General features: G+C 43.2%; 87 protein-coding genes, 2 tRNA genes and 1 pseudogene (1 of these 90 cut by a window edge). 12 read left to right on the top strand and 78 right to left on the bottom strand.

From position 1 onward, the window contains the following. The 22 genes from DWW86_RS10870 to eno form a co-directional block, all read right to left on the bottom strand. The coding region (locus DWW86_RS10870; protein ID WP_147338111.1) for a leucine-rich repeat domain-containing protein at positions 1 to 1,814 on the bottom strand (1,814 nt) is incomplete at its 3' end. 101 nt (positions 1,815 to 1,915) lie between these two features. Then, positions 1,916 to 3,583, bottom strand: coding sequence for a nucleoside kinase (locus DWW86_RS10865; protein WP_117943096.1), 1,668 nt, complete (start codon positions 3,581 to 3,583; stop codon positions 1,916 to 1,918). A 36-nt stretch (positions 3,584 to 3,619) separates the two neighbouring features. Next, complete coding sequence (locus DWW86_RS10860) at positions 3,620 to 4,402, bottom strand: Nif3-like dinuclear metal center hexameric protein (protein ID WP_117943094.1); 783 nt, start codon at positions 4,400 to 4,402, stop codon at positions 3,620 to 3,622. Beyond that, positions 4,392 to 5,108, bottom strand: coding sequence for a tRNA (adenine(22)-N(1))-methyltransferase (locus tag DWW86_RS10855; RefSeq protein WP_117943092.1), 717 nt, complete (start codon positions 5,106 to 5,108; stop codon positions 4,392 to 4,394). The genes DWW86_RS10860 and DWW86_RS10855 overlap by 11 nt, the downstream gene beginning before the upstream one ends. Continuing rightward, positions 5,108 to 6,238 (bottom strand): RNA polymerase sigma factor RpoD, encoded by a 1,131-nt coding sequence (gene rpoD, locus DWW86_RS10850; RefSeq protein WP_117943090.1) that lies wholly within the window; start codon positions 6,236 to 6,238, stop codon positions 5,108 to 5,110. Before rpoD ends, DWW86_RS10855 begins: the two co-directional genes overlap by 1 nt. 39 nt (positions 6,239 to 6,277) lie before the next feature. Next, positions 6,278 to 8,080, bottom strand: a complete 1,803-nt coding sequence (gene dnaG / locus DWW86_RS10845) for a DNA primase (RefSeq protein WP_117943088.1) — start codon at positions 8,078 to 8,080, stop codon at positions 6,278 to 6,280. Between the two features lie 19 nt (positions 8,081 to 8,099). Beyond that, the gene (locus DWW86_RS10840; RefSeq protein WP_117943086.1) at positions 8,100 to 9,107 is read right to left on the bottom strand and encodes a deoxyguanosinetriphosphate triphosphohydrolase; all 1,008 of its coding nucleotides are present in this window, start codon (positions 9,105 to 9,107) and stop codon (positions 8,100 to 8,102) included. A gap of 204 nt (positions 9,108 to 9,311) precedes the next feature. Continuing rightward, positions 9,312 to 9,396, bottom strand: a tRNA-Leu gene (locus DWW86_RS10835). A gap of 84 nt (positions 9,397 to 9,480) precedes the next feature. Then, positions 9,481 to 9,565: transfer RNA gene (locus tag DWW86_RS10830), tRNA-Leu, on the bottom strand. Positions 9,566 to 9,669: 104 nt separating this feature from the next. Beyond that, complete coding sequence (locus DWW86_RS10825) at positions 9,670 to 10,938, bottom strand: peptidoglycan-binding protein (RefSeq protein ID WP_117943084.1); 1,269 nt, start codon at positions 10,936 to 10,938, stop codon at positions 9,670 to 9,672. A 33-nt stretch (positions 10,939 to 10,971) separates the two neighbouring features. Then, complete coding sequence (locus DWW86_RS10820; protein WP_181985341.1) at positions 10,972 to 12,204, bottom strand: glycosyltransferase family 2 protein; 1,233 nt, start codon at positions 12,202 to 12,204, stop codon at positions 10,972 to 10,974. A 104-nt stretch (positions 12,205 to 12,308) separates the two neighbouring features. After that, positions 12,309 to 13,598, bottom strand: coding sequence for an RIP metalloprotease RseP (gene rseP / locus DWW86_RS10815; protein WP_072521002.1), 1,290 nt, complete (start codon positions 13,596 to 13,598; stop codon positions 12,309 to 12,311). A gap of 1 nt (position 13,599) precedes the next feature. After that, positions 13,600 to 14,742, bottom strand: a complete 1,143-nt coding sequence (gene dxr, locus DWW86_RS10810; protein WP_072521001.1) for a 1-deoxy-D-xylulose-5-phosphate reductoisomerase — start codon at positions 14,740 to 14,742, stop codon at positions 13,600 to 13,602. Positions 14,743 to 14,762: 20 nt separating this feature from the next. Continuing rightward, the gene (locus DWW86_RS10805; RefSeq protein WP_117943080.1) at positions 14,763 to 15,557 is read right to left on the bottom strand and encodes a phosphatidate cytidylyltransferase; all 795 of its coding nucleotides are present in this window, start codon (positions 15,555 to 15,557) and stop codon (positions 14,763 to 14,765) included. 2 nt (positions 15,558 to 15,559) lie between these two features. Beyond that, positions 15,560 to 16,267 carry an undecaprenyl pyrophosphate synthase gene (uppS, locus tag DWW86_RS10800; protein ID WP_072520999.1) on the bottom strand — a complete coding sequence of 236 codons (708 nt, stop codon included), beginning with the start codon at positions 16,265 to 16,267 and terminating at the stop codon, positions 15,560 to 15,562. Positions 16,268 to 16,356: 89 nt separating this feature from the next. After that, a complete protein-coding gene (gene frr, locus DWW86_RS10795; protein WP_072520998.1) occupies positions 16,357 to 16,908 on the bottom strand; it encodes a ribosome recycling factor in 552 nt (183 codons plus the stop codon). Between the two features lie 49 nt (positions 16,909 to 16,957). Beyond that, on the bottom strand, positions 16,958 to 17,653 hold the full coding sequence (pyrH, locus tag DWW86_RS10790; protein ID WP_072520997.1) for a UMP kinase: 696 nt from the start codon (positions 17,651 to 17,653) through the stop codon (positions 16,958 to 16,960). Positions 17,654 to 17,698: 45 nt separating this feature from the next. Beyond that, positions 17,699 to 18,655, bottom strand: coding sequence for a hypothetical protein (locus tag DWW86_RS10785; RefSeq protein WP_117943078.1), 957 nt, complete (start codon positions 18,653 to 18,655; stop codon positions 17,699 to 17,701). A gap of 118 nt (positions 18,656 to 18,773) precedes the next feature. Next, entirely contained in the window at positions 18,774 to 19,241 is a 468-nt protein-coding gene (gene smpB / locus DWW86_RS10780) for an SsrA-binding protein SmpB (RefSeq protein WP_072520995.1), read from the bottom strand. 22 nt (positions 19,242 to 19,263) lie between these two features. Continuing rightward, positions 19,264 to 21,312, bottom strand: a complete 2,049-nt coding sequence (gene rnr, locus DWW86_RS10775) for a ribonuclease R (RefSeq protein ID WP_117943075.1) — start codon at positions 21,310 to 21,312, stop codon at positions 19,264 to 19,266. A 70-nt stretch (positions 21,313 to 21,382) separates the two neighbouring features. Further along, on the bottom strand, positions 21,383 to 21,622 hold the full coding sequence (gene secG, locus DWW86_RS10770) for a preprotein translocase subunit SecG (protein ID WP_072520994.1): 240 nt from the start codon (positions 21,620 to 21,622) through the stop codon (positions 21,383 to 21,385). A 69-nt stretch (positions 21,623 to 21,691) separates the two neighbouring features. Further along, positions 21,692 to 23,041, bottom strand: coding sequence for a phosphopyruvate hydratase (gene eno / locus DWW86_RS10765; RefSeq protein ID WP_117943073.1), 1,350 nt, complete (start codon positions 23,039 to 23,041; stop codon positions 21,692 to 21,694). Between the two features lie 509 nt (positions 23,042 to 23,550). Here eno and DWW86_RS10760 point away from each other — a divergent pair. Then, positions 23,551 to 24,372, top strand: coding sequence for a polysaccharide deacetylase family protein (locus DWW86_RS10760; protein ID WP_117943071.1), 822 nt, complete (start codon positions 23,551 to 23,553; stop codon positions 24,370 to 24,372). On the opposite strand, the gene DWW86_RS10755 is transcribed toward DWW86_RS10760, so the two are convergent. The 9 genes from DWW86_RS10755 to gnpA form a co-directional block, all read right to left on the bottom strand. Further along, positions 24,342 to 25,409 (bottom strand): hypothetical protein, encoded by a 1,068-nt coding sequence (locus DWW86_RS10755; RefSeq protein ID WP_072520991.1) that lies wholly within the window; start codon positions 25,407 to 25,409, stop codon positions 24,342 to 24,344. The two genes, DWW86_RS10760 and DWW86_RS10755, sit on opposite strands and share 31 nt — an antisense overlap. Positions 25,410 to 25,418: 9 nt before the next feature. Then, positions 25,419 to 26,810 carry an MBOAT family O-acyltransferase gene (locus tag DWW86_RS10750; RefSeq protein ID WP_353652695.1) on the bottom strand — a complete coding sequence of 464 codons (1,392 nt, stop codon included), beginning with the start codon at positions 26,808 to 26,810 and terminating at the stop codon, positions 25,419 to 25,421. Between the two features lie 79 nt (positions 26,811 to 26,889). Further along, a complete protein-coding gene (gene tagD / locus DWW86_RS10745; RefSeq protein WP_072520989.1) occupies positions 26,890 to 27,303 on the bottom strand; it encodes a glycerol-3-phosphate cytidylyltransferase in 414 nt (137 codons plus the stop codon). A 26-nt stretch (positions 27,304 to 27,329) separates the two neighbouring features. Then, positions 27,330 to 28,712 carry an InlB B-repeat-containing protein gene (locus DWW86_RS10740; RefSeq protein WP_117943069.1) on the bottom strand — a complete coding sequence of 461 codons (1,383 nt, stop codon included), beginning with the start codon at positions 28,710 to 28,712 and terminating at the stop codon, positions 27,330 to 27,332. Positions 28,713 to 28,754: 42 nt separating this feature from the next. Continuing rightward, positions 28,755 to 29,879 carry a UDP-galactopyranose mutase gene (gene glf, locus DWW86_RS10735; RefSeq protein WP_117943066.1) on the bottom strand — a complete coding sequence of 375 codons (1,125 nt, stop codon included), beginning with the start codon at positions 29,877 to 29,879 and terminating at the stop codon, positions 28,755 to 28,757. A gap of 137 nt (positions 29,880 to 30,016) precedes the next feature. After that, complete coding sequence (locus tag DWW86_RS10730) at positions 30,017 to 32,155, bottom strand: glycosyltransferase (RefSeq protein WP_083585449.1); 2,139 nt, start codon at positions 32,153 to 32,155, stop codon at positions 30,017 to 30,019. 171 nt (positions 32,156 to 32,326) lie between these two features. Further along, positions 32,327 to 33,322, bottom strand: coding sequence for an acyltransferase family protein (locus tag DWW86_RS10725; RefSeq protein ID WP_072520986.1), 996 nt, complete (start codon positions 33,320 to 33,322; stop codon positions 32,327 to 32,329). Positions 33,323 to 33,394: 72 nt separating this feature from the next. Then, positions 33,395 to 34,447 carry a PIG-L family deacetylase gene (locus DWW86_RS10720; RefSeq protein WP_159431338.1) on the bottom strand — a complete coding sequence of 351 codons (1,053 nt, stop codon included), beginning with the start codon at positions 34,445 to 34,447 and terminating at the stop codon, positions 33,395 to 33,397. 2 nt (positions 34,448 to 34,449) lie between these two features. Beyond that, on the bottom strand, positions 34,450 to 36,621 hold the full coding sequence (gene gnpA, locus DWW86_RS10715; protein WP_072520985.1) for a 1,3-beta-galactosyl-N-acetylhexosamine phosphorylase: 2,172 nt from the start codon (positions 36,619 to 36,621) through the stop codon (positions 34,450 to 34,452). A gap of 194 nt (positions 36,622 to 36,815) precedes the next feature. Between gnpA and DWW86_RS10710 the strand changes: the two genes are divergently transcribed. Then, a complete protein-coding gene (locus tag DWW86_RS10710) occupies positions 36,816 to 37,697 on the top strand; it encodes an RluA family pseudouridine synthase (protein WP_117943064.1) in 882 nt (293 codons plus the stop codon). Between the two features lie 2 nt (positions 37,698 to 37,699). Here DWW86_RS10710 and DWW86_RS10705 read toward each other — a convergent pair whose 3' ends face one another. From DWW86_RS10705 to coaBC, 3 genes and pseudogenes are all read right to left on the bottom strand, one after another. Next, positions 37,700 to 38,464 carry a type III pantothenate kinase gene (locus DWW86_RS10705; protein WP_117943062.1) on the bottom strand — a complete coding sequence of 255 codons (765 nt, stop codon included), beginning with the start codon at positions 38,462 to 38,464 and terminating at the stop codon, positions 37,700 to 37,702. A 50-nt stretch (positions 38,465 to 38,514) separates the two neighbouring features. Beyond that, a complete protein-coding gene (locus DWW86_RS10700) occupies positions 38,515 to 39,153 on the bottom strand; it encodes an ECF transporter S component (protein WP_015543031.1) in 639 nt (212 codons plus the stop codon). A gap of 95 nt (positions 39,154 to 39,248) precedes the next feature. Further along, positions 39,249 to 40,463, bottom strand: a pseudogene (gene coaBC / locus DWW86_RS10695) (bifunctional phosphopantothenoylcysteine decarboxylase/phosphopantothenate--cysteine ligase CoaBC); the annotation flags it as partial. A 162-nt stretch (positions 40,464 to 40,625) separates the two neighbouring features. Here coaBC and mnmM point away from each other — a divergent pair. Beyond that, positions 40,626 to 41,189 carry a tRNA 5-(aminomethyl)-2-thiouridylate-methyltransferase MnmM gene (gene mnmM / locus DWW86_RS10690; protein ID WP_072520982.1) on the top strand — a complete coding sequence of 188 codons (564 nt, stop codon included), beginning with the start codon at positions 40,626 to 40,628 and terminating at the stop codon, positions 41,187 to 41,189. A 111-nt stretch (positions 41,190 to 41,300) separates the two neighbouring features. Here mnmM and DWW86_RS10685 read toward each other — a convergent pair whose 3' ends face one another. Continuing rightward, positions 41,301 to 42,113 (bottom strand): peptidylprolyl isomerase, encoded by an 813-nt coding sequence (locus DWW86_RS10685; RefSeq protein ID WP_072520981.1) that lies wholly within the window; start codon positions 42,111 to 42,113, stop codon positions 41,301 to 41,303. Between the two features lie 175 nt (positions 42,114 to 42,288). Between DWW86_RS10685 and DWW86_RS10680 the strand changes: the two genes are divergently transcribed. Continuing rightward, positions 42,289 to 42,768 (top strand): S-ribosylhomocysteine lyase, encoded by a 480-nt coding sequence (locus DWW86_RS10680; RefSeq protein WP_072520980.1) that lies wholly within the window; start codon positions 42,289 to 42,291, stop codon positions 42,766 to 42,768. Positions 42,769 to 42,865: 97 nt separating this feature from the next. Here DWW86_RS10680 and DWW86_RS10675 read toward each other — a convergent pair whose 3' ends face one another. From DWW86_RS10675 to hydA, 3 genes are all read right to left on the bottom strand, one after another. Next, positions 42,866 to 43,327, bottom strand: coding sequence for an SH3 domain-containing protein (locus DWW86_RS10675; protein WP_117943060.1), 462 nt, complete (start codon positions 43,325 to 43,327; stop codon positions 42,866 to 42,868). 117 nt (positions 43,328 to 43,444) lie between these two features. Then, positions 43,445 to 44,491: a [FeFe] hydrogenase H-cluster radical SAM maturase HydE gene (gene hydE / locus DWW86_RS10670; RefSeq protein WP_072520978.1), complete on the bottom strand. Its 1,047-nt coding sequence runs from the start codon at positions 44,489 to 44,491 to the stop codon at positions 43,445 to 43,447. Between the two features lie 17 nt (positions 44,492 to 44,508). Continuing rightward, entirely contained in the window at positions 44,509 to 45,882 is a 1,374-nt protein-coding gene (gene hydA / locus DWW86_RS10665) for a dihydropyrimidinase (RefSeq protein WP_117943058.1), read from the bottom strand. 225 nt (positions 45,883 to 46,107) lie between these two features. On the opposite strand from hydA, the gene DWW86_RS10660 reads away from it, so the two are divergent. After that, on the top strand, positions 46,108 to 46,755 hold the full coding sequence (locus DWW86_RS10660; protein WP_072520976.1) for a helix-turn-helix transcriptional regulator: 648 nt from the start codon (positions 46,108 to 46,110) through the stop codon (positions 46,753 to 46,755). An 84-nt stretch (positions 46,756 to 46,839) separates the two neighbouring features. On the opposite strand, the gene DWW86_RS10655 is transcribed toward DWW86_RS10660, so the two are convergent. The 6 genes from DWW86_RS10655 to DWW86_RS10630 all read right to left on the bottom strand — a co-directional run bounded on the left by DWW86_RS10655 (position 46,840) and on the right by DWW86_RS10630 (position 54,045). Beyond that, complete coding sequence (locus DWW86_RS10655) at positions 46,840 to 47,850, bottom strand: cytidylate kinase-like family protein (RefSeq protein ID WP_117943056.1); 1,011 nt, start codon at positions 47,848 to 47,850, stop codon at positions 46,840 to 46,842. A gap of 12 nt (positions 47,851 to 47,862) precedes the next feature. Beyond that, positions 47,863 to 49,302 carry a sodium:proton antiporter gene (locus tag DWW86_RS10650; RefSeq protein ID WP_117943054.1) on the bottom strand — a complete coding sequence of 480 codons (1,440 nt, stop codon included), beginning with the start codon at positions 49,300 to 49,302 and terminating at the stop codon, positions 47,863 to 47,865. A gap of 270 nt (positions 49,303 to 49,572) precedes the next feature. Continuing rightward, entirely contained in the window at positions 49,573 to 50,451 is an 879-nt protein-coding gene (locus DWW86_RS10645) for a TPM domain-containing protein (RefSeq protein WP_117943052.1), read from the bottom strand. Then, positions 50,452 to 51,549 carry a TFIIB-type zinc ribbon-containing protein gene (locus DWW86_RS10640; RefSeq protein ID WP_072520972.1) on the bottom strand — a complete coding sequence of 366 codons (1,098 nt, stop codon included), beginning with the start codon at positions 51,547 to 51,549 and terminating at the stop codon, positions 50,452 to 50,454. 21 nt (positions 51,550 to 51,570) lie between these two features. Then, positions 51,571 to 52,776 (bottom strand): SPFH domain-containing protein, encoded by a 1,206-nt coding sequence (locus DWW86_RS10635; RefSeq protein WP_117943050.1) that lies wholly within the window; start codon positions 52,774 to 52,776, stop codon positions 51,571 to 51,573. A gap of 24 nt (positions 52,777 to 52,800) precedes the next feature. Then, positions 52,801 to 54,045, bottom strand: coding sequence for a DUF1015 domain-containing protein (locus tag DWW86_RS10630; RefSeq protein WP_117943048.1), 1,245 nt, complete (start codon positions 54,043 to 54,045; stop codon positions 52,801 to 52,803). 233 nt (positions 54,046 to 54,278) lie between these two features. On the opposite strand from DWW86_RS10630, the gene dpaL reads away from it, so the two are divergent. The 4 genes from dpaL (at position 54,279) to arcC (ending at position 59,513) form a co-directional block, all read left to right on the top strand. After that, complete coding sequence (gene dpaL, locus DWW86_RS10625; protein WP_072520969.1) at positions 54,279 to 55,508, top strand: diaminopropionate ammonia-lyase; 1,230 nt, start codon at positions 54,279 to 54,281, stop codon at positions 55,506 to 55,508. 25 nt (positions 55,509 to 55,533) lie between these two features. Next, entirely contained in the window at positions 55,534 to 56,844 is a 1,311-nt protein-coding gene (locus DWW86_RS10620) for a YgeY family selenium metabolism-linked hydrolase (protein ID WP_117943046.1), read from the top strand. A 507-nt stretch (positions 56,845 to 57,351) separates the two neighbouring features. After that, positions 57,352 to 58,545, top strand: coding sequence for a knotted carbamoyltransferase YgeW (gene ygeW / locus DWW86_RS10615; protein WP_072520967.1), 1,194 nt, complete (start codon positions 57,352 to 57,354; stop codon positions 58,543 to 58,545). A gap of 23 nt (positions 58,546 to 58,568) precedes the next feature. Continuing rightward, positions 58,569 to 59,513 carry a carbamate kinase gene (gene arcC, locus DWW86_RS10610; RefSeq protein WP_072520966.1) on the top strand — a complete coding sequence of 315 codons (945 nt, stop codon included), beginning with the start codon at positions 58,569 to 58,571 and terminating at the stop codon, positions 59,511 to 59,513. A 74-nt stretch (positions 59,514 to 59,587) separates the two neighbouring features. Here arcC and DWW86_RS10605 read toward each other — a convergent pair whose 3' ends face one another. Beyond that, complete coding sequence (locus DWW86_RS10605; protein ID WP_117943044.1) at positions 59,588 to 60,949, bottom strand: MATE family efflux transporter; 1,362 nt, start codon at positions 60,947 to 60,949, stop codon at positions 59,588 to 59,590. 304 nt (positions 60,950 to 61,253) lie between these two features. On the opposite strand from DWW86_RS10605, the gene DWW86_RS10600 reads away from it, so the two are divergent. Together DWW86_RS10600 and DWW86_RS10595 are read left to right on the top strand one after the other, a co-directional pair. Beyond that, a complete protein-coding gene (locus DWW86_RS10600) occupies positions 61,254 to 61,553 on the top strand; it encodes a BMC domain-containing protein (RefSeq protein ID WP_015543048.1) in 300 nt (99 codons plus the stop codon). Positions 61,554 to 61,598: 45 nt separating this feature from the next. Then, a complete protein-coding gene (locus DWW86_RS10595) occupies positions 61,599 to 61,910 on the top strand; it encodes a BMC domain-containing protein (protein ID WP_015543049.1) in 312 nt (103 codons plus the stop codon). Positions 61,911 to 62,065: 155 nt separating this feature from the next. Here the strand turns inward: DWW86_RS10595 and yqeC are convergent, their stop codons facing one another. The 18 genes from yqeC to nifJ all read right to left on the bottom strand — a co-directional run bounded on the left by yqeC (position 62,066) and on the right by nifJ (position 85,703). Further along, on the bottom strand, positions 62,066 to 63,415 hold the full coding sequence (gene yqeC, locus DWW86_RS10590) for a selenium cofactor biosynthesis protein YqeC (protein WP_117943042.1): 1,350 nt from the start codon (positions 63,413 to 63,415) through the stop codon (positions 62,066 to 62,068). Then, positions 63,412 to 64,215 carry a selenium-dependent molybdenum cofactor biosynthesis protein YqeB gene (gene yqeB, locus DWW86_RS10585; protein WP_286187701.1) on the bottom strand — a complete coding sequence of 268 codons (804 nt, stop codon included), beginning with the start codon at positions 64,213 to 64,215 and terminating at the stop codon, positions 63,412 to 63,414. Before yqeB ends, yqeC begins: the two co-directional genes overlap by 4 nt. Position 64,216: 1 nt before the next feature. Further along, a complete protein-coding gene (xdhC, locus tag DWW86_RS10580; protein WP_015543051.1) occupies positions 64,217 to 64,699 on the bottom strand; it encodes a xanthine dehydrogenase subunit XdhC in 483 nt (160 codons plus the stop codon). Then, a complete protein-coding gene (gene xdhB, locus DWW86_RS10575) occupies positions 64,696 to 65,598 on the bottom strand; it encodes a xanthine dehydrogenase subunit XdhB (RefSeq protein ID WP_072520961.1) in 903 nt (300 codons plus the stop codon). The genes xdhC and xdhB overlap by 4 nt, the downstream gene beginning before the upstream one ends. A 15-nt stretch (positions 65,599 to 65,613) precedes the next feature. Next, entirely contained in the window at positions 65,614 to 67,890 is a 2,277-nt protein-coding gene (gene xdhA / locus DWW86_RS10570; RefSeq protein ID WP_117943038.1) for a xanthine dehydrogenase subunit XdhA, read from the bottom strand. Positions 67,891 to 67,970: 80 nt separating this feature from the next. Further along, entirely contained in the window at positions 67,971 to 68,462 is a 492-nt protein-coding gene (locus DWW86_RS10565) for a 4Fe-4S binding protein (protein WP_117943036.1), read from the bottom strand. Between the two features lies 1 nt (position 68,463). After that, a complete protein-coding gene (xdh, locus tag DWW86_RS10560; protein ID WP_117943034.1) occupies positions 68,464 to 71,046 on the bottom strand; it encodes a selenium-dependent xanthine dehydrogenase in 2,583 nt (860 codons plus the stop codon). Between the two features lie 65 nt (positions 71,047 to 71,111). After that, complete coding sequence (locus tag DWW86_RS10555) at positions 71,112 to 72,866, bottom strand: selenate reductase (protein WP_072520957.1); 1,755 nt, start codon at positions 72,864 to 72,866, stop codon at positions 71,112 to 71,114. A 52-nt stretch (positions 72,867 to 72,918) separates the two neighbouring features. Next, positions 72,919 to 74,250, bottom strand: coding sequence for a putative aminohydrolase SsnA (ssnA, locus tag DWW86_RS10550; RefSeq protein WP_117943032.1), 1,332 nt, complete (start codon positions 74,248 to 74,250; stop codon positions 72,919 to 72,921). Between the two features lie 230 nt (positions 74,251 to 74,480). Continuing rightward, a complete protein-coding gene (locus tag DWW86_RS10545; protein WP_117943030.1) occupies positions 74,481 to 75,074 on the bottom strand; it encodes a histidine phosphatase family protein in 594 nt (197 codons plus the stop codon). Further along, positions 75,067 to 75,447 (bottom strand): bifunctional adenosylcobinamide kinase/adenosylcobinamide-phosphate guanylyltransferase, encoded by a 381-nt coding sequence (locus DWW86_RS10540; protein ID WP_072520954.1) that lies wholly within the window; start codon positions 75,445 to 75,447, stop codon positions 75,067 to 75,069. Before DWW86_RS10540 ends, DWW86_RS10545 begins: the two co-directional genes overlap by 8 nt. A 10-nt stretch (positions 75,448 to 75,457) precedes the next feature. Then, positions 75,458 to 76,240 (bottom strand): adenosylcobinamide-GDP ribazoletransferase, encoded by a 783-nt coding sequence (cobS, locus tag DWW86_RS10535; protein ID WP_117943028.1) that lies wholly within the window; start codon positions 76,238 to 76,240, stop codon positions 75,458 to 75,460. After that, positions 76,237 to 76,791: a bifunctional adenosylcobinamide kinase/adenosylcobinamide-phosphate guanylyltransferase gene (locus DWW86_RS10530; protein WP_072520952.1), complete on the bottom strand. Its 555-nt coding sequence runs from the start codon at positions 76,789 to 76,791 to the stop codon at positions 76,237 to 76,239. Before DWW86_RS10530 ends, cobS begins: the two co-directional genes overlap by 4 nt. 2 nt (positions 76,792 to 76,793) lie before the next feature. Continuing rightward, positions 76,794 to 77,846, bottom strand: a complete 1,053-nt coding sequence (gene cobT, locus DWW86_RS10525; RefSeq protein ID WP_072520951.1) for a nicotinate-nucleotide--dimethylbenzimidazole phosphoribosyltransferase — start codon at positions 77,844 to 77,846, stop codon at positions 76,794 to 76,796. 39 nt (positions 77,847 to 77,885) lie between these two features. Then, the gene (locus DWW86_RS10520) at positions 77,886 to 78,305 is read right to left on the bottom strand and encodes a GtrA family protein (protein WP_015543063.1); all 420 of its coding nucleotides are present in this window, start codon (positions 78,303 to 78,305) and stop codon (positions 77,886 to 77,888) included. A gap of 12 nt (positions 78,306 to 78,317) precedes the next feature. Further along, entirely contained in the window at positions 78,318 to 79,274 is a 957-nt protein-coding gene (locus DWW86_RS10515; protein WP_117943027.1) for a glycosyltransferase family 2 protein, read from the bottom strand. Next, positions 79,271 to 82,063: a YfhO family protein gene (locus DWW86_RS10510; RefSeq protein WP_286187700.1), complete on the bottom strand. Its 2,793-nt coding sequence runs from the start codon at positions 82,061 to 82,063 to the stop codon at positions 79,271 to 79,273. Before DWW86_RS10510 ends, DWW86_RS10515 begins: the two co-directional genes overlap by 4 nt. Before the next feature lie 103 nt (positions 82,064 to 82,166). Then, on the bottom strand, positions 82,167 to 85,703 hold the full coding sequence (gene nifJ, locus DWW86_RS10505) for a pyruvate:ferredoxin (flavodoxin) oxidoreductase (protein WP_117943025.1): 3,537 nt from the start codon (positions 85,701 to 85,703) through the stop codon (positions 82,167 to 82,169). 325 nt (positions 85,704 to 86,028) lie between these two features. Between nifJ and DWW86_RS10500 the strand changes: the two genes are divergently transcribed. Then, complete coding sequence (locus DWW86_RS10500; RefSeq protein ID WP_117943024.1) at positions 86,029 to 87,669, top strand: ABC-F family ATP-binding cassette domain-containing protein; 1,641 nt, start codon at positions 86,029 to 86,031, stop codon at positions 87,667 to 87,669. A gap of 91 nt (positions 87,670 to 87,760) precedes the next feature. Here DWW86_RS10500 and ybaK read toward each other — a convergent pair whose 3' ends face one another. The 15 genes from ybaK to DWW86_RS10425 all read right to left on the bottom strand — a co-directional run. Next, positions 87,761 to 88,243 carry a Cys-tRNA(Pro) deacylase gene (gene ybaK, locus DWW86_RS10495; protein WP_072520946.1) on the bottom strand — a complete coding sequence of 161 codons (483 nt, stop codon included), beginning with the start codon at positions 88,241 to 88,243 and terminating at the stop codon, positions 87,761 to 87,763. 19 nt (positions 88,244 to 88,262) lie between these two features. Beyond that, on the bottom strand, positions 88,263 to 89,141 hold the full coding sequence (locus DWW86_RS10490) for a TM7S3/TM198-like domain-containing protein (protein ID WP_072520945.1): 879 nt from the start codon (positions 89,139 to 89,141) through the stop codon (positions 88,263 to 88,265). A gap of 86 nt (positions 89,142 to 89,227) precedes the next feature. After that, positions 89,228 to 91,285, bottom strand: a complete 2,058-nt coding sequence (locus DWW86_RS10485) for a C40 family peptidase (RefSeq protein ID WP_117943023.1) — start codon at positions 91,283 to 91,285, stop codon at positions 89,228 to 89,230. Between the two features lie 173 nt (positions 91,286 to 91,458). Next, positions 91,459 to 92,046, bottom strand: a complete 588-nt coding sequence (locus DWW86_RS10480; RefSeq protein WP_072520943.1) for a zinc dependent phospholipase C family protein — start codon at positions 92,044 to 92,046, stop codon at positions 91,459 to 91,461. 103 nt (positions 92,047 to 92,149) lie between these two features. Next, positions 92,150 to 92,752, bottom strand: coding sequence for a C39 family peptidase (locus tag DWW86_RS10475; RefSeq protein ID WP_072520942.1), 603 nt, complete (start codon positions 92,750 to 92,752; stop codon positions 92,150 to 92,152). Further along, positions 92,745 to 94,277, bottom strand: coding sequence for a Na+/H+ antiporter NhaC family protein (locus tag DWW86_RS10470; protein ID WP_072520941.1), 1,533 nt, complete (start codon positions 94,275 to 94,277; stop codon positions 92,745 to 92,747). Before DWW86_RS10470 ends, DWW86_RS10475 begins: the two co-directional genes overlap by 8 nt. 135 nt (positions 94,278 to 94,412) lie before the next feature. Beyond that, positions 94,413 to 94,679, bottom strand: a complete 267-nt coding sequence (locus DWW86_RS10465) for a DUF6092 family protein (protein WP_072520940.1) — start codon at positions 94,677 to 94,679, stop codon at positions 94,413 to 94,415. Further along, complete coding sequence (locus DWW86_RS10460; protein WP_072520939.1) at positions 94,672 to 95,211, bottom strand: nitroreductase family protein; 540 nt, start codon at positions 95,209 to 95,211, stop codon at positions 94,672 to 94,674. Before DWW86_RS10460 ends, DWW86_RS10465 begins: the two co-directional genes overlap by 8 nt. Before the next feature lie 52 nt (positions 95,212 to 95,263). Continuing rightward, positions 95,264 to 95,917 (bottom strand): aspartate/glutamate racemase family protein, encoded by a 654-nt coding sequence (locus tag DWW86_RS10455; protein ID WP_072520938.1) that lies wholly within the window; start codon positions 95,915 to 95,917, stop codon positions 95,264 to 95,266. Positions 95,918 to 95,946: 29 nt separating this feature from the next. Further along, positions 95,947 to 96,891, bottom strand: coding sequence for an aminopeptidase (locus DWW86_RS10450; protein ID WP_117943022.1), 945 nt, complete (start codon positions 96,889 to 96,891; stop codon positions 95,947 to 95,949). 117 nt (positions 96,892 to 97,008) lie between these two features. Then, positions 97,009 to 97,683, bottom strand: coding sequence for an AroM family protein (locus DWW86_RS10445; protein WP_117943021.1), 675 nt, complete (start codon positions 97,681 to 97,683; stop codon positions 97,009 to 97,011). Positions 97,684 to 97,695: 12 nt separating this feature from the next. Next, positions 97,696 to 98,634 (bottom strand): DUF1177 domain-containing protein, encoded by a 939-nt coding sequence (locus DWW86_RS10440; RefSeq protein WP_072520935.1) that lies wholly within the window; start codon positions 98,632 to 98,634, stop codon positions 97,696 to 97,698. Between the two features lie 17 nt (positions 98,635 to 98,651). Then, a complete protein-coding gene (locus tag DWW86_RS10435; RefSeq protein WP_072520934.1) occupies positions 98,652 to 99,734 on the bottom strand; it encodes an S-methyl thiohydantoin desulfurase family protein in 1,083 nt (360 codons plus the stop codon). A 21-nt stretch (positions 99,735 to 99,755) separates the two neighbouring features. Further along, entirely contained in the window at positions 99,756 to 101,432 is a 1,677-nt protein-coding gene (locus DWW86_RS10430) for an OPT/YSL family transporter (RefSeq protein WP_117943020.1), read from the bottom strand. Positions 101,433 to 101,630: 198 nt separating this feature from the next. Continuing rightward, on the bottom strand, positions 101,631 to 101,656 hold the end of the coding sequence (locus DWW86_RS10425; protein WP_117943019.1) for a PucR family transcriptional regulator. 1,186 nt of this gene lie beyond the right edge of the window; 26 of the gene's 1,212 nt are visible here — the last part of the coding sequence; its start codon lies off the right edge, out of view; its stop codon occupies positions 101,631 to 101,633.

The following is a 101,656-nucleotide window of genomic DNA, read 5'->3' as shown; positions in this document are numbered from 1 at the left end:
CCATAGAACGGCAGTTCATCATTGTAATGTGTGTATACGGAAGTTACGCCCCTGCCTACTGTAAGTGCTGTGATTCCTGTCATTCTGGCAAATACTTCTCTTGGAATATATGTAACTTTATCCGGTATCACCAGCTCTCCTGTAAATCCGCTGCAGCCACTGAATGCGTAATTGTCCATGCTCTCAAGATTTTCCGGCAGCTTTAACTCTCCAGTAAATCCACTGCAGCCGCCAAACGCATAGTTTCCGATCCTCGTCACACCCGCTGGTATAGTCAGTTCTCCCGTAAGCCCACTGCAGCCACCAAATACAGAGTCTGCAATTTCCGTTATCCCGGACGGAAGCGTAAGGCTTCCATTAAATCCGCTGCACGCATAAAATGCATACGCTCCGATACTGGTAATCTTCTCCGGCAGCTGCAGATTTCCTGTCAGACCACTACAGCCACTAAATGCACTGCCGCCAATACTGGTTACATTTTCCGGTATATTCAGATTTCCCTTAAGTGCGGAGCAGCTGCCAAACGCAGAAGCTCCAATCACTGTCAGGTTTTTCGGAAGCCTCAGTTCTCCACTCAGCTTCGTACAATATTCAAAGGTATGTTCTTTTATCTCTGTCAGATTTTCTCCGAAGCTGAAGCCCGTAAGCTCACCACATCCACTAAACGCGTAGCTTCCGATCTCAGCAACATTATTTTCACCGGAAAATACGACTTCCTGCAATGCAGTACTGCCCTGAAATGCATTTTCCCCGATTTCTGTTACTTTCGGAGAAATCGTTACTTTTCGTACCTGCGTCTTATAAAATGCACGTTCTCCGATTCTTGTCACACTCTCCGGAATTGTCACGTCTGTAGCTTCACCGGTATATCCCTCCAGTTCTCCGTCTGAAACGATGAAATCGCCGCCTCCGGTTTCTTTTAAGTATACCGACTCTAACATCGTGTCTTTATACGCTTTATTGTATGCTTTATAGGTTCCCTCAGGGACATACACAGTTTTCAGTTTCAGCATATGATAAAAAACACCTGAATAATTTATACTGGGCGGTGTTGCTCCAAGGAAAGTTACCGTTTCCACTTTCGTCATACTATAAAATGCATGCGATGAGTCTGAATCTGTATAGATGGAGTTCACCTTGCTTCCTATAGTAAGTGCAGTAACTCCGCTCATTCCGGCAAATGTGCCTCGTGGAAGGTACGTAACCTTATCCGGTATTACAAGTTCTCCCGTTATTCCACTGCAATTGAAAAACGCATAGCTTCCTATTGTTTCCAGATTATCCGGTAATATTAATTCTCCTTTAAGGTTCGTACATCCATTGAACGCATAATCTCCAATTTCTTTCAGACTGTCTGGAAAAGTCACTGATTCTATCGTAGTATTGTTCTGAAAAACATTACTTCCTATCGTGGTCACACCGTCAGGAATCACTACGTCTGCATCCGAACCATTATATTGTGTCAGTTTTCCGCTTACATCAATCACAAAATCAGAATTTTCTCCTGTTTCCTGTGACTCTGAAGAGTCTGAAAATACTTCTGTTTCTTCCTGCAGATCAATTTCATTCTTTTCTTCGGACGGATTCTCAAATACTTCTGCCACATTCTCCTCTGCCGGTGCTTCCGTTATTTCCAACTCTGCCGCTTCTTCATTTTCTTCTTCACCTGCAGAATCCATCCCTGCTTCTTCCTGCACAACAACTTCTTCTGCAGGATTCTCTACAGCAATATTTTCTGCCCCAAATGGGTGGGCAGTATCATTAAATACCATAAAAAGAGCCAGCATGAGTGCTGTCACACGTTTCTTTTTCATACGCTTCCTCCTGTATTCAGTTTTTCACAAGATTTTATACCAAAATTATAGCAAAAGAAGTGTACCTTTAAAAGATACACTTCTTAAATATTTTCATATTTTTATACATCAAAGCAGCTTCCGCCTACAAATTCTCGCAACAGAGAATTATGAGGAATATCTTCGCTTGGAACGGAGATAAAATAATCCAAAAATTTCAACAGACGCTTCGCTTCCAGATATTCCGGCTCGCTCTTATCAATTCCAAACAGAAGCGGTTCGGCATATACTTTCAGGCAGGCAAGTTCATATACAAGCGCTGAGTTAAACATCACATCTGCCTCTTCCTGATACGGAAAAATATTTGCCTCTTCTCCTCTTCTGACAGAAGGCCATCTTGCGATCGTCTCCTTTGCTGAAGTGCCTCTCGTACGTGCATCACGTACAATTCTGCGGATCAGACGGCCGTCCGTTGTCGGAATACGATTATGCTCATCAATATTTAACTGCGTCAGTGCGCTGATATAGATTTTGAATTTACTTTCTGCCGGCAGTGCATAACTGAGTTTATCATTCAGTCCGTGAATTCCCTCGATCACCAGTACATCATCTTTGCCAAGCTGCAGGAAATCACCTTTGTACTCTCTCAGTCCTGTCTTAAAATTAAATACCGGGAGTTCCACACGCTCTCCATTAAGAAGCGCCAGCATGTCTTTATTGAACTGCTCCACATCGATTGCTTCGAGACATTCATAATTTTTTTCACCGAATTCATCAAACGGAGTGTCTTCACGGTTTTTAAAATAATTGTCCACACCGATAGGGTGCGGTTTCATGCCATGTGCAGTAAGCTGAATGGAAAGTCTGTGCGAAAACGAGGTCTTTCCTGATGAAGACGGACCTGCGATCATGATAAACTTCTTATTTCCTTCTGATACGATCCGCTGTGCGATATCAGAAATTTTCGCTTCCTGTAAAGCTTCCTGTACAAGCAGAATATTGCTGATTCCTTCTTTCGTAATTCGGTCATTCAGATCGCCGACATACGAAATATCCATCTTTTCTGCCCATTCCTGCGATTCCTTCTGCACATGGAAAATTTTATCCTGCGGTTGGAACGGTGGGATCACGGACGGGTTCTTCCGCTCCGGAAGTTCCAGAACAAATCCCTCATCATACAGTTTCAGGTCAAAATACTGTACATATCCTGCATGATCTGCCATATAGCCATAAAAATAATCGTCATAGTAACCGATATTGTAGATGTTTACCTTTGAGACACGGCGGAACCGGAACAATTTTTCCTTATCATACATCCGATGCTTATGAAAAAGTGCTACTGCCTCATCTGTATTGACAGAACGTTTCCCGATCGGAGTACATTCGTCCGCCAGTTTGTGCATCTGTAACTTGACTTTGTCAAGAAAATCCTGATCAAGAGCTGCTTTTCCTTCCATTGTAAAATAGTAACCATTTCCCACAGAATAGTGGATCATTACTTTATCAACGTTTTCCCTGCCTGCCACGTCATAGATTGCACGCAGGAGCACGAGACACACGCTTCGCTTATAAGTTTCAAAACCGATATGGTCTTTCGTTGTCACAAATTCCAGTGTACAGTCCGATTTCAGTCTCTTCTGAAGTTCACGGAGTTTTCCGTTTACCATCACGAGGATGACCTGAGCCTCCGTGTGTATACCGCTCTCGTCAACAATTTCTCTGTATGTGGTTCCTTCCGGATACATCCTTGTCTCTCCGGCGATCACGACCTTAAACATCTTTTTATCCATAAAACAGACCTCCTGTTCACGGCATCTTTTATTTTATTATAATATCATATACGGACTCTGCACCTTTGCACATGTGATCTGAAGATTCGGATACTGTTCTTTCAGAACGTTCTCCATCGCTTTCATAAAAATATATTCTGTACCGTAATGACCGGCATCTACGATAGTCAGTCCCTGTGCTACCGCATCAATTCCTGTATGATGATCAATGTCTCCTGTGACATAAACCTGCGCACCCTTTGCAAGAACATCCGAAATCATACTCTTGCCGCTTCCGGTACAGATGGCAGCCTTTTCGACCTGTGTATCCGGATCTCCGTAAATCTTTACATCATTTAAAGACAATGCATTTTTAACAAATTCTCCGCATTCTTTTAATGACATCTTGCGGGGCAGCTCTCCTACACGGCCAAATCCATCCTTACCATCCTGCGTCTCTGCGGTCACGGAAAGAACTTCTCTGTCTGTCAGCCGGAGATAATCTGCACTAAGATCTGCCATTCCGAGGATATCATAATTCGTATGCATTGCATAATACTGAATATTATGCTTTATAAGGGAAAGAATCCTGCGTCCTGTAAATGTATGATTATTAATTTTTTTCTGACCTTCAAAGATCATCGGATGATGAGTAATGATCATATCCGCTCCGGCATCTATTGCCTGCGCAAGTGTCGACTCCGTAAGGTCAAGCGCCAGAAATACATGACTGACCTCTTCTTCATCATCTCCGACCAGAAGTCCTACATTATCCCAGTGCTCTGCTGCGGATGACGGGTATCTGCCATCCAGCCAGCCGGTCAGTTCTTTAACTTTCATATCGTTTTAAAGCAGTCAAAATCAACTGCTTTTCCTCCTCTACTTCCATTCTGCGCTTCTTCGCTGCATCACCGGAAGCCAACTCCAGCTGTGCCGAAATCTCACTTCGAATGCGGAGTTCACGCTCCAGATATAATTTAAGTACCGGATGTTTTCTCTCAAGAAGCAGGCGTCCAAACATTTCCTCTTCTCGACTCCATACAGCAGGCTGTTCTCCTTCATGCTGAACCACTTTCATGATCGGATAAAACTTGCCGTCTTCAAGAATCATCTCTTCCTGAACGATCTGATAACCGTTCTGCATAACAAAACGTCTGAAGTGGGGAATATCCGACTGCGGCTGCAGAATCAGCTCCTGAAATCCCGGCAGTGCATGTCTGCCTGCACTTAAGATTCGCTCCATCAGTGGTCCGCCCATTCCCGCGATCACAAGGGTGTCTCCCTCACCTGGCCGGATTTCAGACAAACCGTTGCACAATCTCGTTTCTATGTATGCTTCCATATGATACTGTGCGATGTGTTCCTGTGCTCTTGCCAGAGGACCTTTGCCCACATCTGTGGCAATCGCCCCGGGGATCTTATGCTGAAGCATCAGGTACACCGGCAGATATCCATGATCACAACCCACATCAACCAGCCGGTTTCCTTCTGTTACCATTTCCGCAATTGCTGTCAGCCTCTCTGACAGCTGCACCTTGCCTGCCATCAATCCAGATAATCCTTAAGTTTGCGGCTGCGGCTCGGGTGACGGAGTTTACGGAGTGCTTTCGCCTCGATCTGACGGATACGCTCTCTGGTAACGTTAAATTCTTTTCCAACTTCTTCCAGAGTACGTGCACGTCCGTCGTCCAGACCAAAGCGAAGGCGCAGTACTTTCTGTTCTCTCTCTGTCAGTGTACCAAGTACCTCGATCAGCTGCTCTTTCAGAAGTGTAAATGCAGCTGCATCTGCCGGTACCGGTACATTATCATCCTGAATGAAATCTCCAAGATGACTGTCTTCCTCTTCGCCGATAGGTGTTTCCAGAGATACCGGTTCCTGGGAGATCTTGAGGATCTCACGCACACGCTCTACCGGCATCTTCATTTCTTCTGCGATTTCTTCCGGAGTAGGTTCACGTCCGAGTTCCTGCAGTAACTGACGGGAAACACGGATCAGTTTGTTGATCGTCTCTACCATATGAACCGGAATACGGATGGTTCTTGCCTGATCTGCGATTGCTCTTGTAATTGCCTGACGGATCCACCATGTTGCGTAGGTACTGAATTTGTAACCTTTACGATAATCAAATTTCTCAACGGCTTTAATCAGGCCAAGATTACCTTCCTGAATCAGATCCAGGAACAGCATACCACGTCCTACGTATCTTTTGGCAATACTGACTACCAGACGGAGGTTGGCCTCTGCCAGACGTTTCTTCGCCTCCTCATCACCCTGTTCCATACGTTTTGCCAGCTCAATTTCTTCGTCTGCCGTAAGAAGGCTGACCTTACCGATTTCTTTCAGATACATACGAACCGGATCTTCAATGCTTACACCTTCCGGAACAGAAAGGTCGATCTTGTCAAGTTCGATTTCTTCCTCGTCATCCATCTTTTCGATGTCGGCATCGTCATCCACATCAAGTATCAGTTCTTCATCATTTCCTGAAATACGAAGCACATCCACTCCACTGGCTTCCAGAAAATCCAGAACCTTTTCCATCTGCTCGACTTCCAGCGGCTGTTCTTTAAAGAAATCGCTGATTTCCTGATATTCCAGTACATTTTTCTTCTTTTTTGCAAGCTCCAGAAGTTCTACCAGTTTCTCGCTGAATTTGCCCATATTCATTTCCATAGGTGCTCATTCCCTCCATATAGTGTTTATATTTTAACCTTATTCAAAAGAAATATGCAGTTCCTGACGTTTTCGTCCAAGTTCTTCCAATTCTTTTTTCTCTTTGAGGATCTGCTGCAATCCCACCATATCTGTCGGATCCAGATTACGGTTTTTTTCTGCAAGGCTTTCTGCCTTGATACGAAGAAGCGTATCTGCAAAAGCCCGATCCTGTTCCTGCTGTGTCTCCAGATGGATCGTCGCATTAAAAAGCGATGCGACTTCCCGCTGCTCTTCACTGTCCGTAAAGCTGTTCAGAAGCTTGGCAGGATTGACCTGTCCTTCTTCCTCTCTCTGACGAAACAGCATCTGTGCCACTTCCTTATACAGCGGAACGATAAAATCCTCTGCATTCAAATACTGTGCCACCTTATCGAAAATTCCCGGATAAGTAACCAGCCATGTCAGCATCAGTTTCTGTGCCTGATCCGAAGCGGATTCTTTTTTCTTTTTATTCTGTCCGCCACTGGTCTTTGGCTGTGTTCTGTTTTCCGCCGGAGTTCCCTTCAGGGCCAGTGTATTGACCCTTTTTCTTAAATCCTCGACACTGACACCATACTGTCCCCTGTATTTCTTAACGATTGCCTCAATATAAAGGTTACGTTCCAGTTCATCTTTTAATTCGAGCAACAGCTCTGCACACCGTTCGAAGAAACGATTCTGCCCCTGCGGCTCATCCATCGAAAATTCTGATTCTGCAATACTCACACGGAACATAAAACTGTCAGATGCCTGTCTGAGGCGTTCTTCGAAAGCTTCTGCTCCCATGTTTTTGATAAATTCATCCGGGTCTTTGTATGGTTTCAGATTCACGACTCGCGAACTGACTCCGGCATCCCGAAGGATCGGAATTCCTCGAAGAGCCGCCCGGATTCCCGCCTCATCACTGTCATACAGAAGAAGAACTTCCTGTGTATAACGTTTCAGAAGACTGGCATGTCCGGAAGTTAATGCTGTTCCGAGCGATGCTACCGCATTCGTAAATCCTGCCTGATGCATGGAGATCACATCCATGTAGCCTTCGCAGAGGATCAGATACTTTTTCCTCGTTGTCCTTGCAATATTCAGTCCGTAAAGATTTCGGCTCTTATCAAAGATTTTGGTTTCCGGTGAGTTCAGGTATTTCGGTTTGCCGTCACCCATCACTCGTCCGCCAAAACCGATCACACGGTTGTTCACATCCATAATTGGAAAAATCACACGATTCCAGAACTTGTCGTACATTCCATGGCGTTCATCAACATTAAAAAGTCCGGATTCCCGAAGTCTCTCATCACTGTATCCCTTTGATTTCAGGAATTTGTAAAGTCCGCCGCCAAACTTATCAGAATAACCAAGTCCAAACTTACGCATTGTTTCTTCGCTCAGCCCTCTGCCGGAAAGATACTGATATCCGATCTTTCCGCCCTCGGTACGGAGCTGATAATAGTAATACTGTGCAGCCTGCTTATTGATTTCAAGCAGTTCCGCTCTTTGCTCTGCTTTCTCTCTGACTTCTCTGGAATACTCGATCTTCGGAAGCTCTACTCCGGCTCTGTCTGCCAGATGTTTCAGTGCTTCACCGAATGTATAATTCTCGTATTCCATAATAAAATTGTATACATTTCCTCCTGCGCCACATCCGAAACAGTAATACATCTGTTTGCCCGGTGTCACAGAAAACGAAGGAGTCTTTTCATTATGAAACGGACAGAGTCCAAAATATGTACTGCCCCTTCTTGTTAATCTGACGTATTGCGATACTACATCTACAATATCATTTTTCTGTCGCACTTCTTCAATGATATCGTCCGAATAACGCATACTCATCCTCCTCTGCCATTTAATAGACCTCCCAGGACTTTGGTATGAAGATCTTCCGGAATTTCGCCATGGAATACTGGTCCGTCATACCTGACAGATAATCACACACAACCTGCGCTTTCGATTCTCCCCTCTTCATCAGAAGGCGGTATTCCTCAGACATCTCTTCCGGATTTTCTGTATAATATACATAAAGCTTTTTCAGCATTTTGATTGCTTTTAATTCTTCTTCTTTTGCTCCAGGATGTGTATATACATTCTGAAACATGATTCCACGAAGATCCATAAGTGCCTCATAAATCTCCGAAGACATCTCTATATGATCTTTTTCAAGACTGTTTTCGATAATATCATGAACAAAGGTATTCAGTCTCTCACGCGTCGTGTATCCCAGAAGCATCCGGAGCGTGACCGGTATATCATCTTCCGTGATAACGCCTGCCCGCTGTGCATCATCCATATCATGATGAATATATGCAAGCTTGTCAGAAAAACGCACAACCTGACCTTCCAGAGTTGTCGGTGAGCCACTGATCCTGTGATTCAGGATTCCGTCTCTTACTTCCCATGTAAGATTCAGACCTTCACCGCTTTTTTCGAGGATCTGGACTACCCTGATACTCTGCTGATAATGTGTAAAACCACCCGGATGGATTTCATCCAGCGCCCGTTCACCTGCATGTCCGAAAGGTGTATGTCCCAGATCATGTCCGAGCGCAATTGCCTCAACCAGATCTTCGTTCAATCGCAATGCCTTCGCAATCGTACGCGCAATCTGAGAAACTTCCAGCGTATGCGTCAGGCGGTTTCTGTAATGATCTCCCTGCGGTGCAAGAAAAACCTGCGTCTTATCTTTCATCCGCCGGAATGCCTTGCAATGCAATATCCGGTCACGGTCTCTCTGATAAACCGTACGTACATCACACTCTTCCTCTATCCGCTCCCTGCCCCGTGAATGACCGCTATGTGCAGCATAAGGACTAAGAAGCTCAAGTTCTCTCTGTTCCATGTTTTCTCGAATATTCATAGGCATGTCCTCCACAGGCTCCATAGACTGACAAAATACCTCTTATTAATTATATTCTGCACAAAGTCTCAAATTCCTCTTTTTTTCAAAAAAATCATTCAGATTAAATATTTCGACATCTGAATAACTGATTTCGCGTCAAAAAAGAGTCTCCGGCGTCTGTTTTGCCAAAAGAAAAAGCCCTTGAAAATCAAGGGCTTCTTATGCGGAAGATGGGACTTGAACCCACACGAGCGCAATGCTCACAAGATCCTTAGTCTTGCTCGTCTGCCAGTTCCGACACTTCCGCATATCGCATTTCACGGATAACTTATTCGCGACAACAGATATTATACAAAAAGTTCTGAACAATGTCAACGTCTTTTTTGTATTATGCGGAAGATGGGACTTGAACCCACACGAGCGCAATGCTCACAAGATCCTTAGTCTTGCTCGTCTGCCAGTTCCGACACTTCCGCATATTCTGTTTCGCAGGATTGTTTCCTCGCGACAAGTGATAGAATACCAGAGATATGACATAAAGTCAACACTTTTTTATAAATTTTTTTATTTTTTTGTATTTTTAGTTCAATTCCGCAATTCTGCTGACCGCAACATAGATTTCCTGTATCTTATACCATGTCGGATAATCCGTGATTCCCGTTTCCGGAAGCCCGAACACATTCTGGAATTTACGCACGGACGCGCTGGTCTGTTCCCCGTAAATCCCATCCGCATTTACTTTCGGAATTGCCGGATAAGCGTCTGCGATCACATTAAGCTGTTCCTGAATCTGGAGCACTTTTTCTCCTGTCGCACCGATATTCAGATCATATCCCGGCCATGAGGATGGAATACCTGAAATTTCTTCTGCTACATTGATATACATGTCATTTCCATAAAAATATCTGAGGATCTCAATCGGTGAATAGCCCTGATCTCCCAGTGACTTGCTGCCCCACTGTGTCATCCAGCCACGATTTCTGCACTGTACCCGATGCCCGTCACAGTACTGTGTAAGAATCGGCTGGCGCACATCCGGCCTGGAGAGATAATTTTCAAAAAGTTCATCCGTAATTCGGGCAATGCTGTCAAATACATTTCTTCCCCGGATCCACTTGTGATCATACGCTGTGGAGGATGTGATTGTAAAATCTTTGCCCTTATTCCGGTACCATTCCGTATAAACACGGTTCAATGTAAAAGACATGATTGCAAGGATATTTGCACGGATCGTATCATCCGGCCAGGTCGCATAGATCTCGCTGCTTGCAACATTTTTTATATAATCCCGATACCGTTCATAATAGTTCGGTGCTGTCGTATCATTTACCGAACCGTCATGTACCACAATATATTCCGGTATCACTACCCTGCTTAAAACAATTTCGCCGCTCTCATCCACCGGTTTGACTTCCGATTCTTCAATCTTTGGCGGATATTCTGCAAACAGAGTATGGGGACCGATCACCAGACGCTCAAACGATGCTTCCGCACGAAATGCCATTTTTACCGCCTGCTGTGCCTGCACTCCCGGAAGCACCTGCGTACCGGCAATCTCCGTATTTTCGAATCCTTCCGCTTCTACCTGTATGGTATATTCCGCATATGGCTGTTCTTCCACCGGCTCCATACTGTACTCAAGCGGAGGTGTTTTCAGATCCAGTACAGGTGTCTGCCCTGATGAATCTGTCCGTACTTCCTCCACCGTCTGTCCACTCTCTCCCGTGTAAGATATTCGCACCAGCGCATCTTTCACCGGACGCGTACCGTCTTCTGTAAATACACTGACTTTCAGCGTTCCATCATCCACCTGATCCTGCTGCGCCCGAACTTTTCTATAAAAATCCATTTATTTCTCCTGACAAATGTCTCTCAGGATAGTTTATGCATTACCATTGGAAAACTTTCTTAAAATAGCTTTCAGTTTTCTTACCGGCCATGTTATCGCACGTCCAATCTTCCATGAATTGGATGCTTTTAATTCTTTGAGTTTTTTATTCGCTTTTTTGAGATCTTTTTGATGTTTTTCGTTTCTTTCGTGCTCTTGTTTCTTATCTTCTTCCAGCTTTGCAACCTGTTCCTCTAACTTCCGAATCCTGTTCTCCTGTTTCTTCTGCATCTCTTTGTTTTCTTTAACCGTACGCTCCAGAAGTCTGCTTTTGGCATCCAGCATATACACAACTTCAATTTCCCTGCGAATAAGTACATCAAAATAAAACTTCTGTTCTTCTGTCAGACATTCTTCAAATTTTCTTTTTTCCTCTTCATCCAACAGCCTGTATGTTCTTTTTATTTCCCGGCGGGCAATATCCAGTGGAAAATCCATACCCATATTTGGTTTTTTCACATCTCTGTACTCTGCAATCAGATAAAGATCCTGAATAAAATTCACAAGGTAACTCTCTACATTTCTATGCGTTACTTTCTGTGTCATGATTGAGTTTTCCCGAACTCTTCTTTCATATAAAATTTCTTTTACCGCAGTTGTCCGCTCTGCCAGATACATACCCAGAAATGAAACATAATTATCTTCATATATTTTTCCCTCAGTATAATGAATATTATTAACCTGAAGAAAATCTCTTCTATATATCCTCATCGACTGAGATACTGTCCATTCCCCGTTGCGCCGCATCTCCGCCATCAATTCAGTCCCTTTCATTACCGGCGGATATTCATGTTCTATGCGATAACGTTTTTCAAATTCAGGAAATTTGTTTTGCAGTTCAGGAAATTCATAAAAACTTCTGGCTGCTCCTATCAATATTTCCAGATTATCTCTTTGCATTTGTTCACAGCACTTTTTCAGAATTGCAACATCTGCTACTTTATCATCACCGTCCAGAAAATAGATAAACTCTCCCTTTGCAAGATTCAACCCCTGATTTCTGGCTGCCGAAACTCCTTTATTCTCCTGATTAATAATAATAATCCTGTCATCTTTTTGTTTCCACTGTTCAATTATACTCAACGTACCATCCGTAGAACCATCGTTCACACATATCACTTCTACTTCGGCGTCCCTGGCATTACAAACAGATTCCAGACACTCTGCGATATATTTTTCCACATTGTAACAAGGTATAATAATACTTAATTTTTTATCCAACTTCACCACTGTCCTTCTCACAATATCCTGTCTTTTGTTTACTATTTCGAAAAAGAGTGTGAAACTATTCTGCAATATTCACACTCTTTTTTAACCAGTTTATTCAATTTTTAAAAAATTTTCAGTATGTCATTATACATAACAACTACCATCAATGCCATCAGAAGCATCAAACCTGCAAAATGAATCCTTCCCTCGATTTCACGGTTGACTGGTTTTCTCCGAATTGCTTCAATAATCAAAAACACCAGACGACCGCCATCCAGTGCCGGGAGTGGAAGCAGATTCATTACACCAAGGTTTGCGGAAAGAAGCACTGCCATATTCAGCATATTCATCCAGAGCATCAAAGCGCCCTCGCTCTTGCTTTGTTCATATGTCGTTCCGATAGCATCCACTACTCCTACCGGACCGCTTAAGTTCTGAAATCCAAGCTGCCCTGTCACAAGCTCTTTCAGGCTTAAAAGAGTCGTTCTGACCATGTATTTGATTTCCAGTGCGCCGTATTTCAACACCTGCAGACCAGATGTCTTTGTATATCCTAAATTATAAGAAAATCCCAGTTGCGGGGTACGATACTCTCTCGGTGTAATGGTTGCTGTGTAGTCCAGCCCGTCACGTTCATAAGTGATTTCTACCGGCTCATCGGACAGCGGATGCTCTTCCAGATATGCATCATATGCTTCTCCGTCTGCAATCTCCGTACCGTTGATTGCCGTGATCGTATCTCCTGCCTGCAATCCCGCTTCCTGAAGCGGCATCCCGTCAATCAGAGATTCCACAGTCATAGAAGATGCATCTGAACGGTTGAACCCAAGAAGATATCGTACAGAAACATCCGGTGTATAGGTGATTGTCCTTGTCTCCCCGTCACGTTTCACCTTCATGGTGACGGTGTCACCTTCTTCAAGATTATTCAGATACATATAGACATACAGGTCTTTCGCCAGATCCACATGATAACCATCATATTCTGTAATTACATCACCCTTTTCAAGACCCGCTTCCGCTACAGGTGATCCTTTCTCTACCTCAACAACCTCCGACGGATCATAACCGACAAATCCCACAATAATCACTGCCAGCACAAAAGCCAGAATAAAGTTAAACACCGGACCCGCCGCAACAACAGAGATTCTTCCCCCTACCGATGCCGCATTAAAAGAACCCGGGAGTTCTTCTTCATCCGTGTCCTCACCAACCATCGCGCACGAACCGCCGATTGGGAGTAGTTTCAGAGAATAACGAGTCTCCCCCTTCTGGAAACTGAAGAGTCTCGGTCCCATTCCCAGAGAAAATTCTGTAACCCCGATTCCATTTAATTTTGCAAACAAAAAATGTCCAAATTCATGGAAAAGAATGATTGCACTGAAAATAATTACAGCAATCAGTATCTTCAAATCACCACCTGCTTTCGATCCATTGATAAGTGTCACTTTCTACTGCAAGGATTTCTTCAAGATCTGGATTCTCGACTACGTTATGTCGTTCCATCGACTGTGCGATAATATCATAAATATCAAGAAATCCAATTTCCTGATGAAGGAATTTACGTACTGCCAGCTCATTTGCCGCATTGAAAACAGTTGGCATTGAACCACCTGCTCTTGATGCCTGAATTGCCATCGGCAATCCCAGAAACGTCTCCATATCCGGTTCTTCAAATGTAATCTGTTTAAGTGCAGCAAAATCCAGGCGGTCTCCTCCGAGATATCTTCTGTGTGGATAATACAGTGCATACTGTATCGGCAGACGCATATCCGGAGTTCCAAGCTGTGCAATAATTCCACCATCCTTAAATTCTACCATGGAGTGAATTACACTCTGTGGCTGGACAACTACCTGAATATGATCAAGATCTACATCAAACAGCCATCTCGCTTCCATGACTTCCAGACCTTTATTGACAAGTGTCGCAGAATCTACGGTAATCTTCTGTCCCATCACCCAGTTTGGATGTTTCAGAGTATCCGCAAGTGTAACTGCTTCGAGGTCTTTACGCTTTTTCCCACGGAAAGGACCTCCCGATGCGGTGATCAGAAGTTTATGTACTTCTGATCGATGTTCTCCATTCAGAGACTGAAAAATCGCGCTGTGTTCACTGTCTACCGGCAGAATCCGTACCCCGTATTCTTTTGCCATCGGCATGATCAGATGTCCCGCGGTCACAAGCGTCTCTTTATTTGCAAGTGCTATATCCTTGCCTGCACGGATAGCTTCAATCGTCGGGCGGATTCCAAGCATTCCCACGATTGCTGTGACAAGAATTTCTGTTTCCGGCATAGCCGCCAGTTCCAGAAGTCCATCCATTCCTGAAACAACTTTGGTGTCTGTATCTTTAATCTTATCTGCAAGATCTCTTGCTGCATTTTCATCCCATACAGCAACGAGACGAGGAGAAAACTCCCGAACCTGTTCTTCCAGTTTCTGAATATTTCTTCCGGCGCTGATGCCCAGCACTTCAATATCTCCATTAGCACGGACCACATCCAACGTCTGTGTTCCGATCGAACCTGTAGATCCTAAAATTGCAATTTTCTTCATGTTTTTCTCCTTTGGCAATATCAGACACCAAGAATAATTTTGGCAAGATAATAAATAACCGGCGCAGTAAAGATCACACTGTCAAAACGATCCAGAATACCACCATGGCCCGGTATCAGTTTACCATAGTCCTTGATTCCCTGATTTCTCTTGATTGCGGATGCCGCCAGATCTCCAACCATGGAAATCAATGCACCAATCCCACAGATTACTGCATATTCCACCATTGGCCCCTGTGTCGCAGCAGCATAGATCACACCCAAAAGTGCAGCCCCGACAACTCCGCCGACACCGCCTTCTACTGACTTCTTCGGACTGAGCACCGGTGCCATCTTATGCTTACCGATCAGCATGCCCACACAATACGCGCAGGTATCGCATCCCCATGAGCAGAGGAAAATCAGCCAGACAATAAATTTGCCATCCGGAAGATTTCTTGTCATAAGAATGAATGACAGCATCACTGCCACATAAACCACACCAAAAAACGCTGCCATTACCTGATTTGCATGATATTTCGGATATGTAAATACATAAACAAACATCACCAGGATCAGAGAAACCAGCACTGCCATCAGTCCATAGCTTTCAAAGCCAAGGAGCAGGCTGATATAATAAAGAACAGCACCCAGATATCCGACGATTTCCAATAATCCGGTACGATCCTCATGTATGCCCATTGCCTTATAAAGCTCCTGCATTCCGATCAGGGAAATACATAACAATGTAAAAAAGAGCACATAACCGCCACTTATGATCGTAAGCAATGCTGCGATCACAAGCAAAATTCCACTTATGAGTCTTGTTTTAAACATAATTATTCCTCCTTCACACCCCCAAAGCGGCGATCCCTGCTATTGTATTTTTCTATTGCCTTAATCAGATCTTCTTTGTGAAAATCCGGCCACGGCACATCTGTAAAATAGAATTCTGTATATGCAAGCTGCCACATCAGGAAGTTGGATAATCTCTGTTCTCCACTTGTACGAATCAGCAGATCCGGGTCTGGAACTCCGGCTGTATCAAGGTAATTTTCCAGTAAAGATTCATCAATCTCTGACGGAGTACATTTGCCGTCAGCAACATCCTGTGCCAATTTGCGGACTCCGCGAACGATTTCATCCCTGCTGCCATAGTTTAAGGCAATCTGAAAGTACAATTCATCATAATCTTTTGAAAATTCTTCCAGCTCACGGATTTTTTCCTGAATGTCCGGTGCAAATGCAGAAGGATCTCCTATGATCTTTACACGCATATGATTTTTCTCCGCACTCTTCATACATTTCTTAAGATAGCTGCGGAACAGTTTCATCAGTCCCTCAACTTCTTCTCTGGAACGCTTCCAGTTTTCTGTAGAAAAGGCATAGACTGTCAGATATTTTACTCCGAGATCTTTGATGTCATCGCAGATATTTTCAAGGTTCGCACACCCTTTAATATGTCCATATCCTCTCGGCATCCCCTTGGCTTTCGCCCATCTGCCATTGCCGTCAAGAATAATCGCAATATGATTCGGTACTTTCATATGTTCTCCTTTTATTTTCGACAAGATTCCTGTATTTCAACAGAAAGAGAGCCTTAATGCGGCTCTCCCTCCTCTTTCTGTCTGTGTGATTATACAGTCAGAATTTCTTTCGCTTTTGTATCTACTGCTGCGTCAATCTTTTTGATGAACTTATCTGTAAGTTTCTGTACAGAATCTTCCAGATCTTTTACTTCATCTTCGGATACGTCCTGTTTAGTCAGTTTTTTGAATGCATCGTTTGCATCACGACGGATGTTTCTTACTGCAACCTTAGCTGCCTCACCTTTTTTCTTAACGTCCTTTACAAGTTCTTTACGGCGTTCTTCAGTAAGTTCCGGCAGAACCAGACGGATAAGCTTTCCGTCATTGCTCGGATTCAGCCCGAGATCTGATGTAAGGATTGCTTTTTCGATGCTCTTGATCAGACTTGATTCCCAAGGCTGAATCTGGATCATACGAGCTTCTGGAACAGTAATATTTGCTACCTGCTGAAGCGGTGTCGGGCTTCCATAATAATCTACTGTAATTTTATCAAGGATATGCGGATTCGCACGACCTGCACGGATCGTTGTAAGCTCCTCCTCAAAGCCATTTAATGTCTTTGTCATTTTCTGCTCATATTTCTGAACTCTTTCATCCATTTGTCAAAATCTCCCTCTTATAATTTTTATTACCTTCTCTTTATTAAATTTATACAGTTACTTTTGTACCTGTAAATTTGCCATGTACAGCATTTACGATGCTGTCTTTTTCTTCCAGCCCAAACACCAGCATCGGCATCTTCTGCTCCAGACACATAATGGATGCTGTCAGATCCATTGCAGCCAGTTTCTTGTCTACAACTTCTTCGATAGAGATTTCATCATACTTCACTGCATTCGGGTTAAGCTTCGGATCGCTGTCATAAATTCCATCTACTGCTTTTGCAAGGAGAATTGCTTCAGCCTCAATTTCAACTGCACGGAGTACAGTTGCTGTATCTGTAGAAAAATACGGATGTCCTGTACCGCCTGCAAAAAAGAGAATCTTACCTTCTGCAAAAGCTTCTTCTACAGCATCTTTAGAATAAAGACTGGTAAAAGCGCCGCATACAAATGGCGTAAAAATTTCTGTCTTAAGGCCGAGATATCTGCAGATATCAGAAACATAAATACAGTTCATAACCGTAGCAAGCATTCCGATCTGATCTGCTTTGTTGCGGTTGATTGTTTCACTGGTACGACCTCTCCAGAAGTTGCCACCGCCGATTACGATACCTACCTGTGTACCCTCCTCTGAAATCGTACGGATCTGCTTTGCAACAGCAATGACTGTTTCCTCATCAAATCCTCTCTTTGCAGCTCCGGCAAGAGCTTCCCCACTTAATTTGAGTAAAATTCTTTTCATAAATTTATCCTTTCTGTTATCCGGTTCCGGTAAAATCAGAATTCTTTACCATATACCTGTTACAATTTCATTTCCAGCCTCATCTACTGAAGTAGATACTGTAAAATCTGGATAGTAATAATATCCGGTTGTTCCTGTCGTATCATCTTCATCATATTCTGACGACTGGGCAGAGCCAACAGCGCTTTCCAGATCATCGATAGACATGCCGATATATCCTTCTGCGGTCTGAATCGTGGAGTTCGTCGGATCTGTATTGTCGCCATCTGAACCCGAGTTATTATCTGCAGATGGTGTACTCGTCGGACTTGCATTATTACCGTCAGAATCCGAAGAATTGTTAGAATCAGATTTGTCCGAATCTGTCGGTGTCGGTGTCACAGAAGAATCATCTTCAGAATCATCTGTCGACAATCCCAGCCGCTTCTTAACATCATTTAATGTAGAAACTTCTTTTGTGCTGCTTGCCGTCATATAAGTTGCATATGGGATTGCGTCATCGCCGCTTCCGTCCATGCGAAGTGTGATCTGCTTCATAGTTTTCAGTGGAAGTTTACGGAAAAAGCACTCATTCTTTTCTTCGTCAGAATACGTAATACGGATATCGTATGTCGCAGAAGAGGTTCCCTTCTCATAATAGTAAACTGCATTTTCACCGTTCTTAAGTGTAAACATACCATTTACAAGATCATCGCCCCATTCATCGTCCTCAGAATCATCTGAAGGGGTTTCACGGATATAAATAGCAGCCACTTCTGATCCGGTCTTATTAACAATCGTAACCTTTGACGCGGTGGAAGTTTTCTCTCCCATTATATTCTTCTCAGTGGTTTCTTCCATATTTATCAGCTCCGGTGTAGGGGTAGCCGTAACAGCTGTCTCCTGTGTCGGTGTAGGGGTAGCCTGTACTACGGAATCTCCTGAATTCTTCTTTCCACAGCCGGAAATCACGACTGCAAGAGCCATCAAGCCGGCAACTGCAAGATATTTTTTCTTAAACATATATAATTCCTCCTATTCTGAATATGGAATAGTTATATAACATCATCTTTTAATACAATTATACAGAGTATCAGAATCTTGTCAACCAAATGTACATCAATTCACACATTTTTTAGAGTTACAGATTCTTTACTTTAAACTCTCTTTCCGCTTCTCTCCGCTGGTCTTTTTTCGCAATATCCTGTCGCTTGTCGTAGAGTTTTTTGCCTCTCGCCACACCTATCTCAAGCTTGACGAGACTGTTTTTGAAATAGACTTTCAGCGGTACAAGTGTCAGTCCTTTTTCCTGAAGGCTGCCTTCGATCTTGTTGATCTCATGTCTGTGAAGGAGCAGTTTTCTTATGCGCATCGGATCTTTATTAAAAATATTTCCTTTTTCGTATGGGCTGATATGCATACCATATATATATACCTCACCCTTTTCTACGCGGATAAAAGATTCTTTGATACTGCATTTTCCGGCACGAAGTGATTTTACTTCTGTACCTGCAAGTGCAATTCCTGCTTCGTAAGTATCTTCAATAAAATAATCATGAAATGCTTTTTTGTTGTTGGCGACCAGCTTCATCCCTGCTTTTTTTGCCATGAGCCACACCTCCCCTGTTCAATCATTCAACAATTGTAAAATCCACTGTCCTGCTGAGTGCATCCGCATCTGCCACGCGAACCCGTACTTTTTGTCCCAGATGGTATATCTTCTTTGTGAGTTCTCCGCTCAGTTCATAATTTTCTTCATCAAATGTATAGTAATCATCGGATAATGTGCTGATATGCACAAGTCCTTCGACTGTATTATGCAGTTCCACATAAAGCCCGTATGCAGTCACTCCGGAAATAATCCCATCGAATTCTTCTCCCAGATGATAGGACATGTACTCTGCTTTTTTGAGACGGTCGGATTCACGCTCTGCTTCCTGTGCCCGCCGTTCACAGATGCTTGACTGCTCTGCTACACTTTCCAGAATCTCGCGGTAATGTTCTGTCTTTCCTTCTCTCTTAAGTCGTCCCCTTATATTATCACGGATGATACGGTGAATCTGTAAATCCGGATATCTGCGGATCGGAGATGTAAAATGACAGTAATATTTTGCGGCCAGTCCGAAATGCCCGCTGCACTCTGTCGTATATTTTGCCTGTTTCATTGTACGGAGTATCAGACGGCTGAGCATTGCCTCATTCGGAATTCCCTGTATCTTCTCCAGTATTTCCTGAATCTCTTTCGGTGAAATTTCTTCTCCTGCTTTTTGTACCTGAATTCCCTGATGTCGAAGAAGTGTCAGAAGCGACTCAACTCTTTCCGGATCCGGATTTTCATGGGTACGGTATACAAAAGGATATTCGCCCTTGCAATACTCTTTTGCAACAGTCTCATTCGCCATCAACATGAAATCTTCTATGATATCAGTTGCAACGTTATGTTCATATGGCTGTACATCGATGGCTCTTCCGGCACCGTTCAGTATGATCTTGCTCTCCGGAAAATCAAAATCGATAGACCCACGGTTATGTCTCCTGCCTCTCAGAAGCGCAGAAAGCTCTTTCATCAGGAAAAACATCGGCACCAATTCCCGACACTCCCGACTGATTTCTGTATCACCGTCTTCAAGGATCTCTCGTACCTGATTATAACTCATGCGGCGGTCTACGCGTATAATTGTTTCTGCAATCTGATGATTCACTACACAGCCTGTCTCATCAATATCCATCAGGCAGCTGAGTGTCAGACGGTCTTCTCCCTGATTCAGCGAACAAATACCATTTGAAAGCCGTTCCGGCAGCATCGGTACCACACGGTCTGCAAGATAGACACTTGTCCCACGTTTCAGTGCTTCTTTATCCAGCGCACTCCCACCCTGTACATAATTGCTGACATCTGCGATATGAACCCCCAGATGATAAATTCCGTTTTCTTTTGTCAAAGACACCGCATCATCCAGATCCTTTGCATCTTCTCCATCAATCGTTACCGTACGAAGTTCTGTAAGATCCAGACGACCATCACGGTCAGCCTCCTGCACATGATCTGGCACACGCAGTGCCTGATTTATTACCTTCACCGGAAATTCCGACGGAATCTTGTAGCTTTTGACAATAGCCAGAATATCTGTCCCAGGTGCATTGATGCTACCGAGATTTTCTGTAATACGACCTTCCGGCTTATGCGAGGCATCTCCATAATCTATGATCTCTGCAACTACCTTGTCACCATCCCGGACTCCCTTGCTGTTTTTGGCTGAAATATAAACATCCTTTGAAAATTTCTGGTTATCACAGAGAATAAAACCATAATCGCGTTCCCGCTGAAATGTTCCGACCACTTCTTGATTCGCGCGTTCCAGAATACGGATAACTGTTCCTTCCTGCCTTTTACCTTTCTTTGGTTCTTTCCCGAGCAGTACCCGCACATGATCCTGATGCATGGCTGTCCCTGTCGCATTTGCAGGAATAAAAATATCCTCTTCTTCACCCTCAACTTCTACAAATCCAAAGCCCTTCTGATTTCCGATAAAGGTTCCCTCACGGATCAGACCCTGCTTCTCCCATTCGCAGATCTCTCTTTTTTTTGGTTTTACAGCCTTTTGTTTTACAGCCCTGCCCTTTACAAATTTCTTTTTTCCGGAAAACTTCTTCTTTTCCTGAACTCTCTTTCTGCTCACTTAAACTCCTTTGTTTTGAGAAAAAAAAGCACTCTTGTGATCATACAAGAGTGTTTTCTTCTGACAATTCTTAAAAATTCATATTCAAAACTGCTGCCAGTACAAAAAATAACACTGTCATAATCGTGGTAGCTCTAACAAGACCACCCTCCATAGAACGACCTTTATTCTTTCCCCAATAGGAATCTGCTGCACCGGAAATCGCGCCGCCAAGTCCCTGCTGCTTACCTTCCTGCATAAGAACGACAACAGTAAGAGCAATACAATCTATGGCAAAAATTACAGTAAGAATAGTTCTCAAAATCTGCATTTCAGTTACACCTCCTAATCAACTAGAAGTTATTGTAACATAACGACATTCTGATTTCAACTATTTTAATTAATTCTCCTTTTGATAATTCTCATTTTCATCCACAAATGGATTTTCGTAAACCGCTGTATTTTCCAGTGTGTCACAGATTCGAAGAAGCTGATTGTATTTCGAAGTACGGTCAGAACGGCATGGCGCCCCCGTTTTAATCTGCCCTGCACCGACTGCAACCGCCAGATCTGCGATAAACGAATCCTCAGTTTCACCGGAACGATGTGACACAACCGCCCGATATCCAGCTTTTTGAGCCATTTCGACTGCATCCATCGCTTCACTTAAAGTTCCGATCTGATTCATCTTGATCAAAATGGCATTCGCTGTCTGAAGCCGGATCCCACATTTGAGTCTCTTAATATTTGTCACAAACAGATCATCTCCGACAAGCTGCACGCGCCCGCCGAGTGTTTCTGTCATTTGTTTCCATCCCTCCCAGTCATCTTCCTGCAGACCGTCTTCGATGGAAATGATCGGAAATTCATCCAGAAGATCCTCATAATATGCAATCATCTCTTTTGTATCGCGAAGGATCTCTTTACCTTTCTGTCTGCTCTCTCCCGGGAAATAATAACATCCTCTTTCCTCATCGTACAGTTCACTTGCCGCTGCATCAATTGCAATCTTCACGTCTTCTCCTGGTTTGTATCCTGCTTTCTGTATTGCGTCTGTCATAAGTTCCAGAACTGCACGGGCATCTTTAAGATCCGGTGCAAAACCGCCTTCATCTCCGACAGCCGTAGAAAGATTTCGTTCTTTCAGAAGGATTCGAAGAAACTGATAAATTTCCACACACATCCGGATTCCCTCACGAAAATCCGGCGAGCCAACCGGCATGATCATAAACTCCTGAAGGTCAACCGTGTTGTCGGCATGCCTTCCCCCGTTCAGAATATTCATCATAGGCACCGGAAGTCTGCTTGCATGACATCCTCCCAGATACTGATAAAGCGGAATCCTCAGTGCCATCGCCGCTGCCCTTGCCACCGCCATGGAAACACCAAGTGTAGCATTGGCTCCGACACTGTTTTTGTTGTCTGTACCATCTACATGAATCAAAATTTCATCGATTTTTTTCTGATCCAGTGCATTTTCTCCCACAATTGCCTCTGCCAGTTTGGTATTGACATTTTCAACCGCATTTTCAACACTTAACCCTGTATAATATCCTTTTTTACCGTCACGTAATTCCACGGCTTCAAACTTTCCTGTAGATGCACCGGACGGTACACTGGCGATTGCTGTATACCCTTCCGTTCCTACAATTCCTTCTCCCACCGTAGCTTCCACCTCCACAGTCGGATTTCCTCTGGAGTCCAGAACCTGTCTTGCAAAAATTCTTCGTACCGGAAGATATCGAAACATGTTTTTACCTCCTTTAGATTTGTTTGATAGTGTTTTTCCATATTATTTTTCCCTGCCCATCTGTTTCTATGCAAATGTTTGCGTCACTATTTTCAGTCTATTTTTCGTTTATTTTTATTTTGATGGATTATATATAATTATTTTAAATTTTATCTATTTTCTTCTTGACATATTTCCTTTTGTCTGTTATAGTTAACTCATAAAACAAAAGGAACTACAAAATAAATAAAAGGAGAGTGAAACCACCGAAAACGTAAGTGATTTCCCATAATTCAGGAAAGCGAGGTACAGACCACCAGAAACGAAATGAATTTCCTTTATATTTTATGAAAGAGAGGTACGGACCACCAAGAACGTAAATTTTTAATTCCAGATGTTTTAAACAAATACAGGAGGTAAAATCCATTGGACAATGAATTTTAAAAGAGCCACCAGAAAATAAAAATCTGATGGCTCTATTTTTTTTGCATTTCTGCATATATTTTTAAAAAGAGTTTCTGTGAGGTACCATGAAATCTATCCAGCGTTCCCTTTTTATACTAAAGCTTTTCTTCCTTTTCTGCGGCATGTTTATTCTGGGGGCTCAGCTCGGAAAGCTGCATGCAGCTCTCCGTGATTGCACACCTGCTTCTGCCAGTTCCGAATCTGCCAGCTGGGGGCTCAGTTTTCAGACTGAAGGTGAGCGGCCTGTCGGAAATGCTTCCATCGAAGAACTCCGTCCCTACAATGCTTATTATGCAGAAGATACAGACGTAAAAAAGATCTATCTCACCTTCGACTGCGGCTATGAAAACGGAAATACACATCTTATACTTGATGCACTGAAAAAACATCAGGCACCAGCTGTCTTTTTTGTAGTCGGAAATTTTATTTCAGATAATCCGGATCTTATCAAACGTATCGTTTCGGAGGGACATATCGTAGGAAACCATACCATGACGCATCCTGATATGTCCGGAATTTCCTCCCTCAACGCTTTTCAGAAACAGCTTGATGATGTAGAAGAGTTGTATAAGTCTGTCACCGATGAAAAAATGACAAAATTTTACCGCCCGCCACAGGGCATCTACAGTACTTCTAATCTTAAGATGGCAAAAGACCTCGGATATTCCACTTTTTTCTGGAGTCTTGCCTATGTTGACTGGATACAAAATCAGCAGCCTTCAAAAGACGAAGCCTTTCAAAAACTGCTGAGCCGTGTCCATCCCGGTGCCATCGTACTACTTCATAATACTTCATCCACCAACGGACAGATTCTTGACGAATTACTTACAAAATGGGAAGATATGGGCTATCAGTTTCATTCACTAAAAGAACTCTCTGATACCTGATTCAAATAAAACTCTTCCATTTTGCTGATCCGTTCCTCATAATTTTCTTTTGTAATAAGACCGGTTCCATCATAAATCCAGTCTATGATCTTATCACTGATTTCTGCATTGTAATGCTTGTCATCTTTGTAGTTATCAAGATCCTGTGTCAGATCAAACATATCTGCAAAGGAATACAACTTCACATTATCATACTCAAGAAGCATCTCCGCCTGCAGTTTTTCCGCCTCAAAGTAGCGCAGAACGTTCCCGTAACACTGCTGCGTATACCACCAGACAATGCTGTAAGGCGGAGTATAAAAGTAAAAAGTCGTCTCCGGATGTGCCCTTACCATATCCAGAACATTTTCTTCCACATTTTTGCGCACAATCTGCGCATCCCTCTCCGAAAATTCCTTCTGAACCGCAGTCTTTTCCTCTGGCATTCTGTAATCACGAAGTACATACTCTCTGCCGGAAGGATAAACAGAAGACCACTCGCTGTACGTGTCCATGTCCGTAGTTTTCTTTCCTTCCAGATTATATTTGATCACTCCCAGTGTATTATACAGGAAAATGTCTTTATTAAAGATATACTGTACATCATTGAACAGGTTATCGTCATAAAGATATATCGGTACACCCTCATAGTTGTAGTCCGTCTTATATCTAAACACCATATGATAATCCAGACATCGAAAAATACATTTTACATCAGATTTTACATCAAAAATCTTGCGTATTTCCTGATCAACTGACCAGTAATTTTCACCCGTCAATGTTACCTTGATTGATTTTGTTCCAAATAACTCATCAAACTGTGAAGTCTTGAAATTCTGCATCATAGACGTACCCGTAATTGCAGCATCATAATCAAAATGTCGTATGATTCCGTCATTCAGATAACGCTCACTTCCCCTGTTTAACGGGTATTCAAGATTTTTAAGCGGCTTATGGAAATGAAAAAACGGGTCGATCACTGCGGTCAGCCCGCCGGCTGTGACCAGAAGTATCAAAGTCCCTGCCAGAACTGTTTTTGCAAATCTGCGACTTTCCATAATGCCTCCTTAAAAATTGAAATAAAGAAATTCTGAAACCCCGGACAACGAAAAGATTCCCCAGAGCAGACAGAATATGGTGCAAAATGCCCTTTTCCTGTCCGGTTTAAACTCTGCCTCCTGATTATTTTTGAACGCAACGCACAAAATCAGAGAGGCGCCAAGCAGAATCAGCATGTCAAATCCACGTATTGAAGCAATCAATCTGTTTACTACCGGTACATGACGGTATACAAACTGCAGTTCTTTCAGTCCGAACGTGTTCAGAAGTCCTGTTCTTACACTAAAGCTTTTCAGTCCAAATATGCGTTTGACAAACTGCCACGCCTGTGAGATTGAATCCGCCCGAAAAAAAATCCAGGTAAGATTCACAAATAAAAATGTAAATCCCCATTGAATTACTGTGTGCAGATGTTCCCACTGTTTTTGAAACATACGGGTAAGTGCATTTCCGATTCCATGTAAAAATCCCCAGAAAATAAATGTCCAGTTTGCCCCATGCCAGAGCCCGCTTACAAGAAATACCACCAGAATGTTAAGATATGTCCGCTTTTCACCCTTGCGGCTCCCGCCTAACGGAAAATACACATAAGTACGAAGAAATCTGGTCAATGTCAGATGCCAGCGCTTCCAGAAATCCACAACTGAAGTCGCTTTGTACGGCGAATTAAAATTCATCGGGATCCGAATATTAAACAAATAACCAAGACCTGTTGCCATATCACAATATCCACTGAAATCAAAATAAATCTGGAATGTATAGGCAAGCATAGTGATGATGGCCTCTGCAGAAGTAAGGTTTCGTCCGAGATTTCCATATCCCCATGCAACAGCTTTACTCAAAGTGTCTGCAATAACCACCTTTTTAACTAAACCGGCTGCAAATATATAAAGTCCGTGCGCCAGATTATCCCATTGAATCTTCCAGTTTTTCTTATCTTCAAACTGTGGCAGGATTTCGTTGTGAAGCACGATCGGGCCTGCGATCAACTGTGGAAAAAAGGTCACAAACAACGCATAGTCCACAAAATTATATTCCTTCGTTTCTCCCCGCCATGAATCCACCATGTAAGATACCTGCTGAAATGTAAAAAAGCTGATTCCAAGAGGAAGTACCACATGACGCAGGTTAAAATCAGACAAAAAGACTTTATTCATATTTTCAACAAAGAAATCATAATATTTGAAATAAAAAATAAGCCCCAGATTAAAGAACAGTCCAATACATAACAGACCATTTTTCAATATCTGAAGTTTTTTCCCTGAAATCTTCCATTGTTTCTGTAGAAACTGCGACAGAATGTAATTTACAAGAATACTGCTGCACATGATCCACAGATAACTCGGATTAAAATATCCATAAAACCATAAAGACATCAGTATCAGTTCTGTTTTAGCCAAAACCGGGCTGCCCAGTCGGTGCAGCCCGTAATATCCACAAAATGTCAGCGGCAGAAATATAAATATAAAAATGTAAGAATTAAACAGCATCTTTATTCTCTTTCGTATGAAGATCTTCTTTGATCTGTGAGCTGGAAATTTCCGGAGTTCTCGGAAGATACACGACTTCACATCCTTCTTCTTTCAGGAAATCAAATTTTCCCTTCCAGTCATCTCCCATTACAAACGTATCCACATGGTATTCCTTTACATCAGTACGCTTCTGCTCCCAGTTTTCTTCCGGAATAACGAGATCGACATAGCGAATTGCCTCAAGAAGCTGTTTGCGTTTCTCATAAGAGAAATAACATTTTTTCTGTTTTTCATTCCAGTTGAACTCATCTGTGGAAAGTCCGACGATCAGATAGTCTCCAAGCTGTCTGGCTCTCCTCAGCAGATTGATATGTCCATAGTGGAGCAGATCAAAAGTACCATACGTGATCACTCGTTTCATTTTAGATTACCTCGTTTGTCTAAGTATTACCTGTTCAGTACCCTCATACAATAATCAAAAATTTTCAGGTATGTCGCATTAGAATAATGCAGACCGTCATGAATTCCTGCATTATACCGGTTGCTGATCCAGCCTTTTGTCTGAAGATTTGTACAGGTATTGATATACGTAAATGTTTTACTTCTTCCGTAACACAGGTTACGATAAATTTTTGCATTGAACAGAGTCACCTGTGCCTGAGTCCGATAGCTTGCTCCTACCCTCTGAATCATAGCTGTATTAACCGGATTTACTGACAGATAATACATCTTACAATTATAACGCTTTAAATTTTTCGCAACAGCACTCATATAGGTAATATAGGCATCCACATTACTCAGGTCATTTACTCCCAGATTCACCACTACTGCCTTGCGTGTTGTTCTGGGCCTCTTTGAGACTGCCTGAAGTAATTCTCTGTACCCGGTACTTTTAAACCAGCTCAGCCCCTGCTGGCCTTTTGCAACAAACTGTACGTTCGATGGAACAGATCCACCCAATGCCCTTTTCGTATCCACCATTCTGGAATCACCAACAAAATAAATTCTGTCATAAGATGAGGCCGTCGTCAGTGATGAAGGAGCCTTGTCCATCGTACTTTTATATACAACCATATAATAGATTTTGTTTCCTGTCGGAATTTTATCCCCTGCTTTGAAATCCGATGCAGAAAGTGTTGATTTGCCCTTCGTCATTGACCATCCCAGGCACATATCACCATTTATCATAGCTACTTCCGGAAACTTCTCTGTTCCTGACACTGAAACCGTTTTCCATACTGTCCCATTGTTTTTGCATAAAACAGTTCCGGATAATTTTTTCAGCACAGAATAAACTTTTATATTACCCCGTACTCTGACACTTGCTCCACTTTTATATTTTACCGCCCCGCCTGCTTTTGTTGACCAGCCCTGGAACTGATATGTGGTGTTCGAAGATCCAACCGGCATTTTTATTCTTCCACCCGCTACAACTGTCTGTCTGAGATTTTTGTATTCTTTCTTACCATTTGCAGTATAAAAACTTACTGTATATAATTTATACAGGTTCAGACAAAATTTTGTATTCTGTCTGATCGTAACGGACTGTCCCGGTAAATACCTGCGCTGTTTTCCATTGATTTCTGTAACCCATCTGACTTCATAACCCTTTCTGGTTACCTTCGGAAGTTCAACAGTAGTTCCGGTTTTTACACTTCTTGTCCATTTGCGATAGCTTCCACTGGAATAGTTTCCTTTAGAGTTCGCAAAAATCACTCTGCACGTTGTACTGTCGGCTGATACTTCCCGTAATCCGCCAGAAAGGCAGAGTACAAAAGCCAGCGTCAACAGCAGTCCAACGCATTTCCATTTTGTTGCATTTTTTTTCATAAACTCTCCTCTTTCATTTCTGGCATGCGGCTGGTTTTATATTTATGCCAGTTCCTTCTCACACATATCAAGTGCAGATGCAATCACCGCATCCATATCATAATATTTGTATTCACCCAGTCTTCCACCAAATACCACATGTTTTTCCGCCTGTGCAAGCTCTTTGTATTTCTCGTAGAGTGCACCGTTCTTTTCATCATTCACTGGATAATATGGTTCATCTCCCGGTTTCCATTCGGAACTGTACTCACGGCTGATCACGGTCTTCGGCAGATCATTGCCTTCTGCGTCCCTGCCAAATTCAAACCATTTATGTTCAATGATCCTTGTCCATGGTGTCTCTCTGTCCGTATAATTGACTGCCGCATTCCCCTGGAAATTCGGTTTGTCCAGAAGTTCCGTCTCAAAACGTACAGAACGATATTCCAGATATCCCATGGAATATCCAAAATATGCATCGATCGGACCTGTATAGATTACTTTATCCGCAAGTGCATCATACTCTGCTTTTTTCTCCAGATAATCTTCTTCAAGACGCACTTCCACACCATCCAGCATGTTGGCAACCATCTGTGTATATCCACCTACCGGGATTCCCTGATAAAGTGCATTAAAGTAGTTGTTATCAAAAGTTAGTCTTACCGGGAGACGTTTGATAATAAATGCCGGAAGATCCTTACAGTCACGTCCCCACTGCTTCTCCGTATAACCTTTGATCAGTTTCTCAAAGATATCACGTCCTACAAGAGAAATTGCCTGCTCTTCCAGATTCTTCGGCTCTGTGATACCTGCTTCTTTCTTCTGCTCTTCAATCTTTGCTGCTGCCTCTTCCGGTGTCACAACACCCCACATTTTATTAAATGTGTACATATTGAACGGGAGTGAGTATAGTTCTCCGTGATAATTCGCTACCGGGCTGTTCGTGAATCGGTTAAACTCCGCAAACTGAGTAATATAGTTCCAGACTTTTTTATTATTTGTATGGAAAATATGCGCGCCATACTTGTGCACATGGATTCCCTCTATATCTTCTGTAAAAACATTTCCTGCAATGTTCGGTCGTTTGTCGATCACCAGAACAGATTTGCCTGCCTTTTTTGCTTCATGTGCAAATACCGCACCATACAGTCCTGCACCAACTACCAGATAATCATAATGATTGTTCATAAAACCAATCCTCCTGCAAAATTTCCAATACTAACACCTGTCATTCCTGTTTCTGAATTTCCTGTTTCATCTTATTCAGGTCATTACTTAAATGATTAATTTTTTTCAGCCAACTGATGTGTCTGTTTTTTATATCATCATTTCTTTCCGCTTTTCTTTACAGTCTTTTTTATTTTTCTTGGAATGCATGTAATCACACGTCCAACTTTCCATGTGGTTGAATTTTCCAGTTCTTCTACGCGCTTTTTCATTTTAGCATTTGTATTTGAACAGTATGACACATAAAAGAGTTCCGGATCAGCAAGAAGTAAATCCAATCGCTCTCTGTCTGCATCTGGAAAAATCTCCCTGTCAAGCTCGCCAATTTTTTCAGCTTCTGTAAGCTCCTTATGAATATCTTCAACATACTGTTTCTTGAATCTGACATTAATTCGATTAAGAGTAAAAATATAATTCTGGAATTTTTTCAAAGAATAATATCCTTTAAATCTATCCCATAATTCAGGATCTTTACTGAGAATCGCTTTAATATATTTGTATTCCTCATTCATGCAATATACTTTTTCCGGACTGTTTACTGACGAATTCGGATTATCACGGCGATTCATATAATATGGTTTGTCCAAAATCATAGCCCTTTTCGCAAAACAGAAAGTCTGAATCCAGAAACCATTATCCTGAAAAGATGCTCCCGGTGTTTCGTGATGACGTATATTATATTTTCGAAGGAATTCATTTCTATAAATACCGCTCCACGTATTCATCACATATCTTAACGCTTCCGGTTCATTACTCGGATCAAATACCACATTATATTTTTCTTTAAGCATAGTAAGATGATTATATACGCATTCCATATTTCCATTTTCTGCGGTTTTAAACCGATAAAAATCTGCTTTAACAAAATCAAGTTCGTACTCTTTCGCTTTCAGATAAAGATCCTCATACATATTCAGCGGCACGTAATCATCTGGTTCTACTATTCCGACATACTCACCAGTAGCACGATCCAGCCCTATGTTCATGCCAATGCCGTATCCCTCATTCTTTTTATCAACAACAATAATACGAGAATCCATTTCTGCATATTTCTGCAAAATTTCCAAAGAGTGATCTGTTGAGCCATCATTGATACAAATAATTTCAATATCTTCCAGTGTCTGACGTACAACACTTTCCATACATTCAACAAGGTAATCTTCCACGTTATATATTGGAACAATAATAGAAACCTTTGGTTTTTCTGTTTTTACAAGAAATTTTTCCTGTAAATATTTTCTTTTTTTCGGCTCAGATCCATTTAAAATTTCATAATTTTCAAAACTATTCATACAAATCTCCTGATATTTTTTATAAATTTTCTCATCATAGAAGTATTCTTTATCTTTTCCGCTAATTCCTAACCTGTCAAATCCTTCTTTTTTCAGTTCATCATATAATACTTTTCTCGCGTGACTGTCACGTATTGAATCTAAATTGTACACACAGCCCGATACAGCTTTATTTACAAAACTCTTTTCAACCTGCACATATACATTATTTTTTTCGAGAAATTCTCTCACTGCATAAAAAGCATGCAAAAAATCCAATGGGAATTTATAATTTGTGGCCTGGCAATTATTTTTCATTCCAACACGATAATATACCAGTTTCTTTTCAAGAAGTGTAATTCTCTCTGCCAGGATCATACATGATGCTACAAAAAGTAAGTCATTTGTCCGGAATATTTCCTGAAATTTAAGATCATATTTTTTAACCAGTTCATGACTGATGAGCTTATTCCATGCCCAGTTCTGAAAAGAATCCAAAATGTGATCCGGCATATCCTTATATGAAAACACCTCTTTATTCGGTGCAAATTCTTTTCGAAATGATCCTTTATCAAACCAGGTTTTCTTGGTGGTATCATCATACCGTAAAACCTGATATACACAAACATCAGCACTAACTGATTTACATTTTCTATACGCTTCTTCAAGCATACCCGGTGCAAAAAAATCATCTGCATCAAGAAATGAAAGATATTCTCCCTTTGCAATCTGCAGTCCTTTATTTCTGGCTGCTCCAGCCCCCTGATTATGCTGTGTAAGTACAGTTACTCTGTTGTCTTTCTTTTCATATGTCTGCAATATTTCTAGTGATCCATCTGTAGAACCATCATCTACGCAAATCAATTCCAATTCATGAAGTGTCTGATTTAAAATACTGTCTATACATTCTCGAAGATATTTCTCAACATTATAAACCGGAATAATCACTGATACTTTGACTTCCATTTCCTTCCTCCATTATTTGAATTTGTACGCTATTTCTATCTTATCATATAAATCAAGTTTTTTAAACAAAAAAAAATTGAAGCAATATTATCCTACAAAAAAATTGAAGCAATATTATCCTCTCCCACTTACTCCTTTGTTCCATGTGTTTATACTAACCATAAATGCATTTTACTTTCTTTTATATAAAGCAATTTTATTCGCACCTGCAATTATAACTGAATATATTATGAGTCGACATGCTAACAAAATATATAATACTCTATTTTCAGAAATCCTTAGAGTTTGTTTTCCAAATAAAATAATTGATTCCCATGAAATCACATCCAGATCAAACGTATGGATACAAAGGGCAACTAGTGAATTGCATCCAAAAAAAGTTAACATTACTGCCATTTTTTCCATATGCTGTTCAACAAATCTGCATGTTAAAAAAATCACATAACTTCCTGTTATTCCTCCCAAAATATCCAACATACCATTTCCACAGTAGTTTCTCACCAGATAGAATTTTCCGCCATAAAAAATACATATTATCCAGATGCTGAATGCCCCCCCAACTGTAGCCCATGATATATCTTTACTGAAAATCGCCTGTTTTTTTGCCATATATCCTATGTATACAAAAATTGATGCAAACATTCCTGCCTGAATACTCAGTGGGAGCCAAAACATATTTGTCGTTTTATATCCCACATAGGAACATATTATAATATATAAATAGCCATATGGTTTCTTAATAGAATACTGGACAATAATCATTGCAAAGAATAGTGCTGGCAAAAACCATAGTGCTCCAATTCTTCTTGCATAAAACAGACCTGAATATTCAATCGTTCCGCTTCCATATAATGATGCCAAAATCCATGTCTTTGCAATATGTAACAGTTGATCTATACTCTGTTTATACACCATTCCCTTTATAATATTTCCCAACACAATACCACAGCACCCAAATACGTACGGTGTTAACAATTGTTTTAATTTCTTTTTTACAAATACCACATCATTCCCTTCTTTAAGAAAATAACCGCTTATAATAAAGAAAACTGGTACATGAAACGTAAAAACAAATTGTTTAACCCAATCTGGTCCTGTATGACCTGCAATAATTGCTAAAATTGCAATTCCCTTTGCAATATCTAAAAACTTAATTCTATTTTTCATAAGTATCTTCTCCTGTCCCTCAAAACGGCACCTGCTGTCATCCTTTCGGATGACAGTCAGATGCCGTCCACATTAATTCCAGTTTTCAGCTCTTACCCAGTTCTCATATGGTATCATATGTTCATACATATCCACTGCTATTTTTTGTGATACATATACCCGCCGGGCGATCTGCTGTTTCCGCTTTGCCTTTTGTCCGGAAATCTGGCGCAGCGAACCTTTCTTCTGGTTCAGTGCATTATTCCAGTAGAATTTTCCAAAGTAATAGAAATTGCTGTTATAACTGTTTTTGTAATAGCATTCTGTAACAATCTTGTTTGTCAGTTTGTGGTGAATATGTCCATATTCACCATCCGGATTATGAGTGACTACTGTCCTCCAGCGTTTGTACTGTAAGACCGTATCAATGTCTTTTGCAATATTTTTTCTGAAGTCTTTCCAGTCGGAACGCTTTCCTCCTCGCACATCCGGATATCTCAATATGATCCCCTTACATCTCCAGGCTTTCATTGCTCTCTGAAATTCAGCCTCTCTTACCTCATTATATCCGTTTGTCAGACAGACAACAAACCAGCCTCCGTCGCTTAAATGAGCACCGCCCCACAGTGTCTCATCATCCGGATGCGCAACGATCATCAGATTGGAACAATTCGCAAGTCTCTGCTCATCCAGGATTCTTTTGTTGATTCTTCCCCTGGTGGAAGCATTGTACGTCACTGCATTACGTACAAGTTTCCCCTTACTGTTATAATATTTGCCATTATACCAGCAGTTTTTTCTGATTTTACCATTTCTGAACACGTAATATTTCTGCCCGGATATTGTTATATAATGATTCCGGACCATTTTTCCGTTTTTCAGAAAATAATACTGGAAATTCTGATACTTCTGAAGTCCGGTCTGGCGATTGCCCTGCCGGTCAAAATAGTAATAACTGTTTCCAATCCTCTGGATTCTGTTTTTCACATATCTTCCGTTCAGCTTGTATTTATAATTTCTGCCGACATGAACCCAGCCATTCTGCGCTGACTTCGCTGTAGCCGCCCCTGCCGGAACAGTCAGCATGGTCATAGCTATGAAAAGCAGACCAATAGCAAATATACCCTTCTTAAATATCTTTTTCACCCTCATCCCTCCTGGATCTCATACCACTTAATCTCATTTGCTTCCATATGCAGGTCAAAACTGCTGCCGTCACCTCTGTATACGGTCGTATCCTGTGGCTCATAAGTGTTATTCACAACACAATATTTACCATTCTTTACATATGCGTGAACTTCCACATTGTAATTGGTTGAATACCAGCAGTGCAGTTCTTCTTCTGCGGATGCTGACCAGAGCACTGCCCGGTACAGGACACGGCTGTTTTTGAAGCTGTACGGAAGTCCGCTGATATATACACCACGGCCTTTTCCGAAGCTTCTGACTGCCATCTGTACTTCATTGTCTTTCTGGATCAGGATTTCGGTTCTGTCAAGTGCATAAATATTTTTCTTACCTTCTCCGAAGTCTACTTCTCCATCACAGTCTGCAAGGATAAAATGATCCTTGTGTTCTTCCCAGTTGTATTTGTCTTTATTGAGGTTGAAACCGTTTTCTTCTTCGACACCAAGTACATCATCAAGCTGGAAGAAATGTCCCTGCCACTGATGTGCCGCCGGCTCTCCGACACCGATAAATCCGCCGCCGTTGTATACAAACTCTTTGACTGCAGTGATAACCGTCTCATCGATCCAGTTTTCACCACCGCTCTGTGCGGTATCTGCATCTCCAACATTCAGAACGACATCAAACTGTTTCAGAAGCTCCGGATTTTCACGGATGTCATCAAAGCTGATAAAAGATACATCAAACGGTGCACCGCTCAACGCTTCAATGATTCCGAAATAAGAATAATTCTGTTTGTAGTAGATTGCATGGTGTACCATATGGTTTCCCCAGGAACGCATCTTTCCCCAGCAGTTCAGAACTGCTACTTTTTTCACACAATAAGGTGTTGTTCCCTGAATATTATCATATAATGTACGGAATTCCTGGCACACGGACTTGATGTATTCTACAAAGTCCGGGAACTGGATTGCCAGTTTCAGATATCCGCCGTAACCGATTCTCTGGATCGGACTTCTAAGGATCGCACGTCTTGCAGTCACCCAGTTGATTTTTGCCTCTTTTACCGGATCTCCACCCTCATGGAAGGTATCCGGGAAGAAATATGGCAAAAATCTTCCTTCTGTGTATTTCACATGTTTAATATCACTGAAAAGGCGCAGTGTTGCACCGTTTCCAACGCTTCCGACAACTGCATCTAGTCCGATGGATGCAAACTCATCCATAAATGGTTCCATACCGATCCAGTGATCCCCCATGAACATCATGGCTTCTCTTCCGTATTCATGCACAATATCTACCATTTCTTTTGCAAGTGCAGCTACTTCACGACGCTGGAAAGCCTGAAAATCTTTAAATTCTTTTGACGGAATACGGTAAGTATTATTCATATAGCCCTGATCGATGATATATTCCGGGCGGAATTTATACCCCACTTCTTTTTCAAACTGTTCCAGGATATACGGACTTACAGAAGCTGAATAACCGAACCAGTCTACATATTTTTCCCTTGCCATCTCATCAAAAATCAATGTAAACTGATGGAAAAATGTGGTAAAACGTACCACATCAACATATTCATGGCTTTCCAGATAACGACGGAGACGTTCCAGAGAATGTGCTCTTGTCGCAGGCTGGCGTACATCAAAAGTGATCTGCGGCTCTACATCCTTCCATTCATTTACCACTGCATTGTACATATGTACCGGGTCCCACATGATGTATGCAAGAAAGCTTACCGTATACTCGTGGAATTTCTTCGCCGGATGGATCACGACATTTCCGCTCTCTGCATCGTAAGACCAGTCTTTATTTTCCACGGTCTCACCTGTCGTACGGTCAATCACTTCCCACCATCTGTAAATATCATCTCTAGTATTGACTGCGAGCATGTCCGGGTACAGATGATCCATCAGATGAATTTCAAGTTTTTCCTCCACCGCTGTATGAAAAGAAGTCATAATATACATCTGCTGGATTTCTTCCGGATGTGCCTTCGCCCATGCATTGTCTTTACGTGTTGTATAATAGGTTGCATAGATCTTTGCGCCGGTATCTTTCAGTTCCTGCGGAAACTCGGTTCCATCACAGTCACGGATTGCATCTGCGCCCCATTCCCCCATAATATCCAGTGTTTCCTTAATCACATCAAGGTCTGTCGGTATTGTCACACGTCCTTTTTCTGCTGCCATTTTTATATCCTCCCCATCTAAGCCTTTTGGTATTTTTACTTATTTTCAATACTTATAGAATACTTTGTTTACGCACGAAATGCAATCCCGTTTCTTGCACTTTTCTTTATCATTTTTGCACAATCATCCATTTGACAGAATTCCTCACCTGTGCTAGTCTTCTGATAAAACAAATTGATATCCGGGGGTGAATTATGAATCGAATTTTTCATTATCAAATCACAGAAAATGAACAGGGTACGACCGTATTGGACTTTCTTCGGAAGAAGGGATTTTCCAGACACATCCTCTCTTCTATGAAAGCTGACAAAGAAGCTCTTACAAGGAACGGTCAGCGGATCGGCGGCAGAGAACAGCTTCTGGCCGGAGATCATTTCCGGGTCCGTCTTCTGGAAACTGTTGATTCCGACGGAATCGTCCCTGTTTCGATGCCGCTTTCCATTCTTTATGAAGACGAAGATATTCTGGTCATAAACAAACCTGCCGATATGCCGGTACATCCTTCCATCGGCAACTACACGAATACTCTGGCAAACGGTGTTGCCGCTTATCTTGATGCAAAGGATGAGCACAGTCCTTTCCGATGTATCAACCGCCTCGACCGCGACACCTCCGGGGCCCTGATTCTTGCCAAAAATGCCTTCAGTGCCGCCGTACTCTCCACACAAATGAGAAACCGCCAGATAAGACGAACTTATCTGGCGGTCGTTGAAGGTATCACCCCGCCAAACGGTACAATTTTTGCACCGATCAGTCGGGTGGATGATTCAGTTATTGAACGGCATGTAGACTTTCTTCGCGGAGAACCTGCTGTCACTCACTATGAACGACTGGAAGTCAAAAACGAACATTCTCTTCTGGAAATTCATCTTGAAACCGGGCGCACCCATCAAATTCGGGTGCATATGGGATACATCGGCCATCCGCTTCCTGCGGATTATCTGTACCATCCGGTATATGATTGCTTCAAACGTCAGCCTCTCCACTCTCTTCAGCTGGAATTCCGACATCCGGTCACTGATAAGCCTATGTGCCTGCTTGCACCGGTTTCTGAAGATATGTGCAATGCCTTTTGATTTTATTTGTTTTTGTCGTATATGATCTGAAGTCCCTTCAGGAGAAGATCTCCGTCCAGGATCATCTCGCGTTTACAGTGCGGGACGATTTTTCTGGACATTCCTCCTGTCGCGATCACTGTAACTTTCTGTCCCAGTTCTTCCTCGATCCGATCAATGATACCGTCTACCGCAGCTGCATTTCCATAGAGAATTCCACTCTTCATACAATCCACTGTATTCTTGCCGATAATCTTCTTTGGTTCTTCAATACTGATTCCACTTAACTGCGATGCTCTGCTTGTCAGTGCATCCAGCGAGATCTGTACCCCCGGAAGGATCATTCCCCCGATGTAATGCTTCTTATCGTCCACTACAGAAATTGTTGTTGCTGTCCCCATATCTACGATCACAAGCGGAACAGGATACTGTGCAAGAGCTGCCACTGCATCAGCCACGCGGTCAGCTCCCATCTCTCCCGGATTATCCAGAAGGATATTCAGCCCAGTCTTCACTCCCGGACCTACGATCATCGCATCTTTCTTAAGAATCTTCTGTACCGCAAGACGCGCGGCGAATGTGATCTGCGGAACAACGGAAGAAATGATTGCTCCTTCAATATCTGCACGATTGATATGATGAATATCAAGAATCGTCTTGATATCGATCGCATATTCCAGTTCTGTCTTGGTACGTATCGTAGAAATACGCTCTGTCAAATATATTTTTTCTTTTTCAATGCAGCCAACAACAATGTTGGTATTTCCGATATCAATAGCTAAAATCATAGTTTTTCATTCCAATCCTGTATGTCCACACCTGTGGATCTATATACTTTTTATGCAGCAGTATCTGGTTTTGCAATCTGGGCTGCCGGAATCAGATGTGCTTTTGAAAGAGCAGTTCCTACTGCAGCAGTGATGATCGTAGAAGAAATCATCTCACTGATTGCATTGAACCCAACCATCACGCAGCATCCTACGATGATATTTCTTCCACCCATAAGATTCTGGATCAGTTCTGTATTTCCAAACATCATAACAAGTGCACTCATAAAAAACAGGGTATTCAGAAAAGCGGAAAAGAATCCTGTAACTGCGCAGGATACATAGGTGTTCGCTTTTTTGTGTACGACTCTGTAAATTAATCCGAGGCAGATACCATCCAGAATACGCGGTACAAAGCACTGAATAGCAGTCAGTACCGGGCTGATCTGAAAAAGAGCTGAGCCGAGAGCACTTACTCCACCGATTCCCATAGCCTGCATATAGCTAGTCAGTCCAAATACGGCACCTGCAACAGCGCCTCCTGTCGGTCCAAGGACAATGGCACAGATTGCAACCGGAATCACATTAAAGGTGACTGCCAGCGGTCCTACATTGAGATAACCAAGCGGTGTGTAGGCCATCAGAAAAAGGATGCCGGACATAAGTCCCAGAATGGTGAGCTGTGATGTGTTAAATTTCTTTGTTTTCATGTTTTCCTCCTTGTTATCGTTCCCTTACGCGGGATACAATACGGTGCGGAATTGCGGGCATATGAATTTTATTTACCCGCTTCCTGGTGAACGGGTTACTGTTTCCTTTCTTTCATGATCGAAAGGATTTTATCCAGGATGATATTGGCTGCATCCTCCTTGCTCATAAGCTGGAGTGATACGTCCTCATCCTGTGTAATCAGAGTCAGCACATTGGTATCTCCCTGGAATCCGGCTCCTGCCACTTTAAGATTGTTGGCTGCCACCATATCCAGATGTTTCTTACCAAGTTTGGCTCTGGAATTACCAAGCATATTTTGTGTTTCCATCGAAAATCCACATAAAAACTGTCCCGGAACACGGTTGTCCCCCAGATACTGAAGGATATCATCCGTTTTTTCCAGTTCAATGCTCATCTGGCCTTCCTGCTTCTTGACCTTATCATCAAACACCTTCGCAGGACGATAATCTGCAACTGCGGCCGCTTTAATAATAATGTCCTGCTCAAAGCTTACAGAGGTCACTGCATCAAACATCTCTTTAGCCGTTACTATCGGAACAAGCTTTACAAACGGCGGCGGTTCGATGGCACACGGACCACTGACCAGAGTCACCTGTGCTCCACGGAGCATTGCTGCTTTTGCCAGGGCATATCCCATCTTTCCCGATGAATGATTCGTAATATAGCGTACCGGATCGATGGCTTCCTGTGTCGGACCTGCGGTTACCAGAACTTTACGCCCTGACAGATCTTTTTCCTTCGCGATCTCCCGAAGGATATATTCAAGAAGCATTTCCGGCTCCGGCATCTTACCGGCTCCCGTATCTCCACATGCAAGATAACCGCTCGCAGGTTCGATCACTTCATAGCCATAATGCTGCAGAATTGCCAGATTGTCCTGAACAATCGGATTTTCGTACATATTGGTGTTCATGGCTGGTGAAATGATTTTTTTACATTTACATGCCATGATCGTAGTTGTCAGCATGTCATCTGCAATTCCATGTGCAAGCTTGCCGATCACATTTGCGCTCGCCGGTGCGATCATCACCACATCCGCCTGCTTTGCAATTGATACATGCTCCACCTGAAACTGAAAATTCCGGTCAAAGGTATCTACCAGACATTTGTTTCCTGTCAGAGATTCAAATGTGATCGGATTGATAAAGTTTGTGGCATTTTTTGTCATCAGTACATGAACCTGTGCATGAAGTTTCTTCAGTGCGCTGGCAAGATATGCAATCTTATATGCCGCAATACTTCCGGTCACTCCCAGAAGAACGGTCTTCCCCTGTAACATAGTCTTCTCCTCCTTTGACGTTCACGCTTTTTACATCTGTTTCATTATAACAGTCCTGTCTGTAATTGCAACGTATTTTTCCAGTGTTCGATTTTTTATACAGCATTTTATTGAAGAAATAGAAAATCTGTACTATAGTATCCAGAAGAATACAGTTTTACGGAGGTCTTTATGAAAGCAGTTCAGATCACGCAATGGTGTGCCCGCTTTATCACAGAACAGGTGCAGCCCGGAGACATCTGCATTGATGCCACAATGGGAAACGGCAACGATACTATTCTTCTTAGTTCATTATGTAAGGAAACAGGTCATGTATATGCCTTTGATATCCAGGAACAGGCACTCGCTCATACACGTCAGCGACTTCTGGATGCAGATGCTCCCCAAAATTACACACTGCTTCTGGAATCTCATACAAACATGGATCACTATGTACAGCCCGAATCTGTCAGCTGTATTGTGTTTAATCTTGGCTATCTTCCCGGTGGCGATCACACAAAAGCCACCCAGGCTTCTTCCAGCATCGAAGCACTCACCAGGAGTCTTTCCCTTCTGAAAAAAGGCGGTCTCATCTCTCTTTGCATCTACAGCGGAGGCGATTCCGGGTTTGAGGAACGCGATGCTGTCCTCTCCTGGCTGAAAAACCTGGATTCGCACAAGTATCTGGTAATACGAAGCGACTATTATAACCGTCCGAACAATCCGCCCATCCCTGTGCTGATCATACGTCAGTAGTAACAGGGCGCACATACAGAGGACCTGACACTGGCAGCTTCTCTTGCATATTTGGGTATAAAAAAGACCGGTATACCTTAATTTGATATATCGGCCTTTCTTACTCTGAAATCAGTCTGTCATTCGAATGCTCTCGATCACCGGCTGCTCATCTGCCTTGATCGAACCATTATCATCTGTAGGCTTTGCTTCCTTACAGATCTTATCTACAATGTCCATTCCTTCTGTAACATGTCCAAATGCTGCATAATCTCCATCCAGAAAAGTGCTGTCTGACTGTACAATAAAGAACTGGGAGCTTGCACTGTCCGGATCGGTAGATCTCGCCATAGAGATCGTTCCTCGCGTATGAGAAATGTCATTGTCTACACCATTACTGGAAAATTCACCTTTGATCGTCTCACCGGAACCGCCTGTTCCATTTCCCTTCGGATCTCCGCCCTGCATCATAAATCCATCCATGATGCGCCAGAAAGTAAGTCCGTCATAGAAATCATCCTGTACCAGTTTTACAAAATTTGTAACCGTAACTGGTGCTGTATCTGCATCAAGTTCTACCTGAATCTCTCCATAGTCACGGATATTGATATCTGCATGATGGATTCCTGTCAGTTCTTTACTTGTATCAATTTCCACAATTGCATTTTCATCTTCGGAAGCATCTGAAAACACAGAATCTCCTGCCTCTTCTTCTGCATCTCCTTCCTCCGAATCTTCCAATGTCACTGTTGTATCTGCTTCAGAAGCATCTTCCTCTTCTGAATCTTCCGTATCACTCACGTTTTCTTCTGTATCATTGGCAGTTTCTTCTTTTGTGTCTTCTGTTTTGGTCTCTGTGTTTTCTGCTGCTTTGCTGCCACATCCGGCAAGTGTACCCGCTGTCAGCATTGCCGCAAAAAGCACTGCAAGAACTCTGGATTTCATGATCTGATCCTCCTTTTCTTTTTCTTACAATATCCACAGTGTAACATTATGCGAAAATAAAGTCAATTCCGGTCAAAACCACTGCTTGTATCAAGCGCGCCGCTCTGTTACAATAGATACAGCAATGTCATACATAATATACATCTAAATCATATATGAAAGGAATGAATTTTTAATGAAAAAAATCGCAAGTTTTACGATTGACCATATCAAACTGCAGCCGGGGATTTATGTTTCCCGTAAGGATTATCTCGGAGAGGAAGTAATCACCACTTTTGATATCCGTATGACCTCCCCGAATGAAGAACCAGTCATGAATACTGCTGAACTGCATGCCATGGAACATCTCGCAGCTACTTTTCTCCGTAACCATGCAGAATTTGGACCAAAGATCATCTACTGGGGACCGATGGGCTGCCGTACCGGCAACTATCTGCTTCTCGCAGGAGATTATGAGTCCAAAGATATCGTACCTCTGATGATTGAAATGTTTGAATTTATCCGTGATTTCGAGGGAGAGATTCCGGGGGCATCCGCAAAAGACTGCGGTAACTATCTCGATATGAATCTTGGCATGGCAAAATATCTTGCCGACAAGTATCTCAAAAATGTCCTCTATGACATTCAGCCGGACCGCCTTACTTATCCGGAATAAACTGACCAGACCATTACCTGAATGTACTTTCAGACAACGAACAAAAACACCGGGCTTACATAAAGTCCGGTGTTTCTTTGTGCATATATAGTCTTATTTACTGTACAGCCTGCGCAGTCGTGTCTGTCGCGGCGGTACCTGCCGGTGCTTCTTTGGAAACATACTGGGCACTTACATAACCGGTCTGGTTATTGATAGTTACTTCAACCCACTGTCCGTCTTCGCTGACACCTGTACTGGTCAGTGCCTGTCCCACCGTCGTACCGGTAATGATCTCGGCATCTGTACTGCAGTCCGAACGAACATTTACACCTTCAATCGCATAATATGTAGCATTTTGTTTTATGATATTTACACCTGCTGCTGTCTGTGACATTTCCTGGGCCGGAGTCGGTGTAGCTTCCGGAGTCGGTGTAGCTTCCGGTGTAGGAGTTGCAGTTGGAGTCGGAGTTGCTTCGATCACAGTCACAGTGGAATCCTCTCCTCCGGTGCTGTATCCGCATCCGGACGCTGCCACTGCCAGAGCTGCAAGCAGGATCAGTAATCTGGATTTCTTCATAAAAATATTTCCTCCTTTATAGCATAACAACGCATATAGACACTATACCCCAACTTCGGGGCATTATGCAAGCCTTTTTTATTGTGATGCTCATCTCCTGCCTGTGGACAGTAACACCTATTCTTCACTTTTCCTATAATCGCCTCTGTCTGTAACGATTTCACAGCCAATTTGTTTCATCCGCCCCGACAGACAGCTTCTGCACTGTGCTGATTCATCTCCTGTACAAATTTTGCCATCGTAGAGCATGTATTTTTTTCGGACAGAAATCGGAGAAAGGTTCGGCATTACGACATTTGCCCCTGAAAGTACCCCCATTTCACGTCCTTCTGGATGAATTGTTCCAAGCGCCGTTGTCGCCGGCAGCAATACATGTGGAAGCATCAGACGCAGAAGCGCCAGATAAAACAATGTATCCTCCAGCGTTCCTCCTCGCTCCTCGGCAAACGGAGTATCTTTGTGCGGGATAAACGGCCCGATTCCCACCATCTCCGGATCCAGTTCTTTCAGAAACAGGAAATCCGCCACCAGATCATCAATCGTCTGAAGTGGTGAGCCGACCATAAATCCGGCACCGGTCTGAAATCCCAGTTTCTTCAATGTACGCAGACAGTTTTTGCGGTGTTCACACGACATCTCATATGGATGAAGTCTGCTGTAGTGACGTGTATCCGCAGTTTCATGCCTCAGGAGATAACGGTCAGCGCCTGCCTCGCGAAAGGCACGATAGCTTTCTTCGGATTTTTCACCAATGGAAAGTGTCAGTGCGCAGTCCGGATATTTTTTCTTGATTTCATGAATCATGTGCACTATCTTTTCATCGGTAAAAAACGGATCTTCTCCTCCCTGAAGAACAAACGTCCGAAAACCGAGTTCATATCCTTCGGCACAGCATGTCAAAATGTCTTCTTCTGTCAGGCGATATCTCTGTGCCTCCCTGTTACTTCTCCGAATGCCACAGTAAAAACAGTCATTTTTGCAGTAGTTTGTAAACTCGATCAGTCCACGTACATAGATTTTATTTCCATACACCTGCTGTCGTACCTGATTTGCAAGATTTCTCGCATACTCCTCATCTTCCTGTGAACGATTTGCAAGAAGCCGGTGAAACTCCTCTGCACTTAAGAAATTCTTCTGGTGCAGTTTATCTATTAAATTTTTCATATTCTATCCCCATTCGGTCAGATTTGTTTTTTACCTCTGAAAATGTATTTTCCCAGTTTTTCCTGAACCAGTTTGCCATCATCAACTGCAAGATTTCCACGAAGGAAAACCTTGTCAATACCGCATTTCAGTTCAAATCCCTCGAATGGAGTGTTATCAGTATTATACGCATGTGTTGCAGCCGAAATCACGCTTTCTTTCTCTGGATCAATCAATACGATATCCGCGTCACTTCCCGGTGCAATCACACCTTTTTGTGGATAAATGCCATACAGTTTTGCAGGATTTTCTGACAGGAATTTACACATCTGTTCCTGCGTGATTCTGCCCTCACGCACACCATATGTATAAATAAGTGTTCCCCGCGTCTGCACACCCGGAAGACCTCCCGGTATCTTTGTAAAATCATCTTTTCCAAGTGCCTTCTGTGCCAGTGTAAAGCTGCACTGATCTGTCGCTATGGTCTGAAGTTCTTCCTCTGCAAGAGCCTTCCACAGGCACTCCTGATCTTCTTTTTTGCGGATTGGAGGCGCACATACATAAACAGCACCCTGAAAATCCGGTTTTGAATAAACACTGTCTTCAAGCAGCAGATACTGTGGGCAGGTCTCTGCATAAACAGTCTGTCCTGCTTTTCTTGCCCTGCGTACTTCTTCCAGTGCTTTTTTATTTGTCAGATGCACGACCATGACCGGTGCTTTGGCTTCTTTTGCAATCACCAGAAGGCGGTGAACTGCCTCTGCTTCCATATCGTCCGGACGGACAAGCGGATGATTTTCCGGTCCAAGTCTGCCTGCTTTTTTTGCCTCTTCAATCAGAGCATCGATCACTCCGGCATTTTCACAGTGTACACCGGCAAAACAACCGCATTCGCCAAGTTTTTTGAGAATTTTGTACATATCACAATCATTAACGATCATCGCCGGATAAGTCATATACAGCTTGAAGCTGGTAATTCCCTGATCGATCATATCCTGAACTTCCGCTTCCGTCTTTTCGTTCCACTCTACGATCGACATGTGGAAAGAATAGTCACAGGAACATTTGTTATCTGCCTTCTGATGCCATTTTTTAAGGCCTTCTTTGAGCGTATGACCACCCTTGTCCTGCGAAGCATAATCGATGACCAGCGTCGTTCCGCCGAGGATTGCTGCTTTTGTACCGGTCTCAAAATCATCTGCCGTCACAGTTGACGCAACTTCCAGATCAAAATGTGTATGACCGTCAATAAATCCCGGAAACAGAAGTTTTCCCTCTGCGTCAATCACTTTTGCGTCTTCAGCCTGCAGATTATGTCCGACTGCCGCAATCTTTTCCCCTTCTATCAGTATATCCATCTGCTCTGATTTTTCTCCCGAAACAACAGTTCCGTTCTTTAATAAATATCTCATAAATCCACCCCCGAAATATGATTGTTTTACTGCGAAAAAAAATCATTCTATATGATATATAAATATAACATTCTTCCATGCTACTATCAACTACTGTCTATGCATTCCGGTCAATTTAAAACAATTTTTTTAAGGGCTCCTTAATTTTTCTCTGGAAAAATCTTTATCTTAAAAAAAATATATGTTATATTAATATTAACACTATAACATGGAGGAGGAATAATAATGGGACGTCTGACTGTATTAAAGCAGATTGCAAGTGATCTCGCTTCTCAATTTGGTCCTGATTGTGAAATCGTGATCCACGATCTTAAGACAAACGATCCGGAACATTCTATTGTATATATCGAAAATGGTCATGTTACCGGCAGAGGGATCGGCGATGGTCCTTCCAATGCTGTATTTGATGTCATCCGCCATAACAACAAAAAAGGCAGTGATCCGACGGATGAAATTCAGGATCATCCCGGATATCTGATGAAGACTTCTGATGGTAAGATTCTGAAATGCAGTACTTCCTATATTCGTGACGATGACGGCAGTCTTCACTATGTATTTGGAATCAACTACGATATTACCAAACTTACTATGATTGAAAGTGCACTGCACTCTCTGATCACTCCTGTAAACAAAGAGGAAAAGCCAAAGGAAATCACTCACAGCGTCAATGATCTTCTGGATCACCTGATTGAGGAATCCGTTGCCCTGGTCGGAAAACCGGTTGCCCTCATGAATAAAGAGGACAAAGTAACTGCCATTCAGTTTCTGAATGATTCCGGTGCATTCCTGATCACAAAATCCGGCGACAAAGTTGCAAGTTATTTTGGTATATCAAAATATACTCTGTACAGTTACATTGATGTAAATAAATAATTTATATTTTTATATTTCCATGAAAAATCCGCAGTCTGCTGTCATTCTTAGGACAACATCCTGCGGATATTCTTTTTGCTTTATTTAATTGTGCTGCACGGTCTGCTGGTTCAAAAGACGTTTGATCACATCAATCGTCTCTTTGATTCCGTAATTTGCACTGTTGATACAGAGGTCATAATTCTCCGGTTTACCCCATTTCTCACCGGTATAAAACTCATAATATCTCTTATGCTGTCTGTCCATTTTTTTGAGAAAACGAACAGCTTCCTTCATATCCATATTTCGTACATCCATGACATGCTGTATACGAACCTGGAATGGTGCACTGATAAAAATACTGATATGCGGAATGTGGTTATTTTTCAGGATTGCATCTGCACAGCGTCCCATGATCAGACAGTCTTCTGTCCGTGCAAGGTCGCAGATCAGATCACTCATATTGAAGAAAACTGCATCCTGCTTTGAAAGTCCGTGATATCGGTTCAGCTCTTTCAGTTTCGTGCGAAGACTTTCGTGTGTTTTCTTTCCATATTTGTTGAACTCCGTAAAATTCTCTTTGTCCTGTACGGCATCTTTTTCTGCTTCCAGACGTTTCAGAACCTGGTCAAAGATTTCAACATCATAGTAATTGATCCTGAGGTTATCCGCCAGTTCAAATCCGATATCATTTCCGGCACTTCCCTGAGTACGGCTGATACAGATCACAAGGTGGTCGTCCTCTGAAATCTTCTCACGTCTTGCGGCAAGGTTCAATGCCACACGCTCTGCATCGATGATATCTGTCTTTCCGAACATATCCGGAAGTTTCTCAATTGCCTTCAGGATCTCATCATATTCCGTCATCAGGCGACTTCTCTCGGCATCATCCTTGATAGTTCTAGCCATGTTACTGATCAGTGCCAGTTCGCTTCGAAGAAGATGTCCATCCGGTTTTGTGTACATCAGCATGCTCAACGTACGGATCGTTGTGTCACGGTTTCCGGTAAAGGTACGTCCCAGAGACGATCCCAGTACACGATAAACCTCTCCATCCAGATCATAAATCCGGTTGGCAAGTTCTGTATATATTTCCTGATTGATATTTTCTGACATAATTATCCCCCCTTACATAAAGAACACAAGCATATCCAGTATAAATACCGGAACAAGGAATACAAGTGACCATAATATGTATCCGAAGAAGGACGGCATTTTAACACCGTTTTCGTCAGAAATTGATTTTACCATAAAGTTCGGCGCATTACCAATATATGTATTGGCTCCCATAAATACAGCACCGCAGGAAATAGCGGACAGAAGTTTGACCGGTACGATTCCGAGGCTTGTTGTCACACCATTCATAAAGCCAAGCGTACCTGCAGTTGTAAGGAATACCAGATAGGTTGGTGTATTATCCAGGAAACTGGACAGCGCACCCGTCGCCCAGAACATTTCCAGCGGTCTTGACAGACCAAGATGCGGACCAAGTGATTTCAACAGCATCAGTGCCGGCTGCATCGTAACAAAAATACCAATAAACAATACGGCGACTTCTTTGATTGCACCCCATGTAAAATGGTTTCTTCTGCGAATGCTCTTATCCGTTGTTTTAAAGGACAAAAATGCTGCAAGCAGGATCATGACGATCTCAATCAGTGCCGGGAAAGTCAGTGTCACTTCTCCGAAAATATGAATTCCCATCACCTCACCAGAAGCATTCTGGAATGCAGAAAGCCCCGGAAGAACACCACTTAAAATAACCGCTGCCACGATCATTACGAGGAAAATAATGTTATGTAATCCATCAATATGAAATTCTGTACCCGGCTTGCTGATATCCGGTTTACGTCCCTGTGCAATATCTTTGCGATATGCAAGTTTGTCTACATGATAGAATACAAACAGCAGGATCACCATATTAAACAGAAGTACCGGGAACAGATGCAGACTCCAGAAAAACGGAACGCCACGCATAAAGCCCATCAGAAGCGGCGGATCTCCGATTGGTGTCAGACATCCTCCCATATTGGAAACCATAAAGATGAAGAATACCATGATATGGCTTTTTCTTTTTCTCCATGAATTCATCTTGATGACAGGACGAACCATCAACATACTTGCTCCGGTCGTTCCGATGCAGCTTGACAAAAGTGTTCCGAAAGCAAGCAGACACGCATTGACGCGCGGCGAGCCGGCGAAATCTCCCTCCATCGTAATGTTACCGGAAACGCAAAAAAGTCCAAACAAAAGAACAATAAAAGTAAGATAATCATTTACAATGCATTCGAGAACCGTTTCCGTTGCCATCCCTGCACCATAAACAACTACAAAAGGAATTACCATCAGAAGTATCCACATAAGAACGACATGTGGCTGATGTGCCTCCCACCATTCTGCTTTGATCAGCGGCATCACTGCAATACAGAGCAGAAGTCCTGCAAACGGAATACAAAGCCATACCGGCACCTGAGTGGTTGTCTCGTTGCCGCCTGCGGCCCAGACACCTGTCGGACACATCAAAAGCATGGTCAGAAGCATTCCAAAAAATGTTACTGTTTTTTTCAAAGATGTCACCCCCACGTTTAGTTTTCAACCAGTGGAAATTATATCATAACCATTGCAAATTACAATTGCACTTTCATTCAACAAATCATGCGTTTTATTGAGCAGTTTTGTGCATTTTTCCTATATATTGTATTTTTATCAGTACATTGCTGTACTTCTTCAAAGTATTTATGTACCATATTGTGCAGTTTTGATGCAAATTCACTGTATACAAAAAAGCGGCTCAGTTTCCGGAATCCACCGGAGACTGAACCGTTTTTGTATACTCGTTTAATAGTCACTGCTGGAGCCTGAAAAACTCTCTCCGCCACTGGAAAAACTTCCGGAATCACTGTCATTATCATCATTCTTTGGTTTTTCTGTTTTTGTCATAGTTGTATAAAGGAAAATATCCCTTTTTTCAGTAAGCTCCAGTCCGCCATCTGCCGTGTACTGGTCAGCGTTGGACTGCTGCACTTTTGTTTTCATTTTACGTACCTGATGCCATGTCATGAGTGCTGTCGGAATCGCCATAATTACAAAAGCCATGAGCAGATCTGTAAAAAAGCGAGAGGACACTGTACCGTCATCTATATCCATCGGGCGTATTTTTTTGCCCTCAGAGATTCTCGAAAGCCCGCTTTTCAAATCCCTGATCAATGACTGATAGCCGCCAAACGGATCATCTGCTTTCAGCCTTTCCTTACACTTATCCAGCATTTCTTCCTGAATGCTTTCTGTGAAATCATCCTGCGTTTCCCCACGGAATACGATCGTAATATTTCTTGCATCCGGCTGATGAAAAATACACATTCCCTCATGAGTATCGCCATATCCGATTTCATTCGTCTGCATAAATGTCGCTGCATACTGCCTGTAATCATGCTCCTCTCCTATATCAGGAGAAATAGCCAGCACCACATCATATTTGTACTCATCATATATTTCAGCAAGCTCGTCCTCAAGTTCTGTATACTGTTCATCACTTAAAAGACCATATGCATCATATACCCATGTAAATTCTCCACCATCTGTTGTCTCATCTGCGTCATTTTCATCTGTCGATGAAGTGGCAGACGTATCTGTGGCTGCAAAGGAAACCGCAGGCAAAATCATTCCCAGACTGATACTGAGCAATAAACCACTTAATAACAATTTTGTTTTTTTCACTCAGATCACCCCTTTCAGACGCAACACTGTAACAATTGCCGCCATTATAAGAGTCAGTGGAATATGATGCTTAAACCAGTACTTGACTGCCAGCGTTTTTCCGACAGGAAGATCCCCTATCAGATGTCCGGTCTGACCATTCATTGCAAAGGAATATGTCTGTCCATTCCATTTTGTATTAAGAAACCATACCGGAAACAGGCCGTATTTTACCTGTCCTTTATTTGTTACAGTAATCTTTTCTTTCTTGGTGGTTACTGTTTCATAGCATTCAACAGAATCCCGGAAGCCTTCCCGCACACTCTGCTCCATCCGCTCATAAACTCTTGCAGTCAGATCATCCGGCTCCTGATCATATTTATCCGCCATATATCCTGAAAGATAGGACAGATTAAATTCCTTGAGATCAGCATAATCATAAGGCTCTATTGCCTCCATCATCGTGTCATCGATTACTTTTGAACCATCAACCGGAATTTTCTGAAACTTCATTTTACCGGCACGTACTACGCGATAATGGCTGGTCTCTGTATATGTATAATCATCATCATCCCATACTCTGCTTCTGGTAGCATCATACTGGAATCTTCCTGCCGTATCCAGATCAAACAGCCAGAACGGTACATAAACCGCCTTTATCTCCTCAATATGATTTTCATTTTTGAACACCCTGGGCAGAAGCGGTTTCTTTTCGTAGTGCTTCTTAAGCGCCTCTATTGCTTCTTTTTTGGATTTTTTAAACGGGATCACATAATCAGGACGATAGGTATCTGCAAATTGCTCCGGCATGATCATCGGATTATCACAGTACGGACAAATAGTTGCACCTGTTGTCTTTTCCGCAAGCACCTCAGCTCCGCAGGACGGACAGCTCCACACCGCCATGTTTGATTTTTCATCTGACTGCCACTGTTCCGGCTCAAATCCCTCCCAGTGAGTCGTCGTATCTTCTTTAACTGTATCCTGCTGCTCTGCAAGCTGTTCCAATTCTTCCAGTGAATATGCGTTTCCACAGTATTCACATTTCATTTTCTGAGATTTACTGTCAAACGCAAGGCCAGCAGAACAATTTGGACATTTGTAATTTACTGTATCCATACATTATTCCTTCCACAATACTTATGGTCTCGGTTTTCCGCATTCCTGACAGAATTTACCGGTGTTTGTTGCTCCACAGCTGCAGGTCCACGGTCCCGCCGGGCGCGGCTGGCCACACTCCTGGCAGAATTTTCCGGTATTGACTGCTCCACAGCTGCAGGTCCATCCTCCTGCTGCCTGAGTCTGCGGCTGCACCGGCTGCATCGGCTGCGTCTGTTGTGTTCCCATCGCAAATAAATTCTGTGCATTCACTCCACCTGCATTTGCTGCCATATTCAGTCCTGCAAATGCCATTGCTGGTCCGGCATTCTGATTGGAAGCTGCCGCCTGCATCGCACTTGCCTGTGCACCGACCATGTGTGCCGCTGCCATTGTCGGATTACGGAATGCAGCATTTCTCTGAAGTTCTTTGATCATTGCTTCATCTTCTTCTGAAGCCTTTACGCTGGATACGCCAAGTGAAACAATGCGGATTCCACGTAAATTGTTCCATTTTTCGGAAAGTACCTGATTCAGTGCATCAGAAAGTTCCTGTGTATGTCCCGGAAGTGCACTGTAACGGATTCCCTGCTCGGAAATTCTGGCAAATGCCGGCTGCAGGGCAGTCATAAGTTCACTCTTTAACTGGCCGTCGATTTCCTCTCTCTCGTAGTCTTCTTCCACATTGCCACATACATTGGTATAAAAAAGAATCGGGTTTGCAATACGATAGCTGTATTCACCAAAGCATTTGATGGAAATGTCGATATCCAGTCCGATGTTTGCATCTACTACACGGAAAGGCACCGGATTCGGTGTACCGTATTTGTTTCCTACAAGTTCTTTGGTATTGACAAAGTATACTCTCTGATCCTTCGGGGCCTCTCCTCCGAATGTGAAACGTTTGCCGATCTGCTGGAACACATTGCGAATCCCCTCTCCCAGATCTCCGCAAAAAACGGACGGCTCTGTAGACATATCATATTTGTATTCTCCCGGCTCTGCACATACATCTACAACCTTACCCTGCTCTACGATCAGCATACACTGTCCGTCATTGACTGCAATTACAGAACCATTTGAAATAATATTCTCTGAGCCGTGTTTGTTGGATGATCTTCCGGATACTTTTTTGTGTGCCTTTGTGATCAGAACATCCGCCGGCATGGCTTCACAGTAAAAATATTCTTTCCACTGGTCAGCCAGTACACCACCTGCTGCCCCTGCTACTGCTTTGATCAGTCCCATACGTAAATACCTCCTTATTATTGGTTATGAAAGTTTATGAATAAACAATCCGCTTCGAAGTTTCGGTTCAAACCAGGTCGACTTCGGCGGCATCAGTTTACTTTCGTCTGCAATCTGCATCAGATCCTCCATCGCAGTCGGGAACATGGCAAACGCCACGCCTCCCGTCGAATCCGCAATCTGTGCTAGTTCGCTCAATTTGCGGCTGCCTCCTACGAAACGGATACGCTGATCCGTGCGAGGGTCTCCAATTCCGAGAATCGGTGAAAGGATTTTTTCCTGAAGGATCGAGACATCAAGCTGTCCTACAATGTCCTTCTTCGCATAGACATCATCCCACGCTTTCAGATGATACCAGTTTCCGCCCACATACATACCCATGCAGTGCTTTTCAACCGGTTTGCACGGAAATCCCGGCATGATCATCAGTTCAAAATTAAATTTCAGACTGGCGATAAACGCATGTTCATCCATACCATGAAGATCCTTTACCACTCGATTATATGCAAGAATCGTGAGCTGATCGTACGGAAATACTACAGAAAGGAAATAATTGAATTCCTCGGTTCCATCATAATCCGGATGCTCCGCACGTCTTTTCAGTCCGACTTTTACTGCAGAAGCAGCTCTGTGATGACCGTCTGCAATGTATATGGAAGGAATCTCTCCAAACTGCTGTGCGATCGTTGCCTTTTCTTTCTCACCGTCAATCACCCATGCCCGGTGTCCGATCCCGTCATCAGCCGTAAAATCGTAGACTGCATCATGTGATGCTTTCCATTCTTCCATCAGGTCAAGAAGTTCCTGCGGATATCTGCATGCCAGAAAGATCGGACCGGTATTTGCATCACAGGTATCTACATGGCGGATACGGTCCTGCTCCTTATCTTCTCTTGTAAGCTCATGTTTCTTTACGACACCATTCATATAGTCATCAATAGAACAGCAGCCAACCAGTCCCGTCTGCGACCTGCCGTTTCTCGTCAGTTCATAAATATAGTAGCACGGTGTCTCATCCTGCTTAAGGATACCGTTTCTTTCCATATTCTGAAGATTTTCTCTTGCCTTGTCATAGACCTTTGCATCATACAGATCGGTCTCATCCGGCAGATCCATCTCCGGGCGGTCTACATGCAAAAATGAATCCGGATTCTTGTCCCCGATCATCTTTGCTTCTTCGCGGGTTACAACATCATACGGAAGTGCCGCTACGGAAGAAGCCTTTTCCGGTATCGGCCGCAATGCTCGAAAAGCCTGAAAAACAGCCATATTTCTAGTCTCCTTTTTGTCTCATCTGTTGTGTAGCAATCTAAAAAATATTGTACCATATCCTCTCTCTCTTTTCAATAAATGCAACTTTTTTCTGGTGCGCTAACTTTTTTTGTTAAAACCTAAAAATTTTTTTGATTTCTATTGCAAAATCACATATTTATGATATGATAGAATCAGCTAGAAAAGAAAAATTATGAGTTCTAAAGATTTTTTTTAAGGAGGTTTTTCTCATGACTGAAGGTTTAAAATGGACCGTCAATCACGTTGCAAAGTCAGACGATAAACATCTCGAATTAATGTCTGAAGAAAACGTGAAAAAAGCCAATGAATTTCACAAAAGTTTCCCACAATACACCGTTACTCCGCTTCAGGATCTCGCCGCTCTGGCATCCTATCTTGGTGTAAAAAGTATCCATTGCAAAGATGAGTCCTACCGTTTCGGACTGAACGCATTCAAGGTTCTCGGTGGTTCCTACGCAATGGGACGTTACATAGCCAAAGAAGTCGGTAAAGACATCAGTGAACTTCCATATGCAGTCCTTTCTTCTGAAGCATTGAGAAAAGAATTCGGACAGGCTACTTTCTTTACCGCAACTGACGGAAATCACGGACGCGGTGTTGCATGGGCAGCCAACCGTCTCGGACAGAAAGCCGTTGTACGTATGCCGAAGGGCACTACCAAAACGCGTTTTGACAACATTGCCAAAGAAGGCGCTACTGTTACAATTGAAGAAGTCAATTATGACGACTGCGTAAGAATGGCCGCTGCTGAAGCCGCAAAGACCGAACACGGTGTCATGGTTCAGGATACCGCATGGGAAGGCTACGAAGAAATTCCTTCCTGGATCATGCAGGGATACGGAACCATGGTCATGGAAGCTGACCAGCAGTTAAAAGAAGCCGGTATTGACCGTCCGACACATGTATTTGTACAGGCCGGTGTTGGTTCCCTCGCCGGAGCTGTTGTCGGATATTTTGCTCACAAATACAAAGAAAATCCACCGGTTATGGTTGTCTGCGAAGCAAGCGCTGCTGACTGCCTGTATCGTTCCGCCATGAAAGAATCCGGCGAACTCGTAAATGTCGGTGGTGATCTTGAAACCATCATGGCCGGTCTCGCATGTGGTGAAGCCAATACGATCGGATGGGATATTCTTCGAAACCATGTTTCCGTATTTGCCTCCTGCCCGGACTGGATGAGTGCCAAAGCAACCAGAATCTATGCAAACCCGCTCGGTAGTGATCCACACATTGTTTCCGGCGAATCCGGTTCTGTTCCGCTTGGTCTGTGCTACACTGCGCTTCATGATGAAGATGCCAAAGACCTGAAAGAAGCACTGAAACTTGACGAAAGCTCAAACGTACTCGTTATCTCCACAGAAGGCGACACCGACCCGGTACGTTATCGTGAGATCGTCTGGGACGGACTTTATGGAATCGATAAATCTTTAAGCAAATAAGCAACTATATATGGGAGGAACTAAAATGGATTACGAAAAAATCAAAGAAGCGGCTCAGAACTATCAGGATGATATGACCAGATTCTTAAGAGCCATCGTCAAAAACCCGGGTGAAAGCTGCGATGAGAGAAAACATATCGAAACCATCGAAGCAGAAATGAAAAAGCTGAACTTCGATGAAGTTACCATCGATCCACAGGGTAACGTTATCGGCTATATGGGTAATGGTGACAAGATTCTTGCATTCGATGCACATATTGATACCGTTGGTATCGGTAACATCGAAAACTGGAACTTTGATCCATACGAAGGATATGAAACAGACGAAGAAATCGGCGGCCGTGGCGTGTCTGACCAGTGCGGTGGTCTCGTATCTGCTGTATACGGTGCAAAGATCATGAAAGACATGAATCTGATCCCGGAGGGATACAAGATCATGGTTGTCGGAACTGTTCAGGAAGAAGACTGCGATGGTCTCTGCTGGCAGTACATCATCAATGAGGACAAAATCCGTCCTGAATTCGTTGTTTCCACAGAACCGACAGATGGCGGTATCTACAGAGGACAGCGTGGACGTATGGAGATCCGTGTTGATGTCAAAGGTGTTTCCTGCCATGGTTCCGCACCGGAGCGTGGTGACAATGCCATCTACAAAATGGCCGACATCCTTCAGGACATACGTTCCCTCAACGAAAACGATGATGCAGACGAGACGGAAATCAAAGGTCTTGTAAAAATGCTCAACCCGAAATACAATCCAGACTGGGAAGAGGCACGTTTCCTTGGACGCGGTACTGTAACTGTATCCCAGATTTTCTATACCTCTCCAAGCCGCTGTGCTGTTGCCGACTCCTGTGCAGTATCACTTGACCGTCGTATGACATTCGGTGAAACATGGGAAAGCTGCCTGGATGAGATCCGCGCACTTCCAAGCGTTAAAAAATACGGAGATGACGTAGTCGTTTCCATGTACAACTATGACCGTCCATCTTACACAGGATGCAAATATGAAATCGAATGCTACTTCCCGACATGGGCTATCCCGAAAGATCACAAAGTAACAAAAGCATTCGAAGACGCTTACAAACACCTTTACGGAGAAACACGTCTCGGAAACGCTGAAACAGAGGAAATGAGAAAAGCTCGCCCTCTGACCGACAAATGGACCTTCTCCACTAACGGCGTATCCATCATGGGACGTAACGGAATCCCATGCATCGGATTCGGACCTGGTGCTGAAGCACAGGCACATGCACCGAACGAAAAAACATGGAAAGTAGACCTCGTAAGATGCGCCGCTGTATACGCAGCACTTCCTGATTCTTATTGCAAGTAATCTTTTCCTGCTACAGGCAGGAAAGAATAAAACTACAAAGAACGAGCTTCTTTGAACTACGCAAAGGGAGCGAAGCCCCGCTCCCTCTGCACACCCTTGGGGCTAAAACCACAATAGTAATACACAGTCAAATATGAAAATTACTGACTTTGCTCTGTTGGTATGACATAAGTCATAGATAAGCTTAGGATGGATAAATCTTAAGGTTAAGTCATCTATACTATTTTAGTGATTTTTGCCGTCAGATAAATGAATATAAAAAAGGAACAACAACCTCAGAAATGGGCTGAGCAAGGTGTTATATCTTCTTCTGTTCAGTGTGTCGAATAAATATTTCATGAGGAGATGATCTGAGACGGCCGGTACTTAGTGACCGTATTCTGGTCACTTATGTACCGCTGCCAGTCGAAGTGAGTGCAAACGCATCTCCGACGAAATATTTCATTCAGACACACGTCAGAGAAATATAATCTTACTCAAACATTTCTCACATAAAAGGAGAAAAAAATGAAAACTTTACAGGATTACATCGACAAGCTCAACAAACTCAACTTCAAAGAAATGTACAACAACGACTTCTTCTGGACCTGGGACAAAACAGACGACGAACTGGAAGCAGTCTTCACCGTTGCTGATGCTCTCCGTTTCATGAGAGAACACAACATCTCCACAAAAGTATTCGAAAGCGGTCTCGGAATTTCTATTTTCCGTGATAACTCCACACGTACACGTTTTTCTTTCGCTTCTGCATGTAACCTTCTTGGTCTGGAAGTGCAGGATCTTGATGAGAAAAAGTCCCAGATCGCACATGGCGAAACCGTACGTGAAACAGCAAATATGGTATCCTTCATGGCTGATGTAATCGGTATCCGTGATGACATGTACATCGGCAAAGGCCACACATACCAGAAAGAATTTATGGATGCAGTAACCGAAGGAAACAACGACGGAATCCTTGAACAGAGACCGACTCTCGTAAACCTTCAGTGCGACGTTGACCATCCGACACAGTGTATGGCAGATATGCTTCACATCATTCATGAATTCGGCGGTGTTGAGAACCTCAAAGGCAAAAAACTTGCCATGACATGGGCTTACTCCCCATCCTACGGTAAACCACTCTCCGTTCCGCAGGGTGTAATCGGTCTGATGACACGTTTCGGTATGGACGTTGTTCTTGCTCATCCGGAAGGATATGACGTAATGCCGGAAGTTGAAGAAATCGCAAAGAAAAACGCTGCTACTACCGGCGGTTCCTTCACAAAGACAAACAGTATGGAAGAAGCATTCAAAGATGCTGATATCGTATATCCAAAGAGCTGGGCTCCATTCGCAGCTATGGAAAAACGTACAAATCTGTACGCTGAAGGTGATTTCGACGGAATCGACAAACTCGAAAAAGAACTTCTTGCTCAGAACGCAGAGCATAAAGACTGGGCATGCACAGAAGAACTTATGAAGACAACAAAAGACGGTAAAGCTCTGTATCTCCACTGCCTGCCGGCAGACATCACAGGTGTAAGCTGTGAGACAGGTGAAGTTGACGGATCCGTATTTGACCGTTACAGAATCCCGCTTTACAAAGAAGCAAGCTTCAAACCATACATCATCGCAGCTATGATCCTTCTGGCTAAATTCGAAAATCCACAGGATATCCTGAAAAAGCTGGAAGTAAAAGCTGCACCTAGAATTTTCGAATAATCTTTTTGATAAGGGTTTTTACAATGTATAAAAGAAAACGAATCGTTATCGCCCTTGGGGGAAATGCACTGGGCAATACACTTCCGGAGCAGATGCAGGCGGTCAAAACTACCGCCCGCGCTCTGTGCGATCTGATAGAAGAAGGTCATCAGGTCGTTGTCGTACATGGCAACGGTCCGCAGGTCGGCATGATCAACAATGCAATGGCAGCGCTTTCCAGAGAAGATAAAAATCAGCCGAATACACCTCTCTCCGTCTGTGTTGCTATGAGTCAGGCATACATCGGCTATGATCTGCAGAATGCACTTCGCGAAGAACTCCGCAAACGTGGATTCATGCGCACTCCGGTCGTTACCGTTGTGACACAGGTACGTGTAGATGCAAATGACCCTGCTTTTCAGAATCCCAGCAAACCAATTGGGCATTTTATGACAAAAGAACAGGCTGAACATGCAGAAACAGCATACGGCTATATCATGAAAGAAGATGCCGGCCGCGGCTACCGCCGTGTTGTCGCATCTCCAAAGCCAGTCGAGATCGTTGAACAGGATGCCATCAACAGCCTTGTAGATGCAAACAAAATCGTCATCTGCTGCGGCGGTGGCGGAATCCCTGTCACGCTGCAGGGTGATCACCTGAAAGGTGCTTCTGCCGTAATTGATAAGGATTTTGCCAGTTGTCTGCTTGCAAAAGAGTTGGATGCAGATATGCTGATCATCCTTACCGCTGTCGAAAAAGTTGCTGTCAACTTCGGCAAAGAAAACGAGAAATGGCTGGACGAAATGACTGTCGCAGAAGCACAGAAATATGTGGATGAGGGACAGTTTGCTCCCGGCTCCATGCTTCCTAAAGTACAGGCAGCTATGGACTTTGCAGCATCCGATGCTGAACGCACTGCCATGATCACGCTTCTCGAAAAAGCAAAAGACGGAATCCTCGGCAAAACAGGGACCCGTATCCATATGTAATATATGCAAATGACAAAAGGAGTATAATTCCGTTCATCTGATCGGGTTATACTCCTTTTATAATACACATTCTCTTACTTTTTCTCTTCTCTCAATTCCGGCAAAATCGTCAAAAGCATGGTAAAAAAGCAGGCGCATCCGCCAACCAGATTTGAGATTGGTTCTGCCCAGAACACACCATCTACACCAAATCCATTAACCTTCGGCAACAATATTGTCAAAGGCACCACAATGATCACCTTTCGGAAAATCGAAAAAAATGTTGCTCTTTTTGCCTTTCCAAGTGCTACAAATACAGCCTGCCCGGTAAACTGCAATGCCATAAAACAAAATCCAAAGAAATAAATGTGCAGCGCAGGTACTCCTTTTTCCAGAAGTACCGGATCACTGTTAAACAATCTGATAAAAAATCCCGGTGCAATCTTTATGATTCCCCACACAAACAATGCATAAGTAAAACATACGACCGTTACAAATTTGATTGCCTGTTTTACCTTTCCAAAAGCTTTTTCTCCGTAATTAAAACTCATAACCGGTGATGCACCATTTGTCAGACCATGTACCATCATCGTCGCAATATCACGCACGGAATTCAATACCGTCATAACACCTACATAAATATCTCCGCCATACATATGGAGCGTTGAATTACAGAAAATCTGTACCAGTCCATTTGTAAACTGCATCATAAATCCGGAAACTCCAAGCGCCATGATATCTTTTACACGCTTCCATTCAACTTTCATGGTCGCCCGGTTCAGCCGAAGCGTCACTCTCTTTCCTGTCAGAAATCTTAATACCCAGATTCCGGAACATATCTGCGAAAGAATCGTTGCAAGTGCAGCTCCTTTCACACCCATATGCATTCCGAATATAAATAACGGGTCCAGAATGATATTCAAAATTGCACCGATCAGTACGGTCATCATTCCCATATTTCCGAATTCCTGACAGTTAATAAACGGATTCAGTCCCAGCGAAATCATGACAAACGGCGTTCCAATCAGATAAATCTTTATATAATCACCCGCATACGAAAATGTCACATCACTTGCGCCAAATGCATACAAGATTGGCTTATAAAATAAATAGCTTACCGCCATCAGAATCATACTAGAGATCAAAAGCATAGAAAACGTATTTCCCATTAATTTTTCCGCCTCTTCATGATTTCCACGCCCCAGTTCCATTGCACAGAGCGGACTGCCGCCATTTCCAAACAGATATGTAAATGCCGTAATCATCGTGATCACCGGAAAGCAAATTCCCACGCCGGTCAGTGCCGTTGCACCGGCTCCCGGAATCCTTCCTATATACATACGGTCAACAATGTTGTACAGCAGATTTAAAAGCTGCGTCAATGTCATCGGAAGCGATACTTCAATAATGTTTCGGTAAACATTTCCTTTCGAAAAATCCGTCTGATGGACTTTCATTTTTTAGTCTCACCCTCTTTGTTATGTTACCATATATCACATTTCATTTTATTCTGTATATTATAGCACGCTCCTCTTTTTGTATCCAGTTATTCTTCTGTGCTCATTAAAATCTCTCCTTTCCCTCCTGGCTTTCAACATAATCCCACTGTTTTTTCATTTCTTTTTGTCATAAAACCACATTTTAAATGATTTAAAATCCACAAAAATACATAATTATCTCTTGTTTTTCACATCCAAAAACGGTATAATAGATTTAGTTTAGAATGATTTTTATATTCCAGAGTGAATAGATGGAGGTATTATGGCTGAAAATTATAATGGTATGGCAGTGGGGATTTTTGAACTTGACAGTTTTGCTGCCTGCTTCGTAGCACTTGACGCTGCTTCCAAAGCAGCAAATGTAAGAATCCAGAACATCGAACGTAACCGTCTTGGTGCAGGTGCATGTGTTAAAATGCGTGGTTCCGTTTCTGATGTAACAGCAGCTATGGAAGCTGCCATCCGCACCGCAGAACCAATTGCAAAAGTAGTTTCTCATACAGTGATCGCATCCCCGGCACACGACACAGAACCGGCTATGTACATGACTGCAAACAAGTAATACCGAATCAAAATACGAATACATACTTAAAGCGAGGATTATACAATGAGATATGGAGCATTTGGATTAGTAGAAGTGGTCGGAAGCAGCAACGCTATCATCGTAACCGACCAGATGCTGAAAACAGCCGATGTGTCTTTTCTTACACGAAACGGCAAATGCGGCGGACACGAAACAGTTTTTGTGACAGGTGATGTTTCTGCAGTTACTGCAGCCGTACAGGCAGTCAAAGAAAACCCTCCGTGTGATGTCTGCTTCGCGGCAGTGATTTCCAATCCTTCTGAAGAAACAGTTCGTCTTGCTGAAGAAGACGCACAGAAACACGGATTTATGAAGAAAACTAATACAAAGAAATAATACTACTGATATTTTTTAATTATGATACACGATTATTTAAAAAGGAATAAAGTATGTATCCAGAATTCTTGGAACATACTCTATTCCTTTTTTTGCATGGTCATCTTTTATTCTGCACCACTAACCCACTGTCGCAGCATTCCTGTCAAACGAAATCACAACGGTACATCTACATCCTGCTGTTCCCTCTCATCGCTTATTTTAAGATATGTCACATCTTCAGGATATCTTTTTATGATCTGTTTGCCTCCTTTATCACCGGTAATTTCCATCAGTTTTCTATAATATTTCTTAGAAAAAATACACGGATTTCCTGTTTTTTCGCCCCAAACGGTGCATGCCATTCCCTTGTTTTCGCTCTGAAACGCGTCATACAGTGCAATTATTGTTTCCGCCGTAAGCCATGGCTGATCGGATACCGTAAAGAGACATGCATCCGCGTCTTTTGCGATTTCCAGTCCGATCTGCATAGATGAGGCAATTCCTCTTTCCGGCTTTGGATTAAACAAAACTTCTGCGCCAGTCTCTTTTACTATATCTATAATCTCCGAATACTGCGGCTGTGTTACCACCACGATCCGGCTGTCCGGTATTCTTTCTGCTGCTTTCTGAAGCAGTCTTAAAGTACGCTGATACATGGGCACTCCGTCAACCTCATACATCAGTTTATTAGAACCGAAGCGTCGGCTGTTTCCAGCTGCCAGCATAATAAGTGCCAATTTAACTCTCTTAGATGGCATCTGAGCTGCTCTCTTACGCTCTGTTTCAGACTTACCGCAGATATAATATTCTTTCTCTCTCAGGCTTCCCCAGACTGCATGGATACCCTGTTCTTCCAGCCTGTCAGCAATACTCTCTGCTGCCTGAGATTTCCCCGGGATATCTGCTTTATTCAGCAGTACACGGTATTCTCGTCCATACACACATTTTCGAAGAGCTTCTGTGGATAATACAACCCTTACAATATCTTCTTCTGTAACCTTCTCTTCTGCCTCTTTTCCAAGAAAATCCGCAACACGATTCGATCTGTGGCAGACTTTACATATTGGTTCACCAACCGCATCAAGTCCGGCCACCGCAATCACCAGATCTGTCTGTCCCCAGATAACAGGTTCCCAGCTTGCCGGTACTTTCAACGGATATCTTTTTGCACCATCTGCTTCGATCAGAATCACATCCGCCAGAGCTGTAATTTCTTTCATCTTTTCTTCCGACAAAGCACTGATCTTACATTTTTCTCTGTCCAGAGCAGCTGCGATCGTGTATCCATGTTCTTCCAGATTATGCTTTATACTTATAATATCCCCATCCTCGGCAAACGGCCGATCCGGCTCATATGCCATGTGTGTAGTTGTGGTTATAAGCACCTTTTTGCCCACGGCCGTCAGCTCTTCCATTATCCGGAAAATCAGGCTTGTCTTCCCTCCTCCACCAACGACCGAAAGCACCGGATATCTGTCTGTATCTATATCCAGTGCTTTCAGGATGGAGTCCGTCCGTATCACGGCAGTACTCCTTCTGACAGTAAAATCTCAACTACACTTCCGGCAATGCAGCGCGCTTTATCTGAAATCGTGTCACAATTTTTCTTCTGTTCTTTACGTGGATCAATATCCGCGATCTTCATTCCTTCCGGCACCACAAATCCATCCCGGATGATACCCCTCAGTACACCGGTCAGTGATGCATATACCGGTGTTTCATCCACCATGGCAATGATCTGGTCTTTTTCCACAATATCACCGATTTCTGAATAATTGTGTACCATACCGGCAGCCGGTGAGTGGATCACACGCTCTTTTCCATATCCGGCAATAATCCCCGGAATTCCAGTATTCGGTACTGCCGTGCCTTTCTCTATCACTCTTCCGAGGTTATGACCACGCTGAGTTTCTACTACATAATCAACATCCGTGCGTGCTGTAAATCCAGGTCCAAGCCCGATCGTAAGCGGTGCCATTGCTCTTGTCGTCCCGAGATTTTTTTTTGCAAGGATTGCATCGATCAGCGCATCCGGTTTTAATTCAGAAACTGCATCTACATTCTCATCAACCAGAATCGGAATTTCTTTTTTATCCCATACTTTCCGGCACTCCGAAACGTCTTTGATAAGTCGACCGGTAACACCCTCAACACTCGATGTTCCGTCATAGACTGCTTCGCCAAAAGAAACACGCCGCCGTATCGCACTCGGCTTCGCACATTCCATCACCAGCACCTGATACCCGCATTTATATAGTCTGTGGATTACTCCGCTTGCAAGATCCCCGCCGCCACGTACGATCAATGTTGTTTTATGTTTCATCTCAGCTGTCATTCCTTTCATGCATCACTTTTTCTACCGCGTTGACAATATTCTGGTATCCCGTACAGCGGCAGAGATTTCCGGACATTTTTTTCTTGATTTCTTCTCTGGTCAGTTCTTTTCCCTGCTCCAGAAGAACCGTTGCCGACATAATAAAACCTGGTGTACAGAATCCGCACTGCACCGCCCCCTCTTCAATAAAAGCTTCCTGAATCCGTGTCAGCTCACCGTTTTTTTCCAGGCCTTCCAGTGTGCGGATGTTTTTGCCCTCCGCCCAGACCGCCAGATAAATACAGGAATCAATGGTTTCACCATCGATGATCACGGTACAGGCGCCACACTCTCCGACTTCACAGCCTCTCTTTACAGAGGTCAGCCCGAGGTGATTACGAAGCATATCCAAAAGAGATTCTCTCGGATCAACATACTCTGCCACTTCTTCTCCATTTACCACGCACTGAACAAGTATTTTTTCTTTTTTCATGCTTCTTCACCTCCCTTACAGGTATCCTCTCCGGCAAGCTCTGCTGTACGAATCAGCGCTCTTTTTGCAATTTCTCCGCCAATCTGAAGGCGGAAATCTCTCGAAGCTCTCCAGGAATCTCTCGGATGAATTTCACCTCGAACGCTTTCTTCCAGTTCCTGATAAAGACCCTCATCCAAAGTCCTGCCTTTCAGCTTTTCTTCCGTCTCCACACATCTGTACGGAACCGGTGCTGCCACGCCAAAGGTAATGCGTACATCTTCCAGAATGTTTTTTGCTGTGTCAATTTTGCTGACCACACTGCAGCTCAACGTTGCAATATCCATTGCATTTCGCATCGAATATTTAATATAGTGTCCGTGATATCCTGCATATTCTTTTTTTGGGATCACCACATGGGTAAGTACCTCGCCCGGATGCAGGTCCACGCGTCCCGGTCCCAGATAAAATTCCCGTACCGGTGCAATCCTGCCTCCGTCTTCATTTGCAATATGCAGAAGTGAATTGTAGGAAAAAACCGTTGGTACACTGTCCGCACTGACCGCTCCATTACAGATATTTCCACCAATCGTACCTATATTTCGAATCTGCGGACCGCCAACCTGGTCAACTGCTTCTCCCAGAACCGGAATGTATTTCTGTATGATCGGATCCGCTGTAATATGTGAAAATACAGTTCCTGCGCCAATCAGAATATCGCCGTCCTCGTTCCTTGTAATACCTTTAATTTCCTCAACATCCCGGATGGATACCAGAGAAGTACCTGCCATTCTGCCCTCACGGATCTTGATCAGGACGTCACTGCCACCTGATATAATTCTGGCATCCGGGTGTTCTTTCAGAAGCGAGACTGCCTCTGATACGGTTTTTGCATTATAGTATTTCTCAATATCATACATAATCTGCGCCCCCTCTCAGATAAGTCCTGCTTTTTTGAATCCGTCGATCAGACGCTGTGGTGTCAGCGGATTTTCATTAAATGCAACACCGGTTGCATGAAGCACTGCGTTACGAATCGCCGGTGCACTCGGAATTGCCGGCGGTTCTCCAAGAGCTTTGTTTCCATATGGACCCATCGGATCATCCATTTCCACAAAATCGGCTTTGATGTCCGGCGTATCCAGCATCGTCATCAGTTTATAGTCCAGAAGATTACCATTTAAAGGTCTTCCTGTCTTTTCGTCAAGAATCAGCTGCTCACTGATACCATAGCCCATACCCATCGACATACCACCATGTACCTGCATTTCGGCAAGCTGTGGATTCAGAAGTTTCCCGCTGTCATGTACATTGATGATATGAAGAATTTTTATCTTTCCAAGCTTTATGTCGACTTCAACTTCAGCAAAGCAACAACCGGTTGCAATTGTGTTTTTCTTTACCTGCTCAGATACTTCAGCTGTCAGAACAGATGAATTTGTCAGACTGTAGTAACTCTCTTCTGCCAGTGCAGCAAGTGAAATTGCCTGCTCTTCGCCTGCCCAGATCCAGTTGTCACGAAGACTTAGTTCTCTGGTATCTACCTCAGGCAGTAAAGTCTTTGCATAAGCCAGAATCTTGTCTCTTAAAATTTCTGCACAGTGTTTCACTGCGGTTCCGGTTACAAAAGACTGTCTGGAAGCATAGGCTCCCGTATCAAACGGGGATACGTCCGTATCCTGCACAGTCTGGATGTGTACATGAGCCATATCTGTATGAAGTGTTTCTGCAACCATCTGTGAAAATACAGTATCCGCTCCCTGTCCGATCTCCGTTGCACCAAGCTGAAGCTGCACACTGCCATCCTGATTCAGTGAAAGACGTGCCCCTGCGATTTCCAGTGAAATCGGCCATACGCCGGTTTTATACGAAAACAGAGCCATACCTACCCCTCTGCGTACCGCTCCTGTCTGCTTTGCATATTTTTTTCTTTTTTCATCCCAATGGATATATTCTGCACCCTTTTTCAAACATTCAAAAATACCGTTCGTATTTGCAGCGATCGGTTTCAGATAACGGTCTTCATAATATCCTTCAATTAAGTTTTTCCTGCGGAATTCCAGTGGATCCATGTGGATTGCCTCTGCCACATCATCCATAAAGCACTCTATTGCGAAGCATACCTGCGGAATGCCGTAACCTCGCATTGCACCGCCTACCGGTGTGTTGGTATAGATCGTATAAGCCTCTCCGCGGATATTAGGACAGGCATATTGCAGTCTCCATGAAGTCAGACCGTTTGCTGCGATCGCATGACCGTGTGATGCATAAGCGCCCTGATTGGAATAAGAGTGCATATCCTTTGCAACAAGCTTTCCTTCTTTATCCACGCCTGCGGCAAGATCAAATTCAATAGCATGACGGGTTCTCGTATTGCAGAAAGTTTCTTCTCTGCTGATATCCAGTTTGACCGGTCTGCCGCCCACCTGCGTTGTCAGGAAAGCATTCAGTGGTTCATATAAGACATCCTGCTTATTTCCGAATCCACCTCCGATATATGGCTTGATCACACGGACATTGCCCCACGGGATTCCCAGCGCCTGACCAATGACACGACGCACGATATGCGGAATCTGCGTAGATGTCACAACCACGATCCGTCCTTTTTCCATATAGGCATACGAAATCGGGTTTTCGATATGACAATGCTGTACAATGGGAGTCTTATATGTGCCTTTTACCACCGTTTCAGCTTCTTCCATACCTTTATCGACATCTCCGATAAAATAATTTGAACGGGCAAGTACGTTATCTTTTTTATCGAAATGAATCGGCGGTTTGCTTCCATACATGGATTTACGCGGATGAATCACAACCGGATATTCCTCATATTCTACTTTGATCTTTTTCAACGCTCTGGATGCAATAATTTCATCCTCCGCAACAACCGCTGCAATATCATCTCCATAATAGCGCACACGACCGGTCAGCAGATTCCTGTCTGCCACATCCTGATGTGCCGGTTCCACAGACCATGGATGTCCCGGTGTCGGATAGCAATGATCCGGGACATCATGGAACGTCACAACCTTCACCACCCCTTCCATGATCTCGGCCTCACTTGTATCAATAGATTTTACGATTCCATTTCCAATTGTTGCATGCAGCACTTTCGCCACCAGACATTTTTTCGGAAGTAGATCTTCTGTAAATTTTGCTCTTCCGGTGACTTTCTCATATGCGTCTACACGCGGAACACTTTTTCCAATCATGATTACTCACCTTCTTCATAAAATTTTCTCAATAAAATCTTTTGAATAGAAAAAAGAACTTACCTGTTAAAATACTTCTGTCATTTTATTTCTGTATATATTCCGCGCAGATCATAAATTGCATGCTGTGGACATTTCACCGCGCACATTCCACAGCTTAAACACAGTTCTTCATTGATCACGGCATGATTCTCTGTAATCTGAATGGCACTTGCCGTACAGGTCTTTTCGCAGATACCGCAGCCGATACAGCTTACTTCACACTGTTTCTTTGCCGCTGCTCCTTTGCTCTTATTGGAGCATTTTACAACAATATAGTTTGCACATTCATGAATGTGAATAATCTCCTGCGGACAGACCTTTGCGCATTTCCCGCAGGCAATACATTTCTCTTCATCCACTTCTGCCACGCCATATTCATTTAGAAAAATCGCCCCGAATTTACATTCCTGTATGCAGGCGCCACAGCCGATACAGCCATCAGCGCATCCCTGTCCGTCTTTTGCCGTCCGACACCCACCATTACACGCCACAAGGGCTGCACGGTATGGAAATCTTTTTTTCACAGCCATATCACCTCTTCCTTTCGTATGGTGTATCTGTAAGCGGCAGACTGTATCTCCGTATTCCGTCATAGCGGAAATATGCGTCTGCAATCGCCGGTGCTGTAGGAATCGACGTGATTTCTCCGATACCGATTGCACCGCACGCTACATTTAATCCCGGTTTATCTACAACAATTGCTTTGATCTTCGGAACTTCATGAGCGCGGAACAATCCAAGTGAACCATATTTTTGAATCGGCCTGCAGTTTTCGTCAATCGGATATTTTTCTCTGAGTGCATATCCCATCGACATTACAACACCGCCTTCAATCTGCCCTTCGCAGGACAACGGATTGACTGCCTTGCCGACATCATGTGCCGCGACAATGTGTTCCATCTTACCGGTCTTTTTATTCAGTATACACATCTGCGTTGCATATCCATATGCCACATGAGAGACCGGATTCGGCACATTAGCACCAAGTGGATCCGTCTTTGCCAGATATTCTCCGTAATAAACGATTCCCCTCATATCTTTCAGACTTTTTCCTGTTTTTCTGTCTTCCATCAGCTTTTCACAGGCTCTCCGGCATGCTTCTCCGGTGATCAGTGTCTGTCTCGAGCCGGACGTCGTACCGGAATCCGGTGCAATCCAGGTGTTGCTTCTTTCGTATACAATATCCTCATGTTTCAGATCTGTATTGGTCACAACCATCTGTACAAGAACGGTACCGAGTCCTTGTCCGATGCAGGATGCTCCGGAATAGATATGCAGTTTCTCATCGTCTTCCACGATCAGCTTCACACGTCCGGTATCCGGGATGCCAACACCGACACCGGCATTTTTCATTGCACATCCGATTCCGACCGGTTTGCCCTCTGCCAGAGCAGTCTCATAATCCTCCCGAACCGCCTCCAGTGTCTCAATAAGACCTGTAGACTCATCTACAATCTGACCATTCGGAAGTACTTCTCCCGGACGTATTGCATTGCGGTAACGGATTTCCCACGGTGTGATTCCTACTCTATCTGCCATCATATTCAGAAGTGTTTCTGTTGCAAAACAGGTCTGGGTAACACCAAATCCACGAAAAGCACCCGCCGGGGGATTATTCGTATAATAAGCAGTTCCTTCAATTTCAAAATTTTCATAATGATATGGTCCTGCCGCATGCGTGCAGGCACGTTCGAGCACCGGTCCGCCAAGAGATGCATATGCTCCGGTATCAGAAACTACAGTAGCTTTTACTCCCATAATATTTCCATGTTCATCACATCCCATTGTCATATCCATATAGAACGGATGACGTTTCGGATGCACCAGAAGGGACTCTGCCCTGGTCAGTTTTACTTTGACCGGTTTTTTTGTCACATAAGTAAGAAGTGCTGCCAGATGCTGAACCGTCATATCTTCTTTTCCACCGAATCCGCCTCCGACCAGTGCATTCTGCACTTTTACTTTATCTGTTCCAAGTACAAGGGAACATTCATGCAGTGTCTGGTGTGCCGACTGGTCTGTCGAATAAATAAATACATCCCCATCCTCATCATAAAATGCAACCGCGCATTCCGGTTCCAGAAAAGCATGTTCCGTCCACGGTGTCTCAAAGTGATGCGAGATCACATATTTGGAATTCTGAATTGCTTCTTCTGCGTTTCCACGGCTGATATGTTTATGCGCGCAGATATTGTTTTCCTCTTCGTCAAACACCTTGTGTGCGTCCGGTGCAGCTGCCTCTTCAATCGTGTGTACAGGTGGCAGTACTTCGTATTCTACTTTTATCAGTTTCTTTGCTTTTTCCGCTGTTTCCCTGTCCTTCGCGGCAACCAGCGCGATCGCATCTCCCAGATAATGTGTAAGTCCTCCGACAGGTATCAGGGTATACTGGTCATGTTTCAGATGGCCAATCTTGTTTTCTCCCGGTATATCCCCGGCAGTCACAACTGCTTCTACACCCTCAAGTGCTCTGGCTTTGGACGTATCGATTGAAAGTACTCTGGCACGTGCATACTGACTTCGAAGTGCCGTTCCATAAAGCATTCCATCAAGATAAAAATCATCCGGGTATCTGCCTGTTCCAAGCACTTTTTCCTCTACGTCGATCCTCGACACACGGTTTCCGATTGCCCAGTTCTGGTCTCCGTCATCCGGAAGTACTCCTGCATCCAGAATCTTTGCTGCAAGCCGAACCGCATCCATGATCTTTACATAACCGGTACAGCGGCAGTAGTTATTTCGCAGGGCATATCTGATTTCATCATCGGAAGGTGTTTTATTTACATCCAGAAGCGCCTTTGTACACATCACCATTCCCGGGATGCAGAAGCCACACTGTACAGCCCCCGCCTTTCCGTATGCATAAGTATAAACCTGTTCTTCCCATTCCGTCAGACCTTCCACCGTGATCACTTCCCTGCCATCCAGTGAATCCGTATCCGGAACACATGCCTTGCAGGTCTTTCCGTCAATGATCACGGTACAGGCTCCACATGCCCCTTCACTACATCCATCCTTCACTGAAGTCAGATGAAGTTCATCCCGCAGAAATCGTAGCAGTTTTTGATTTTTTTCAGTCTGAACAGTCCTGCCGTTCACCTTAAATGTTACCATAGCGGCTCTCCTTTTCACTACTTATATGATATCTGCGGATTTTTGCAGTATGCATTTTCCTGATATCACATAAGCAGATATGTATAATCGTCAATCACAGTACACATCAGTTTGCCGAGATCCTCATTAAGAATTTCTGCCGGCTGGTCGGCCTTGACTTTCTCCAGTCTGTCTCCGATACGTACCAGTACCTCTTTTGTTCCGGCATCAAGTACAGTAAATCCGTTATTTGTACTGTCTTTCATGTCTTCTTCCGTTGCAAACAATGTAAATTTGTCTTTATACGGTGCACCTGCATACTGACAGAAGGAACGACAGTTTCCACATTCGTTGCACATATAATCTATGTGAAGAATCTGCAAAAGTTCCATCTCCGGCACTTCGATCAGCACATTTGCACGGTTTGGACATACGTCTGCACAGTTTCCACAGACACGTTTATGTCTGGTAAATTCTTTTACTTTCGGTGCATCTTTTTTCTTCAGGCAGTCAAGAAGAGGTGATTTTTCTTCAGTTTGTTTACCTGCCGCTTTTTTGACTGTTTTTTGATAATGTGCATCTGTAAGTGAATCCGTGGCAAGTTTTTTCAGTTCTTCTACCTGAACCTTCCCGTCTTTTTCGATTTCACAGGTATCTGCTTTCTCGGCAATACGCGTCAGCCATTTGTACCCGCCCGGTTTCAGAAGTACCGTCGCCACTGTAACCGGCCAGATGCCGCAACCCACGATCTGATCAATGTTTTTCTGATCCGCCCCTCCCGAGAAAGACATTGGAAGTTTTCCGTCAAAAGATTCCGCCAGACGAGCCGCAACTGAAATAGAAAGCGGAAACAACGCCTTGCCGGACATATACATTTCTTCTCCCGGAAGTTCCTGGCGCTTAATATCAACCGGAAATGTATTGGTCAGTTTCACCCCGAAAGAAAGTCCTTCCTGTGCAGCAGTTTCCATCAGACGTTTCAGCATCGGCACCGCATCTTCATACTGCAGATCATCTTTGAAGTGGAAATCTGTAAATGCCATATAATCATAACCAAGATCATCCATTGCTTTTCTTACAAATTCATAGCCAAGAAGTGTCGGATTGCATTTTACGTAAGTGTTGATATGTTTCTCTTTCAGAAGATATGTCACAATATTTTCAATTTCCTGTGGCGGACATCCGTGCATTGTGGAAAGTGTGATCGAATTGCAGATTTCTGCAGGGATCGCCTCGATATCTTCTTTTGTCACATGTTCAAAAAGACTGATATGCTCCCATAACCACTGTTTACACTCTTTAAAGATGGCTGTATCTCCGGCATCTTTCAGCCCTTCAATAAAATCATCAATCTTTTTGTCTTTGATGCCCTCAAGGTTGTAGCCACAGGACATGTTGAACTGGAATCCGTCCGGATTTCCAAGTCCGAATTCTTTTGCGATCACATGAATAAGTATCCAGCCTTTAATATACTCAGCCATTGCCTGCGGTACATAAAGTTCTGTTGACCATTCGCAGTTGTATGCTTCATCTTCCGCCACGATACACGGCTTTGGAATGCATGCTGAAAGCTCCGGTCCATCCATTTTCTGCACGGTCTTTAATTCAAAGAATCTGGCACCTGCGACATATGCAGCCACAAGATTCTGTGCAAGCTGTGTATGTGGACCCGCTGCCGGTCCCACCGGATTTTCAAGTTTTCTTCCGAATATTTCGATTGTTTTTGACTGATCAGCCACATAAGCTTTCTGAATACCAAACACCTGACCTGTTTTTTTATATTCATTCAAGATCCATTCCGTCAGCTGTCCGAATGGAATGCTTTTCATAATATCACTCATATTGTATCCTCCCTGAATTCCTGAACCGCTTCCCCATCCGTCAGGAAATTAATTATCCGTTGATATCCTCTGAAAGTTCCCCTGCCGCCTGACGGCAGTCTGCCATAATCTTTTTCTCATCACATACCAGCAATTCACGGTCTTTCATCAGAATTTCTCCGTTACATACGGTTGTCTGTACCATACTTCCATTTACCCCAAACAGGAGATGACTGTTGCAATTGGATGCATCCATCGGTGTCAGCGGATCATAATCGATCACGATCACATCGGCAGCGGCTCCCACTTTCAGAATACCAAGAGGTTTCTTAAAATAACGATTCGCAATCTTTGCATTTCCCTCAAACAACATCTGCGGAATTTCACTCCATGCTGCTGTCGGATCACAGAGATGGTGTTTATGCAGAATGTTTGCCACTTTCCAGGACTCCATCATATCATGGGTATATCCGTCTGTACCAAGGCCCGTCAGAATGCCCTTGTGTACCAGTTCCATCGTCGGAGGACATCCACAGGCATTCCCCATATTCGATTCCGGATTGTGCACTACCATTGTATCTGTCTCTTTGATCAGATCCATCTCATGTTCATTGATATAAATACAGTGTCCGAGAAGAGTCTTCGGACCAAGAATATTCCAGTCAGAAAGGCGGTCAACAATACGTTTGCTGTGCTCTTTCAGGCACTGATGCAGATCATAAATCCCCTCTGCTACATGGATGTGATAACCGACACCTTCCGGTTTCAGCTCATTACAGAGAGCCATCGTCTCATCAGAGATTGTAAAAGATGCATGCATTCCCATCATGGCAGCCAGCATATCACTGTCATCTTCACTCGCATGCCGGATGAAGTTTACATTCTCCATCACAGATTCCCGTGATTTTTCCATTCCGTCTCTGTCAGAGATTTCATAGCAGAGACAGGTGCGGACTCCAAGATCTTTTGCCGCTTCTTCGATCATATACAGTGAGCCTTCGATATGTCCAAAACTTGCATGATGGTCAAATACCGTTGTCACACCATTCTTTATAGAATCAATGTATGTCGCATACGCAGAAAGCTTCGTCTGCTCCAGCGTCAGATGACGGTCGATGTTCCACCACATCCCATCCAGAATATCAAGAAAGCCTTTCGGGCTGTATCCGTTGACATTTAATCCTCTCGCAAATGCACTGTAAATATGTTCATGTACATTGATAAAAGCCGGCATAATAACTCCGCCATGTGCATCTATAAATTCCGCATCCGGATATGTGTTTTTTACTTCTTCTGTTGTCCCCACCATGGTTATGGTGTTCCCATCCATTGCTACTGCTCCATTTTCATAAAAAGCGTTGGATTCGTCCCGTGTGATCATTCTTCCGTTTCCAATAATCCGCATATGCGCCCTCCCTGCCTTGTGAAATTTTTCCAATCTGTGATGAAATCTTCCATAAGTTTTCGGTATTTTGTACTATATAATGTAACATATTTTCTATCTTATTTCAACTATATTCGCAAGATTAGTTTGGTGTTCAAATTTTTTTTGTACATTCAATATAAAAACAGCGACGGAGCCCTATCCGCTCCGTCGCTGTTTTTACTATATCATATTTTTTTCCTTCTGAAAAGCTATTTTTGCTCTCCCAGAAGCTTCAGATTTCTCCTGTCTTTTTTCCAAAGGACAGGATCAAGTTCCACAAGATAACCGCATCCATTCCCGATATGCCACTCATAAAATTCTTTTTTAGGAAGTGCATATTTTTCCATGATATTCATGATCGTGCCCCCATGCACAACCAGTGCTGCCTCTGTAATTTCTTCCCGTATACATGCAGTAACCGCTCTCTGAAAACCTTCCTGATTTCGCACTGCACACTCTTCTTTGCTTTCGCCTCCCGGGAAAGCCAGAATTCCATTGCTGTCTATCCATGCCTGATATCTCGGATCACCGGAAAGTTCTTTGTAATTTTTATTTTCAAATTCTCCGAAATTACATTCTGCAAGCTGATCAATGATCCGTACCTTCGGATCATCAAACAGAATTGCCGCTGTCTCAAGGCATCTCTTAAGTGGACTTACAAATACCGCCTGCGGCTTTGGATATGTAAACTTTCTGAGCAGTTTCCTGCCTTCCTCACACAAAGGTTCATCAGTCACACCAATATAACGCTGATGGCGGTTTCCCTCCGTCATGCCATGACGGATCAACCAGATCTTAAGCATCTTTGATCACCGTCCCTATTCCACATACAACTCTCGTCACCTGCGTGCTGTATGCGGCAAGTTTCGTACATACTCTGCCAACTGCTTCACGATATGCCCTATCAAATGCATCAATAGGTACAACGCCATATCCCACTTCATCTGATACAAGAACCACCTGCGGATTGACCCGAATCAGTCGTTCTGCAAGTTCGCTGACATCATTTCCGGTTTGCATCTCTTTTCGGATAAATTCGTGAAAACAAAGGATTCCCTGTGCAGATGCAATCATCTCCCAGTCAGCATCCGCACCGTTTACCCAGACAATCTCCGGGTATATTTTGTTTGCCAGAAGTGTTTTTCCCTGAAACGCTCCCCCTATGATCATCTTCATATTTTAATCCTCACACTTTATAAATCACCATAACGACCGCCAGTACCAAAGGCATCCATGCCTCGCAGAGGCAAAGGAAATAACCCGAAAGATCGCCGGTCGTGCCGCCGAAATATTTCATTGCTTTATGTCTGTAAAACGCAAATACAAGCAGGGCTGTTACAAACATGAAAGCGCCCCATACCGGCTGGATCCAGATCATCACTGTCGCCAGGATCACAAGATATATCACCAGTGTATTTCGCACTTTTTTATCTTCTGCCTTACGCGAAAACTCTGCGACCGTACCACTTGCATTCGCCTTTGGTAACGTGATCACACCAAGTCCTGAAAGACATCTTGAAACCATATAGCCACATGCAAGAAGGTACATTGCCGGCCGGTCGTCTACTTCTGTGATCTGCATCATTGTCCCAAATAATACAAAAAAATATACACATGCCGTAATAACTGCAAATGCACCCGCATGTGAATCTTTGAGAATCTCCAGACGTTTTTCCCTGTCACGCCAGGAACTTAAGGCATCCGAAGTATCCAGAAGTCCGTCAATATGAATTCCACCTGTAAGGATCACCGGCACAAGAACCAGCACCATTGCCGTAAATGAATTTCCGAACCCCAGATATCTGCAGATCCATTCTGCCGCCAGAAGTACAATACCTATCGCCGTTCCGATGAACGGAAAAAAGCAAAGCATATATTTCATATTTTCTTCTGTCCACTCTGCCTGAGGCATCGGAATCTTTGAAAACATGGAAAATGCAATTTTAAAACTGTTCCAGAGACTTTTCATCGGATTTCTGACCTCCTGTCCACATCAGAAGCCTTATATTTTTTTTGGTAAACCGGAATTCCGTAAACGACTTCCACCACTTCATCCGCCATATCTGACAGCTTCTGATTGATCATTCCTAAATATTCCTGATAAAGTTTTGTATCACCCTGGTATTCTGCCGCTTCTGAAAAGATCTCATTTGTTACGATCACAAGATTTTCGGTCTGTTTTTGCAGAAACTCCACACCATCAACTACTGCTTTCACTGTATTTTCGTGTGCACCATTTTCCTGAAACATCTCATTTGCAACAAGATTAGACATACATTCCAAAAGGACCGTAGTTCCTTTCGGAACCGAAGCCCGGGAAAGACCGGTGTAACACTCCAGTGTATCAAATCCTTTGCCCTGACGCATAGCCTGATGACGTTTCACACGCTTCCTGCTCTCTTCGTCAAACGGGTACATAGTTGCTATATAAATGCGCCTGGCATTTCCAAAAGCAACAATACAGTCTTCCGCGAAGGCAGATTTTCCACTGCCACTGCCGCCAGTTACAAGTATCATCATTTTTATACAAGCTCCTCATACTGGTCCACATGGATATCCTCAAATGTACTCATCGATTCATAGACGGCAACTCCCATATCAAGGAACGGGAACAGTGCCACGGCTCCGCTTCCCTCTCCCAGACACATTTCTCCATGAAGTACTGCCTCTTTGCCAAGTGCTTCGAGAAGCAGATGCGCTGCCGGTTCTTTCGAAACATGAGACGCGATCATATAATCTCCCATCTGCGGACAGATACGCTGCGCGATCAGTGCTGCCACACAGGAAATAAATCCATCGATCACGACCGGGACACCAAATGCCGCACCGCCAAGGAACATTCCAGCCATACCGGCAATATCAAATCCCCCGACTTTTGCCAGTACATCAATCGCATCTTCCTGATTCGGCTGATTAATCTCAATTGCTTTTTTGATTGCATGAATCTTACGATTCAGTCCGTCTCCGGAAAGCCCGGCACCACGTCCTGTCATTTCTTCAACCGGACGGTTCAGAAGTACAGATGCCACCGCACTGCTGGTCGTAGTATTACCGATTCCCATTTCTCCCGTTGCCAGAAGTCCATAACCATCTTCTTTCAGACGACGTACCATTTCGATACCTGCCTCCAGTGCCTGTACAGCCTGTTCTCTTGTCATTGCCGGACCTTTGGTCATATTTGCAGTCCCACATGCAACTTTCAGATCTGTCGCAACCTTTGTGTCCACTGCCATACCGATGTCAACCGGAATAACTTTGGTTCCGCACTGTCTGCACATCACGCATGCAGAGGTATCGCCGGAAAGGAAATTTTCTGCGACGATTGCCGTCACTTCCTGTCCTGTCTGGGTAACGCCTTCCTCTACCACGCCATTATCTGCGCACATCGGAACCAGTGCCCTTTTGTTTATATGCATATCCGGATTTCCGGTGATTCCTGCAATCTGAATAACCATTTTTTCCATTTTGCCGAGTGAATGCAGAGGTTTTGCAATGCTGTCCCAGCGTTTCGCCGCAGTCTCCATCGCTCTTTCGTCTAATGGTTTTATTTGAGCAAGAGTTTCTTCCAGTGTCATTTTTCCATCTCCCTGTTATCTCTGTGTATCCTGTAGTATTTATTTACCTGTAGTAAATACAAAAAATTTGCTGAATATGTAATTCAATGCCAGTACTATAAACTGAGTCACAAATTTTCCAATCATATCACTGAATCCCATTTGGGCTACCAGAAGCCAGACTCCTCCGACTTCAATCACCATAGTCAGCAGTCTTGCACTGACAAATTTACAGAAAGGCTGTACATGGTCCCTCAATGTCTCACATTTATCCAGAAATACAAACTTTGAATTTACTACATATGCAAATATAATCGCTGCAATAATAGAAATGATGTTTGCAATATTTAATCCAAGATTGCATTTACGAAGTACATAGAAACATACCAGATTTACCAGTGTCGTACAGCCTCCGAAAAAAATGTATCTGATCACATCATTTTCATAGAATCGCAGAATCAGATTGATAAGTTTTTTCATTATTTTCTCCTCTTACGCATCATCTCTGACAGAACCTGTCACATCTTTATTCCCATGGATGATCTGAGATACAATATATCTCGGACGACGTTTGACTTCTTCATAAATTTTTGCAAGATAATAGCCGATCACTCCGAGGCTCAGCATGATTGCGCTTCCGATCAGAAGTAGCAGCAAAATTGTCGTTGTATAGCCTTCAATTGCATGTCCCCGAAAATATTGTATCAGTGAATAAATAATCATGACAAGCGAACATACAAAACAAATACCTCCGCCAAACGACACAAACTGAAGTGGAGCAGTCGTAAATGCAACAATATTGGTAAATGCATATTTGATCAGCGACCAGGCAGACCACTTTGATTCACCTGCTTCCCGTTCATGCACTTCAAATTCCACATATGCCGTCTTGTATCCTACCCATGACGAAGTTGCACGAAAAAACATATTTCTTTCCGGCAGAGAAAGAATACTGTTTACCACCTTGCGATCCATCATTTTAAAATCAGAGGTATTTTGCATGTCTACTTTTGTTGCTTTGGACATAATCCCATAAAAAAATCCTGCGCACTTTTTATGAAGAAAGCTTTCATTTCCGCGGCTTTTCTTGATGCCTTCAATGACTTCATAGCCTTCTTCCCATTTCCGGTACATCTCAATCAAAGTTTCTGCCGGATGCTGCAGATCACAGTCCATAACAGCCACCACTTCTCCGGTCGCCTGTGCCATTCCGGCAAAAACAGCTGCCTCTTTACCAAAGTTACGTGAAAAATGCACCCCCAGAATATTCGGATCCTTTCCCCCTGCTTTTAGTATTTCTTCCCATGTATGATCTTTAGATCCATCATCCACAAGAACCAGCTCATACGAAATCCCGGCTTCTGCCAGAACCTCATGAAGAACCCTGCATGTTTTTCCAACCATCAGTTCCTCATTATAAGCCGGAAGTACGACAGATAATCTACTCATGTTTCTTTATTTCCTCTTCTCTTTTTGCAAACTAACACCACACAAATGTAGCACAATATCCCCACACACGTCAAGACAAGCCCTGTCTTCAGATATGGAGTATAGTATGTAATACGGATCTCATGACCCCCCTTCGTGAGTTCCAGTGCCATGTACATGGTGTTTGCCTGTTTTAACTCTGTTTTCTGACCATCTACATATGCCTGAAAGCCTTTGCTGTAAGGCAGTGAAATCACAAGGACTTTATCCTTCGATACAGAAATACTGCCTGTAAGTTCATGATTCTTTATCTTGACATCTTTCAGGCTTTCCGTGCCCAGTCTGCTGGTCTGACTCTCTATATTTTTCATCGGCTGGCATACAACTTTCATATCTTTATATGAGTATACACCTGTATTTTCAAAAGTGAGCGTAATGGATTTTTTCCCCTTTTCACTGTAACCGGTATTGCAGAGGAAATCTGATCGACCACTGTATGCATTATATTTGTCTGTAAAAATACTGATCGTCTTGTCAAGGAATTGTCCTGTAACATCAATATATGCCTTCTGACTTTCTTTCCAGTATCTCCACTTACTGTTTTCGTATTGAACTTTTTTCTGCTCGTAGAGCGTCATTTTATTCCATTTCTTATCACTGATCAGCTCACGTGGAGAAAGCGCCTCATAGTCAACGCCTTCTGTAATGAGATATGTTTCACATTCATCCAGCCCGTCGAAAACCAGTTTTGCCTGTGCATTTTCCTTTGTAATGATCAGTTTCCCATCTTTTTCTTTGCAGCCTGAACCTGTCACCAGTTTATACGACACTTCTCTGTCATTAAATTCCGGTGTCGTTTCCGGTACTGCGCTGTCTGCCAGTACCACTCCCTGCAACAGAGCCTGCTGCTTTTCAACAGTCGACATTTTCGCATATTTTTTTTCTGGAATATAGGAATCATAAGTATATCCTATTGGAAGTGCATTTTTGCATTCATATGCGCGATATAATCTATCCTTTTTTTCCGCTTCTGCTGCAAGTGTATCATACCCATACGGCAAATACTCTTCTTCGCCGGCTTTTACTACAAAATATTTTACTGCTGCAAGACGATCCAGAATCGTTCTGCTGTCCAGATTCTCGTAATGATAATCCCATGGTGTATTCAGGTCGACCTCATTAAAAAAGTTCGTGATATCTCCACTTGCTACGCTGAAATAGTAAGAAGTACTGTTTGTACCTGTCTGCATGGAAGAATTTTCATAACTGTGTGTTCCCATCTGGTCATAGCGGTAAATTGATTCATCCCCAGTTTTCAGTACTGCCAGATCCGTTCCTGTTTCCAGTTTGTCCAAAGCTTCTCCCTGATCTGAAAACTCTGAAAGATAGTCTTTTTCGTAAGAATACTGATAATACATATTAAAAAGAATTCCTGCAATCAGGAAGCCACCTGTCATCAACATCAGATTTTTTCTTTTTGTAAATACTGCACCAAATGATAATACAGTAAATGTCGCCAGCACCAGCAAAAGAACTGCTACCAGATTTCTCTGTGTTCTTGCTGCATCCGGCAAAAGCGCCAGTACACAATATCCTATGAGAAAAACAAAAATCGTACGTTTTTCTTTTAATGAAAGCTTAAATAATTCCGGGTACATCTTCACAAAAATGTATGCCATGAGCATGCCATATGCCCATATCCATCGATTGGAAACATACGAGAATCCGTTAAGTACATGTCCCGCAAATGGGAACAGTAAAAAAAGGTTTATCAGAATAAAACCTGCTTTTAACGTTTTGTATTTCTTTTTCTTTGCAAACAATACAAAGCTTCCGGTCATCGAAACTGCCGAAAATCCGGCAACACCCCACTGGATCATGTTCTCGCCAATCAGACAGCTCAGATATTTCTGATAATATACTTTATCATAAAACAAAGGTACATAGTTTTCCGCTTTAAAGCGATCTGTTCCAAATACCGGAAGAATCACCGGAAGCAATATGACTGCCGCGATCAAAACCGCGATTACCGAGTATATCGCAAAAACACTCAGCCATTTTCCGACATTTTTCAGAGAATGGACTCCAAACTGTTCGAAATACCGGAATATAGCATACAAAACCATAAAAATACCCAACATGTAGAAAAAGTAAAAGCTTGATAATCCGGCTACCGCCACCGACCAGATAAACAGATATGGTCTTTCTTTTTTGTATATCTTGTCAATTCCCATAAGAATCAACGGCAGATAGATCATCGGGTTTGAAAAATATGGATGTTTCATGGCAGCATAAATTGTCCAGCCTGCAAAGATATATATCATGCAACCCATAAAAGTCGCCTGTCTGCTGTTTTTGTGATAAAAACAGTATCTGCTGAACGCAATTCCGGCCAGATAGATTCTGAGAAAAATCAGGAATTCATATAAAATCTCTGTTTTGGAAGATGGACAAAATACTGACAGTAACGTCAGCGGATCTCCAATGACATAATAGTGCAGTGTCGTCAGAATATCCGAACCATAGCCAATATGAAGATCCCACATTGGTATCGAAAAACGATGTTCTACAAATATCGTATATAAAATTCCTCTGAGATATCTTCCATAGTATGACAGGGAATTCAGATGCTGCGGCACTCCGTCATGACTCCACACAAGAGACTTTCCATTCAGATAAAATCTCAGATAGAGAAAAAGCGCAATCAATAGAAATACCACTGTATATACAATATAAAATTCCGTATTTTTGCCGTTTGTACTTCTGTTACTTCTTTTGTTTTTCATATTTTTTCTATTTTGTATGTTCATATTTTCTCTTATAAATTTTATGTCATATATAATGCAAAAAGCCGCGGTACAAAAGTACCGCGGCTATATCTCTGAATTATTCCGTCACTGCACGCAGTAAGAATTATTCTTCTTCGCCGTACATTGCTACCAGTTTATTCAGATATGCATATCTAGCTTTTGCTTCAGATTCATTTTTAGCAAACAGTCTTGCAGCTTTTTCAGGATTCTGACGCTGTAAGGAGTTGTAACGAACTTCGCCGTTCAGGAAGTCCATGTAGTTCTCCATATCCGGTGTCTTGGAATCCAGAGCAAACTTCTTGTCTGCTGCCGGGTTGAAGCGGAAGTTGTGCCAGTATCCGCACTTAACTGCCAGTTCTTCTTCTGTCTGAGCTTTTGCCATACCCTTCTTGATACCATGGTTGATACATGGAGCATATGCAATGATCAGAGACGGTCCCGGATAAGCTTCTGCTTCAGCGATTGCTTTAACAGTCTGGTTGAAGTCAGCACCCATAGAGATCTGTGCTACGTATACATAGCCATAGCTCATTGCGATGGAAGCCATATCTTTCTTCTTAGTCTCTTTACCGCCGGCAGCGAACTGAGCGATTGCACCTGTAGGTGTAGATTTAGAGGACTGTCCGCCTGTGTTGGAATAAACCTCTGTATCGAATACCATAACGTTGATGTCACGTCCGCTTGCGAGAACATGGTCAACACCACCGAATCCGATATCGTAAGCCCATCCGTCACCACCGAAGATCCACTGGGATTTCTTGGACAGATAATCTTTCTGAGCAAGGATTTCTTTAGCAGCATCGCATCCGCATGCTTCCAGAGCAGCGATCAGTTTGTCTGTTGCTGCACCGTTTGTTGCACCAACGGAGAATGTATCCAGCCATTCCTGACCAGCTTCTTTAACTGCTTCATCTTTGCCTTCTGCTACAACAGCTTCAACTTTTGCTTTGAGGCCATCACGGATAGCTCTCTGAGCAAGAAGCATACCATAACCGAACTCAGCGTTGTCTTCGAACAGTGAGTTAGCCCATGCAGGACCCTGTCCTTTAGCGTTGGTTGTGTATGGTGTAGACGGTGAAGAGTTACCCCAGATAGAGGAGCATCCTGTAGCATTTGCAATGTACATTCTGTCACCGAACAGCTGTGTGATCAGTTTTGCGTAAGGTGTTTCACCACAACCTGCACATGCTCCGGAGAACTCAAGCAGAGGCTGTTTGAACTGGCTTCCCTTAACAGTTGTTTCTTTGAATTTAGCAACAACTTCTTCTTTGATCGGAAGTTCTCTTCCATAATCGAAGAATTTCTGAAGTCCTGCATTTGCTTCCATGTTTTCCATAGCAAGGGCTTTTGCACCTTTCTTGCCAGGGCATACATTAGCACAGGAACCACATCCTGTACAGTCATAAGCTGATACAGTCATAGTGAATTTGTATTCTTTCATACCTGTCATCGGAAGTGTAGCCATTCCCTCAGGAGCGTTTGCTGCTTCTTCTTCTGTCAGTGCTACCGGACGGATTGCTGCGTGTGGGCAGACATATGCACAACGGTTACACTGGATACAGTTTTCTGGCTGCCATACCGGTACATTTACTGCGATACCACGTTTTTCGTATGCAGCTGTTCCGGACGGTGTAGTACCATCAACATATTCTGTAAATGCGGATACAGGAAGTGTGTTACCTTCCTGTGCATTGATCTTGCACTGGATCTTGTTTACGAAGTCCTGTGCTTCCTGAGCGCCATGAGTTGCATGAGCCATGAAGAGACCTTCATCTTCTGCATCTTTCCAGCTTTCCGGAACTTTAACTTCTACAACCTGTTTTGCACCTGCATCGATAGCTGCCCAGTTCTTCTGAACAACATCGTCACCCTTACGTCCGTAAGTAGCTTTTGCAGCTGCTTTCATCAGTTCGATAGCCTGATCTTCCGGAATGATTCCTGTAAGTTTGAAGAATGCAGACTGAAGGATTGTGTTGATACGTGTTGGTCCCATGCCGGTCTCAATACCGATCTTCACACCGTCGATGGTATAGAATTTGATATTGTGGTTAGCAATGAATGCTTTAACCTGTCCCGGAAGATGTTTTTCAAGACCTTCCATATCCCATGCACAGTTAAGAAGGAATGTACCGCCATCAACAAGCTCCTGAACCATGTTATACTTATTTACATAAGACGGATTATGACATGCAACAAAGTTTGCTTTGTGGATCAGGTACGTAGATTTGATCGGTTTCTTTCCAAAACGAAGGTGAGACATTGTAACACCACCGGATTTCTTGGAGTCATAATCGAAGTAAGCCTGAGCATACATGTCTGTGTTGTCACCGATGATCTTGATAGAGTTCTTGTTAGCACCTACAGTACCGTCAGCTCCAAGGCCCCAGAACTTACAGTTTGTAGTTCCTTCTGGTGTTGTAACAAGTGCAGCACCTGTTTCCAGAGAAAGGTGTGTAACATCATCGTTGATACCGATTGTGAATTTTTCTTTTGTTGTGTTCTCATATACTGCAACGATCTGTGCCGGTGTAGTATCTTTTGAACCAAGACCATAACGTCCTGTAAAGATCTTAACGTCTTTGAACTTGCTGTCTTTTAATGCAGCAACAACGTCAAGGTACAGAGGCTCGCCAAGTGCTCCTGGCTCTTTTGTTCTGTCAAGAACGCTGATCTGTTTAACAGTTTCCGGGATAGCATCGATCAGTGCCTGTGCGCAGAATGGTCTGTAAAGACGAACTTTAACAACACCGACTTTTTTGCCTGCTGCTGCAAGGTAATCGATAGTCTCCTCGATTGTATCGTTTACGGAACCCATAGCGATAATGATGTGCTCAGCATCTTCTGCTCCGTAGTAGTTGAACAGTTTGTAGTCTGTTCCGATCTTTTCATTTACTTTGTCCATGTATTCCTGAACTACTGCCGGAAGAGCATCGTAGAACGGGTTACATGCTTCTCTTGCCTGGAAGAAGATATCCGGGTTCTGAGCAGAACCTCTCTGACATGGATGGTTCGGGTTCAGAGCATGATCACGGAATGCCTGAATTGCTTCCATATCTGCCATATCTTTCAGATCTTCGTAATCCCATGTCTCGATCTTCTGGATCTCGTGAGATGTACGGAAACCATCGAAGAAGTTGATGAACGGAACTTTACCTTTGATTGCTGCAAGATGAGCAACCGGTGTCAGGTCCATAACTTCCTGTACGGATGATTCGCAGAGCATTGCGCATCCAGTCTGACGACAGGCCATAACGTCGGAGTGATCTCCGAAAATGGAAAGTGCGTGAGAAGCAAGTGCACGAGCAGATACATTAATTACGCCCGGAAGCTGCTCACCAGCGATTTTGTAAAGGTTCGGGATCATCAGAAGAAGACCCTGAGATGCAGTGTAAGTAGTTGTCAGGGCACCGGCTGCCAGAGATCCGTGTACTGCACCTGCAGCACCTGCTTCAGACTGCATCTCTGTAACCTGTACTTCCTGTCCAAAGATGTTCTTTCTGCCCTGTGTTGCCCACTCATCTGTTGCTTCCGCCATAACAGATGAAGGAGTGATCGGGTAGATAGCAGCTACATCTGAATATGCATAAGAAGCATGAGCGGCTGCATGGTTACCATCCATGGTTTTCATCTTTCTTGCCATAGTTTGTTTTCCTCCTTAAAGGTATGATGAAAATTATAATTTATTTCAGGCCAGTGAAAGGGCCTAAAAGTCCAATAGTTATTATAGCATAGCCATTTCAGATTGTCCAATCAGGATTGTATATTTTCTGTATCTATTTACATACAAAAAAGTTAGCAACATGCAAGTTTTATGGAGCTTTCAGGCCCTTCTCTTTCCTAATCATGTGTTTTTGTGATTTAAGACTTGCAAATTCCTGACTTTACTGTAAAATGGGAATGAATGGCCAAAACGGTCCGAACCCAAAATGACTGAACGAAACCATAACGAAGAAAAGAGGTACATTATGATTTCAGCAAATAATATTACACTGCGTGTTGGCAAAAAAGCACTTTTTGAAGATGTCAACATCAAATTTACCGAAGGCAACTGCTATGGTCTGATCGGAGCAAACGGTGCCGGTAAATCTACATTTCTTAAAATCCTGTCCGGACAGCTTGAGCCGACCAACGGTGATATCGTCATCACACCGGGTCAGCGTCTTTCTTTCCTGCAGCAGGATCACTTCAAATACGATTCATACAATGTTCTGGATACCGTTATTATGGGAAACGCCCGACTGTATGAGATCATGAAAGAAAAAGAAGCCATCTACGCAAAAGAAGACTTCACTGACGAAGACGGCATCCGCGCCAGCGAACTCGAGGGTGAATTCGCTGAGATGAACGGATGGGAAGCAGAATCTGATGCTGCCACCCTTCTGAACGGACTCGGAATCGAAACCGAACTCCACTACACTCAGATGGCTGACCTGACCGGAAGCCAGAAGGTCAAAGTTCTTCTGGCCCAGGCACTTTTCGGGAATCCGGATATTCTGCTCCTCGATGAGCCGACCAACCATCTGGATCTCCCGGCGATCGAATGGCTGGAAGAATTCCTGATCAACTTTGACAATACCGTCATTGTTGTATCCCATGACCGTTACTTCCTGAACAAAGTCTGCACCCATACCGCAGATATTGATTATGGTAAGATCCAGCTGTATGCCGGAAACTATGACTTCTGGTTCGAATCCAGCCAGCTCCTTATTAAACAGATGAAAGAAGCCAACAAGAAAAAGGAAGAAAAAATCAAAGAACTCCAGGAATTTATTTCCCGATTCAGCGCAAACGCTTCCAAATCCAAGCAGGCGACTTCACGTAAACGTGCTCTGGAAAAAATCCAGCTTGATGATATGCGTCCATCCAGCCGTAAATACCCATACATTGACTTCCGTCCGAACCGCGAGATCGGCAATGAAGTACTTATGGTTGAAAACCTTTCAAAAACCATCGATGGTGTAAAAGTTCTTGACAACATCAGCTTCACACTTGGACATGATGATAAAGTTGCTTTTGTTGGCGCAAACGAGCAGGCAATCACAACCTTCTTCCGTATCCTGATCGGAGAACTTGAACCGGATGAAGGAAATTACAAATGGGGTGTCACAACCTCCCAGGCTTATTTCCCGAAGGATAATACGCAGGAATTCGATAACGATCTGACCATTACTGACTGGCTGACTCAGTACTCCGAGATCAAAGATGCCACTTATGTACGTGGTTTCCTTGGAAGAATGCTCTTTCCGGGCGAAGACGGTATCAAAAAGGTCCGTGTTCTTTCCGGTGGTGAAAAAGTCCGTTGTCTGTTATCCAAGATGATGATCTCCGGAGCAAACATCCTGCTCCTTGATGAGCCGACCAACCATCTGGACATGGAATCGATCACTGCTCTGAATAACGGTCTGATCAAATTCCCGGGAGTCATCCTTTTTGCCTCTCACGATCATCAGTTCGTACAGACAACTGCCAACCGTATCATGGAAATCCTTCCTGACGGAAGACTGATCGACAAGATCACCACTTACGATGAATATCTCGCAAGCGATGAAATGGCGAAAAAGCGTCACGTTTTCCAGGTTAATGAAGAAGACGCTGCTGATAACTAAAACAAGCACGTAAAAGCTCCCGGAGTTTACATATTCCGGGAGCTTTTCTTATGCGTATCGATAATATTTTGTTTAATTTTTCAGTTTATGCTCAATCTTTCATGGTAATATCTGCCAGTTTTCCATTTGTTACCTTGAGCAGAGACTCCAGATTTACTTTCAACGTAAGTCCGATTCTTCCACCACTGACATAGATTTCATCAAAATTTTCTGCCGAAGCATCAAATACAGTCGGATATAATTTTTTCATCCCCAGTGGACTGCAGCCCCCTCTGACATAACCGGTAATCTTGAGAATGTCTTTTACATGAATCATATCTACTGTCTTTTCACTGACCGCTTTTGCTGCCGCCTTCCGGTCTACCTCTTTTTCGATCGGTACAACAAACACATAGTATCCACCGCTCTTTCCTTCCATCACAAGCGTCTTAAACGACTGATCATAAGGTGCACCGATCAGATCCGCACTATGAAGTCCGTCAATAAATTCATCACATTCATATGTAAATGCTTCGTATTTCACTTTTTGTCTATCCAGCATACGCATCGCATTTGTCTTTGCTTCTTTTGCCATGTTGTCCCTCTTTCCCGTCTTATCTCATTGTATGTTTTTCTTTATTTTTGCGGTTTTCTTCACGTCTTGAAATCTTTTTCCAGAGTTCTTCGCCTTCGCGGTCATCATCATCCATCATCTCTCTGACGATTTCTTCATCCAGACGCTCCTCTTCTGCTGCGGACAGTGTTCTTCTGTTTTCCTGTCTTGCAGGTCTTCTTTTGCTTCTTTTCTGTGGAATGTATTCTTTTGGATCTACATAATCAGAGCTGTTTTCGGCATTTTCATAAAGTTCCTCGTTGTCTTCCTCCTCATCATCTTCATCTTTTTTGCGGCGATTTGTCGCAAACTGAATCAGCATTCCAAGGATTGCAAAACCTGCACTCATCCCCAGACCATAAGGAAAATCAGAAAGCCCGCCAAGCTTTGCCGTCGAAACACCTGCCATCGCACCACCCAGAAGAGAAGTTCCGACGATCAACACTTCCCGCGCCTGCCGCATGGCAAGTACTCCCAGTCCGGCTCCCAGAAGCAGGCAGAAAAAGAACACCAGTGAAGAAGTCGGATGAAAAATATAAATTCCAAGTCCGATTCCAATACCGGCTCCCAGAATAAAAATACCTATCTTATAGCTTACAAACGCAATCACTGCAAGTAGTATACCGATTCCCACCATAATCGCGGCATACATATATTTCTCAGTCACGCCGCTGGAATAAGCCACGCCGAATCCTACTCCGGCTCCAATGATAAATCCACACAGCATCATCCAAAATCGTAGCAGACGATAGCCAAGAATGCAATTTATCACCCCGAATACGAGCAGCACGCCAAATCCAATCATGGAAATATCAGTCATGGTAGGTATGCTTCTGGTATTCTCAATCATATTCATAAACTGCTGTAACATCTCGTTCATAGCAATCTCCTTTTTGCAGATTATTGAGTTTCTCAAAAATGTTAAAATACCCGTGACAGGCTGCAAAGAACCTGCACGGGCTGAATTTAATCTTCAAATACAATTTCTATATCGCTGTCATCTGTATCTGCTTTCTTCGGAAGAATCTCGTTGTCACTGTCTGATGAATCAAATGCATTCTGGTCCAGAATTTCCTGAAGTACATCTTTCACAGGAGAAGTTACTGTCACGCCGTCGCCTGAAGTAAACGCTTCATCTTCAACATCATCCACAATTGTGATTTCCACTTCTTCACTCGCATCGGCAGTGCTGTCCCTGTCTCCTGTATCAGATGTCAGTATTTCTTCTGCGACATTCTCTCCTGAAGTCAGAGTTTCTTCTGAATCTGTAGTCTCTGCCGTACTGACTGCCTCTGCATTACTTGCTGAAGCCCCCTCGCTTTGCATCTGTGCCACCTCCGCCTGTGTCGGATAAAAGGATGGCTGCCGGATATAACGAAAACTTGCTCCGTATGCTTCACCTACCGTAACTCCGTTCTTGCCGGAAGAACAATGTACGGCAATCCAGTCACCTGCATTCGTTTTGCCGCAAATAATACCGACATGATTGTCGCTGCCTGCCTCCGGTCCTTTCTGGAAAACAAGATCGCCCGGCTGTGCATCCTGTTCACTGACTACATTTGCCTTTTCCCACTGATCTGATGTACCGTCTCCAACGCTGCTCTGCATCCCCTGATTCAGATATCCATTAATTACAGACCAGGTAACAAATCCACTGCAGTCAAGTCCGTATGCTCTGACTGTTCCGGTGCTGGCACTACCTGCAGCAGAAACTTTCTCAGCCGTTCCCCAGCTTGGGTCCTCGCCGATCTTTGTAGATTTACCACCCCAGAAATACCCCACTTCACCCACCAGGGAATATGCTGCGGTAATAACATTTACTCTCTCTTCTGATACATCATCTCCTACGCTCTGACGTACAAAGCCTTTTGCATCAGTAACAATCGCGCAGAGAAGCTTGCAGTCCGTTTCTACATATTTCTTAAGCACCCCTCTGTCATTCTGAGAAATATTGTTCTCCTTGATGTAATTGTTGATATGATAATTTCCATAAGACACGTGTGTGATATTATCTTTATCTCTTACAATCGGGTTCATCTGTGCAAAAATCTTTGCAAGTTCATCCTTACTTGATGCATTCAGTGTAAATTCTTTTACACCCTTCTGGCTCTGTTCATACACATATACAGCCAGAATATCCTGCCAGTTACGTACAAGCAGAGAATCTGCAGAAGTAGTAAGCCCATCCGTTCTGCTGTCACTCGCATCGGAAAGCTTATTCTTTTCTTTGTATTCTGTCTCGATCTCATCCATTACAGATGCAAAATCATCTGAAAATGTAAGCTGATAATTGCCTTTCAGGCTGTCCAGATAAAACCCCTTGCCTGCATGAAGATTTGAAACATAGTAAACCGGTGTTCCTGTCTTGCCGGTCTCGCTTGCTTTACTTCCATCTGTAAACGCTGGAGTATCTGTATTCTGCTTCTTCTGAAGTTCAGTAATCTTGCTCTCAAAGCCAACAAGTAAACTGTAATTAGTCACAAGGCTCTTTTGCTCTGCCGAAAGCTTGTTATATGCTGCACGAAGTTCCTGTACCTTTGCAGCCTGATTCAGTGTCAGAGTCTGTCTTGCCAGCGCATTGATGCTGTCAATCAATGACTGTACTACTACCGGTATCTGCGTTGGTGCAACTGTCGGTTTATTTGTTGGTGCAACTGTCGGTGTGGTTTTACCTCCATCATCAAATCCCGGAGCCGGTGTCGGTGTGTCCGGATTTGGTGTCGGCGTATCTGTTCCCGGATCTGGTGTCGGTGTATCTGTTCCCGGGTCTGGCGTTGGTGTATCTGTTCCCGGATCTGGTGTCGGTGTATCTGTTCCCGGGTCTGGCGTTGGTGTATCTGTTCCCGGATCCGGTGTCGGTGTATCTGTCCCCGGATCAGTCACTTCGCTGCCGTCACCAAACTCATCTCCTTCGCTGCTCATTGTAACATCTTCCTCTGCCGCCATAACACTCAGCGGGCTGGTCAGAACCATTGCAGATAATATTGTCATACATAAACATTTGGTCAGATATTTGTTCTTCATTCTGGTAAAAATTGCTCCCTTCTGTCTAAGAACACATCTTTATTCCTTTAAAATATGTTTTCTTATTCTAACTTACTCACACAATAACTGCCGTAATTTTATCATACCAGTATTCAAAAATCAACCGCCGGAGAAAGTCTCCGACGGTATTTCATATTTTTTTCATATTTTACTTACATTACTGCAGTCGCATATTCTGCCATCGGATCTTTCATGCAAAGCTGGAAAAGCCCCTGAAATACCTGATAACAGACGCTGAGAATATAACGAATATCCTCCTCTACACTTCGTTTGCAATTCATATATCTGCGATGGTGAACTTTGATGTACTCAAGAAGCTGATTCAACGTCTCAAAGCGAATCACATGCGCTGCATACGCTTCTGCCTTTCCCTCCTGAACAAATGCTTTTAATTCATTTTTCAGGTGTTTCTCATAGGAATTATGCTGACGAAGTGTTCCGTCAAAAGTCTTATTGTGCGGAAATGTAAAATAATCTGCAATATAATGCATGACCTCTCCTGCACGCCGCCAGAACACACGGTCATTATAGCTTTCTCCTGACTGAACAAGACGTCGGATTTTTCCCTGCACCTCATCGAATGTTCCAAAATATTCATGCCGTTTAGTTATAAATGACGGCTGAATATCCGGAAGGATATTGCCCAGGCAAAAGGCTTTTCTATGTGATTGAAGACTTTCATTGGCAGGCATCTGGTCTGCCAGATATCTTGCCAGTAATATATGTGACTTTTTTCTCAAAATAAACACTTCTTTCTTTATTCAAAGGCAGTTTACCATAACCATCATATACTATAGCAGATTTGTAAGCATTCTTCAAATAAAGTTTTTATAAATTTCGATTTTATATTCGCACTGTTCCAATTGCCATACTATGTTGTGCTGCATGTCTTTTTTCTACAAGTTCTCTCTCATAACCGATCACACCATTGTTATTATACGGGTCATTGAAATAATACTTTTCTTCATCATACCCCACCAGCAACATACAGTGTTCATTCGAAGTCCAGCAGAAAGTCTCTCCAGAATCCAGCAGTTTCCATTCCGGTCCCGTGATCTCCTTTCGCATGTTGATGCATGCCCAGAATACCACCGGCATCTCCTGATCAATATATTTTTCCAGAAGTTTCTGAATCGGTGTACCTGACTCATCTTTAAAACAAAATTCCGTTCCCGCAGCCCTGTCAAGAGCCTTTAAAAGTCCTTTTGCATAAATCCCGAAAGAATCTTCATCATAGGGACTTCCACAGAAATATTCATTCGGATCCGGTCCATAAAGCTTTCCGTCTCTCATCTCCATCTCTCTGCATTCCAGACAGTTTTTTATAAATTCATCAACAGTCATCTCATATCCCAGATACTTAAGGAGCATCACCGCTGACACACTTTCACAGCCAGTAGGATATTTCACACTCTGGTCAATATACGGTACCTCAATTTTATGCACGTTTTTTCACTCCGTCTTTTTCATCTGAAGTCACTACTTTGATCACAAACAGTACCACAAGAAGCAGGACAGCACTGATGCCGAGAACCAGCCACCAGATATGTACGAAACCTGCAATCACATAACCGATTGCCGATACTACAGCAACAACTACTGCATACTGCATCTGTGTAGTCACGTGGTTAATGTGATTACTCTGTGCTCCTGCCGAAGACATGACCGTCGTATCAGAAATCGGTGATACATGGTCACCACATACTGCACCTGAAAGTACAGATGCTACTGCAATGATCATCATCTGCATGTTGTCCGCACCCGGGAACATCGCGATTGCGATCGGAACAAGAATGGCAAATGTTCCCCAGCTTGTACCTGTAGAGAACGACAGGAAAATTGCTACAAGGAACAAAATTGCCGGAAGCAGCACACTTGCGGAAGCATTGGAGCCTACCAGATTTTCTACGAAAGAAGCAATTTCAAGAGCATCTCCCATTCCCTTAAGAGACCATGCAAAAATAAGGATTCCAATCGCCGGGATCATCATCTTGAAACCTTCCACAAAACTGTCCATAAATCCCTTAAATGTAATAACTTTGCGCGGAAGATACAGTACCAGCATAAACATTACCGTGATCAGTGTCGCAAAAATAAGACTTGTTTCCGCATCACATCCGGAAAAAGCAGTTACCACATCTGTAGCTCCGCCAAGAAATCCGGTATAGATCATGGCACCAATTGCAGTTCCGATCAGAACCAATACCGGAAGCACCAGATCAATTACTTTTCCATTTGAAGAAATCTCCTCTTCTTTTACCTGATCAAATTCTTCTCCACCTGATGTAAACAGATCACCGGCTGCCGCATTTTTTTCATGTTTCTTCATAAGGCCGAAATCCAGCCCTGTCAGGATGATCGTAAATACCATAAGCAGCGTCAAAATTGCGTACAGATTATATGGTATCGTCCGAAGGAAAAGCTGAAATCCGCTGATTCCCGCATCTTCCGGAACATAAGAGTTAACAGCTGCCGCCCAGCTTGAAATCGGCGCGATAATGCAGACCGGTGCTGCTGTCGCATCAATAATATATGCCAGTTTTGCACGTGATACTTTGAATCGGTCCGTCACAGGGCGCATAACAGAGCCAACTGTCAGGCAGTTAAAATAATCATCCACAAAAATCAGCACACCAAGTCCTGTTGTTGCCAGCATTGCACTCTTTTTGCTTTTAATCTTAGTTCCGGCCCATTTACCATACGCAGCTGAACCACCCGATTTCGACATCAGAACAATGATCATTCCCAGCAGCACATCAAATATCAGAATATTTAAGTTCATGCTGTTCTTCATGATATCAAAAAAAGCAACAAATGCATTCCACGGATGGAAACCTGTATAAAGCAGTGCTCCCATTGCAACACCAATAAAAAGTGAACTGTATACTTCTTTAGTTACTAATGCCAGCACAATTGCCAGCAACGGTGGCACCAGTGACCACCATGTTCCAATAAACATTGATCCGTCCATTTGAGTCCCCCCTGATATTTTTTAACGGTTTAAACTATTATACACTACCTTAATTATCATGTATACAAAAAAAGTTCAAAGTCCGAAATTAAATTATACAGGCTTCTATTTTGCAACAGTCCCTTTTATGTTATTTTACAGACAGTCCACCAATATTTCAGATGCTTTTTCAAGCATGGCTGAAAAACGTTCCGGTTCTGTCAGGGCTTTTCCCTTATCAGTTTCAATACAGTTAAGAAGTTCACAATATGTTTTATTATCAGGGTCATTATTGCATATAATCTGACACAGTCTGGAAGCAGCTTCAATAAGTCTGATTGAGCCGTAACTTGCCGGCTCTTCTGGAAGCGCTCTGGCACTGGTGATCAGATATACTAGTAATTCGAATTCAGGATTATTCATCAATTCTCTCCTCTTCCTCAATATGATCAAAATAGCATATCTGTTCTACCGGAGGACGCTTCGGGCAACGGGGGGTACCATCTGGATAACCTATAGAGATAAGCATCTCAATACGATATCTGTCTGGAAGTTCCAATATTTTACGAACCGCTGTATCATTGTATGATTTGATTGCACATGTTCCAAGCCCTAATTCAGTAGCTTTTAGCATGAGATTCTCAGCAGCCATTGATGCATCCATAAGGCATCCGTACACTTCAGAATTTTTACCACCTTTTCTTGATGCCTTCTCCATATCTGAGCAGACTACAAGGATGACTGGCGGTTTGCCAGAAAGCCCCGGACTAAAAAGATCTACTTTTTCTTTAAGCTGTGGATCTGTAATAAACAGAAATCTCCAGGCCTGCAGATTACTGGCTGAAGGTGCCTGTTGAGCCGCATCTGCCAAAGTAAACAGCAACGCTCTGTCTACAGGATCAGGACGGAAAGACCGTGTGCTGTGACGACTCAGAATAGCTTCATTTAATAACATATCTTTGCTACCTTTCTGACAGCATATAGCTGATCGTTATGAACGTGTATTATTATTTTTTTCTGAGATATTCGAAATAAGCGAACAATCCTTCTGCCATAACCGGGTCAATAACAGGAAGTCCTGTTTCGTTTTCCAGATCTTTGGCTATACCAATCGTTGCAAGACCAGTGCAGGCAAGTGCAATTACTTCTGCGCCTTGTTCTTTTAACTTCAAGCCAAGTTTCAGCACACTTTCTTTTCCTTCTGGTGTCATCAGGTCCAGTGTGCTATGTACACCTTCAGGTCTGCCTAGTATCATCTGATCAGGAATCATTCTTCTATATGCCTGAGGTGCATAGTCTGTGATTCCAAGCACACCAATCTTGCTGCCATATTTAAGAGCAAGTGCTACAGTTGTCTCGCCGCCGCCAGTAACAGGAATGTTCGGGAGAACCTTACGAATCTCCGCAACACCCGGATCATCCGCACAGCTTACGATAATCATATCAACATCCGTGAAGGATTGAGCTGTTTTGACAATTTTGGGGATAGCCAGTTCACCGAGTTCAGGACTGTGTATTCCTTCATACTGGTCCGGAATACATTTAGTTTCAACCTGAAGTTCAGGGAAATATGACATAATCTGTTTGCCATGTGCGGAAAGCACTTCTTCATCTTCTGTTGTAAGGACTCTAATCAGACCTACTTTAAATTTTTTATCCATTTTCAATTTCTCCTTTATATCGTAAAAAATCAGATAAGAAAAACACCATTTTCGATAACTTTAATATCATCCAGATATAATGTCGGACGCAGGATAATTCCGTCCATATGACATTCCGCTTTATTTACACCGCCAAATGATGTATTGGTTCCGAAAGCAATGTGTACGGTTCCATATACTTTTTCATCTTCAAGGATGATTCCATTCAGTATAGCTGCTTCGTTAGTTCCGATTCCAAGTTCACAGAGTGTTCCGTTGGTCTCGTTTTTAAGAAGGATATCTAGATTTTCGCTCTTATCTCCTTTTACTGAACGAAGCTTTCCTCCTGAAATTGTCATATGTAAAGGACTTGCCAGTTTTCCAATACCGACCATAGATCCATCAATAATCATCTCGCCATCGGAACCATCTTCTAGCGGAGCAATATAGGCTTCTCCGGAAGGAAGATTTCCACATTTTCCGGATTCTTTATATACTCCAGGACTTGGAACACCATCCCTGCCATCGAGATTGATCGTAAGAACCTTCCCATCTTTTTCGATGCGTGCCTTGGAGGCGTTGGTGAGCATTTCTGTTACTTTTGCAGTTAATTCTTCTACTTTGCTGTAGTCGGCAGTCATGGCACCCTGTGAAAACATCTCTTTGGTAATACCAGGCATTGTTGCTACTCTTGTACCTGCTTTCGCTGCTTCAATTCTGGCATTAGTATGAGTGAGTGACTGAGCTGTCGGAGCAATCACAACATCAGCCGCTTTCATGGCTTCAGCAATTACCTTAGGTGGCTCCTGCCCACTTACTTCTCTTTCTTTCATAACCATAAGGATTTTTTCGCATCCAAGATTTCCAGCTGCTTCATAGATTGCTTCACCGATTTCTTTTCGGCTGTCATCTGTAATAACCAGAATTTCCTCGCCAGGTTTTACAGCCAGACATGAAGTAAGAACTCCCTCTGCTATTTTAACTAAATTTTCCATTATTGCTTCCTCTTTTCGTTAATTTTTTTATTTTGTAAAAAACGGACATTCCGCCGGACTTTGATGGACCTGCGAAATGTCCGGAAAATACTGAACATATATAACTTATATGTCTATTCAGATGTCAGTTAATTCAGAGACAACTCTGGCCAGAAGTGTTCTTGGAAGAACAACTTTCTTACCGGTTTTTTCTGCAAACATTTTTTTCATTTCCTGTGTATAACCTATACAGTCAAGAACAATCAGATCCGCATCAAGATCTTTAATCTTTTCAGCTGCCTTTTCGAGTGCATCCCAGTCGCCATATGGTGAAGCCGCAATTGCTGTTACATGATCAACATAGTTTTTCCATTTTTCTTCACATTGTTCTGTCTGAAGTGGTGATGGAGTCATGCAGATTATGCTTGATTTCTTAGTCATCAGCGGAACAAGGCGATTGAGCAGCTCACATGGATAGATCATAGGAATATTCTTGGCTGAAAGTGTCTCCGGAAAACTTCCGGTACAGAACATCATGATAAGACTGCATCCCTCATCTTCCATGTGGTTAATAGCATCCTGAAGTCTTGGCAGGATATGACGCTCGGCAAATGTCACAGAACTCCCATCTGTCAATCTGGAGACAAGGACATAATCATCCTTGCCAGGAGCAAACTCAGCAATCTCTTCTTTTGTAAGTCCATCCAGACCGCCTGCCTGGACAAGTTCCAGTGAATCATCAAAGATTCTTAGAATGTCTGCTGTTACATCAGTTCGCGGAGCCTGACCGATGGTAATTGCACCTATTTTCATACCAAAACCTCCTTATTCGTTTCCGAGAGTCTGAAGATGTTTCATGCTTCCATATAATTTCTGGAGACGTGCATATTCATCAGCATCATAGAAACTACACTGTTTTCTTCCATATGCTTTGGCAACTTCTAACATAAATCTTGCAGCTTCCTCTACGTCTGTAGCATGAGTAGCGCCTGTAGCGCATCCAGGTACCATTGTCTCTGCTGTGATAGCTACACCAACAACAGGTGCATCTGTAGCTGTACATGGCTGAAGAATACTATTTAAGTGGTGCACATCATTTCCGTAAGGTGTGATATCCTGGGTAGCCAGTGGGAATACATATGGAAGACGTCCTGTAGTGATCTGCATCAGATCAAGAAGATCTTCAGAAGTTCTTAATACATATCCCTCTTTTACTGTTGGAGAAATAGCAAAACCTCTTGTGTTAATCACACGGTTGCCTTTTGTTGTGTCAACAACAAGTAAAGCATCAAGATCCGGAGACACTTCTTCTTTGTTTACCTGTGCCATTTCTACTGGTGAACCCATGAAAGGAACCGGATCATGCGGAGCTGTCGGAGCATGCGGACAGATATGTGTAGAAATAAACACATCACCGTCAAGATAGTCTCCTTTGTTTTGCATATCAAGCAGTTTTGCAGCGAGAGCTACCGCGCAGAGTGCGCCATCACCGTCAGATACAAAGCCAATACGTTCCGGACGTGCGCCAATTCCGCCAAGTCTGCCAAGGAGTCCGATTGTAGGAGCATCTCCACCATTTGTCTTGCCGTTTTTACCAGGAATACGCACTTTAAGCATATCTGTGCTTCCCTTAGGGCCTACCAGTTCATAGACTTCTACATTGGCATCGGCTTTGATCCCGAGAAGATATTTTTTAACTTCTTCTCCTGTTACAAATGAACTGTCAAGTACATCATAAGCAGCAATAATTTCTTTCATTAACATGTTATTATTCCTCCCGACTATTTACTCAGATGACTGATTAAGTCTTTTTTAATTACATCTTCGGTTGCTTTCAGCAATTCCGGCGCATACATGGTCGGCGAAAGCTTCAGATTCTTTTTGTCTGTGGCAATTACATAAACATCAAGTCCCTCTTCCATCATGGCAGTTGTAACAGGCTCTCCTGTTTTGGCATTGATCGTCATAATTAGATCCGGGAAAGTTGCAAGACGCTCGCCATCTTTTTCGGCAGTAGCATATTCATTCCAGAATGTCATTTCACAGCCGTCAACAGCAGCATAACCTACATCGAAGCCACCAGTTGTCTCGATAGAAAAATTCTGTACCGGTCCCCTTGCAAGGACACGGCCATTCAGGAAAGTACATACACTGTTGACTGCATCCTCAACGGAAGATTCCAGTCCTTTTAAGAACGCTTTTCCTGTATCGATTGCATAACTTACACCACCAAGGGCACAGTTTTCACGTGCATAAGACACTTTTACCGGATTTCGTGCTACTGCGACCAGTCCACCTGCTTCAATAGAGGCAAGACGCACCATCTTGGACGTATGATCGATCGTTCCTTCAAAGAAGCATTCGATATGATTTCCAGTATCTGGATTACCGCCAACACAGGCCTGTACTGTTGTATAATCTGCAAGTCTGTGAAGATTCATGCTTCCCATTACACCTGTTGGATGAGCTCGTCCGTTACAAGGGGCATCAACAACCGGAAGTCCTGTAACAGCAGCCTGAAGCCAGCCATTTACTGTTGCTTCTCCGCCCTGTTCGTTTGTAATAATTCCGCCAATATTAAAATCACAGTTTTTCTGAAGGATTTCAACAGTTTTTGCGATATCCTTCGGAGTCATGAACTGGGCTGGCGCATTTGGTGCACCTACCAGAGAAGCTGTCAATAGTACATCATTTTCATCCAGTTCATCGATTGTAATAAGTCTGAGATCGGTATAATCAACTGCAATCTCAGCGTATTTTCTGCCTTTTTTCGGATCGCCGCCGCCACCGCCGCCGAGGATGGTTCCTCCGGTGAGTGCAGCATCAAGGACATCTTTTGTAAGACGGATTCCTTTAGTTTTCATTTTATTAATCATCTCCCGTTATTATTTCTTTTTACCAAGTGATAATGTAGCCGTAAAGAAACTGTACAGAGCTGCTCCGGCAAGTGAACCGGCACCCATAATATTGAGGATCTGCTCGTTTTCTTTGTCCTTTTTAACAAGAATGTAGCGAATAAGCAATGCGATCAGAATTGTCAGACCGTTAATAGTGGAACCAACAAGAAGACCAGTTGCAAAAAGAATACCAACCTGTCTGGATCCGCCAAGGAACTGGATGATTGCTCCCGGAATTGCCCAGATAAGCAGCCATTTAGCTACATCTCCGCCTGCGCCAGCTTCAATCGTTGCTGCAAAAGTAGCATCAACCGGTGCAAAGAGCCCCTGCGCAAAGTACTGTTTTGCCATAATTGCCACAAGTATAAAAGCTACCACAAAACCTACAATTTCACTGATATACTGCTGTTTTCTTCCTTCGAGCTCAAGTTCCTGATCTTTTCCGCATCCACGAAGGATGTAACCGCATTTAAGATCATATGCCATATCAGAGAAAGCAGGACCGGTTGCAGAAGTATAAGCAACAAGGATTCCAAGTGGAAGTGATGGGAATCCGATCAACATTCCAACAATCAGGAAAATAAGAGCTGTCGCAAATCCCGGAAACCATCCTGAGTACATTGCTGAAATACCAACAATCAGTTCAGAAGCAATAGCTGCAAAAGCTGAGAAGATAATCCAAATAATCAGCTGAACAACACCCATTTCTGACCAGATGCCTGTAATTATTGCCAATAAAATTGCTACTACCAGATATGCAACATATCCACCACCAAGGGCTTTTTTCATATTTGCCATGCTGGAGGTAAACTTACCTGCTGCACTGTCTCCGTCACCTTTCTTGAAAAGCATACGGCCGCATTGGATAAGGGACACAAGACCTGCTCCGATCATAATACCATGAGGCATGTATTTGAACATGTTTGAAGCCATCAGATCAGCACCTTCACCGAAAATGTTGGTAATGATTGGAAAGCTACGGCCGAAGATATCAATAATAAATCCATTTGTCTTAATGATACCGATCACAATTGATCCTACGCCAAGAGCTGTCATCGCTGCAAAATCGCCGAACCAGGAAACACCGAGAAGATCCGTAGGAATACCGATCATTTTACCACCAACACCGATGACCATACCTACAATGAGCAAAAAAGCTTTCTTTCCTTTTTCTACAACTGCAAGGATAGATTCTGCAGATGCAACTCCCGGAGGCCATGCTCCTTCTGCCGGAAACATTTCGCTGTCAAATGTCTTATAAAGAATTGTTGCATCAATGATGGTTGCAAGAAATACACCAACAAGCATAGGATACATAAGATCCATTCTGCCCATAATAACCGGAATACCGATCGGAAGCAGGAAGCAGTTTGCTGCTGAGAATGTTGCTCCCGAAATTGATGTCTGAATCATATTCTGGCAGTGAATACTCTGATATTTCTTTAAAAATGCGATAGGCAGACGTGAAATGATGATTGCAAATAACGCTCCTACGATAGATGTGTTTGGTGCGACACCCGTACGCACGATCAATTCAAGACCGATGATAGCACCAAGGACGCTCATCACAATATTCAGAATAAGAATATGCGGTGAATATGCTTTGGGATGTTCTGATGCTTTGATATGCATCTGTGTGTAATCTTTCTTTGTGTTACTAGCCATGTTATCTCCTCCATTTCCTATAAAATATATGTGCTCGTATCCGGTTGACAGCAGACCAGAGTACAAAATTAGCCGATGTAGGAACGCCTACATCGGCTTCACATATGTTGTTTTGTATTATATCACTTTAATTCGCTAAAAGCATTGGTGATAACACACTTTTTTTGATTAAACATTGTGCATGGCGCACATTTGTTTTTAATGTATATACATTTTTAATTTTA

The organism is Ruminococcus sp. AF17-22AC, from assembly GCF_003460065.1.
GTDB lineage: Bacteria > Bacillota > Clostridia > Lachnospirales > Lachnospiraceae > Blautia_A.
This window is presented reverse-complemented; position numbering and strand designations above follow the sequence as displayed.

What these genes read in the sequence shown, in the direction of transcription:
- DWW86_RS10865 (WP_117943096.1), bottom strand. Translation starts at nt 3,583, where the DNA reads ATGGATAAAAAGATGTTTAAGGTCGTGATCGCCGGAGAGACAAGGATG.
- DWW86_RS10860 (WP_117943094.1), bottom strand. Translation starts at nt 4,402, where the DNA reads ATGAAAGTTAAAGAACTGACCGGCTGGCTGGATGGCAGATACCCGTCA.
- DWW86_RS10855 (WP_117943092.1), bottom strand. Translation starts at nt 5,108, where the DNA reads ATGGCAGGCAAGGTGCAGCTGTCAGAGAGGCTGACAGCAATTGCGGAA.
- rpoD (WP_117943090.1), bottom strand. Translation starts at nt 6,238, where the DNA reads ATGGAAATGAATATGGGCAAATTCAGCGAGAAACTGGTAGAACTTCTG.
- dnaG (WP_117943088.1), bottom strand. Translation starts at nt 8,080, where the DNA reads ATGCGTTATTCGGACGATATCATTGAAGAAGTGCGACAGAAAAATGAT.
- DWW86_RS10840 (WP_117943086.1), bottom strand. Translation starts at nt 9,107, where the DNA reads ATGAATATTCGAGAAAACATGGAACAGAGAGAACTTGAGCTTCTTAGT.
- DWW86_RS10825 (WP_117943084.1), bottom strand. Translation starts at nt 10,938, where the DNA reads ATGGATTTTTATAGAAAAGTTCGGGCGCAGCAGGATCAGGTGGATGAT.
- dxr (WP_072521001.1), bottom strand. Translation starts at nt 14,742, where the DNA reads ATGAAGAAAATTGCAATTTTAGGATCTACAGGTTCGATCGGAACACAG.
- DWW86_RS10805 (WP_117943080.1), bottom strand. Translation starts at nt 15,557, where the DNA reads ATGTTTAAAACAAGACTCATAAGTGGAATTTTGCTTGTGATCGCAGCA.
- uppS (WP_072520999.1), bottom strand. Translation starts at nt 16,267, where the DNA reads ATGAAAGTACCGAATCATATTGCGATTATTCTTGACGGCAATGGCAGA.
- frr (WP_072520998.1), bottom strand. Translation starts at nt 16,908, where the DNA reads ATGGATGAAAGAGTTCAGAAATATGAGCAGAAAATGACAAAGACATTA.
- pyrH (WP_072520997.1), bottom strand. Translation starts at nt 17,653, where the DNA reads ATGAAAAGAATTTTACTCAAATTAAGTGGGGAAGCTCTTGCCGGAGCT.
- DWW86_RS10785 (WP_117943078.1), bottom strand. Translation starts at nt 18,655, where the DNA reads ATGTTTAAGAAAAAATATCTTGCAGTTGCCGGCTTGATGGCTCTTGCA.
- smpB (WP_072520995.1), bottom strand. Translation starts at nt 19,241, where the DNA reads ATGGCAAAAAAAGCAGGGATGAAGCTGGTCGCCAACAACAAAAAAGCA.
- secG (WP_072520994.1), bottom strand. Translation starts at nt 21,622, where the DNA reads ATGCAGATTTTGAGAACTATTCTTACTGTAATTTTTGCCATAGATTGT.
- eno (WP_117943073.1), bottom strand. Translation starts at nt 23,041, where the DNA reads ATGTTTCGATATCTTCCGGTACGAAGAATTTTTGCAAGACAGGTTCTG.
- DWW86_RS10760 (WP_117943071.1), top strand. Translation starts at nt 23,551, where the DNA reads ATGAAATCTATCCAGCGTTCCCTTTTTATACTAAAGCTTTTCTTCCTT.
- DWW86_RS10755 (WP_072520991.1), bottom strand. Translation starts at nt 25,409, where the DNA reads ATGGAAAGTCGCAGATTTGCAAAAACAGTTCTGGCAGGGACTTTGATA.
- tagD (WP_072520989.1), bottom strand. Translation starts at nt 27,303, where the DNA reads ATGAAACGAGTGATCACGTATGGTACTTTTGATCTGCTCCACTATGGA.
- DWW86_RS10740 (WP_117943069.1), bottom strand. Translation starts at nt 28,712, where the DNA reads ATGAAAAAAAATGCAACAAAATGGAAATGCGTTGGACTGCTGTTGACG.
- glf (WP_117943066.1), bottom strand. Translation starts at nt 29,879, where the DNA reads ATGAACAATCATTATGATTATCTGGTAGTTGGTGCAGGACTGTATGGT.
- DWW86_RS10730 (WP_083585449.1), bottom strand. Translation starts at nt 32,155, where the DNA reads ATGGAAGTCAAAGTATCAGTGATTATTCCGGTTTATAATGTTGAGAAA.
- DWW86_RS10725 (WP_072520986.1), bottom strand. Translation starts at nt 33,322, where the DNA reads ATGAAAAATAGAATTAAGTTTTTAGATATTGCAAAGGGAATTGCAATT.
- gnpA (WP_072520985.1), bottom strand. Translation starts at nt 36,621, where the DNA reads ATGGCAGCAGAAAAAGGACGTGTGACAATACCGACAGACCTTGATGTG.
- DWW86_RS10710 (WP_117943064.1), top strand. Translation starts at nt 36,816, where the DNA reads ATGAATCGAATTTTTCATTATCAAATCACAGAAAATGAACAGGGTACG.
- DWW86_RS10705 (WP_117943062.1), bottom strand. Translation starts at nt 38,464, where the DNA reads ATGATTTTAGCTATTGATATCGGAAATACCAACATTGTTGTTGGCTGC.
- DWW86_RS10700 (WP_015543031.1), bottom strand. Translation starts at nt 39,153, where the DNA reads ATGAAAACAAAGAAATTTAACACATCACAGCTCACCATTCTGGGACTT.
- mnmM (WP_072520982.1), top strand. Translation starts at nt 40,626, where the DNA reads ATGAAAGCAGTTCAGATCACGCAATGGTGTGCCCGCTTTATCACAGAA.
- DWW86_RS10685 (WP_072520981.1), bottom strand. Translation starts at nt 42,113, where the DNA reads ATGAAATCCAGAGTTCTTGCAGTGCTTTTTGCGGCAATGCTGACAGCG.
- DWW86_RS10680 (WP_072520980.1), top strand. Translation starts at nt 42,289, where the DNA reads ATGAAAAAAATCGCAAGTTTTACGATTGACCATATCAAACTGCAGCCG.
- DWW86_RS10675 (WP_117943060.1), bottom strand. Translation starts at nt 43,327, where the DNA reads ATGAAGAAATCCAGATTACTGATCCTGCTTGCAGCTCTGGCAGTGGCA.
- hydE (WP_072520978.1), bottom strand. Translation starts at nt 44,491, where the DNA reads ATGAAAAATTTAATAGATAAACTGCACCAGAAGAATTTCTTAAGTGCA.
- hydA (WP_117943058.1), bottom strand. Translation starts at nt 45,882, where the DNA reads ATGAGATATTTATTAAAGAACGGAACTGTTGTTTCGGGAGAAAAATCA.
- DWW86_RS10660 (WP_072520976.1), top strand. Translation starts at nt 46,108, where the DNA reads ATGGGACGTCTGACTGTATTAAAGCAGATTGCAAGTGATCTCGCTTCT.
- DWW86_RS10655 (WP_117943056.1), bottom strand. Translation starts at nt 47,850, where the DNA reads ATGTCAGAAAATATCAATCAGGAAATATATACAGAACTTGCCAACCGG.
- DWW86_RS10640 (WP_072520972.1), bottom strand. Translation starts at nt 51,549, where the DNA reads ATGGATACAGTAAATTACAAATGTCCAAATTGTTCTGCTGGCCTTGCG.
- DWW86_RS10635 (WP_117943050.1), bottom strand. Translation starts at nt 52,776, where the DNA reads ATGGGACTGATCAAAGCAGTAGCAGGGGCAGCAGGTGGTGTACTGGCT.
- DWW86_RS10630 (WP_117943048.1), bottom strand. Translation starts at nt 54,045, where the DNA reads ATGGCTGTTTTTCAGGCTTTTCGAGCATTGCGGCCGATACCGGAAAAG.
- dpaL (WP_072520969.1), top strand. Translation starts at nt 54,279, where the DNA reads ATGACTGAAGGTTTAAAATGGACCGTCAATCACGTTGCAAAGTCAGAC.
- DWW86_RS10620 (WP_117943046.1), top strand. Translation starts at nt 55,534, where the DNA reads ATGGATTACGAAAAAATCAAAGAAGCGGCTCAGAACTATCAGGATGAT.
- ygeW (WP_072520967.1), top strand. Translation starts at nt 57,352, where the DNA reads ATGAAAACTTTACAGGATTACATCGACAAGCTCAACAAACTCAACTTC.
- arcC (WP_072520966.1), top strand. Translation starts at nt 58,569, where the DNA reads ATGTATAAAAGAAAACGAATCGTTATCGCCCTTGGGGGAAATGCACTG.
- DWW86_RS10605 (WP_117943044.1), bottom strand. Translation starts at nt 60,949, where the DNA reads ATGAAAGTCCATCAGACGGATTTTTCGAAAGGAAATGTTTACCGAAAC.
- DWW86_RS10600 (WP_015543048.1), top strand. Translation starts at nt 61,254, where the DNA reads ATGGCTGAAAATTATAATGGTATGGCAGTGGGGATTTTTGAACTTGAC.
- DWW86_RS10595 (WP_015543049.1), top strand. Translation starts at nt 61,599, where the DNA reads ATGAGATATGGAGCATTTGGATTAGTAGAAGTGGTCGGAAGCAGCAAC.
- yqeB (WP_286187701.1), bottom strand. Translation starts at nt 64,215, where the DNA reads ATGAAACATAAAACAACATTGATCGTACGTGGCGGCGGGGATCTTGCA.
- xdhC (WP_015543051.1), bottom strand. Translation starts at nt 64,699, where the DNA reads ATGAAAAAAGAAAAAATACTTGTTCAGTGCGTGGTAAATGGAGAAGAA.
- xdhB (WP_072520961.1), bottom strand. Translation starts at nt 65,598, where the DNA reads ATGTATGATATTGAGAAATACTATAATGCAAAAACCGTATCAGAGGCA.
- xdhA (WP_117943038.1), bottom strand. Translation starts at nt 67,890, where the DNA reads ATGATTGGAAAAAGTGTTCCGCGTGTAGACGCATATGAGAAAGTCACC.
- DWW86_RS10565 (WP_117943036.1), bottom strand. Translation starts at nt 68,462, where the DNA reads ATGGCTGTGAAAAAAAGATTTCCATACCGTGCAGCCCTTGTGGCGTGT.
- xdh (WP_117943034.1), bottom strand. Translation starts at nt 71,046, where the DNA reads ATGGTAACATTTAAGGTGAACGGCAGGACTGTTCAGACTGAAAAAAAT.
- DWW86_RS10555 (WP_072520957.1), bottom strand. Translation starts at nt 72,866, where the DNA reads ATGAGTGATATTATGAAAAGCATTCCATTCGGACAGCTGACGGAATGG.
- ssnA (WP_117943032.1), bottom strand. Translation starts at nt 74,250, where the DNA reads ATGCGGATTATTGGAAACGGAAGAATGATCACACGGGACGAATCCAAC.
- DWW86_RS10545 (WP_117943030.1), bottom strand. Translation starts at nt 75,074, where the DNA reads ATGCTTAAGATCTGGTTGATCCGTCATGGCATGACGGAGGGAAACCGC.
- DWW86_RS10540 (WP_072520954.1), bottom strand. Translation starts at nt 75,447, where the DNA reads ATGAAGATGATCATAGGGGGAGCGTTTCAGGGAAAAACACTTCTGGCA.
- cobS (WP_117943028.1), bottom strand. Translation starts at nt 76,240, where the DNA reads ATGAAAAGTCTCTGGAACAGTTTTAAAATTGCATTTTCCATGTTTTCA.
- DWW86_RS10530 (WP_072520952.1), bottom strand. Translation starts at nt 76,791, where the DNA reads ATGATGATACTTGTAACTGGCGGCAGTGGCAGTGGAAAATCTGCCTTC.
- cobT (WP_072520951.1), bottom strand. Translation starts at nt 77,846, where the DNA reads ATGACACTGGAAGAAACTCTTGCTCAAATAAAACCATTAGACGAAAGA.
- DWW86_RS10520 (WP_015543063.1), bottom strand. Translation starts at nt 78,305, where the DNA reads ATGAAAAAACTTATCAATCTGATTCTGCGATTCTATGAAAATGATGTG.
- DWW86_RS10515 (WP_117943027.1), bottom strand. Translation starts at nt 79,274, where the DNA reads ATGAGTAGATTATCTGTCGTACTTCCGGCTTATAATGAGGAACTGATG.
- DWW86_RS10510 (WP_286187700.1), bottom strand. Translation starts at nt 82,063, where the DNA reads ATGAACATACAAAATAGAAAAAATATGAAAAACAAAAGAAGTAACAGA.
- nifJ (WP_117943025.1), bottom strand. Translation starts at nt 85,703, where the DNA reads ATGGCAAGAAAGATGAAAACCATGGATGGTAACCATGCAGCCGCTCAT.
- DWW86_RS10500 (WP_117943024.1), top strand. Translation starts at nt 86,029, where the DNA reads ATGATTTCAGCAAATAATATTACACTGCGTGTTGGCAAAAAAGCACTT.
- ybaK (WP_072520946.1), bottom strand. Translation starts at nt 88,243, where the DNA reads ATGGCAAAAGAAGCAAAGACAAATGCGATGCGTATGCTGGATAGACAA.
- DWW86_RS10490 (WP_072520945.1), bottom strand. Translation starts at nt 89,141, where the DNA reads ATGAACGAGATGTTACAGCAGTTTATGAATATGATTGAGAATACCAGA.
- DWW86_RS10485 (WP_117943023.1), bottom strand. Translation starts at nt 91,285, where the DNA reads ATGAAGAACAAATATCTGACCAAATGTTTATGTATGACAATATTATCT.
- DWW86_RS10470 (WP_072520941.1), bottom strand. Translation starts at nt 94,277, where the DNA reads ATGGACGGATCAATGTTTATTGGAACATGGTGGTCACTGGTGCCACCG.
- DWW86_RS10465 (WP_072520940.1), bottom strand. Translation starts at nt 94,679, where the DNA reads ATGAATAATCCTGAATTCGAATTACTAGTATATCTGATCACCAGTGCC.
- DWW86_RS10460 (WP_072520939.1), bottom strand. Translation starts at nt 95,211, where the DNA reads ATGTTATTAAATGAAGCTATTCTGAGTCGTCACAGCACACGGTCTTTC.
- DWW86_RS10455 (WP_072520938.1), bottom strand. Translation starts at nt 95,917, where the DNA reads ATGGATAAAAAATTTAAAGTAGGTCTGATTAGAGTCCTTACAACAGAA.
- DWW86_RS10450 (WP_117943022.1), bottom strand. Translation starts at nt 96,891, where the DNA reads ATGGAAAATTTAGTTAAAATAGCAGAGGGAGTTCTTACTTCATGTCTG.
- DWW86_RS10445 (WP_117943021.1), bottom strand. Translation starts at nt 97,683, where the DNA reads ATGAAAATAGGTGCAATTACCATCGGTCAGGCTCCGCGAACTGATGTA.
- DWW86_RS10440 (WP_072520935.1), bottom strand. Translation starts at nt 98,634, where the DNA reads ATGTTAATGAAAGAAATTATTGCTGCTTATGATGTACTTGACAGTTCA.
- DWW86_RS10435 (WP_072520934.1), bottom strand. Translation starts at nt 99,734, where the DNA reads ATGAAAACTAAAGGAATCCGTCTTACAAAAGATGTCCTTGATGCTGCA.
- DWW86_RS10430 (WP_117943020.1), bottom strand. Translation starts at nt 101,432, where the DNA reads ATGGCTAGTAACACAAAGAAAGATTACACACAGATGCATATCAAAGCA.